This is a genomic window from Nocardia testacea NBRC 100365 (assembly GCF_000308775.1).
In the GTDB taxonomy this organism is placed as follows: Bacteria; Actinomycetota; Actinomycetes; order Mycobacteriales; family Mycobacteriaceae; genus Nocardia; species Nocardia testacea.
The window spans coordinates 1-115,343 of the sequence record NZ_BAGJ01000135.1; the positions used below are offsets into that span (position 1 = coordinate 1).

Annotated in this window: 80 protein-coding genes, 1 tRNA gene and 1 other RNA gene; 46 read left to right on the forward strand and 36 right to left on the reverse strand. The window is 67.8% G+C overall.

Translation table 11 applies throughout. From position 1 onward, the window contains the following. The 3 genes from ON38_RS18595 to ON38_RS18605 all read right to left on the reverse strand — a co-directional run. On the reverse strand, positions 1-27,462 hold a 27,462-nt coding region (locus ON38_RS18595; RefSeq protein WP_039826129.1), incomplete at its 3' end, for a LacI family DNA-binding transcriptional regulator. 9 nt (positions 27,463-27,471) lie between these two features. Continuing rightward, positions 27,472-29,139: a hypothetical protein gene (locus ON38_RS18600; protein WP_039826130.1), complete on the reverse strand. Its 1,668-nt coding sequence runs from the start codon at positions 29,137-29,139 to the stop codon at positions 27,472-27,474. Beyond that, positions 29,136-30,542 (reverse strand): hypothetical protein, encoded by a 1,407-nt coding sequence (locus ON38_RS18605; protein WP_039826131.1) that lies wholly within the window; start codon positions 30,540-30,542, stop codon positions 29,136-29,138. Before ON38_RS18605 ends, ON38_RS18600 begins: the two co-directional genes overlap by 4 nt. Positions 30,543-31,151: 609 nt before the next feature. Here ON38_RS18605 and ON38_RS36130 point away from each other — a divergent pair. Further along, the gene (locus tag ON38_RS36130) at positions 31,152-31,514 is read left to right on the forward strand and encodes a peptidase inhibitor family I36 protein (RefSeq protein WP_157181811.1); all 363 of its coding nucleotides are present in this window, start codon (positions 31,152-31,154) and stop codon (positions 31,512-31,514) included. A 291-nt stretch (positions 31,515-31,805) separates the two neighbouring features. Here ON38_RS36130 and ON38_RS18615 read toward each other — a convergent pair whose 3' ends face one another. The 5 genes from ON38_RS18615 to ON38_RS18635 all read right to left on the reverse strand — a co-directional run bounded on the left by ON38_RS18615 (position 31,806) and on the right by ON38_RS18635 (position 37,127). Beyond that, positions 31,806-32,366, reverse strand: a complete 561-nt coding sequence (locus tag ON38_RS18615; protein ID WP_051164950.1) for an RNA polymerase sigma factor — start codon at positions 32,364-32,366, stop codon at positions 31,806-31,808. Between the two features lie 101 nt (positions 32,367-32,467). Next, on the reverse strand, positions 32,468-32,971 hold the full coding sequence (locus tag ON38_RS18620; protein WP_039826133.1) for a DinB family protein: 504 nt from the start codon (positions 32,969-32,971) through the stop codon (positions 32,468-32,470). A gap of 327 nt (positions 32,972-33,298) precedes the next feature. After that, positions 33,299-34,603, reverse strand: a complete 1,305-nt coding sequence (locus tag ON38_RS18625; RefSeq protein ID WP_157181812.1) for a hypothetical protein — start codon at positions 34,601-34,603, stop codon at positions 33,299-33,301. Positions 34,604-35,314: 711 nt separating this feature from the next. Beyond that, positions 35,315-36,439 carry a sensor histidine kinase gene (locus ON38_RS18630; protein WP_039826135.1) on the reverse strand — a complete coding sequence of 375 codons (1,125 nt, stop codon included), beginning with the start codon at positions 36,437-36,439 and terminating at the stop codon, positions 35,315-35,317. Continuing rightward, positions 36,432-37,127 (reverse strand): response regulator transcription factor, encoded by a 696-nt coding sequence (locus tag ON38_RS18635; RefSeq protein ID WP_039826136.1) that lies wholly within the window; start codon positions 37,125-37,127, stop codon positions 36,432-36,434. The genes ON38_RS18630 and ON38_RS18635 overlap by 8 nt, the downstream gene beginning before the upstream one ends. 150 nt (positions 37,128-37,277) lie before the next feature. On the opposite strand from ON38_RS18635, the gene ON38_RS18640 reads away from it, so the two are divergent. Both ON38_RS18640 and ON38_RS18645 read left to right on the forward strand, forming a co-directional pair. After that, a complete protein-coding gene (locus ON38_RS18640) occupies positions 37,278-37,625 on the forward strand; it encodes an alpha/beta fold hydrolase (protein ID WP_083872794.1) in 348 nt (115 codons plus the stop codon). Beyond that, on the forward strand, positions 37,622-38,875 hold the full coding sequence (locus ON38_RS18645; RefSeq protein WP_051164951.1) for a multidrug effflux MFS transporter: 1,254 nt from the start codon (positions 37,622-37,624) through the stop codon (positions 38,873-38,875). The genes ON38_RS18640 and ON38_RS18645 overlap by 4 nt, the downstream gene beginning before the upstream one ends. 203 nt (positions 38,876-39,078) lie before the next feature. On the opposite strand, the gene ON38_RS18650 is transcribed toward ON38_RS18645, so the two are convergent. Genes ON38_RS18650 through ON38_RS18665 form a run of 4 tightly spaced genes read right to left on the reverse strand, consistent with a single transcriptional unit; the run spans position 39,079 to position 43,742 of the window. Next, complete coding sequence (locus ON38_RS18650; RefSeq protein ID WP_051164952.1) at positions 39,079-40,377, reverse strand: aspartate aminotransferase family protein; 1,299 nt, start codon at positions 40,375-40,377, stop codon at positions 39,079-39,081. A 55-nt stretch (positions 40,378-40,432) separates the two neighbouring features. Further along, entirely contained in the window at positions 40,433-41,140 is a 708-nt protein-coding gene (locus tag ON38_RS18655) for a hypothetical protein (RefSeq protein ID WP_039826138.1), read from the reverse strand. Then, positions 41,137-42,213 (reverse strand): alpha/beta hydrolase, encoded by a 1,077-nt coding sequence (locus ON38_RS18660; protein ID WP_039826139.1) that lies wholly within the window; start codon positions 42,211-42,213, stop codon positions 41,137-41,139. The genes ON38_RS18655 and ON38_RS18660 overlap by 4 nt, the downstream gene beginning before the upstream one ends. Next, complete coding sequence (locus ON38_RS18665) at positions 42,210-43,742, reverse strand: flavin-containing monooxygenase (protein WP_039826140.1); 1,533 nt, start codon at positions 43,740-43,742, stop codon at positions 42,210-42,212. The genes ON38_RS18660 and ON38_RS18665 overlap by 4 nt, the downstream gene beginning before the upstream one ends. A 332-nt stretch (positions 43,743-44,074) precedes the next feature. On the opposite strand from ON38_RS18665, the gene ON38_RS18670 reads away from it, so the two are divergent. The 6 genes from ON38_RS18670 to ON38_RS18695 all read left to right on the forward strand — a co-directional run bounded on the left by ON38_RS18670 (position 44,075) and on the right by ON38_RS18695 (position 51,642). Further along, positions 44,075-45,172, forward strand: a complete 1,098-nt coding sequence (locus ON38_RS18670) for an alcohol dehydrogenase catalytic domain-containing protein (RefSeq protein ID WP_039826141.1) — start codon at positions 44,075-44,077, stop codon at positions 45,170-45,172. A 182-nt stretch (positions 45,173-45,354) separates the two neighbouring features. After that, entirely contained in the window at positions 45,355-46,392 is a 1,038-nt protein-coding gene (locus ON38_RS18675; protein WP_083872796.1) for a dihydrodipicolinate reductase, read from the forward strand. Further along, positions 46,389-47,936: an AMP-binding protein gene (locus tag ON38_RS18680; RefSeq protein ID WP_039826143.1), complete on the forward strand. Its 1,548-nt coding sequence runs from the start codon at positions 46,389-46,391 to the stop codon at positions 47,934-47,936. Before ON38_RS18675 ends, ON38_RS18680 begins: the two co-directional genes overlap by 4 nt. A 49-nt stretch (positions 47,937-47,985) precedes the next feature. Further along, the gene (locus ON38_RS18685) at positions 47,986-49,422 is read left to right on the forward strand and encodes a gamma-aminobutyraldehyde dehydrogenase (protein WP_039826144.1); all 1,437 of its coding nucleotides are present in this window, start codon (positions 47,986-47,988) and stop codon (positions 49,420-49,422) included. 34 nt (positions 49,423-49,456) lie between these two features. After that, a complete protein-coding gene (locus tag ON38_RS18690; RefSeq protein WP_039826145.1) occupies positions 49,457-50,320 on the forward strand; it encodes a phytanoyl-CoA dioxygenase family protein in 864 nt (287 codons plus the stop codon). Between the two features lie 83 nt (positions 50,321-50,403). Continuing rightward, the gene (locus ON38_RS18695) at positions 50,404-51,642 is read left to right on the forward strand and encodes a PucR family transcriptional regulator (protein ID WP_373281233.1); all 1,239 of its coding nucleotides are present in this window, start codon (positions 50,404-50,406) and stop codon (positions 51,640-51,642) included. Positions 51,643-51,658: 16 nt separating this feature from the next. Here the strand turns inward: ON38_RS18695 and ON38_RS18700 are convergent, their stop codons facing one another. Beyond that, complete coding sequence (locus ON38_RS18700; RefSeq protein ID WP_039826147.1) at positions 51,659-53,023, reverse strand: NAD(P)/FAD-dependent oxidoreductase; 1,365 nt, start codon at positions 53,021-53,023, stop codon at positions 51,659-51,661. A 941-nt stretch (positions 53,024-53,964) separates the two neighbouring features. On the opposite strand from ON38_RS18700, the gene ON38_RS18705 reads away from it, so the two are divergent. Together ON38_RS18705 and ON38_RS18710 are read left to right on the forward strand one after the other, a co-directional pair. Then, positions 53,965-54,288 (forward strand): FitA-like ribbon-helix-helix domain-containing protein, encoded by a 324-nt coding sequence (locus ON38_RS18705; protein ID WP_039826148.1) that lies wholly within the window; start codon positions 53,965-53,967, stop codon positions 54,286-54,288. Then, a complete protein-coding gene (locus tag ON38_RS18710) occupies positions 54,289-54,711 on the forward strand; it encodes a PIN domain-containing protein (RefSeq protein ID WP_039826149.1) in 423 nt (140 codons plus the stop codon). Positions 54,712-55,681: 970 nt separating this feature from the next. Here the strand turns inward: ON38_RS18710 and ON38_RS37065 are convergent. Beyond that, positions 55,682-56,011 (reverse strand): Rossmann-fold NAD(P)-binding domain-containing protein, encoded by a 330-nt coding sequence (locus ON38_RS37065; protein WP_218000797.1) that lies wholly within the window; start codon positions 56,009-56,011, stop codon positions 55,682-55,684. A gap of 166 nt (positions 56,012-56,177) precedes the next feature. Between ON38_RS37065 and ON38_RS34240 the strand changes: the two genes are divergently transcribed. Further along, complete coding sequence (locus tag ON38_RS34240) at positions 56,178-56,738, forward strand: hypothetical protein (RefSeq protein WP_157181813.1); 561 nt, start codon at positions 56,178-56,180, stop codon at positions 56,736-56,738. Positions 56,739-57,455: 717 nt separating this feature from the next. Here ON38_RS34240 and ON38_RS38375 read toward each other — a convergent pair. The 3 genes from ON38_RS38375 to ON38_RS18730 form a co-directional block, all read right to left on the reverse strand. Next, on the reverse strand, positions 57,456-57,851 hold the full coding sequence (locus tag ON38_RS38375; RefSeq protein ID WP_444543710.1) for a hypothetical protein: 396 nt from the start codon (positions 57,849-57,851) through the stop codon (positions 57,456-57,458). Positions 57,852-57,913: 62 nt separating this feature from the next. Then, entirely contained in the window at positions 57,914-58,708 is a 795-nt protein-coding gene (locus ON38_RS18725; protein ID WP_039826150.1) for a DUF2705 family protein, read from the reverse strand. Then, positions 58,698-59,597, reverse strand: coding sequence for an ABC transporter ATP-binding protein (locus tag ON38_RS18730; protein ID WP_039826151.1), 900 nt, complete (start codon positions 59,595-59,597; stop codon positions 58,698-58,700). Before ON38_RS18730 ends, ON38_RS18725 begins: the two co-directional genes overlap by 11 nt. Before the next feature lie 91 nt (positions 59,598-59,688). On the opposite strand from ON38_RS18730, the gene ON38_RS18735 reads away from it, so the two are divergent. From ON38_RS18735 to ON38_RS18750, 4 genes are all read left to right on the forward strand, one after another. Then, positions 59,689-60,153 (forward strand): GbsR/MarR family transcriptional regulator, encoded by a 465-nt coding sequence (locus tag ON38_RS18735; RefSeq protein WP_174372435.1) that lies wholly within the window; start codon positions 59,689-59,691, stop codon positions 60,151-60,153. 196 nt (positions 60,154-60,349) lie between these two features. Then, a complete protein-coding gene (nhaA, locus tag ON38_RS18740; protein ID WP_039826223.1) occupies positions 60,350-61,660 on the forward strand; it encodes a Na+/H+ antiporter NhaA in 1,311 nt (436 codons plus the stop codon). 90 nt (positions 61,661-61,750) lie between these two features. Continuing rightward, positions 61,751-62,578, forward strand: a complete 828-nt coding sequence (locus tag ON38_RS18745) for an alpha/beta fold hydrolase (protein WP_051164954.1) — start codon at positions 61,751-61,753, stop codon at positions 62,576-62,578. A 281-nt stretch (positions 62,579-62,859) separates the two neighbouring features. Next, the gene (locus ON38_RS18750; RefSeq protein ID WP_039826155.1) at positions 62,860-63,207 is read left to right on the forward strand and encodes a hypothetical protein; all 348 of its coding nucleotides are present in this window, start codon (positions 62,860-62,862) and stop codon (positions 63,205-63,207) included. A gap of 391 nt (positions 63,208-63,598) precedes the next feature. Here ON38_RS18750 and ON38_RS18755 read toward each other — a convergent pair whose 3' ends face one another. Then, the gene (locus ON38_RS18755; protein ID WP_039826156.1) at positions 63,599-65,041 is read right to left on the reverse strand and encodes a sodium/glutamate symporter; all 1,443 of its coding nucleotides are present in this window, start codon (positions 65,039-65,041) and stop codon (positions 63,599-63,601) included. Positions 65,042-65,459: 418 nt separating this feature from the next. On the opposite strand from ON38_RS18755, the gene ON38_RS18760 reads away from it, so the two are divergent. Continuing rightward, positions 65,460-66,353, forward strand: a complete 894-nt coding sequence (locus tag ON38_RS18760) for a hypothetical protein (protein ID WP_039826157.1) — start codon at positions 65,460-65,462, stop codon at positions 66,351-66,353. 70 nt (positions 66,354-66,423) lie between these two features. Here ON38_RS18760 and ON38_RS18765 read toward each other — a convergent pair whose 3' ends face one another. From ON38_RS18765 to pgm, 6 genes are all read right to left on the reverse strand, one after another. Next, positions 66,424-66,930, reverse strand: a complete 507-nt coding sequence (locus tag ON38_RS18765; RefSeq protein WP_039826224.1) for a nitroreductase family deazaflavin-dependent oxidoreductase — start codon at positions 66,928-66,930, stop codon at positions 66,424-66,426. 41 nt (positions 66,931-66,971) lie between these two features. Continuing rightward, positions 66,972-67,517: a TetR family transcriptional regulator gene (locus ON38_RS18770; protein WP_444543711.1), complete on the reverse strand. Its 546-nt coding sequence runs from the start codon at positions 67,515-67,517 to the stop codon at positions 66,972-66,974. 800 nt (positions 67,518-68,317) lie between these two features. Continuing rightward, positions 68,318-68,390: transfer RNA gene (locus ON38_RS18775), tRNA-Ala, on the reverse strand. A 94-nt stretch (positions 68,391-68,484) separates the two neighbouring features. Then, entirely contained in the window at positions 68,485-69,222 is a 738-nt protein-coding gene (locus tag ON38_RS18780) for a DsbA family protein (RefSeq protein ID WP_039826159.1), read from the reverse strand. A gap of 42 nt (positions 69,223-69,264) precedes the next feature. Beyond that, entirely contained in the window at positions 69,265-70,527 is a 1,263-nt protein-coding gene (locus ON38_RS18785) for an MFS transporter (protein ID WP_085995449.1), read from the reverse strand. A gap of 254 nt (positions 70,528-70,781) precedes the next feature. Continuing rightward, on the reverse strand, positions 70,782-72,419 hold the full coding sequence (pgm, locus tag ON38_RS18790; RefSeq protein WP_039826226.1) for a phosphoglucomutase (alpha-D-glucose-1,6-bisphosphate-dependent): 1,638 nt from the start codon (positions 72,417-72,419) through the stop codon (positions 70,782-70,784). Positions 72,420-73,565: 1,146 nt separating this feature from the next. Between pgm and ON38_RS18800 the strand changes: the two genes are divergently transcribed. Together ON38_RS18800 and ON38_RS18805 are read left to right on the forward strand one after the other, a co-directional pair. Then, positions 73,566-74,249: a TetR/AcrR family transcriptional regulator gene (locus ON38_RS18800; RefSeq protein WP_039826161.1), complete on the forward strand. Its 684-nt coding sequence runs from the start codon at positions 73,566-73,568 to the stop codon at positions 74,247-74,249. 64 nt (positions 74,250-74,313) lie between these two features. After that, on the forward strand, positions 74,314-75,642 hold the full coding sequence (locus tag ON38_RS18805; RefSeq protein WP_039826162.1) for a D-arabinono-1,4-lactone oxidase: 1,329 nt from the start codon (positions 74,314-74,316) through the stop codon (positions 75,640-75,642). On the opposite strand, the gene ON38_RS18810 is transcribed toward ON38_RS18805, so the two are convergent. Further along, a complete protein-coding gene (locus ON38_RS18810) occupies positions 75,607-76,350 on the reverse strand; it encodes an SIR2 family NAD-dependent protein deacylase (protein ID WP_039826164.1) in 744 nt (247 codons plus the stop codon). The two genes, ON38_RS18805 and ON38_RS18810, sit on opposite strands and share 36 nt — an antisense overlap. 500 nt (positions 76,351-76,850) lie before the next feature. Between ON38_RS18810 and ON38_RS18815 the strand changes: the two genes are divergently transcribed. The 4 genes from ON38_RS18815 (at position 76,851) to ssrA (ending at position 78,315) form a co-directional block, all read left to right on the forward strand. After that, the gene (locus ON38_RS18815) at positions 76,851-77,039 is read left to right on the forward strand and encodes a hypothetical protein (protein ID WP_039826165.1); all 189 of its coding nucleotides are present in this window, start codon (positions 76,851-76,853) and stop codon (positions 77,037-77,039) included. Between the two features lie 64 nt (positions 77,040-77,103). After that, on the forward strand, positions 77,104-77,337 hold the full coding sequence (locus ON38_RS18820; protein WP_039826166.1) for a WLR motif membrane protein: 234 nt from the start codon (positions 77,104-77,106) through the stop codon (positions 77,335-77,337). Between the two features lie 49 nt (positions 77,338-77,386). Continuing rightward, a complete protein-coding gene (gene smpB / locus ON38_RS18825) occupies positions 77,387-77,860 on the forward strand; it encodes an SsrA-binding protein SmpB (protein WP_039826168.1) in 474 nt (157 codons plus the stop codon). Between the two features lie 86 nt (positions 77,861-77,946). Beyond that, positions 77,947-78,315, forward strand: a transfer-messenger RNA (tmRNA) gene (gene ssrA, locus ON38_RS35005). A gap of 149 nt (positions 78,316-78,464) precedes the next feature. On the opposite strand, the gene ON38_RS18830 is transcribed toward ssrA, so the two are convergent. Next, positions 78,465-79,682, reverse strand: a complete 1,218-nt coding sequence (locus ON38_RS18830) for an MFS transporter (protein WP_039826169.1) — start codon at positions 79,680-79,682, stop codon at positions 78,465-78,467. A gap of 108 nt (positions 79,683-79,790) precedes the next feature. Here ON38_RS18830 and ON38_RS18835 point away from each other — a divergent pair, with 108 nt between their 5' ends. The 4 genes from ON38_RS18835 to ON38_RS18850 all read left to right on the forward strand — a co-directional run bounded on the left by ON38_RS18835 (position 79,791) and on the right by ON38_RS18850 (position 83,315). Beyond that, the gene (locus ON38_RS18835; RefSeq protein ID WP_039826171.1) at positions 79,791-80,150 is read left to right on the forward strand and encodes an ArsR/SmtB family transcription factor; all 360 of its coding nucleotides are present in this window, start codon (positions 79,791-79,793) and stop codon (positions 80,148-80,150) included. A 134-nt stretch (positions 80,151-80,284) separates the two neighbouring features. Continuing rightward, complete coding sequence (locus tag ON38_RS18840; RefSeq protein WP_039826172.1) at positions 80,285-81,187, forward strand: metal-dependent hydrolase; 903 nt, start codon at positions 80,285-80,287, stop codon at positions 81,185-81,187. Then, entirely contained in the window at positions 81,184-82,296 is a 1,113-nt protein-coding gene (locus tag ON38_RS18845) for a PDR/VanB family oxidoreductase (protein WP_039826173.1), read from the forward strand. The genes ON38_RS18840 and ON38_RS18845 overlap by 4 nt, the downstream gene beginning before the upstream one ends. 26 nt (positions 82,297-82,322) lie before the next feature. Beyond that, positions 82,323-83,315 carry an alpha/beta fold hydrolase gene (locus ON38_RS18850; RefSeq protein ID WP_083872801.1) on the forward strand — a complete coding sequence of 331 codons (993 nt, stop codon included), beginning with the start codon at positions 82,323-82,325 and terminating at the stop codon, positions 83,313-83,315. A 14-nt stretch (positions 83,316-83,329) separates the two neighbouring features. Here ON38_RS18850 and ON38_RS18855 read toward each other — a convergent pair whose 3' ends face one another. From ON38_RS18855 to recQ, 3 genes are all read right to left on the reverse strand, one after another. Next, positions 83,330-84,319 (reverse strand): helix-turn-helix transcriptional regulator, encoded by a 990-nt coding sequence (locus tag ON38_RS18855; protein ID WP_039826174.1) that lies wholly within the window; start codon positions 84,317-84,319, stop codon positions 83,330-83,332. Between the two features lie 112 nt (positions 84,320-84,431). Beyond that, positions 84,432-85,427: a hypothetical protein gene (locus tag ON38_RS18860; RefSeq protein WP_039826175.1), complete on the reverse strand. Its 996-nt coding sequence runs from the start codon at positions 85,425-85,427 to the stop codon at positions 84,432-84,434. A 101-nt stretch (positions 85,428-85,528) separates the two neighbouring features. Beyond that, the gene (recQ, locus tag ON38_RS18865) at positions 85,529-87,397 is read right to left on the reverse strand and encodes a DNA helicase RecQ (protein ID WP_039826228.1); all 1,869 of its coding nucleotides are present in this window, start codon (positions 87,395-87,397) and stop codon (positions 85,529-85,531) included. A 176-nt stretch (positions 87,398-87,573) separates the two neighbouring features. Between recQ and ON38_RS18870 the strand changes: the two genes are divergently transcribed. Together ON38_RS18870 and ON38_RS18875 are read left to right on the forward strand one after the other, a co-directional pair. Then, complete coding sequence (locus tag ON38_RS18870) at positions 87,574-88,545, forward strand: SMP-30/gluconolactonase/LRE family protein (protein WP_039826176.1); 972 nt, start codon at positions 87,574-87,576, stop codon at positions 88,543-88,545. A 128-nt stretch (positions 88,546-88,673) separates the two neighbouring features. Then, positions 88,674-89,231 (forward strand): DinB family protein, encoded by a 558-nt coding sequence (locus ON38_RS18875; protein WP_039826177.1) that lies wholly within the window; start codon positions 88,674-88,676, stop codon positions 89,229-89,231. Between the two features lie 155 nt (positions 89,232-89,386). Here the strand turns inward: ON38_RS18875 and sigJ are convergent, their stop codons facing one another. The 3 genes from sigJ to ON38_RS18890 form a co-directional block, all read right to left on the reverse strand. Further along, a complete protein-coding gene (gene sigJ / locus ON38_RS18880; RefSeq protein ID WP_218000798.1) occupies positions 89,387-90,346 on the reverse strand; it encodes an RNA polymerase sigma factor SigJ in 960 nt (319 codons plus the stop codon). A 97-nt stretch (positions 90,347-90,443) separates the two neighbouring features. Beyond that, positions 90,444-91,229 carry a histidinol-phosphatase gene (gene hisN / locus ON38_RS18885; RefSeq protein WP_039826178.1) on the reverse strand — a complete coding sequence of 262 codons (786 nt, stop codon included), beginning with the start codon at positions 91,227-91,229 and terminating at the stop codon, positions 90,444-90,446. Between the two features lie 71 nt (positions 91,230-91,300). Then, the gene (locus ON38_RS18890) at positions 91,301-91,891 is read right to left on the reverse strand and encodes an NADPH-dependent FMN reductase (protein ID WP_039826179.1); all 591 of its coding nucleotides are present in this window, start codon (positions 91,889-91,891) and stop codon (positions 91,301-91,303) included. 140 nt (positions 91,892-92,031) lie between these two features. Between ON38_RS18890 and ON38_RS18895 the strand changes: the two genes are divergently transcribed. From ON38_RS18895 to ON38_RS18925, 8 genes are all read left to right on the forward strand, one after another. Further along, entirely contained in the window at positions 92,032-92,886 is an 855-nt protein-coding gene (locus ON38_RS18895) for a helix-turn-helix domain-containing protein (protein WP_039826180.1), read from the forward strand. 65 nt (positions 92,887-92,951) lie between these two features. Further along, the gene (gene prfB / locus ON38_RS18900; RefSeq protein WP_039826230.1) at positions 92,952-94,073 is read left to right on the forward strand and encodes a peptide chain release factor 2; all 1,122 of its coding nucleotides are present in this window, start codon (positions 92,952-92,954) and stop codon (positions 94,071-94,073) included. A 57-nt stretch (positions 94,074-94,130) separates the two neighbouring features. Then, positions 94,131-95,006 carry a mechanosensitive ion channel family protein gene (locus ON38_RS18905; RefSeq protein WP_051164956.1) on the forward strand — a complete coding sequence of 292 codons (876 nt, stop codon included), beginning with the start codon at positions 94,131-94,133 and terminating at the stop codon, positions 95,004-95,006. Beyond that, positions 94,993-95,148, forward strand: a complete 156-nt coding sequence (locus tag ON38_RS36135) for an Rv3103c transmembrane domain-containing protein (protein WP_157181814.1) — start codon at positions 94,993-94,995, stop codon at positions 95,146-95,148. The genes ON38_RS18905 and ON38_RS36135 overlap by 14 nt, the downstream gene beginning before the upstream one ends. Positions 95,149-95,204: 56 nt before the next feature. Next, positions 95,205-95,894, forward strand: a complete 690-nt coding sequence (ftsE, locus tag ON38_RS18910; RefSeq protein ID WP_039826181.1) for a cell division ATP-binding protein FtsE — start codon at positions 95,205-95,207, stop codon at positions 95,892-95,894. Next, the gene (gene ftsX / locus ON38_RS18915) at positions 95,894-96,799 is read left to right on the forward strand and encodes a permease-like cell division protein FtsX (protein WP_039826182.1); all 906 of its coding nucleotides are present in this window, start codon (positions 95,894-95,896) and stop codon (positions 96,797-96,799) included. Before ftsE ends, ftsX begins: the two co-directional genes overlap by 1 nt. A gap of 233 nt (positions 96,800-97,032) precedes the next feature. After that, complete coding sequence (locus ON38_RS18920; protein WP_039826183.1) at positions 97,033-98,442, forward strand: acyl-CoA dehydrogenase family protein; 1,410 nt, start codon at positions 97,033-97,035, stop codon at positions 98,440-98,442. A 40-nt stretch (positions 98,443-98,482) separates the two neighbouring features. Further along, positions 98,483-99,703 (forward strand): acyl-CoA dehydrogenase family protein, encoded by a 1,221-nt coding sequence (locus tag ON38_RS18925; protein ID WP_039826184.1) that lies wholly within the window; start codon positions 98,483-98,485, stop codon positions 99,701-99,703. Between the two features lie 84 nt (positions 99,704-99,787). On the opposite strand, the gene ON38_RS18930 is transcribed toward ON38_RS18925, so the two are convergent. Beyond that, positions 99,788-100,720 carry an MBL fold metallo-hydrolase gene (locus tag ON38_RS18930; RefSeq protein WP_245564102.1) on the reverse strand — a complete coding sequence of 311 codons (933 nt, stop codon included), beginning with the start codon at positions 100,718-100,720 and terminating at the stop codon, positions 99,788-99,790. Positions 100,721-100,836: 116 nt separating this feature from the next. Here ON38_RS18930 and ON38_RS18935 point away from each other — a divergent pair, with 116 nt between their 5' ends. The 6 genes from ON38_RS18935 (at position 100,837) to ON38_RS18965 (ending at position 108,107) form a co-directional block, all read left to right on the forward strand. Further along, a complete protein-coding gene (locus ON38_RS18935) occupies positions 100,837-101,277 on the forward strand; it encodes a MarR family winged helix-turn-helix transcriptional regulator (protein WP_039826185.1) in 441 nt (146 codons plus the stop codon). Between the two features lie 212 nt (positions 101,278-101,489). Next, positions 101,490-102,125 (forward strand): hypothetical protein, encoded by a 636-nt coding sequence (locus ON38_RS18945; RefSeq protein ID WP_039826187.1) that lies wholly within the window; start codon positions 101,490-101,492, stop codon positions 102,123-102,125. A 209-nt stretch (positions 102,126-102,334) separates the two neighbouring features. Further along, positions 102,335-103,954, forward strand: a complete 1,620-nt coding sequence (locus ON38_RS18950) for an acyl-CoA synthetase (RefSeq protein ID WP_039826188.1) — start codon at positions 102,335-102,337, stop codon at positions 103,952-103,954. A 169-nt stretch (positions 103,955-104,123) separates the two neighbouring features. Beyond that, positions 104,124-105,770: an acyl-CoA synthetase gene (locus tag ON38_RS18955; protein ID WP_039826189.1), complete on the forward strand. Its 1,647-nt coding sequence runs from the start codon at positions 104,124-104,126 to the stop codon at positions 105,768-105,770. Positions 105,771-105,921: 151 nt separating this feature from the next. Next, positions 105,922-106,485, forward strand: a complete 564-nt coding sequence (locus ON38_RS18960) for a hypothetical protein (protein ID WP_245564103.1) — start codon at positions 105,922-105,924, stop codon at positions 106,483-106,485. A 182-nt stretch (positions 106,486-106,667) separates the two neighbouring features. After that, entirely contained in the window at positions 106,668-108,107 is a 1,440-nt protein-coding gene (locus ON38_RS18965) for a PepSY-associated TM helix domain-containing protein (protein WP_039826190.1), read from the forward strand. A gap of 40 nt (positions 108,108-108,147) precedes the next feature. Here ON38_RS18965 and galK read toward each other — a convergent pair whose 3' ends face one another. Next, the gene (galK, locus tag ON38_RS18970; protein WP_245564104.1) at positions 108,148-109,296 is read right to left on the reverse strand and encodes a galactokinase; all 1,149 of its coding nucleotides are present in this window, start codon (positions 109,294-109,296) and stop codon (positions 108,148-108,150) included. Between the two features lie 379 nt (positions 109,297-109,675). Between galK and ON38_RS18975 the strand changes: the two genes are divergently transcribed. Then, a complete protein-coding gene (locus ON38_RS18975) occupies positions 109,676-111,121 on the forward strand; it encodes a GGDEF domain-containing protein (RefSeq protein WP_085995450.1) in 1,446 nt (481 codons plus the stop codon). Between the two features lie 146 nt (positions 111,122-111,267). On the opposite strand, the gene ON38_RS18980 is transcribed toward ON38_RS18975, so the two are convergent. Beyond that, positions 111,268-112,023: a DUF6319 family protein gene (locus ON38_RS18980; RefSeq protein WP_039826192.1), complete on the reverse strand. Its 756-nt coding sequence runs from the start codon at positions 112,021-112,023 to the stop codon at positions 111,268-111,270. A 161-nt stretch (positions 112,024-112,184) separates the two neighbouring features. On the opposite strand from ON38_RS18980, the gene ON38_RS18985 reads away from it, so the two are divergent. Both ON38_RS18985 and ON38_RS18990 read left to right on the forward strand, forming a co-directional pair. Continuing rightward, entirely contained in the window at positions 112,185-113,000 is an 816-nt protein-coding gene (locus tag ON38_RS18985; RefSeq protein WP_039826193.1) for a nuclear transport factor 2 family protein, read from the forward strand. A 199-nt stretch (positions 113,001-113,199) separates the two neighbouring features. Beyond that, positions 113,200-114,201 carry an AurF N-oxygenase family protein gene (locus ON38_RS18990; protein ID WP_039826194.1) on the forward strand — a complete coding sequence of 334 codons (1,002 nt, stop codon included), beginning with the start codon at positions 113,200-113,202 and terminating at the stop codon, positions 114,199-114,201. A 55-nt stretch (positions 114,202-114,256) separates the two neighbouring features. Here ON38_RS18990 and ON38_RS18995 read toward each other — a convergent pair whose 3' ends face one another. After that, positions 114,257-114,988: a TetR/AcrR family transcriptional regulator gene (locus ON38_RS18995; RefSeq protein WP_039826195.1), complete on the reverse strand. Its 732-nt coding sequence runs from the start codon at positions 114,986-114,988 to the stop codon at positions 114,257-114,259. Positions 114,989-115,343 lie beyond the last annotated feature (355 nt).

Genomic DNA, 115,343 nt, shown 5'->3' on the forward strand with positions numbered 1-115,343 from the left:
GACCGCGATCGGTGGCTGCCAGTCCGTCGGCCACTGATCTTCGCTCGCCACCGAAGTATGCTGGCTTCGCACCGAAACCAGATAGCCGGCCTCGGCCAACTGCTGATAAACCAAGCCAACGGTCTTTGTCGACACTCCGAAATATTCAGCGAGTTCCCGGCCGAACGGGAGCCGTTGCGCTTCTTCGAATGCGCCGGCGAGAAGCGCTCGGTGCAACGCGGTGAGCAGCGCACCACCGAACGACACGCGCCGGCCACCCGCCGTCGCCTGCTCCATCAAAGAATCCGGATCCGAGGACCCCGTGAGCTTGGTGACGAACTCCTCGACAGAAATCTTGACCGCGATCGGTGGCTGCCAATTCGTCGGCCACTGATCTTCGCTCGCCACCGAAGTATGCAGGCCTCGGCCTGATACCAGATAGCCGGCCTCGGCCAACTGCCGATAAACCAAGCCGACGGTCTTTGTCGATTCCCCGAAGTATTCAGCGAGTTCCTGGAGAAACGGGAGCCGTTGCGCTTCTCGGAATGCGCCGGCGAGAAGCGCTCGATGCAACGCGGTCAGCAGCGCACCACCGAACGACACGCGCCGGCCACCCGCCGTCGCCTGCTCCATCAAAGAATCCGGATCCGAGGACCCCGTGAGTTCGGTGACGAACTCCTCGACAGAAAGCTTGACCGCGATCGGTGGCTGCCAGTCCGCCGGCCACTGATCTTCGCTCGCCACAGCGGTACCCTTGACCTTGTCAGTGGCCAGAAAACCGACCTCGACCAGATTGCGATACGCCTGTGCGACGCGGTCTCTCGGCATATCGAGGTACCCGGCGACTTCCCGGGCCGACGGAAAGAGCTCCCCCTCCTCGAACTCACCGGATACGATCGCATCGACCAGCACACTGTGCCAATCGCTCTGGGACGCCTGGTGCGCACGGAACTCCGGGCCGGCGGACCTCGTGATTTTGCGGAGGAACTCTTCAGGAGAGAGACGGAAAACAACCGGTGGTCTTCGATCGTTCGGCCATTGTTCCTCGCTCGCAACAAATGTACCCAGCGGAACGCGTACGACCAGGTAACCGTCTTCGACCAATTTGCGATACGCGTGTGCGACCCGGTCCTTCGGCATATCGAGGTATCCGGCGAGTTCCCGGGACGGAGGGAGGCGACAACCTTCCTCGAATGCGCCATCGATCAGCGCGCGGTGCAACGTGGTGAGGAGAACGGTATGCCGTTCCCTTTCAGGCGCCTGGCGGAGGGCAGGATCCACCGCTGAAACCTTGTCGAGTCCGGCGACCAGCTCCTCCGGGGTCAACGGAGCTGTGGCATGGACGGAGGCACTCGGGATCGCGAGAAAGCGGGGCCGGTGCGGCCATTGGTCCTCGGGGGTCACAGTGGTGCCGCCGCCGCCGCGCGCCACCAGGTAGCCTTTTTCGGCCAGGTCCTGGTACGCCCGTGTGAGGCTACGTTCCGGTGCGTTCAAGTGTGCGGCGAGCTCCGCGGCCGAGGTGAGTTTCTCGCCCTCGTCGAATTTTCCGGCGTGCAGCGCTCTACGGAGGGCAGACGTCAATGCGGTCCGCCAGCCATGGCCGGCTGCAACGCTCTGGAGGTCGTCGGCGGACGAGCTTACCGCGAGCTTGGCGACGAACTCCTCTGGCGCCGGACCTCTTTTTCTGGCGCCTGTGGTGGCTTCGCCGATATGCCGTAGGGCGTTTTCCGATCGAGGAATCTGCGCGACAGTGAACGCGGCATAAGGCAGATGTAGATCCGACGCGGGGCCATCGGGGTCGAGAAGACTACGGTATTGAAGAGGATGTCGGGTGGCGAGGTCGCGGAGACGCTCCTGCAGTTCGTGTCGCGGAACCAATCGAAGTGCTTGCCCATATGACCCACTGCGCAAGCGTTCGGGGAGCGCGGCGAGGACACGCTGGCGGAGTTGCTCGGTCCGGACATGGCTCTGGATGGTCCGTGCGGTGATGTGGGCGAGCTGCTGGCCGATTCGAGTGGCCGTGGCGTCGGTCAACAATTGTGTGGCGATAGCGAATGTCTCGTCGGTGATGTCAAGTGCCATCTGTCGCTGTTGTGCTGCGTCGAGCTCGATGACACCTCGTTCGACCGATTTTGCGACAGCCTGTCGTGCCCGTTGTAGCACTTGCTCGGCGAACTGGTCACGTAACGGCTGTGGGCCGGAACTCCGAGGGCGCGCGCCTATGCGATCGCCGGTACCGGATTCCCGGCTGTCAACTCCTGTCAGGGTGCCGTCACCTTCCGGGCCGCCGGCCTTGTCGGCGCGCCCGCCGACGGGTTCATCGGTAGCGGAGTACCGGGAAGACAGTCGGCCGCCGGCGCCACGGTTGCGCACTCCGCTCGCCCCGGGTTCACCCGGCGTATCCACATACACCAAGCTCGGGTCGAGGCCGCCCGGCCGCCATCGCCCTGAGCGGTCCTTCGACCGTGCAGGGGCGCCGTCGAGGCCGTGGCCGCCAGGATCGTCGAAGGACAAGTGGTCCGGCGGCAGCCCCGCCGTCGCTCCACCACCCCGCGGTGGACGCGCCGCCGACCCACCCCGCGCCGGCGCAGAATCAGCGGGCGGCTGCCTCTCCCCGGCAACAGAAGCCGAGCCGAGAACCCGGTCGATCAAGCGAACAGCGGAAAAGGGCGCTTGCTCCGCCTCCGCGAACTCCGACGGTTGCAGCACCCCCGGATAGTCACGCGCCAACCGCCGCAACCGCACCACGGCCTCGAACCCGGCGAACCGCACCCCCGCAGCAGGAGCACCGAACTCACTGGCCACCGCGGGTTTCACCACCGCGGCCAACGCCTCGACCAGACCACGCACCGCGCTCCGCTCCAACTCCCGGACCATGGACTCCGCGATACCCGACCGCGCCGCCGTCTCGGCGACCGACCGCAACTCCTCGAACCGCGCCAGGATCACCCGCTGCGCGGTCTCATCCAGCCGGCCGATCGCATCATTCAGCTCGTCGTTCGTCGCTGCGGCCAGCACTCGGCCATCCAGTCCCCAGGAGGCCTGGCGGTCATGGAACATGAAGGCGCACAACAACTCGCGGCGCAATAGAACGAAATCGCTCCGCTGGTACCCGAGCCGATCAGCCGCCGCGAACACCTTCTGCCGCATCGCGGGACCCACACCGGGCGAACCGTTGAGCGCCCTGCTGACCCCGGCAGGACTTGTCTCGGCCGCCTCCGCCAGATCCGCGGTGGTGGATGGCCGGTGTGCACCGGCAGCCCAATGCCTCGCCACTGTCGCCAGGGGAAGCTTCGCGACAGACAACTGGGCAAAGTGCGCGAGCCGGTCGTGGACGGTTTTCTGGTCGACGCCTGTGCTTGTCGCTATCTTGCGGATGGGCCAGCCGTACCCGAAGTGCAGTCCCGCATACAGTGCCTCCGGCTCGGACAGATCCGGAAAATGCGGTATCGCAGGATCCGGGTCGCGAAGGGCGGCCCGCAGTAGCGCCAGGGCCCGCGACGCCGCACCGGCGGAGTCGTCCTCCTTCGGAACTATGCCGTGAACTCGGTTGATCAGGCGGACCGCCGAGAAGGGTGTTTGCTCCGCCGCCGCGAACTCCGACGGTTGCAGCGCCCCCGGGTAGTCGCGCGCCAACCGCCGCAACCGCACCACGGCCTCGAACCCGGCGAACCGCACCCCCGCAGCCGGAGCACCGGACTTCCCGACCACCGCCGGATCCACAACCGCGGCCAACGCCTCGACCAGACCACGCACCGCGCTCCGCTCCAGCATCCGGACCATGGACTCCGGCATACCCGACCGCGCCGCCGTCTCGGCGACCGACCGCAACTCCCCGAACCGCGATTCGATCACCTGCTGCTCGAGCAAACCCAGCCGACCGAACGCACCCTCCAGCTCCGACGTCGTCGCAGCGGTCAGCACTCGACCATCCAGTCCCCAGGACGCCTGACCGTCATGGAACATGAACGCACACAGCAACTCCCGGTGGTACCGGATCCGATCGGCCGCCGCGAGCACCTTCTGCCGAATCTCGGGGTCCACACCGGGAGAACCGTTGAGCGCATCGTCGGCCTCGGCGGGACTCGTCCCCGCCTCCCGCGCCAGATCCTCGATCGTAAAGGCGTGGTCCGGACGGGCATCCTGATAGCTCGCCACCATCTCCGAGGGAAGCTTGCCGACCGACAACTGGGCAATTCGCTCCAGCCCGTCGCGAACCGCGCTCTCGGTGTCGCCCGTGCTCGCCGCCACCTTGTCTATGGGCAAGTCGTACCCGAAATGCAATTCCGCATACCGTGACTCCGGCCCGGGCAGACTCACCAGATGCGGTATCACCAGATACGGGTCGCGGAGCAGGACCACCCGCAGCAAGGCCGGGGAGGGCGGCGCAGCATCCGAGTCGGAGCCGTCATGCGTTTGTTCCGATTTTTCCCCGAGCGCACCAGCCGGCTCCGTCAGCGGGGTATGAGTGGCATCGTCGAACTGGTCGAGTGCCGCGTCCGCCGGATACGAGTCGGGTTCTTCCGGTATCGCCGGAACGTCCTTGCCGACAGCCTTTGCCACAACGCGCAACAGCTGTGGAACGGCAGCGTGATCGAACTGCGGAAGATTCGCGCCGTCGGCCGGGCTGCCGCCCACCCAGAAATTCTGCCGCAACCACCGGTCATACCGCGTGCCGGCCAGCGCTGCCATTGCCTGGCGGGCGGCATCTGCCGGGATCGGTTCCATCAGCAGGCGGTATGCCGGGCTCGACTCCATCCCCTTGTGCTGCAGCACCGCGGCGACACCGGCGCACATATGGCGGAACACCATGCGGTCGACTACGTCCCGAGCTATCGCGCGCAGCCATTTCTCGACATCCCGCACCGGCGCGTCGGGCCCATTCGGATCGAAAGCGAGATCGAAGACCTCCCGCAAGATCTGCTCGACCAGCTGCCGCTGATCGCGTCGGCCGGCCATCGCCCCTGTGACCAGCACAGCGATACCGCGGTAGAACCGCCGCCACAGTTGTTCTCTTGCCGTCTCGTCGCCGGCCCGCGCAGCCGGCAACAGCGCCAGTGGTCCCGCGGCGGCCGCTCGCTCCGAGGGGCCTTGGCCGGGTCGAGATCCGATCGGGCTGTCGACCGGTCTGCCGCCCACGGGCCCGCGTGGCCGCGTCTGCGGTCCCTCACGGGTGAACGCCGGGTCGATCCGGCCGTTCCCGAGCGCCCGGGCGACCTTTTTGGCCAGCGCCTCCTTCGAGCGGGCCCGCAGACCTCCCGCGAACATCCATGCCACTGCCTGGTCCGTATCCGCGGCACGATGGGTATGAGCGAGTTCGAACCGGTTCAACCAGTTCGCCTCATGGTTCTCCCGCATCGGGACCTGGATCGCCACGCCGCCGACCACGATCTCGTGCGACGTGGTGGCGTGCGGGATATCCGCGGGTTTATCCCGCCAGCGTGCGCGTGGATGATGCTCCTCGGTGAGCATCCGGATCACGGCCGCACGCGCGCTGGTGTCGTCGACGTCCTCGGTGATGTCGATCCGCGCTTCCAGTTCCTCGAGGGTGGTCGAGGAACTGAACCCGCCGAGCGACTCCATCCAGGTGTCGAATCCGATCGGTCCCGCCGACCGGTCCGCGAGCAGGGCTTCGGCGTACGCCGTCATCAGCCGAGCGCCGATCTCGGCGTTGCTCGGGCGGTACTCCTTGCTCTGGATCTGGTAGTCGACTTCTCCGTCCGCACGCGGGCTGACCGTTATATAGGCGACGTTGTAGGGCGACGAGCGGGCCAACGCGCCGGCGAACTCCGCATGCTCGGCGACCAGCTCACGCCGGGCCCGCTCGTGCCGGCCCTGCGTGGCGACGATGAGCAGCGTGGGCTTCCTGCCGGGCTCGGCAGTCGGCACCAGCTTGGCATGGTCGGTGAGCCAGGTGCCCCCTTCATCCTTGCGATACCGATGCTCGTGGTGGCGGCGGGTTGCTTCGTCGTCGAGTACCCGCCGTGCGTCGTCGAGTTCGGCGACCACCGCATGGAGGCGGATGATCGCTTCGGCCCGCTTACGGACGGCCGCTGCGCGCTGTCGGTCCGCCGGTCCCAGCCGTTCGGCCAGTGGCCGTATGGGATCGTCGGCGGGGAGCCGGGCCGGGTCGTCGAGGATGGTCGCCGACAGGTCGGCCAACTGTGCCGGATCCGCTTCCCATGCCGCGGCCAAGGCACGCCACTCCTCGTCCACTGCCCGGCGCGCCTCCCGCAGCGTCGCCGAATCCGGCGGCACGCGAGCTTGGTCACTTGCTTCGCCCACCTGCACTCGCAGCAGCCGGATCCGGTCCTGTATCAACCCGAAGTCCGCGACGGCCGGGCCGTTGTCGCCCAGCGCCGGCCGCGGCGGCATCGGCATCGGCTCTTCCGGATCGGGCTCGTGTCCGAGCACCCGCAGTTGCCGCAGAATCTGCGCCAACCGCGCCAGCTCGGCCTGATGGCGCCGGAGCTCGAGCCGTTTCCGTTCCTCGCCCTCGGGCAACGTCACCTGGTCCAGGCGGGTCAAATCGGTCCCTGCTCGGACAGCCAGCCGGTCGAGTTGTCCGTCGATGAATTCCCGTCGACGCGTGAGCTGCTCGAGCACCTCTGGGGAGCCGGGTGCACTCCCCGGCTCGGTCCGCGCTCCCCTGGGCATCAGACCGTGTCGTTTCATCAGCTCATCGCGTTCACGCTCCAGCCTGCCGATCCGGTCGGTGATATCGGCCGCCGCGGCCTCCTCCTCGGCGGCGACCGGCCGCTCGGTGACTTCCACCCAGCCCTGGTCGGTCCACTGCACGCTCTGTCGTGCGATTTCGAGGTCGGCGCGTACCACCACTGCCCTGCCCGCGTCTCGATCGAGCTCGGTGAGTGCAGCCCGGCCCCAGTCGCTCCAGCCGGCACGAGCCAAGGCCGGACCGCATGCCCGCAGCTGTTCGCCCAGGTCGTCGATCTGCGACCAGGACAAACCGTCGATGTCGAAAGACATCTCACGGCGCCCGTCGGTCTCGACAGTGCGCAATTGCTCCCACAGCCGTCCCAGCGCCTCCGGCAGCACGGTGATGTCGAGATTCCCGAACGGCGATCGGTCGGTCCGGCGGTAGCCGGTGCCGTACTGCACGGGCTCACCCCGGCCGGGGCCGTAACACAACACGTCGGCCGTCCGACGGACCCGCTCCCCGGTCTCCGGGTCCCCCACTCTCGATGCCGAGGCGTACTGGGCGGCCAGCTCCGTCAGCTGCGCGCGGGTGTCCGCGGCCATCGTGTGTACGGCGGTTCCGGCCCCCGTGAAGACGAAACCCGCCACCTCCGAGAGATCCCCGGGTATGTCGGGCTGCATCTCCTTCAGCACAACGCCGTCGCGGTCGACGGCCACGATCCGACCGCGGATATTGGCCAGCGCGCCGATCTCAACGGCGGCACCGGACAGCGCGACGGCCGCGCCGTCACCCATCGCCCGCACCACCCGGCATATCTGCTCGATGCCGCCGGTGAAGGTGCGCGGTTCGGCACCGAGCGCGGCGGCGACCGCGAATTCCGGGGCGCCGTGGTCGCCGCTGTTCGCGCCGAGCGGACGGATATCCGGGTTGCGGGTCAGCGCCATGGCCAGCGCTACGACCGCCGGACCGTGGAACCGGGCTCGGTCGGCCGGGCCGGGCTCGGACCGCGGCCGTCCCGCGAGCCCGGCGGCGATCTGCTCGTCCAGCTCCCGCAGCTGCCCGGCCAGCCGGTCGAGTTCGGCGGCGATCCGGACCAACTCCGGCAACCGCTCGGCGAGAGGGGCCGGCGCCGGGAGGTAGAAGCTACTCGGCTGCTCCGCGGGCGGGGCCGGGGTCTGCGCCATCCGGTCCAGTTGCTGCCGGCTCAGCGTATCCGGGTCCATACCGAGCCTTCGCGCCCAACTTCGGTATTCGGCGGTGATGACGTACTGCATCAGCATCGCCGACGTCCGACGGGCGGCGAGCTCGGACAACCCGTACTGATGCTGCGCGGCGGTCGCGGTGTGCAGCCGAGCGACTTCCGCACCCCGCTGTCGCGCCGTGCCCGGGTCGAACAGGGGAATGCGGTCCCAGGACCCGCCGAGAGGGTGCACCGGTCGTTTGTCCGGCCCGAAGAAGACACCCTCCACCTTCGAACGGGAATCGTCCTCCGGAGCGAATTCCCGCAGCACTCCGGTGCTGCGTTCGATCTCCACGATCGTGCCATCGATATTCGACAGCACATAGTGCCCCGCGTCCCCGCGGGACGTATCCGACACCAGCGCGACCGCGCCAGGGCCCAGTCGAAGCAACTCCCAGACCAGATACGTCTGCCCCGGATACCGCAGAACCCGGGCGCGCACGCTGTCGGCCAGATCGTCGGGGGCAGCGCCGAAATCGGGGTGATCGGGGCGGCGAACCCAGTCCGCACCGACCAGGTCGGCGACCGTTTGCAACGCCCCGACCAGGCTCGCGTGCCGTCCGAGATCGGCCTGTCGCGGGTCGGTCCCCACTGCCTCCACCAGCCGCGTCAGATCGCGGTCCGCCTCGGCCAACCGATCGCGCGCTTCGCGGTACTGCCGGGCGTCTTCCCGCTGCCGCGCGCGTTCACCGGGGTCGGCCTGCCGGTAGGACAGCCAGGACAAATCGTTTTCCGCGATGTCGTGATCGCGCCATCCGCTCACATCCTTGGTCTGGGCGTCCCAGTACCCATACCGCAGCAGCGCCGCGGTGTGCTCACGGCGCGCATCGGCCAACCGCGCGTAGAGCTGGTCGGTCGCGTCGGGATCCCGCAACCTTTCGGGCGTGTCCGCCGCCTGCTCGGCGCGCTCTTCCCGCAACTGGCGCCGGGCGATATCGGCGGCGAACAGAGCACCGGCCAACGGCACCGTCCGTTCCGGCCGGTGTGGGAGACCGCCGTCGAATCCGAGCGCGGGAAGGATAGGGCCGATCCGGTCGAATGGTGACGCGGCAGCGGGGTTGCGACCCCATTGCGCTTCGCGATCGTCGAATCCAGAACCCGGTTCCTCGGACCGTGGCCTCGCACCGATGCTGTCGGAGCGCGGACGCCCTGTGGACTGGTCGGGGGGGTCGTCGGGGGACAACGATGGGAATGCCGTGGTGGCCTGGTTCGTGGGCGCAGCGAGGGAGCCGTCGGACAACTCTTCGACCAAGATCCGCCCGGACAGATCGATGTGCAACCGGCGCACCACGGCGCGGCCTCCCTGCCGACGGATATTCGCCGCCGCCTCGGTCGCCTCCCGGTAACCCTCCGCACGGGTGAAGAAAACGACGATATCGTCCCGGCCTTGCACGCCGTTCGACGACCGGGCGATCTCGGCGATCGCCAACTGTTCCGCCGAAGCCAGGGCCTGCCGCAGTTCTGTGGCTATCGACGCCTCTGCCTCGTCGATCCGCCGCATATCCACTGTGGCGCCCCCGGTGCCGGTATTCCTCGGCTCGCCGAGACCCAGCACAGCCGCGCCGCCCTCGGCGCTCAGCTCGTCGCGCACCGCCTGCAGCCGCCGCATGCGCTCGTGGGCCAAATCGCCCACGTTCTGAATCCGTCGTGCCAGTTCACCGGTCGGGACATGATCAAATTCGGTGAAAATCACCCCGGACGGAGTGCCGGCCGAGCCGGTGGAGTCGGGGTCGACACCGAAGGACAGGCCGCGCTGCCGATCGACCAGTTGCGCGAACTCGTCCATCGTAAAAGCCACACCGTCGGGGCCCGTGGATGATTCCGGCCGGGCGCGCGCCGCATGCTGGGCGGCGTCCGGCTGCAAACGCCAGGCTCGCGCGAGCTTTGCCGCCGGGCCGTCGGCGTGAATCGACGGACGCGGACGCGACGGTGCCGGAATCGGGCCGCGATCTGCGGCGCGCCGCAGCGCAACCTCGTTGCGGCGCTCGGCGTCGCGCCAGACTTCGACCGGTGAAAGCCCCCGCAGCAGCGCCTGCAGAGCATACGCGGGATGGGTGAAGTCCGCAGGTGCTGCGGCGCCGAAAGCGAGGCCGGCCTCGGCGATTGCTTCGGCCGGGTAAAGTACGTCGCGGTCACCCAGGCTCGGCATCGGCCAGCCGTCGGGCCCGAGTGCGGTTTGCCTGTAACGGGCCATATCGCGCAGGATTGCGGCCTGTCGCCTCGGGTCCTGGGTGATCTGTTCGGACCACGATGCGAACAGTGCCGACAACGGATACTTTCCATTCGGATACGCGAGCTCGAGCCCGGACAGGTCGATGTCGAATCCAGGCTTGTCCTTCGGCTGGCTCAGCCAGTGCTGGAACGCTTCGTAGATGTCATCGTCACGATTTCGCTTTTTCCTTGCTCTGGTGTAGCCGGGCAGTTGGTCCAGCCAGTCTTCGAAACTGGTCTCGGCGGATATTGCCGGGAAATCACCGAGGTTCGCCGAATCCTCATCGGTCCAGGTCCCGAACTCGGCGTTACGGCGGGCACGCTCGGAGTGCTTCAGGCCCTCGAAATATGTCTGCAGGAACCCGAATGCCCTGGCTCTGCGTGTCTTCAGCTCGTCGGACCGATCAGCACCCGATACCGTACCGTCTCGATGGTGGGCAATTTCATGCCGCACCATCGCGTAGGTTCGGTCGCCGATCGGATCGAGCAGGTAATTCTCCCGCTTCACCCCGGCGGGTGCCTGCTCGGCTGTCGTGTTGCCGGTGATACTCGCCTCGTTGACGAAGATCGCACGTACATCGGGAGCGAATGAATGCCGCAAGGCCCTGCCGTCGACGGCCAGTGGCACAATGGCGATCACATCGAAGCCGACGTCACGTCCGGGGGACAACGACGCCAACAATGCTTTTCGTTCGGCAAGCGACGAGTCCACGGTGATTCCGTGCTTGTACAGCTCGAGCATCTCGTCGTACTCGTCGATGATCGCGTTGCGGATCGACAGCGCGGAGGCAACCGGCACTTTTTCCAGGCCGACCACCTCGATGCCGTAGGTGTCGAAGATCTCGTGGGCAATGGCGCGGGTGATGCCACGTGCCGTCAGCGGGTCGTAGTCCGGCAACCGGGTCTCGTGCGCAGCGTCGGTCGCGTCGTTGCCGGGCGCACTGGTTGGGTCGGTGTTACCCGACCACGGCGTGCCGTCCGGACGATGGTGTTCGGCTTGCGCATCGTCGGGTGTTCCGCTGTGCATGGGTCTGGCGCCGATGTGCCGCGATTGGCTGGTCCCTGGCTGGGACCGGGTGGGAGATGGTGTGGCGGTGTTGTCGTCATCGCCGGTCGCGCGCGACGCGGTCGGCATTCCGGGCAGGATGCCGGTACGAATGGCGACCGCCACGCTCTCCTGCCGGTTACGCACGCCCAGCTTCTGCCGAATGCCGGCGAGAGCCACATTCACCCTGCCGTAGGTCGTGTCGAGGTCTTTCGCGATGTCGGTGTTCGTCTGGCCGTTCGCGACCCGGTCGAGCAGGTCGACCTCGGCGGCGGTGAGGTCGGCACTGTCCCGGCTCATCGGGTGGATATCGGGGAGCATGCCGTTGCGCAGCGCGACCGCCACCATCGCCGCCCGGTTGTGCACCCGCAACTTGTTGCCGATTCGCGTCAGATACTCGTCCACCACGGTGGGCGACGGTCCGAGCGCCCGCGCGATGTCCTTGGTGGTCTCACCGTTCGCGACTCGGGTGAGTAGATCGATTTCGCGGGGGCTCAGGTACGGGACGGCGCTACCCTCGGCGTTCGGAGGGGCGAGTTCGACGTGTCCGGCGCGCACGGCGGCCAGCACGATCGCGGGCCGGTTGGGTACATCGAACCGGCGGCGGAGATCGGTCACCTGATCGTCCACCGCCGACGAGGTGATGTCGAGGTCTTGCGCTATGTCGTGGCTGGTGTCGCCGTTCGCGATCCGGATCAGCAACTGGAGCTCCCGGCTGGACGGCTCGATCATCGCGGTGGCAGGCGATCGGTCGCCGACCGGGACGGTACTGGCGAGCACTCCGGCGCTGAGCGCGAGATACACCAGTTCCGCCCCGTTGCGCGCGCCGAACCTGCGGTGTAGCTCGGTGCGGTAAATCCCGACGGTACCCGGCGAAAGCCCTAGTTCCGTGCCGATTTGCTGGGACGTCATACCTGCGGCGATCAACTGGAGCACCATGAACTGGCGATTGGTCACCCCGCTGTCGGGAGGAGCGGTCGTGTCGATACCGCTGGGGTGTTTGTCCGCGGCCTCGAACTCGCGCCGGCCGGCCTGGAGTATCCGCTCGAGCGCACCGCGCTGCACCACCGTGAGATTGCCTCCGTGCTGCGCAGCGGCAAGGGCCTCGGCAGCGTGGCCACGTTGCGTAGCGTTCATCTCGAACCAGCCGGTCACCAGATTGCCGGCGATGCCGTGCAACCATTCGAGCGGGGCGGCATCCTGAACCCGCCAGCGGTACTGGTCGGCGATATCGAACGCCAAGCGGTTGAGTCCCTGCGCTACGCGCACCAATGGCCGTAGCGCGGGCGTGACGGCGGTCGCCGGAACGCCGAGATCGGCGAGCACCTTCGCGAATACGGCGCGTCCGTACTTCCCGCGCAGTTGCTCGAATGCGGCTTCATCGTTGCCCCGAGCGCGGTGTAAGAGGCTGTCGACCTCGGTGCGCGCGTCGTCGCCGAATGCGTCGTTCGTGGGCCGGGCGCCGATGCTGCGCGGCCGACCGGTCCGATGTGGCCACGGGGTGGCAGCCGGGGTCGCGTTGTTGTCGCGATCGCCGGGCGTCCGGTCCGGTCGCGCACCGATCGCGTCGGTGGGTCCCTCGATCAGGACGGCGGTGAGATTGTCGTTGGTCTGTTTCGCGGTGATCGCGCCCTGGATGTATGCCTGGGCGGCGCCGAGCAGCGTGCCGGACCGGGTGAAATCCGCGGCGACCTTTCCGCCGACCGATTCGGCGGTGCTGCGGGGATTCGACGGGCTGCCGGCGAGATGTTTGATCGGTCCGTCGGTGAACAGGCCCACGATTCCGGGACCGGTGGGTTCGAACACCTGCGGCTGCGGTGGTTGCCACTCCCGCTTCCAGCCCTTACCGAGACCGGTGAGTGGTTTGTCCGCTTCGGGCCGGCCCATGGCCTCGCGTTCGGTGATGCCGAACATCTCCATGTACTGCTGGACGTATGTGTCGGGTTCCGTGAGTTCCCGGGAAGCGCTGTCGTCCAGACTGATCCACATCACCCGGACGTCGCCACGCGAGTCGGTGATGACCTGGGTGGGGGTAACCAGCGTCACCCCGACCGCTGCTTTGGGGGAGTCCAGGTCGCTGGTCCCGGCGAATTCTTCGGTATTGATCAGATCCAGCACTGCCTGCTGGGCGGCCTCGAGGGCCTCGCTGACCACTGCGACCGGATCCCATCCGGCGCCGGCCTCGGCCGCCGCCGCTCGCCGCGCCAGTACCTCGGCCGCCGCCGCCGATCCCGCCTGTGCCGCGAGCTCGCCGCCCTTCGAATGGGAGACACCATCGGTCACGACCGCGAGCGTCATCCGTTCACCCGCGACGGTCGCGGTCGCGAGGGCGAAGGCATCCTGATTACGCCGGTGACGTTCGTGTTCCGATCGGCCTCCGATATCGGTGACACCGGCGGCATGCCCCAGATCCAGCTCTTGTCGAGCACGACCATCGGTGCTCTGGGCCGTCGCGGCCGGAACGGCGGTGGGCATTTCGTTCCCACGCACCGCGGCCAGAGCGAACTCGCTGAAACTTGTTCCGGCCTCGTCGAATTCGAACCAAGTCGTTGTCGTTCCGTCCGGCCGGCGATCGACGCCGAAACGGTGAGCCATGTAGCGGAGCCGTTCCGCGACAACGCTTTCGGAATATTCAGTAAAGCCGGTCGGCGTCACCGGGCCGACGTCGGATACCTCGAAGCGAAGTGTCCGAGCCCCGCTGGTTCCCGACTTCGTCGCCGAAGCCATCCCGCCACGCCGCGCATGTGTGTACATCGACACCAAGTTCGAACCGAGAGTTTCGATGGAACGCGTTTGGTCCGGGTTGGCCCAATCGGCAACGAACCGGCGGATATCCGCGTGAGCGGAGGCGACGGCGTGCTCCCTGCCGGTCGAGTCCTGATCAGCGGCCGTGGTCAGCTGTAGTTGGTTGGTGCCGACCGGAGCGGCGCGGTCGGTGGGCGAGTGCGGCGCGCCGGGTTCCCGGTATCCCAGTTTTGTGGGCGGAGCGGCGGGGCGAGGGTCTTTCTGCGCCGCGTAGGTTTCCGGCGAGCCGAGGTGAAGAAGCACATCGGATTCCCACGAGCCGAATCCTCGGTCCGCGTCATAGACCTCCGCCAGATCGGTGACGAAGGTTTCGTCCCCGAGGCCGAGGCGGCGTGCGACGTCGTCGACCACCTCCCGCACATCTGGCCGGCCACCCCACATCGCCACGGTTCTGGTGGCGAATCCGGCGTCGGTCAGTCGCTCCGCCAGTGAAATGCCATAGGCACCGGTGACTTGCGACCACATCCGCTGTTGCCTGGTGAGGTGATCCAGGCCGACCAGGATCGCCATCTTCGCGCCCGGTACCCGCATGGTATCGGTGATGACCTGCGCCATCAGCGATTCGCGTACGTCACGCAAGGGCGACCCCCTCCGTGAGGAGGGTCGTTCCACATCGAACGGAACGATGGTGATCCCGGCGGCGGCCATGGCCTTGACTGCGTCGGCCCACCTGCTGCCGAAGCCCGGACCGCATTGGATCCCGGTCAGGTCGACCTGCTCTCCCGCGTTCAGGGCGTCGAAGACCGGATTCGGAGGTGCTTCGATGCCGTAGTGGGTGACGCCTGCGGCCCGCAACGCGGCCGCCTGTTGCTCGAGGAATTCCGGTCCTGCCGGGTTGGTGTGGGTCTCGCCGAACAGCACGATCTGTGCGTCGGCGACCAATTGGGCCATATTCGCCGGCTGCCGGGCGAGCATGGTGTGTGCCAGCAGTTGGATATACGGAGGATCCTCGGCGAACTGGTCGGCGAGCATCGACTCTGCCGGGGCAGCGACGGACGACGTGTGCGTATCCGTCGCGGTGCCGAGTTGTTCCGAGTCGACCGGCCCGCGAGGATCGGTAGCGATCATGAGTCGGTCGAGCTCACCGACAGCGGCCAGGGCGGCTCGATGGCGTTGTTCGACGGCTGCGGCCCGCTGTTCCAGCTCGGTCGATCGGTCTGCGCTACCGGTCGCCTCCCGCATCAGCCAGGATTGCAGGGGTGACGGATCGGGGGCGCGTGGGTCCGGGTCGTGGGGGATGGTGTCGATCAGCGATCGGTATTGCCGGGAGCGGTCCTCCGGTGACGTGTGCTCCAGCACGGTGATCAGCGCATCGAGCCAATCGATCTGTTTCGCCAGCGATTCGTACTGCCGAGCCGATCGTGCGAGTTCGTGTTCGTCGCTGTCGTCGACCTCGTCCATATACTGGCCGGCGTCCCGCATGTGCTCGAACAATGCGGCGTACACCAGGTGCACCTGGTAGACGGCCGGCCCGCCGAGACCGTCAAGCATTCGGACGGCCTCGTCGTGGCGGGCGTTGCCTCGGGCCGCTGCCTCCACCGTGGCCGCGACCGAGCTGACGGTGGAAAGCGCGGATTGCCAGCGAGTTTCGTTCTCGGCGTCGGCGCGAGTGCGCGCCATCGCGGCGGCGGCGTCCGCCATTTCCTCGACCGCGTGCTCGAACTCTGCCAACTGCCGGGTCCGCTCGGTCGCCGGCGTATTCGCCTGCTCGGCCGCCCGCAGTTCCGCGAGTCGTGTTCGAATATTGGCGACCGGTATCGCGGCGGCCGGCGGATCGTTGTTCGGCGGCGGTCGACGTCCCGCGTCGTCCGACGGCCTGCTGCCGATGCGGTCGTCACTGCTCTCCGCCGGGTTCTCCCGTGCCCGGCTCGTTGCGCCAGGGTCCCGGTCGCTCGATCGTCCGCGGACCGGCGCATTCGTGCCGTCGAGTGCGGCACCGGGCTCGTGTTGAAGGGGAGCGAGAACGCCTGCGGCGCGTTCGAAGTGGGCGAAGAATGCGCGGTCCACCCGGGGAAACGACTCTCGGAAGAATTGCTGCCAGGTTTCGCGGTCGCGGATTCGGGCAATGGTTTTGCCGCCCAGGCCGGGGTCGGGTATGCGGGGGACATTGTTGTCGTGGACGAAGATGACGCCGTCGAGCTGGGTGACATAGAAGGCGTGGGCAATTCCGTCCCGTTCGACGACGAAGACCGCACTGTGCCGCGGATTGCCGGGATCGAGCAGGCTGTCGATTTCACGATCCAGGCGCTCGGCAAGCGCCTCATCGGCATCGACGATTTCGGCGAGACCGGTGGTGAGTCCGGTGACGAGGTCGTCCCAGCTCTCCGCGTCCTGATGTGGGATGAGCGCATCGTCGAGTCCATCGGCCCACGCGGCCCGGACGGTCGAGCCGGCGCATGCGACGACGTGATCGGGGACGGCAACGGCCGGCTCCTGCGTGGCGGGGCGCAGGAATCGGCCCGTAGTGGTGTAGCGGGTGGTTGCGAGCTTGCGCGTCGCGCTGCGGCTGTGTGTGACGGCGACCTCGCCGGCAGGAGGTGTCGCGTGGTATTCGACCGAATGCTCGATGGTGTTCTTGCCGTTGGCGAAGACGATGCGGCGGACCGCGACCGTGCTCTCGGCGATCACGAGCTGCGTGCCGCGGCCTCCTTCGCGATCCATGGCTTGTTCGTCGTCGGTCCATTTCGGCAGTTTCGCGGCGACGCCCGGGGCGATGTCATTGGTGACCGCGAGGTGCACCTGGTAGTCGTCTCCGGTACCCCGAAACGCCAGATCGAGGACTTCCTCCGGGGCCAGGCCCGCCGACGAGGCGTTGCTGTACAGGTGCTTCTTCGCGTTGGTGACCAGTTCGCTCACCGCTCGCATGATGCTGTCGACAATGCCGCCGGAGACGTCCGCCTCGTATTCCAGCATCCGTGCCTCGACGGCGTTGCGAATCCGGCGAACCTCCCGCTGGTACGGCGGTGGCTTTCCGGACTCGGAGTCGCCGAACATCTCCATCAAACGTTTGAGATCGTCTTCCTCCGAGGATCTTTCGACCGGTGGCTCGGCGGCCCGCTCCACTGGACCCGGCGTGCGCCCCAGCCGCCACTCGACCCGCACATAGCTGTGGTCCCCCGTGATGTCGACGAGATCCACGTGCACCGCGTCGGCATCGAACTCGGCCCGGAGAGATATCTGCCCTTGCCCCCACCGAATCGACGCACCGACAGCCGCGGCGATCTCCCGCACGTACGCCGGATCCGACCAACCCTCCAGCAACTCGACGATCTGTCGCTCCACCAGGTCGGCCTGTGCCTCGTTACCGGCGGTGAGGTCGTCGAACCGCAGACCCGAATCGTCGGTGTTCAACGCCTTCGCGCTGTCCGGCGACGACGGATCGGCCGAGGTCTCCGACGGTCGACTGCCGATGCTGTCCGGTGCGGATGGGCCTGCCCGGTTGGCCAATCGCTCCGATCGTTTCGGATGCCAGTAATAGCCGAGTTCCGCGGCCACCGCGAGAACTTCGCGCCCGCGCGCGGTATCCGCGCCGATCCGGCCGCGAAGTACGGCGCTGACCACCGGCTTGTGCAGGCCGGTACGTTCCGCGATGGCTGCTTGTGTCGGTTGCGCAGCAAACTGTCCGGGGACGAACCGATCGCCGACGAATCGACCGGGGGTGAACCTGGTCGCGATGAAATACGGGTCGATGGCCTGCTGCAGCGCTGGTGCGAGCGGTTCGCCGTGGGGCGTGTAGCCCAGCCATTGCGCCGCGGCGAGAACTCGTTGCTCCTCCTCCGAATATGTCGGCTCGGTACGGCTGAGGGTGACGTTGACCGTATCGCGGTGAACGCCTGCAATTTTCGCGACGTCGGCTTGAGTGGCCGGTTTGGCCAGATCTCGACTGGTGCACTCGAGGAATAGTTCCGCCGATCGTGCGATATGGCGGTGGGGTGGGTGGTTCGAGTCGGATCGGTCCAGGTAGGCGGTCACCTTCTCCCGCGTCAGGTCTCCTGGATGCACGTCCATTGCACTGGCCAGGGTGATGCGGAGCGCATGCACATACTCGACGTCGACCTCGCGGTCGATATGCCGCCAGTAGCCGATACGGTCGGCGGCTTCGTGGACCCGGAGCGCGACCTCCGAGTCTGCCCGGATCTCTCCCCGGAACACCTCGCTCACCGTCGAGGCCGCCACGTCCGCTGCCTCGGCCACCGCACGCTGGCTGGGTTGTGTCGCGAACTCCGACGGTGTGAATCGGCCCGCGGAGTAGTCGCCGGGGACGAATCTGCGAGCGACGAACATCGGGTCGACCGCGTCCAGCAGTGCGGTCGCGACCGGATAACCCAGCCACAGTGCTGCAGCCAGGAGACGTTGTTCTTCCTCCGTGTACGCAGGTTCGTCCTGGTCGAGGAGCATGGCTGTGCGCCGGTTCACTCCGGCCAGCCGGGCCACATCCGACCGCGACGGCGTCGCGGCTGCCTCCGACTCGTCGAGTTCGAGGAACAGTTCTGCCAGCTCCACGAATCGGACGATGTTCGTGTCCGCCGCCATTTCGCCGGCCAGTCGCAGTTCGGCCAGCGGATCTTCGGCGGACGGTATCGCGATCCGATCGTTATCCCCCAGCGCTAGCAGACTCTGTAGGCGAGCCATGACGGACTCGGTCGGGCCCTGCTCCACGCATCGGCCGAGCCATCGCATCAACGCTGTCGGATTCCCGTCGGCAAGAAGTCCCCGCCAGCCGCGCCCGTCGAGGAGTTCGAGTCCGGCCTGCGCCGTGCGGACCGCGGTACGCAGTGAGTCCTGTTGTACGGCAGCCGGGTCGATTGCCAGTATTTCGGAGAGTCGGGTACGCAGGATCTGCACCTGCAGCACACCGAGCGGCCGATCGGGACGGACTGGATCGGCGTTGTCGGTCACCGATTCGACCGGCGCAGCGGTGCCCGCCGGGGACTGTGATTCGAGTACCCGGGTGGCGTCCCACCACCAATAGCCGAGTTGGGCGGCGGCAGCGTGGACCTTGCGTCCCCGCTCGCTATCCGCCGAAATTTGTCCGTTGAGAACCCGGGTGACAGCCGCCCGGTCGACACCGGACAGCTCACTGATCTGTGCCTGCGTCGGCTGAGGCGCGAAACGTGCCGGAACAAAGTTCCCTGCCCGGTATGTCGGGGGCGTGAACCGCTGCGCGACGAACTCGGGGTCGACGGCATCCCGCAGCGCGGCCGGAAGCGGCTCGTCCAGCCACTGGGCGGCAACAAGGACTCGCTGTTCCTCTTCGGTGTGGGTAGGTTCGTCACGAGCCAGGACCTTGTTCACGGTCCGGCGGTTCACACCGGCGAGCCGTGCAATATCCCGGTGCGTCAACTGCTGATCCAGTTCCCACCCCGCGAGATCCAGAAACCGATCGGCGAGCTCGGTCAGGCGCACGGTGTCCGGTTCGGCTGCTGTCATCGCCCGTCTACGCAACCCCGCTCGTACCGTCGCACTGTCCACAGCGCTCGGCTCCAGACCGAGTATCCCGGCCAGTTCGACACGTAGAGTGTGAATCTGGACGAAGTCCGCCGCGTGGGCGCGTGCGTGCCAGAATCCGAGCCGGTCTGCCGCTTCGAGAACCCTTCGACCGCGATCGGAATCCGCATCGATCTCGCCCGCGAAAACTGCGCTGACCGTCTTGGTGTCGACCCCGGCCATACGAGCCACCCGCGCGGTGGAGGGCTGCAACGCGAAGTCTCCGGGGATGAACTCGCGACCGTCGAACCGTGGTGGTTTGCAACGCGTCTGGACGAAACCGGGGTCAATGGCTTTGCGGTAGTCCGCGGGTGTCGGGTATCCGAGCCACTGTGCCGCGATGAGCACACGTTGCTCTTCCTCGGTATGGGCCGGTTTGCCGCGGCGTGCATAGCTGCCGAACACATTCGAGACCGTGCCCTCGTCGACGCCGGCCAATCGCGCGACATCGGCAGCCCGTGCCTGCCGATGGGCCTGCGACGCGTCGAGGCCGAGGAACAGCTCCGTCAGCGACAGCAGGCCCCGGAGCGCCGTTTCGCCCGTGGCTTCCGCGATCACCCGCAGTACCGACAGCGGATCGCCGGACTCGAACGGTTGCGTCGCACCCCATCCGGCAGGTTCCAGCAGCTGAGTCAGCTCATGCTCCAGGGCATCGCTCGCAACGGCGGGGTCGAGCGCCATTCGGCGATGTATCCACGCCATGACATCGCCGAACTGCCCTGTTCCCGCGATTCGGCGCCAGCCCTCGCGGTCCAGAGCGCGCAAGCTTCGTTGCACGACCCCGAGGCGCTCACGCAGTGCGTTCTGTTCCATCGACCTCGGGTCGACGCCCCAGCCGTCGGACAGGGCGGCGCGCAGGGTGGCGATGCCTTCGATGCCGAGGTCGGCTCGGGAATCTGTGGCCGACGAAGCCGGATCGACGGATGGCGTCGCGAGCGGTTGGTGGTCGGTAGTTGTGACTGCAGCCGTGAGCCGGGACAGCATGAAGACGTGGTGTGCCGGGCGATTGTCCTCGTCCCAGAACTGGAGCAGTCGCTCGCCGTCAGTGGTATCGAAGAGCCGATCGAGCGCCTCGACCAGCTCGGACAAATGCGACACGGTGGACAATTCGGCCATTCGGCGGAGCTCGCTGGTTGAGTAGCCTGTTCCACTGTCTGTAACTGTGTGTAAATGCGAAACGCTCAATAGCTGTCGCAATTCCGCGTCCAGGCGTTCGCCCCTGCTGAAAAGCTGATCCCGGAGATCCGACGGCACCGATCCGTCGTTTATGGTTAGAGCTGTCGCGGCTTGAATATCGTTGTCCAGCTGGACGCGCTGCCCGATCCAGAGCCCGAGCCGGGAGGCGGCTCCCGCGCGAACAGCTGTAGCAAGCTCGTCCGAACTCATCGCCCGTAGCTGGGCCCGCACGATATCGAGCGCCTGACGCACTGATCCGATACGGATCACGCCGGGATCGATGGCAAGCAGTGTGGCGAGGTTCGCCCGGGCATCATCGTAGGTGCCTCGCAGCTGCTCCATAACCGCAGGAGTTTCCGAAACCCACCCTGCCGGGTTCGGACCGAGCCGCGCGACGATCGCATCGCGGGTATTCGCCGCCGGGCTGGCCACACGGTGGCGCGTGTCATCACGGCTCAGTTCGACCACCAGTCGCGATGTGGCTTCAATCAGTACCTGCGCTGTCTCCCGGTGGGAGCGCAGACCCAGAATCTGCGTCATCTCGGTCGGGCGGGCGCCTCCGAAGAACGCCTTTCCGCAGTAGATGCGCTCCTGGTGCGGAAGTACTGCGATTGCCCGGAGCAACGCCCCGAGGTCGCCGTTCATCGCAGCGGCCACTTGATCCGGCACTCGCCCGCGGACGGCCTCCAAAAGCTCTGTATACCGTAGTGAACCCGGAAGCGGAAGGTCGTGGCCGACGTCGAATATCGGGCCACGAGTGAGGTATTCGATCAACTGGCGCGGTACGTGCTGCCGCAGTACGCCACGGACATTCCCCATCGACTCCCAGACCTCAGGGAGTGCCAGACCCTTCAGATAGGCAAGTTCGGCGTACTGCCGGGAGGCCTCGGGCAGCCCAGTAATCGCCTCGAGTAGCGCAGTCAGATCGCCATCCGCGGCCGACCACACCTCGGCGGGAAGACGCCGCTGCGCCGCTCGGGACAACCGGGCGTACTCATCGGATCCGGCCGGCGGAAGCGTATCGGCATCGGGGTGTACCTCGATCGGATCCGCCATCCGGGTTACCAGCATCCGGGGAACGTCGCGGCGCAGCGCCCGAACGGCGACCCGGTCGACCTCTAGTTCGGTCGCAACCCGCCCGAAGGGGAGGTTGTTCAGGTAGAACAGCTGCGCGAAGTGTCGCTGCTGCTCGGTCGGGAGTTGAGCGATCGCGTAGAGCAGCGCCTCGAGATCGCCGGCCATCACCTCTCTCAGTTCCGGGGGCATCTGCTGCTGTACTGCTTCGCGCAATTGCGCGTACTGAGCCGAATCCGGTGGCGGCAGACCATCGAGCCCGAGCCATTCGTAGGTGATTCCGTCGACCAGGTCGGCGATGGCGAGGTCTTCGTCCTCCGCGAGGTCATTCGGGTCGTCGTCACGGTCGAACTCCGGACCGTCGTGGGGCCGACTGCCGACCGGCCTGAGTTCGTCACGGCGCGTTTCGTTCGATATATCCCCGGTGGCACCCGATATGACCGGTAGGGTCTCGCCCAGGCCCGGCAGCCCAGCGAACGCCGATTCGACATCGGCCACCATGTCGGCGGAGGCGACGGGTTGCTGGGATTGGGGCAGCCTCTCGGCCTCGGGGGCTTGCGTGCGCGACCCGGAGACGACGGGTTGCCGGGATTGGGGCAGCCTCTCGGCCTCGGGGGCTTCCGTGCGCGGTCCGTCGACGAGGTTGCCGTCCCGGTCGAACTCGATGGTCTCGAACAGCCTCTCGCCGGCGGGTATCCGGTTGATGAATACTTCCTGTTCGCGGCGCCAATCGTCGAATCCGACGGCCTTGTTCAGCAAGGTGCGGCGGTTGCGCAGATCGCGCGGACCGTAGTCGTTGTCGCTGTTGCCGTCGCGTGACGCGGCCAGGTCGACGACGACCAGGTTCGGTTCGTCGACCGAGGTGCTGTCGTTGACCAGCAGCACCATATGGTCGTCGGCCTCGGTGCTGGTGCCGCCGGCTCGGGTGTCTTTCCATTTGTAGACCAGGACGGTGATTCCGCCGGGTCGTGACTTCAGCGATTCGACCACCTGATCCAGCGATCCGGTCTCCTCGAGCCCGGCGCCGAATATCTCGCGCACCTTTTCGCGGCCGTATCCCGCGAGGTCGGTCGGCGGGACCTGGAAGCGGCCGGCATTGTCGGGGCACAGCACTCGCATTCCGGTCACGGCATTGTTGACGCAACTGTTGGGGCTGCGGCGATGGATCTGCATGACCGAATCGAGCAGCGCCGAAAGTGCCAAGTAGCGTGACGCGGCGGCAACTATGTCGTCGGCTGTCACCTCGTCGGCATCGCTGTTCTGCGTGTCGGACTGCTGAGCAGCGACATCCCGGGATGTTTCGGGCCGGATATCGTGGCCGACCGGCCCGGGATCCGCGGCAAGCGAGGCAGGATCGTCGCGTGCAGCGGATTCGGCGATGGTCGCGGCGGGCAGGCGGTCGCCGACCAATTCACCGAGGATGTCGCGGGCGATGCCGGGGTTGATGCTCGCGACGGGATAGCCCAGCGCTGCGGCGAGTGCGTCCCTCGCCTCGGTCAGCGCGGGATCGAGTGTGCGCATACCTTCGGCACCGTCGACCGCGGCGATCGGCAGACCGAGTTCGGCGGCGAGCCGATCCCGCAACGGCATCATATGGTCCAGCGCCTGCTCGTCGGTGAACAGCGCACGCTGCAATGTCGTCGCGGGGGCGGTGGCCTCGACATGTTGCCGTAGTGCCTCCGCCGCGGCGGGCGCGATACCGGTCCGCTGCAGCAGCTCGCGAATCGGGTCGAGGGAACCGCTGCGTTCGAGTGCGGCGATCTGGTCCGCGACTGCCGGGGCCGGGACTCCCAGCAACCCGGCCAGTCGTGCGGTTCGATCCGCCGACCCGTCCGGGCGGGTGAAGTCGACGTCGTTGCCGTACTGCCCGGTCTCGGCCTCGGCGAGGGTGAGGGCTGGCATGATGGTCGAGAAGGCGTGATGCCGGACGAAATCCGCGGTGGAGTGCCGCAGCGCCCGCTGCTGTAGTTCGGGCACCAGCTCACGGACGGATTGGCGTGCCTCGACCATCGCGTCGTGGGTCCGGGGCGTGGGATCGGCGGCGTGCGCGGCCACGGCCTGTTCGTAGTGGACCACCGTCTCACGTACACCGCGCAGGTGCATGGCGTTGCGGATCAGCGCGTCCTCGGGCGACATCACCACCTGCGCGCTGCCGAGCTGACCGTTACGTGCCGTGCGGTTCTTGGCCTGCTCGTGGATGTAGGACTGCTCCGGCGCCTCGGTCATCCAGACGTGCATACCGCCCATGGCCTTCACCGCATCCGATACCGAGATGTCGACGCCGCGCTGGCCCTGCCGGTTGATCACCAGGATCTTGCCCTGCTCACCGGCCTCGTCGAAAACTTTTTGCAACTGGGCTTCCCAGTCCGCACCCCAGCCGACGATCCGCTTGGCGTCGACCGCTTCGATCACATCGCGTGGCACCCCGGCGCTCACCAGCGCCTCCACCTGCCGGGCGACAAGATCGTTGCGGTGACACAGGATCTCCTGGAACCGTCCCGCACCCCCATCCCGTATCTCGTTCGCGTACTCGGCGATCGTGCGCAGCTTGGCATGGGTGCTTTCGGCCACATCGTGCTGGCCTTCCACCAGCCGATGCGTCTGTGACCGTCCGACCTCATGCGCCGGTTCCAGACCGTAGATCTTCTGCAGCACCGGGTTCAGGTCGGTGAGCGTGCCGGACGCACCGGTTACTTCATCGAAGAAGGATCCCTCTCCGACACGGTAGATTTCGACCGAATCGATGCGTTTGGCGGATTCCGCATCCGCGCGCACCACGATCTGATGGTCCTCGGCCTTCTCCCCTCGGGCCTCGGCCGCACGGAGCTCCTTCGCCTCGATGGCCTGCGCGAGGCTCGCCTTACCCGGCTCCGCGCTCCACCGGGATTCGCTCGAGGTCTTCGGGTTCCGTTGCAGCCCGTGCTCGGCCTGATCGATGATGACGATCTTGCCCGCGTCCATTTCGTAGTGGACGCCTACCCGGACGAGAAATTCGGCGTTGGCGGCGGTTTCCAGCCGGGAGGCGCCCATCCCCTCCAGCCAGTTCCGGCCGTCCGGCAGCGCCTCGACCTTTGCCCGCCCCCCGGCAGTGAGCTCGGGCTGACCGTCGTACCAGTACATGATCTCCGGTGTGCCGTCGGCCTGCACGCCGATTTCCTCGGCGATTCGCCGGAGGCCGAAATCTTCGTGCGACAGCGACCCGTCCGCCAGCGCCTCGGTGAGGAATTTGTGCGCACCGAACACCTGCCGGGCCGTTTCCTCTGGAGCCTTCTGCTCGGGACCTTCGGACCGCAGGAACTGCCGCTCGCCGCGGTCGATGATTCCGTCCATCTCGTCGATCAGCACATGCCGCGGTGGCTCGATGCCGGCATTGCACAAATGCCCGACGGTTTCGCCGGTCGCGACCACGATCGCCGGCCGGCCCTGCGTGATCGGCCCGAATCCGTTCTCCTGATCGGCGCGGAATACGTCGATCCCGAAATCGGTCATCAACTTCTGATTCGTGGAGTCGGTCAACAACTTCTCGTACGTGACGACTTCGCGATTGGCCAGCCCATCGGTCGTTGTCACGAGCAGAACCGAGCCATGGTGCACCGCACGTTGTATGGCGGTCGCCATGAATACCAGCGATTTGCCCTCGCCGGGTTTCATCTCCACCGGGCGCGATTTCATCGCGTAGACGGCTTCGGCCTGCTCGACCCGCAGCACCATGCCGCCCGGCACTGCATCACTGACCGTGCCGCGCCGGATGACCTCCACTGTCGCCAGCATCGACTGGTGCTCGTCGCCGCCGTGTAATCCGGCCTTCAGCACATCGTCGGGAAGGTTGGACAGACGCAGACCTTCCGGTACATGCTCGGCGGAGGCCTGGTGGAAGTCGATCAGCAGATCGACCGCCCGGTCGCGGTCACTGCGTGGCAGACCGGCGGCTTCGGCGAGACTGTCATGATCGGTGGCCGCAACATTCTGTTCGTCGTGCACGGATGCCGAACGGTCGCCCGCAGCGGGGGTGTCGGTGCCGTCCGTCTCGGTCCGGCCCGAGCTCTCAGGTCTTTCCTGGCCGGACTGCTCGGCGGTCGTATCCCGCTGCGCGGTCGCATGCTCGTCGCCAACGGGCGGCCCATGTTCGGCGCGGGCGTCCGGCGATCCCGCATCGCCCTCGGCGACCGGATGGGGCCGCGCCGATCTCTCGTTGACGGCACCGTCCGCGACCGCGGCGTGTGCTGCGGCCGGAGCACCGGCCCGTTCGGGAACCCCGCCGGCCGGATGCGCGTCCGTCGGGATCTTCGGCGGCGGCGAGGTTTCGCCTGCCGCCGCAACCGACCGCGGCGCGGGCGTCCGGCCGGCGTCGCCCTGCTTATCCGCCGGTGGCCGCTCGGCCGTTGTGGTCGCTTCCGAACGCGGCCGGGCCGCGGCGGCGTCGGACGAGGCAGCGGCCTGCGACCCCGACGCTCGACCGCCTGCCCCCTCCGGCGCTCTACCGGCGGCTCCCTCGGGCGCTCGACCACCGGTCGCGGTGGGTGTTCCACCACCCGCGCCGTCGGCCGAAGCCGATGCCTGTTGCCCACTCCGTGTTTGTGACTGCGCGGCTGCTGCCTTCCCCGCGACCTCGGCGGGAGGCCCGCCACGCTCACCCGTGGTATTCGCCTTCTCCGCAGCCGGTTTCCATGTCTGCCTTGCGGCCTCCCACGCCCGTTTCGATTCCGCCGATACCTCGATCGGTTGCCGAGACGCCGCGGTATTCGCGTCGTGCCCGGTCGAGATCGCGTCGGGCGGCGTGAATGGTGCGCCGCCGTCGATCGCCGGCGGACGGGCACTCTGGGCATATACGCCTCCGGCGAAAGCACCGTTGAGCAGTGGCCCCAGCACCTCCGTGTAATGCTGCGGCCAGCCGGCAACCATGGCCGCCGCACCCAGGCCCGAGATCGCCCCCGCCGTACCATGCACCAAGCCCATGGCCACACGACTGGTGGCGATCTGGGGGAAGACCATCGGAGCGAACCGGCCCGCGAGCATGCCGCCGATCGCTCCGCCCGCGCCGGACACGGCGGCCACCTCGATCGACTTCAGATCGATGCCCGTGGGGTTGGAACCATCCTCTCCGATGATCTCGAGCGCTCTGTCCCCGGTGGCGACCTGTAGCCCCTGCACAACCACTTCGACACCGACGGGCAGCGCGACCGCCGTGCCCATCCACTTGGCGAACTGCGCGGGCCCCATACCGCTCAGCTGGGCGGCCGCCTTGACTCCACCCGCCTGAATGGCCCGCTGTAGGTTCGCGCGCATCACGGCGACCTCGGCGCGCCCCTGGACCAGCGTGGATTCGACCGCCGGCGCGGCCGCGACCTGGCCGGCGGGCCCCGACGCCGCGGCGGCGGCCAGCAAACCGTAGATCTTCCACGCCAGGTGGATGCCGAACGTGAACATCACGCACAGCCATTTCTCCGCGTCGTTGGCCGCCGCCTGACCCTGATCGGCCAGGGCGTTCACATCCTTGCCGAGCTGAGCCGCGCCCTGTCGATAGGAACTCAACGCCTCACGCAACTGTTCGGCCGTCTCGCCTACCGAATCCTCCTGCGCCAAAAGGCTGTCGATCTCGGCTGAATGGCCCTCTAGTTCCAGGCTGCGGGCACGCAGCTCGGCCGCCATCCGGCGCATCCCGGAAATGTCGGCGCCGGGAAGCTCCCCGCCGAACACCACCATCTCGATCGGGGTACGCAGGAATCCGGGCAGATATTCGAAGGCGTTGCGTAGCTGCACGACCGGGCTGAACAGCGAACCGTCCATCGCCTCGACCTACCCCGATCGGATTGCCGCGGCGACCAGCACCGCATGCAGCAGTCGTGCCTGAATACCGGCCTTCTCGCCGTGCTGGACCACCTCGGCGAACGCGACGCCGAGCGCCTCGTCCACATCGAATCCGCCTCGTTCCGTGGCATTCCCGGACAACTCGGCACGCCACTCCCGGTAGCCGCGCACCATCTCGGACAGCGCAGGGCGCGGGCGCGGCTGGGTGTCCAGGTACTCCGAGATCAGGACGCGTTGTGCCCGCCGGTGTGCGACACCCCCACCGGCAGCGTCGAAAGCCCGGCCGAATGCCCGCAAGGTGGCCTTGTAGATATCCGGCTGTGTCGTCTCGTCCGTTTCCTCGGTATCGGCGGTGGGGTCCCGCGGGTGTGCGGGTGGCCGGGATGATCGGGCAGGTGGCTGCGGCTGTTGTGCGGCGCGCCGGTCGAGGGTTATCGACCGGGCACCGCCTTCGCTGTCCGTCGGCGCACCGGCCGCCCACCGCACCGTGCCGAGCTCGTCCTCGAGCTCGGCGACCGCCACGGTCTCCAGCACGATCATCGGGTAGTCGGTGAGGACCCGGTCCACCGCGGTCACGAAGTCCTGCACCGGCGCGAGCTGAAGATCGGGGGCATCGAAACCTGTCACCTCGACGCCGTGCCGCTCGGCCAATGCGCGTGCCAGCCGTTCGATTGCCGGATCGGCCGGCGACCGCTCGCGGCCGCCGCGCCGATCACGGTCGCGGCCATTGTCACCGGCCGGTGAGTTCGGTCGTGGTGGGGGACCTTGCTGCGGAGCCGACCCGGTGTTCGCCGGCCTTCCAGCGTTTCCAGGGGAACCCGGCATCCCGGGTTGGCCGGCCGTGCGGGGCGGTGTCTCGGTCCACGGGGCTCCGGCCCGTCCCGCGGGCCCTGCGACGGGGCTGCCGGACGGTCTTCCCGACGTCTGGGGCGTATTACGCGATGGGGCTGCTACCGGCGGGGGTGAGACCGCGGAGGACGGTGGCGCCACCCCCGGCCCGGACCGCCGGCCGGGGCCGGGGGCGCCGGTCGCCTCGTTGCTCACCGGACCGGATTCGGGCCGGGAACGACTCCACGGCGACTCGGACCGTGGTCCGGTGTCCGCAGCGGCACGCCCCGGGGATCCGTCCGGTGCCGGTGCGCTACCGGGCCGGTTGTGCCCACCGGCCGGGAATTGGTCGGTGCTCTTCGGCCCGCCGACGGGAGAGACCGGCGAATTCTGCTCCGGCGTCACCGCGGCCTGATCGGATGGGTTCGGCCGGGGACCCTCGACCAGCGATTGCGGGCCGACCGTACCCGCCAGGGGCGACTCGGCGAGACCGGCCGATCCCGAGCCCGGATCCTGGGCAGCCCCGGCCACGCGCGCGGCGCTGTCGATGTCCTGTGCACCGAAGTCGTTCGCGGCGCTGATGATTCCGGCCGCGTTACTGCGCATTCCTTCCGCCATGGCCTGCACGGTCGAAACCACTTGCTCGGCGCGCGGCGTGAACTGCTCGGCGAAAGTGCGCCCCATATAGTCGTCGCCGAAGCTGCCTTCCGCCTGCTGCAAGCAGTACCGCAGCCCGGCGTGTGTTTGCTGCACCCGATCGGCGATATCGGCCAGCCGCGCGCCACGCTCGCGCAGGCCATCCAAGTCCAGTCGCAGTTCGCCGCTCATCTCCTACCTCGGGCAGATGACATCGGTCCGCCGGTCCGCAGCCGGAACCGGTGCTCGAAATCGGTGATGAACGCCGACAGCGGTACCGACGAGCTCGACCGCTCCACGACACCATCGTCTGCGACATAGAACACCGCCCGGTCGAGCGCGATCTCCCCATCCGGCACCGGTGATCGCACCATCCAGCCCACGCTGATCCGCTCGGCCCGCAATGTCGAGAGCGGGAACCCGGTCGTATCGTGACCCCGGCTGCGGATGTAATCACGGACGAGGTTCAGTGCCTCCTCTTCCCGGATCCCCACGATGTCACCGGCGACCAGGTCGGCGAGCACGAACTGGAACAAGGCACCGTCGATATCGGCGTCGGCGTCCTCACCGACAACCTGCGCGATCGCCGCGCGGGTCACCGCCGCCGCCTGTGCAGCCGACACCAGCGCTTCAGCGGCATCCGGCGACGGGCCGTCCAGCACGCCCGCCACCACTTTCGCCACCGTATCGGCCGTCCACACGGCGGGCAACGCAGGTGCGCACTCCGCCATCGCAGCGGATTCGCCGCGGTACCACTGTCCCTGATCCCACCAGTAACAAAACGACAGCATGCCGGTCATCACGCGTGGGTTGAGTACCGGATCGGTCACCCACTCCGGCGCTCCGGCAAATAATTTCGGCATCGCGCCGTGTCCGTTGTAGGCGGCTTCCAAGACCGGCGCATCCCAGACCCCACCCGACAGCACCGCCCGGTCACCGGGCAGCAGCGTCAACGTCGAACCGCTGTGTCCCGAACTTTCGAAGATGCCGACAGACGGGCCGATCCGCGGTCCCCGCTCCGATCCGGCCGCCACGAAGGCCGCGGCCAGCACCGCCCACCGGGCCCACACCACCGCCAGATCCGGTAACTCGCCGATCACCGGTGTTGCCTGCACACCCGTACTCCGATCGGCGCGCACACCGTCCGCGGCCGCGCGCGGTGACCTCGACTGGGGTTCGCCGCGTCCGATATAGGCGGCCAGCCACACGGGCAGCCTGCTCCGCGGATACCGTTCCAGATCCGCGAGGTAGGCCTGCGGCGCGAACAATTGCTCACCGGGGAACGGCTCCGCGCCCCGATCGGTGACAATCTCGGCCCCCTGGGTATCGGCGTGCACCACCAGCCGCCACCACGGCCCGTCCTCGACGGCAGCAGACAGGGCTCGATGCCTGCGCACCAACTCCCACACCGCATCCGACACCTGACACCGGACCGGGTGGTCACCGTCCTCGGCGAGGAACAGCGCCGATTCGGCGACAACGGTCACGGCGAACGCGGCCTCGAACCGGCCTCGCCTGTCCGGCACGAGTTCACGCAGCTCAGCGACGACCTGATCGGCCAGCTCCGCGAGTTCCGCACTCCCGGAACCGATCACAGCACACTCCCACCTCAGCGGATCTTTGCCCTGCACGCCGGTCTGCGAACCTCGACCCGGAGAACGTCGTTCGGCCGTCAGGATCACACTCGGCCTATACCCTTTCGCAATCGGAGGACAGGCGCAAGCGACCTCTATTGCCAACCATGGCAAGGGTGCCGGCCGCGGGTCCTCATCGAACCGTTTACGCCCCATAAACGCAAGAGCGCCGCCGCGAACCCGAATACCCGTTCGGTATGGCTCGAGGTGGTCGATCAGGTTCCGCTGGACGATTCCGACATCGGCCTAGCCGCCGAGTCACCGGCTCGGTCCGACCGCCGACCGAGCGCGGCGAGTCCGCGACATCCTGTTTCGACACGCAACGGCAGGTGGTGTGCTTCGCACCAGTGGTCGGCTGCGTTCGAGGGGTCCCGTCCAGGTTCCGACCCCAACCTTTCGCAACCGGAGCGAGTCTGTAAGAGGGAGGCAACCGATACGCGGGGGCAGCTAGTCCGTCCGCACCACATTTCCACCGAATTCCTGGGGGCCGTTGCGCGCACGGCTGCCCCCAAGCCGCATCGGAGGCACTCGGAAGCCCTGGTTCAGGGAATGGAAGAAACAGGAGAAACAATGACATTGCGAAAAATCGCCGCGGCAGCGCTACTGGTGCTGGGTGCGACCGGGTTCGCGAGTACCGCCGCACCCGCCCAGGCGGCTGTCGGGTACGACCGATGCCCGAACGGGCACTTCTGCATCTTCAGTGCGTCCAACGGAGGTGGGCGGATCGCGTACTTCCAGCTCGGTTCCACCGATCTGCGCCTGCAGAATATCGATGGTCAAGCGTATTCGTTCTGGAACCGCACCGGCCGATACTGGGACGGTTTCACCGACTACAACTACCGGGGCAATGTCATCTTCCGATCCGGGCCCGGGCAACAGAGCAATGTCCCCGCCACGGTCGCCACCCAGGTGCATTCGGTGAAGGTGGTCTGATCGGCGCTGCTCCGATACCGGTAGTCGAACACGAACATCGGCGTACTGCGCCCGCACCGGCGTTCGACAGCGGGCCGGCCGATGCCGCCGCGCAAGGGTGAGCCTCGCCCGGAACCGCATCAGACCTCGGGCCGGAACGATCACGCCGTCGTCGCAACACCCGTTTCATGAGTGTTGCGACGACGGCGCGGCACCGGACAGCCGGTACCACCACCGAATGCCTGGTAAATCGCGATCTTTCGGAGTTACCCCGGACTGCCGTGACGATGCGAACGATATGCCCGCACCGGCCTATGCACGCAGATCCAACTCGTCGCGTACCCGCCGTAAGCCGTCGTGCACGTAGCTCTTGGCTGTCCCGGTCGACACTCCGATGATGCGGGCGGTCTCCGCATACGTATTGCCCGCGTATGCCCGGAGCACCACCGCTTCGCGCTCGCGCCGGGGCAGCGTGTCGAGCACCCGGGCCAGCGTGTGGCGCAATACGACAATATCCTCGAAGTGCAGGCCAGCGCGGTCGACGAGAAAGGCCAGGCGCTCCTCACCCCCGGTCTCGACCCGCTCCCGGTCGTAGGCCGCGCGCCGCCAAGCGTCCCGGACCAGATTCCTCGTGACCGTCCAGAGATATGCCCGCAGCTGCGCGACAGTGGTGACCTCGGGCTTCGCGGCATAGACCCGCATCAGCGCAGTCTGCACGATGTCCTCGGCGTCGAGCCGGTTGCCGAGCTGCCGGCCGACCCAACCGAGCAGCAGACCGCTGACCGAATCGAACGCTTCGAGAAACAACTCGTCGAACCGTTCGACAGCCTCATCGCCCGCCGTACCACCCGCGATGCGCTTCACAGCGTCCACTCACCGCTCCCGCGGGAATCGATCCCTGCCCTCGCAGGTTCGGCTCGTCCCACTCTCGGGCGCCCTCGCCGGACGGGCTCGTACACGCTGACATCGATGGTTCACGGATTCGACCGCCCGGATACGGGCTGTTCGATCTGTTCGCGAAGAATGTCGCCGTGACCTGCGTGCCTGGCGAATTCTTCGATCATGGCGAGCAGCGTCCATCGCATGCTCACCGTTCCTTCGAGGGGAATGTCCTTGGTCTCGTCGAGCCCGAAGCGAGCAGCGATCAGGCGTGATCGCCGGCTGGCGCGTTCGAACTCTGCGATCACCTCGTCCAAAGTCTCGTCGTCGGTGACGGCGAAGGTGCCCTCGTCACGGTTCGAGTAGCCGTCGCATTCGGCGGCGTCGAGCCCCGCCCAGAACCGTTGGAACCAGATCCGTTCCGCGGCGGCAGCATGCTTGATCAAAGAGATGGGCGTCGTCAACGACGCGACGAGCCGTCGACGGGCGTCGGCCTCGGACAAGCCGCGTACCGTTTCGATGAGCGCTTCGCGGTTTCGGTCGAGCATGTTCTCGATGAGCGTCCGTTCGGATCCGTCGGTAAATCGTTGTGTAGGCATGGTTTTCACTCCAAAGGTCGTTTGGGCGCAGGCATGACGCGGCCGCATCGGCCGGGGGTGGACGCAGGGTGTCGGTCCGGGGTCGATCTCGGAAAGCGGACGAAACGTCCGGAGACCCGGGAAAGTCCGGGAGCATCGGAGTGTGCGGAACGATTGCCGCAGATGGCATGTGGAGCGTGATGGGCCGGGTGTCGATTGCGCGACCCGGGCCGGTCAGGATTCGCTGCCGCCAGGCACCATCATGTCACGCAGGGTCGATCCCCGCAGCGTCTCGAACCCATGCGGTGATCACGATGAGTCCCGCTGCCCGGTGGCACGGCGTCCGATTCAGTCCATCTTGGCCACGAGGGTCCGCGCGACCTGCTGCATGACCTCGGTCGTCTTCTCCTGCCCGCCGCTGTATTCGGTGAACACTTTCACCCCGACCTCGAAGTGGAACCGGCCGTGGCGGCAAACCAGATTGTCATCGGCCGTCGTCTGCGCCGGGATGCGCCACGTGTAGCAGGCCTGAGGCCCCCAGCTGTCACCTACATCGGTAGCGGTTTCTCGTCTTTCCGCGGCGCCGGAGCGGTCGCCCTCGTATTCACGCGTGATCGCAACCGGGTCCGCGATGCCGACGATCGTCACGGTGATACCGGCCGAAATCGTCGGTAGTTCGAAGTACATGTCGCACCCGGCGGCCGGTACCCGATTATCGACTGGAACTCCGAGTCCGACGATGATCAGTTCTCTCGGGTAACGCCGGATCTCACCGGCCTCGGGCAGGATGGCCCGGAGCTCGCGGTCATCGATGAGCCGGCAACCGTCGGGCCACTGCTTTCCCGGAAGTATCGTCCCCGGTTCCGGATACGCGCCGAGTCCTTCCGGATTCGGCGCCGCCACCCCGACCACGACATCGGCCGAAGGACCGGATTCGGCCGTCACCGCAGGCGCGGGATCCGAAGAGCGCACGACCTCCGAAACCATGCCGTATCCGACCGCGCAGAACAGCACCAGCCCCACCGCGATCCAGAAATACTGCCGCCGCTTGTCCCGAAGTGATCCTCCGGCACCCGCAGCGTTGCGCACAGCTACCCACGGCCGTGGTGCCGTAGCCGGAGTCGAATTCTGCTGCGGCAATGCCGGTTTTCCGACCATCGCGCGCTGTGATCGGGCCACCAGCAGGGGTAACAGGGTGTCCAGGCCGTCGAGAGTGAGCCCGAGAACCTCCGACTGCAACAGATCCAGAATCTCGGCCCGAGCCGGACCCGCATTCAGCGCTCGCGCGGCCGCCGAAGACTCATCAGCGGCCAAGCCCAGCGCGACCACACCCACTGGTACCGGCATCAACCCGTAGCGCGCAGCGAGCCCATGGGCAACCTCCAACGCGATGGCGCACGAATCGTTCAGCGTCACCCGCTCCCAGACCGCAGAGCTGCCGAGTGCGGGGTCCGCAACCGGTTTTCGGGCGATCCGATCAGGACCGCCGGTCCGCAGCATGATCCGCGACCAGGCCCCGGTCGTATCGGTACGGATCAATTCCACCAGCAGGTCACGTGTGCTCACCGGACGGGGTGCGGCGCTGCGTCCGGCAGCGTGTAATGCTGTGACCACCGACGAAGACAATGGCACATTGCGCAGTACCGCGGTCATGGGTTACGGACCTCTTCTTGTACATCCCAGGGGAAGCGCGTCACGGACGAGCACACATCGGCCCGGGGTCGGCCGAATCGCCACATCGCGGGGCGATCGCCGCAGTACGGGTGGTCGCGAAGATCCACAGGCGACTCCGCACGCTTCCGCATCGCGACGTTCCCGAACGCCGCACCCAGCGGTCGGATCGGGGCTCTCCTCCCGCCGGGTGCGGCCCTGCTTCGATGATCGATACACACCTCGAGCACGCTACGGTGCGGCGGATATCGTCCGCGTATCGAAAAATCCATACGCCCCGGCAACCCTTCGCCGCGTTGGTTGTAGGTATGAATCCCGGCGAATCAGCGCAGAGAACGACCCGCCGTATCCGAACAGCTGTCCCCGCCGCCCTGGTGGCCGCCGGCGCGGGCGGCCCTGCCGGCCCCGGCCACACTGCTGGTGTCTTCGCGATGGTGCCTCAGTTTCCGGTGTTGTGGGGCACGGCCGGAGAGGAAGGCCGGGCCGGATCGCGACCGGTCCGGGACCGATGACGGATCCGGCGACGTCCCCGGATCTCGAGAACACGCGAGCGGCTGTCGCGCCGAGCGGGCCACCCGACCCGAATGCCGGGTCAGGTTGTCATCAAGAGCCCTTTCTGCTTCCCCGTGCCACGCCGGCATCACGGCGGGCCGATCCAGGCTGCCGGCATCCACCGGGTTCGACAGCTCGGTCTCAGGTGGACCGCTGATCACCGCGGGCACTCGAGCCCGCGTCCGCCGGTTGGGCGGGCAATTGCACGGTGACGCACAACCCACCGCCGGAGCGTGGGGCGAGGGTGAGGATTGCGGAATGTGCTCGGGTGATGCTGTCGACGATCGCCAGGCCGAGACCGACACCCGCGTGGTGGGCACGGATGCGTTCGGTCCCGCGCTGGAACGGCTCGACCAAGGTGGCAACCAGCTGCGGGGTGAGCTGATCGCCCGTGTTCTCGACCGTGAGGATCACTTTTCCCGGGATCGTCTCGGTCGCGACCCACACGGTCCCGTGGTCGGGGAGGTTGTGGACGATCGCGTTGTGGACGAGGTTCATCGTCATCTGGAGCAGGAGGGCGGGCGAGCCGGAGACCACGGCCACGTCGCCGGCGGTCTCGAGCCCGACACCGTGCTCTTCCGCGAGCGAGAGCAGGGTTTCGGTCGCTTCTTCCGCGATGAGCGACAGGTCGGCAGGTGCCCGAGTGAAGGCCCCTTGGTCGGCCCGGCTGAGTAGGAGCAGTGCTTCGGTGAGGTCGATCGCGCGGGTATTGACGGCATAGAGGCGGTCGACCAGTTCACCGGTGTCGCGGTGCTCGCCGTTGCGGGCCACCTCCAGCATGGTTTGCGTGATCGCCAGGGGTGTCCGCAGTTCGTGGGAGGCGTTGGCCGCGAATCGTTGCGCTTCGGTGACGTGCGCCTCGAGCCGGGTGAGCATGGTGTCGAACGCGTCGGCCAGTTCGCGGAACTCGTCGCTGCGGCCCGGTAACCGGATCCGATGGGCTAGTGATCCGTTCGCCGCCATCCGGGTGGCCGCTGTGATGCGGGTCAGCGGATCGAGCATCCGACCGGCGAGAAACCACCCGCCCAGCAGGCCCGATACCAGCAGGAAGACCAGCACGACCGCCATGAAAGGAGCGAAGGCAGCGAGTAGCAGGGAGCGGTCGATCCAGAGCTGACCGGTCGAGGTGTGGATCCAACCGTCGGGAAGGTAATACAGGTAGAAGACCAAGACGGCCCCGAGCAGCAGCACACCGACGACCATGATGAAGCCGGCGTAGCTGAGGGTGAGCTTGACTCGCACGCTCGGTCCGGGAGCTCTATCCATGCTTCGCTCCGTCGCGTCCGGAATCCGGTGCTGTACCGATGCGGTATCCGACGCCGGCAACGGTGCCGATGAGCCACGGTTCGCCGAGGCGTTTGCGCAGCGCCGAAACCGTGATGCGCACGGCATTGGTGAACGGGTCCGCGTTCTCGTCCCAGGCCCGTTCGAGCAGCTCTTCGGCACTGACGACACCGCCTTCCGCGGCGACGAGGACTTCCAGCACGGCGAACTGTTTCCGGGTCAGCGCGACATAGTGGCCGTCGCGGTGGACCTCACGGCGGAAGGGGTCCAGCCGCAGACCGGCGACCTCACGCACCGGTGGCCGGTTGTGCGCGCGCCGGCGGTCGAGTGCCCTGAGCCGCAGGACGAGTTCTCTGAGCTCGAAGGGTTTGGTGAGATAGTCGTCGGCCCCGAGTTCGAACCCGGAAGCCTTGTCGTCCAGGCGGTCGGCGGCGGTGAGCATGAGAATCGGCATACCGCAGCCCGACGCGATGATCCGTCCGGCGATCTCGTCACCGCAGGGGCCCGGGATATCCCGGTCGAGCACGACGATGTCGTAGGCGTTGACGCTCAGCAGTTCCAGAGCGGTCTCACCGTCCCCCGCGATATCCGCCGCGATCGCTTCCAGCCGTAAACCATCGCGAATGGCCTCGGCCGGATAAGGCTCGTCTTCGACGATCAACACACGCACACGCGCGATGCTAAGAGTCGGCGCATATCGCGGGCGTATCGAAATCCTCTCAGCTGTACGGAGACCTCGGCGATTCCGTAGTAGCCGGCCCGGACCGTCCAGCGGACCGCGAACCTATGGTCCGACGCCGGCATGCGGTCGGGTGTTCCCATGGCATCTCGACCGAACAGCTTGTACGCCACCGCGGCCGGTGTGGAATACCACTGTCACGACATGGGTGCCGGCTCACCCACACTCTTCCTGCACGGCGGCGGTCCCGGCTGCACCGCCTGGTCGGATTTCGGACCGGTCGCGGAACTGTTCGCCGGAGACCGCCGGGCGCTGCTCGTAGACCCGCTGCAGTACGGCAAATCGGATGAATCCACGATCACACGCGAGAAGATGGTGCCGCGCGGCCATCTCTACGTCATGGACCGGGCCTCGCACCACCTGCAGGAAGAACGCCCGTACGACTACTGCAGCGTGGTGACCGGTTTCCTGAATCAGCAACATCCGTGACAGCGGCCGAAATCAGCGCGCCGGCGCCTGCCCGTCACAATCGATTCCGGCTCGTCCTGACCCTCGGCGCCCTCACCGCACTGGGCCCGTTCACGGTCGATATGTATCTGCCCGCGCTGCCGGTGATCGCCGCCGATCTGGGTACCACCGACGCCACGATCCAGCTCACCCTCACCGCGACGCTGATCGGGCTCGCATCGGGCCAGCTCGTCATCGGACCGTTGTCGGATGTGTACGGGCGGCGGCGACCGTTGATCGCGGGATCGGCGATCCACGTCGCGGCCTCGGTGGCGTGTTACTTCGCGCCGTCGGTCGCGGTACTCGCCGGTCTCCGCTCCCTCCAGGGTAGCGGCGCCGCGGCCGCCGCGGTCATCGCCATGGCGGTGGTCCGCGACCTGTTCACCGGCCGGGTGGCGGCGGTCGTACTGTCGCGGCTGATGCTGGTCATGGGGGTCGCGCCGGTGCTGGCTCCCTCGATCGGCGGCCTGCTGATCTCCGTGACGTCCTGGCATGGCGTGTTTCTCGCCCTCGCCGGTCTCGGTGTGGTGATGGTCGCGCTCGGTTGCTGGGCCCTGCCGGAGACCCTGCCGCCGGCCGCGCGGGCCTGCCGCGGAACCGCTTCGGTGTTCCGGCGCTACGGCTTCCTCGCCCGAGACCGCGCATTCGTCCTGCTGGTTCTGGTCTGCGGGCTGGTCAGGGCGGTGCTGTGGGCTTATATCGCCGGGTCGGCATTCGTCCTCCAGCACCAGTTCGGGTTGAGCCCGCAACTCTACGGTTTCGCCTTCGCGGTCGGTGCCGTGGCATTGATCGGCGCATCGCAGCTGAATGTGCTGTTGCTCGGCCGCTGGACTCCTGATCGCATCTGCCTGGTATCGCTGGCGATGAGCGTGGTGACCGGCGTCGGGTTCGTCATTGTGTCCGCGACGGAAACCGGGGGCCTGGTGGGTTTCGCCGTCCCGCTGATGGTGTTGCTGGGTGCCACTGGACTCACCATGCCGAACTCGGTGACCTCGGCGATGTCCCGGCACGGCGCGACGGCCGGGTCCGCTGCCGCGGTAATCGGCTTCACTCAGTTCGGCGCTGCCGCGATCGCCCCGCCCGCGGTCGGCCTACTGGGAAACTCGGCTCGTGGGATCGCGATCGTCATGACCACCGCCGCGGCCCTGGCCCTTGCCGGATTCCTCGCTGCGCGTGGGGGTGCAACCCGGCACAGCCGCCGAAGCGTCGAATCGGAAACCCACCCACGATGACCGCGCGTTTTCCGGTTACCCATGGTTTGTGTCTCCTGCCGAGTGATCGAACCTGCGACAGCACCTCTGGCGGCAATTTCGCACAGCAACGCATACACCGGAGGAATCTTGCGGACCCTGGGCCGACGGGCGGTGTCTTGTCGCTCTTCAGTCACCGAGCCGTCTGCCGAGCGTGCGGACAGAGCCTTTGCCGGGCCGTGCCGTCAGGATGTTCCGAATAGGACCGGGGCATTGCCGAATGTGCCGGCCTGACGCTTCAAGACGTGTCGGAGTGCCGCGGCCGTCGCCTCGATGTCGGCGGTGGTGTGCGATGTGCTGAGGAAGATTTTGCCGGAGGGCATGAACAGGAAACCCTGCCGCAGCATCCCTTCCATGATCGTTGTCCAGAGCCCGCCGGTGCCGTGGAGGCCGGTGGTCCCGCCCGCGGGGACGTATTGGAGGAGCGAGCCGACGCGGTTGAAGCCACCGCTGCCGGGAACCGAACCGAGAACAGCGCCGAGGATGGAGTCGAACTCGGCGGAGATCGTCTCGAGTACCTCGTAGACATCGGAGTCGGCCAGTACCCGCATCGTCGCCTCGACGGCGGCGAGCGCGATGGGGTTGGCGTTGAAGGTTCCGGCGTGGGTGACGCCGTTGGTCACCTGGTCGACCAGTTCCGCTCGGCCGACGACGGCGCTCTGGGTGAATCCTCCGGCCATCGCCTTTCCGTAGACGGACAGGTCGGGGAGCACACCGTATTTCTCGGCGGCGCCGCCACGTGCGATCCGGAACCCGGCGATCACCTCGTCGAAAACGAGGACGACGCCGTGGCGGTCACACAGATTTCGCAATGTGGACAGGAACTCCGGCGCGGGCGCCTCGACACCGGCGTTGCTCATCACCGGGTCGACGAGCACCGCCGCGATGTCACGTTCGCCGGCCTCGCTCAGGAGACGCTCGGCCAGAGGTACGTCGTTGAAGCGCGCCACGACCAGATCGTCCAAAACACTGGGCGACTGCCCTTTGCTGCCCGGGCGCGCGGGTCGGTCGCTGTCGTCCTCGGACATCCCGGCGTACACGGTGTCGTGCCAGCCGTGATAGCTCTTGGCGAACTTGAGGACGCGGCGCCGCCCGGTCGCGGCTCGGGCGAGCCGCAGCGCGACCTGCACCGCTTCGGTACCGGTGTTACTCCACAGCAGCCGCTCGCCGTGCGGCACGGCGTCGAGAACCGCTTCCGCGGCGAGGTATTCGAGGGCGTGGCCCGTGCCGACGACCTGCATCTTCGTCGCGGACTCGGATACAGCGGACAGAATGCGCGGGTCGCTGTGTCCGAGCACGAGCGGGCCCCAGGCCATCACGTAGTCGACGTAGCGGTCGCCGTCCAGGTCCCAGAGGTGCGCGCCCCGCGCTTCTCGCACGAAGAGCGGATGGGGACGCATCGCGGCGCGCAGGCCGGACCCCACCCCGCCGCCGACGCTGCGGCGGGCTCGTTCGAATGCGGTCCGTGACGATTCCAGGGCCATGGACGACCAGCGCCTTTCTTCAGAAGCCCGGCAGGCTTGGGGATTTCGTACTCGATCACCGAGCGGAGGGCGATGCCGCTTCCGGAGCCGACGTGCGCGCGTCCGCCTGCGCGTTGAGCCGTTCGAGGGCGAGGTAGCCGCGCGAGAAGGTCACGATCATCAGTGCCCAGATCGTGAGCGAGATGATGTAGAACAGCGTGTGATCCGCGTCGTCACCGGGGATCGGGAAGTAGTCGTAGACGACGGCCACGTAGGCGCCGAGCGCGGCGCCCAGCGCCACCCACGTCGCGTTGCCGCGGTCGCCCGCGCGCCACAGCTTCGGCACCAGGTAGACGAACATGAACAGTGCGGCGGCGAGGTTCATCACGAGGTAGAAGATGGCCCAGTTCGGTTCCACCGGCCGGGGTTCGAGGGCACGGTTGAGGCCCACCGCGATACCGGCCGAGATGGCGAGGGCCTCCACCACCCAGGTCGGGCGGTATCGGTGGGTCACCGCCATCATGCCGAGGACGAGGATCACCGTCATACCGAACGACCGGGAGAAGGCGTCGAAGAAGACCATGACGTGGTAACTGAGGCTCTCGTGGTCCACGTTGATCGCGGCGAGGTACAGCACGTTCACGCCGGACACCGCCATCACGACCCATTCGAGACCGAGGAGGAAGTTACGGTAGCCGCGGAGCAACTTGATGCCGTAGTAGAAGCCGGCCCCGACCATCGCGAGGTCGGCGAGCAGGACGAGGATCATACGGATGGTGCTCATCGGGACTCCTCGAGTGCGGTGCGGATGACGCCGGTGACCCGATCGAGCGCGGCGCGGGCCGTGGGGCTGATGCGCGTCATCGAGATATAGCCGTGCACGAGGCCGCTCTCACGGAAGACGCGCACCGGGACGCCGGCCTCCTCGATTCGCGCGGCGTACGCGAGCGCCTCGTCCCGGAGAGGATCGAAACCGGCCACGGTGATCAGCGTCGGAGGCGCGCCCGACAGGTCCTCGGCGAGCATCGGCGAGACCCGCGGGTCGAGTGCGTCCATCCGGTCCGGCAGGTACCTGTCCGTCATCCAGTCGATCTGCTTGGCCGACAGTGCGGTGCTTCCGGCGAACTCCGTCCTCGAGGCGTATTTCCCCACCGCGTCCACGACCGGGTACATGAGCACCTGCAGGAAGGGCCGGATCTCCTCGCCCGCCACAATATTGGCCAGCACGGCGCAGAGGTTGCCGCCGGCGCTGTCGCCGAACAGCACGATCCGCGCGGGGTCGATCCCCCACTGGGCGCAGTGCTCGACGGCGAACCGCCAGGCGGTGACCGCGTCGTCGACGGGCCCGGGGAACGGGGATTCCGGCGCCAGGCCGTACTCGACCGAGAGCACGTTGACACCCGCGCCGTCCGCGATCAGGCGAACGGGCACGTCGTAGTCCTGCCGGCTGCTCAGGACGAAACCTCCGCCGTGCAGGAACAGGACCAGGGCATTCGAGGACACCGTCGGCCGGTACAGGGTCGCACGCAGGCCGGACGGCATCACGATCTCCGGCTCGACACGCACGCCCGCGGGCGCCTTGTCGGCGAACACCCGCGAGTCGTTCGCGACGATCGCGCGCGCCTCCTCCGGAGTGCCGTCGCTGAAGTCCGGGGCGCCTTCGGAGGCCGCGAGCAGCAGCGCGATCTCGGGCGCCATCACGTCACCGTCGGCGTTGACCACCCGCGGCGCGAAACGCCGGAGCAGACCGCCGGGGATGCTGCCGAGGGCGGTGAACGCGGCGCGTTGGAGCCGCTCGGCAACGCTGCGCGCGGCGGGCGCCTGGGTGGGTGCGGGAGCCTGGGCGATCACGGTCATGAGAGTGCCGCTTCCGCGACGGTGCGGCCGCAGAGCTCGCGCCCGAGGCGCGAGCTGAACCGGAGGTTCTGATCGATCACGGAGCCGCGGTACATCTTGCGGTCGTCGAGAAAGACGTTCTCCATCTTCCAGGGCATGGCATCGCCCTGGCGCGGCAGATCGTTCTTGGCGCGCTGCATGTAGCCCGACTCGAGGTCGAGCATGGAGCGGGTGCCGACGCCGGCGGGTGCGTGCGCGACGACGGTGTCGTAGCCGTGGGTGTCCATGTGGCGCAGCAGCTCGATGATGCTCTTGCCGAGCAGTCCGATCTTGAGTGTCCAGGACGACTTGGTGTAGCCGATCGCGTTCATCCAGTTCGGCACGCCGGAGAGCATCATGCCGCGATACACCACGGAGTTGGGCAGGTCGACGGGGCGCCCGTCCACCGTCAGGTCGATACCGCCGAAGAGGCGCAGGTTCAGCCCGGTCGCGGTGACGATGACATCGGCGTCCAGGTGCTCGCCGGACGCGAGTTCGATCCCGGTGGCGGTGAACCGGCGAATGCGGTCGGTCACGACCGAGGCGCCGCCGTCGCGGATGGACTGGAAGAAGTCGCCGTCGGGTGCGAGGCAGAGGCGCTGTTCCCACGGGTTGTACGGCGGATTGAAATGCTTGTCGACGTCGAAGCCGGCGGGCAGTTCCTTGACGTTGACGCTGCGGATGAAGCGGCGGGAAGCGTTGGGGAACCGGGTAAGCAGTTCGACAATGGTCCAGTCGGTGAGGATGTTCTTCCACCGCGTGGCCAGGTAGCCGCCGCGCTCGCCCAGCAGGCGGGTGAGCTTGAGGCCGAGGGCGTCCACTCGCGGCAGGGTCAGGATGTAGGTGGGTGTGCGCTGCAGCATCGTGACATGCGCGGCCGCGCCGTCACCCTTCAGCATCGACGGGATCAGCGTGATCGCGGTGGCGCCGCTGCCGATCACGACGACCTTTTTCCCTGAATAGTCGTAGCCTTCGGGCCAGTGCTGGGGGTGGATGATGTCGCCGGTGAAGTCCTCGCGGCCCGGGAACTCCGGGGTGAAGCCCTTCTCGTAGTCGTAGTAGCCGGTGGCGCCGAACACCCAGCCTGCCTTGACGACCTCGCGGCGCACGGTGCCGTCGGCCTCCGTCACGTCGACGTTGAGCAGCCACTGGGCGTCATCGCTGGACCATGCGGCCGAGACCACCTTGTGCCGGTAACGCATGCGATCGGCGAGGCCGTACTCCTCGACGGTCTCTTCGAGGTAGTCGAGGATCAGCGGTGCGTCGGCGATCGCGTTGTCGTTTTTCCAGCTCTTGAACTCGTACGCGAAGGTGTGCAGGTCGGAGTCGGAGCGAATGCCGGGATACTTGAACAGGTCCCATGTGCCTCCGATGGAATCGCGACCTTCGAGGAGAGCCACCTTCTTGTTGGGGAACGCCTGGGTGATGTACGTCGCGGCGCCGATACCCGAGATCCCACCGCCGATGATGACGACGTCGAAGTACTCCGGGCCGGGTGCTGTGTTGCTCATCCTTCGCTTCCTTCCTGCGCCGAGCGCGTCCTGATGTATTCAGGCTGCCGGTCCGGATGTGGCGCACACCACAGCGAATCTCAGCGTCTTGTGCGGGGCGGTGGTGGAAATCTCACCCCTCCCGGCTCGCACCGCGCAGCGACGTGTGCGCGGAGTGCAATCTGCACCGCTTCTCCGGGCAAATGGTTGGAACATGCTGTGGCCGATGCGCCCACCGAACCGTCACAGTGAGATCCACGCCACATCGTTTCAGCAGTCGAGCCGCCGACCGCCCTACGGAACGCTTTGTGTGCGGTTCCGCCGATCACATTGCCCAGCAAGGGAGTCGAGTCATGCGCGCCGCATTGTTCACCCACCAGGACGCGTCCGTCGAGATCGCGGACATCGAACTCGCAGCGCCCCGGCGCAACGAGGTCCGCGTCGAGATCGCGGCGGCGGGGGTGTGTCACTCGGAACTGCACCTCGTCCGAGGTGAGTGGGAGGTCCCCGCGCCCCTGGTGCCGGGTCACGAGGGCTCGGGTGTGATCACCGAAGTCGGTCCGGGTGTCACGCACCTCGCAGTGGGCGACCACGTCGTGCTGTCGTGGAACCCCTACTGCGGGGAGTGCCGCGCATGCCTCGCCGGACGGGAGACCCGCTGCCATCAGGTTGCGACGGTCATCAACGCGACCGGCAGCCTGCTCGACGGAACCAGCCGGCTCAGCCGTGGTGGGCAGCGCGTCAACCACTACCTCGGAGTGTCCTCATGGGCCGAGGAGGTCGTCGTCCCCGCGACCGGCGCGATCAAGGTCCGCGACGACGCGCCACTCGACGCCATCGCGCTGGTGGGGTGCGCCGCCGCCACCGGCGTCGGTGCTGTCGTCAACACGGCCGAGGTGACGGCCGGATCCACCGTCGCGGTGATCGGCTGCGGCGGAGTCGGACTCAACATCGTCGAGGGCGCCCGCCTGCAGGGTGCGGAGCGGATCGTCGCCGTCGATCTCTCCCCCGAACGAGCCGCGCTCGCGAAGACCTTCGGCGCCACTGACGCGATCGGTCTCGACGGTGCGGACGCGGTCGACGCGTTGCGCGACCTGATGCCCGACGGGGTGGACTTCGCCTTCGACGCGATCGGGCACGTGACCACCACCGAGGCCGCGATCCGCGCGCTCGGCCTGGGCGGTGCGGCGGTGGTCGTCGGACTCCCGGCCGCGGGCGCCACGGCCTCCTTCGAGCCGCTCGCGCTCGCCGAGATGGACGCGCGGATCCTCGGTTCCAACTACGGCAGCATCCGGCCGCAGTTCGACATCCCGAAGCTCGTCGACCTGTACATGACCGGTGAACTCCTCCTCGACGAGCTGATCACCGCCCGCAGGCCGCTCGACGAGGCGGCGCAGGCCCTGTCCGATCTCGCCGGCGGTGCCCAGCTGCGCCAGCTGCTGATCCCCTGACCGCGGCAGCGCGGCGGGCCATCCCATGAAGGACGACATGACCATCAGGACCGACGAATCATCGTCCTGCTCGTCGGCTCCCTCGCCCTCGGACCCGTGATGAGACGACTCCGACCGACGGCGGGAACGCAGGAGTAGCCGCCGTCGACCCCGGCAACCATTCTCACTGAAGGACAAAGCCTTTGACTCACACGATCGTCATGGTCGGCCTCGGCGCCACCGGGCTCGCCATGGCCGCATCCCTGCTGCGGCGCACCGACGTGCAGATCGTCGGCGCGGCCGACCGGAACCCCGCCGTCGTCGGCGCCGACCTCGGTACCCTCGCCGGCCTCGGCGCGAGCGGGGTCACCGTCATCGACGAACCCTCCCGTCTTCCCGCGGCCGACCTGGCCATCGTGGCCACGACCTCGGACCTGGGCGTGGTCGTGGACACCCTCGTGCCGTTGCTCGAACGGTCGTACAACGTGATGAGCATCTGTGAAGAATTGTCCTACCCGTGGTCCAGCCACCCGGATATCGCGCGCCGCCTGGACGAGACGGCGAAGGCCAACGACGTCACCGTCCTCGGTACGGGCGCCAACCCCGGCGTCCTGATGGACACACTCCCGCTCCTGCTGACGACACTGACCCAGCGCGTCGAGCGGATCGTCATCCGCCGCCGAACGAATATGTCGCGCTACGGCGCGATCCTGTCCAAGTTCGGCCTCGGGCTCACGCCGGCGCGGTTCGACGGTGCGCAGGCGTCCGGAGCGGTCGTCGGCCATTACGGCTTCGAGCAGGCCATCAGCGCGCTCGCCACCGGTCTCGGGTGGTCGCTCGACGCGATCGTCGTCGAACGGGTCTCCCCCAGCAGAGTCAGCGACACCGTCCGGACCGGAGACCACGTCGTCATTCAGCCGGGTGAGATCGCCGCCGTCACCCACGCCGCGCGCGGCACGGTGGGCGGTCGAACGGTGATCGACCTCGAGATCATGTTCGGCTTCTTCGACGGCAGCGACCCGGTGAGCGCGGGCGACGACTACCGCATCGAGGGGGCGGACCAGGTGATCGAGCTGTCCTCACCCGTCGGGTTCGAGTCGTTCGTGAGCACGATCGCGGCAGCGGTGAACGTCGCGACCGCGGTCGTCCACGCTCCCCGCGGATTCCTCTCCATGGGCGATCTCCCGGTCGCGCGGATCGCGTCGAAGGGCACCCACCTGGCCGAGGCGGGGCCGCTGTGACACACGCGTTCTCCGCGCTGACTCCGGTGCGATTCCTCGACCGCGCAGCCTCCGTCCACGGCGAGCGGACCGCTGTCGTCGACGGCCCGCGCACGCTCACCTACCGCGGGCTGCACGACCGCTGTCGCAGCCTCGCCGGCGCTCTCGTCGACCGCGGCGTCCAGCCGGGTGATCGGGTCGCGGTGCTCTCGCACAACACCCTCGAAATGCTCGAAGCCCACTACGGGGTCCCCTATGCCGCAGGCGTCCTGGTGCCGCTCAACGCCCGGCTCAGCGCGACGGAGATCGCCTACATCCTCGAGCACAGTGGGGCGCGGGTACTGATCGCGACCGACCCGTTGACCTCCCTCGCGCTCGAGGCTGTCGCGCTGGCCGGGAGTCCGATGACGGTGGTCGCCGGCGGTGAGGAGTACGAGGCGATCGTGTCCTCCGGTACGCCGGTGGACGTCTCCTCGCACGACGAGCTCGCACCGATCGCCATCAACTACACCTCCGGGACCACCGGGAAGCCCAAGGGCGTGGTGTACACCCACCGCGGCGCCTACCTGCAGTCCGTGGCGATGGCCTTCCACTCGGGCATGGACCTCAACTCGGTCTACCTGTGGACTCTGCCCATGTTCCACTGCAACGGATGGTGCTTCACGTGGGCGGTGACCGCGGCGGGAGCGACCCACGTCTGCCTGCCCAGGGTCGAGGCGGACGCGATCTGGGAGGTGATCGACGATGCCGGGGTCACGCACATGTGTGCTGCCCCGACCGTCATCTCGACCATCACCTCAGCTCCTTCGGCGACGATCTCGCCCCGGAAGGTCTGGGTCGCCACCGGCGGCGCCCCACCGGCACCCGCACTCCTGGCGCGGGCCCGCACCCGCGGCCTGGACGTCACCCACCTGTACGGCATGACCGAGACCTACGGGCCCGCGGTGATCAACGAGTGGGACCGCGGGTGGGACGCGGCGCCGGAGGCCGAGCGCGATCGGCTCAACGCGCGCCAGGGCGTCGGCAACATCATCACCGGCGGTGTCCGCGTGGTGGACGAGGCCGGCGGTGACGTGCCCGCCGACGCGACGACGATCGGCGAGATCGTGCTGCGGGGGAACAACGTCACCGCCGAGTACTACCGCGACCCCGCGGCCACCGCGGCGGCGGTGCCCGACGGATGGTTCCGGAGCGGGGATCTCGCCGTTCGACATTCCGACGGGTACATCGAGATCCGCGATCGCGCGAAGGACCTCATCATCTCCGGCGGGGAGAACATCAGCTCCATCGAGATCGAGCGCGCGATCCTCGAGCACCCCGCGGTCCTCGAGGCCGCGGTGGTCGGTGTTCCCCACGAGCACTGGGGCGAGCGCCCCGCGGCGTTCGTCTCCCTCCGCCCGGGCGCGGAGCTCAGCAGCGGCGACCTGCGCGCCCACCTGCTCGATCGCCTCGCGAAGTTCAAGGTACCCGACCGGATCGAGTTCGCGACGCTCCCCAAGACCGCCACGGGAAAGATCCAGAAGTTCCAGCTCGGGCAACAGCTGATCGCTCACCCGCCGGGCTGAGTTCCGCCGGCCACCTCACCCCACCGCATCCCGACAACAGGAGATCACCATGCTCGCCCCCAGCGCCTACAGCGCGAAGAACCTCATCAACGGCGAACTCGTCGCCGCCGAATCCGGACGGCTGCTCGATGTCCTGGAACCCGCGACCGGTGAGGTCCTGGCCCGGGTTCCCGCCAGCGGCAAGGAGGATGTCGACGCGGCCGTGACCGCAGCCGCCCAGGCGTTCCGCTCGTTCCGGCGCACCACCCCGGGCGAGCGTGCGGAGATGCTCCTGACCCTGGCGTCCAAGATCGAGGAACACGCCGAGCACATCGCGTTGCTGGAGTCCCGCAACGTCGGCAAACCCCTCCCGGTCGCCCGCGACGAGGTGCCCTTCGCGGTGGACAACCTGCGATTCTTCGCGGGTGCGGCGCGGACGATGGAGGGACGCGCAGGCGGCGAGTACCTGCGCGGCTACGAGTCCTATGTGCGGCGCGAGCCGATCGGCGTCGTCGCCGGCATCGCACCGTGGAACTACCCGCTGCTCATGGCGACCTGGAAGTTCGGTCCGGCCCTCGCGGCCGGGAACTGCAGCATCCTCAAGCCCTCCCGCCAGACCCCACTGACCGCCCTCTACATCGCCGCGCTCGCGCAGGACGTCTTCCCGGCCGGTGTGTTCAACGTGTTGTCAGGGTCGGCGTCGGACATCGGCGACCACTTGGTCGCGGATCCCCGTATCGGCCTGGTCTCACTGACCGGCGACACCAGCACCGGACGGCACATCGCCGAGGTGGCCGCGTCCCACGTCGCGCAGACGCATCTCGAGCTGGGTGGCAAAGCGCCGGTCATCGTCCTCGACGATGCCGATCTCGACGCGGTCGTCGCGGGCATCGCCACCGCCGGGTTCGCCAACAGCGGCCAGGACTGCACCGCGGCGTGCCGAGTGATCGCCACCCCAGGGATCTACGATCGGCTGCTCGAGGCGCTGGTCCCCGCGGTTCAGGCGATCCGAGTCGGCGATCCCGATGCCGGCGGCGACATCGACATGGGTCCACTCATCTCGGCCGCACACCGACAGTCCATCCTCGACGTCCTCGCCGAGACCGACGGCACCATCGTGACCGGCGGCAAGGCCGTGCCCGGCGACGGCTTCTTCCTCGAGCCCACGGTGGTGGCGAACCCGAGTCAGGCGGACGTGCTCGTGCAGGCGGAGCAGTTCGGCCCCGTCGTCACTGTGCAGCGCGCGGCCGATATCGACCAGGCCTTCGAGTGGGCGAACGACGTGAAGTTCGGCCTGGCGTCGTCGATCTGGACGCAGAACCTCCATCACTCGGCACGCGCGGCACGCGACCTCGACTTCGGCTGCGTCTGGGTGAACGACCACATGCCCGTCCTCTCGGAGATGCCCCACGGCGGATTCAAGCAGTCCGGATACGGCAAGGACATGTCGATCTACGCGCTCGAGGAATACACCCGCATCAAGCACGTGATGACCAAGACGAACTGACCACCTCAGATCCTCACCTGGAAGGAAACACACCATGACATCGGTCGATGCGACTCTCCAGCGAGTCGGCAACACCACCGACATCGCCGAGATCCGAGAGATAGTCGATCGCGACGGCGGCGTCATCATCGAGGGCCTGCTCACCGCCGACCAGGTCGCGCGGTTCAACGCCCAGATCGAGGGACCCCTGGGCGCGCTCGCCCCCGGCGGGAAGCACGAGCTGGAGATCGTCAACGAGTTCCACGGCGCCAACACCAAGCGCCTGACCAACCTCGTCACGCACAGCCAGGTGTTCCGGGACGAGGTGATCGACAACGACCTGGTGCACGCGTTGTGCGAGGCGATCTTCCTCGAGGAGTCCGGTACGTTCTGGATGACCACCGCCCAGGTCATCGAGATCGGCCCCGGCAACCGCGCCCAGATGCTCCACCGCGACCTGGAGAACTGGTTCCCGTTCGTCGGGATGGGTCCCGCCGGCCCGGAGGTGACCCTCAACTTCCTCATCGCGCTGACCGACTTCACCGAGGACAACGGCGCCACCCGCGTCATCCCCGGCAGCAATCACTGGCCGGACTTCCAGGATCGCGGCACCCCGGATCAGACGGTCCCGGCCACGATGAAGGCCGGTGACGCGCTGTTCTTCAGCGGCAAGACCGCCCACGGCGGTGGTGCCAATGTCACGACGGACCAGTACCGCCGCGGGCTCGCATTCGCCTTCAACCCGGGCTACCTGGTCGGCGAGGAGGCGTATCCCTTCCTCGTGGACCGCGAAGTCGTGAAGACCCTGCCCGAGCGCGTGCAGCGCATCCTCGGCTTCCGGTCCCAGTACCCACTGGGGTCGCCCGGCCTCTGGCAGGTCGACTACCGCGAGCTCGGCGAGTACCTGGGTCTCGACTGACTCGTGCGGCCTGCGCGCCGACCCGATCGGTCGGGGCGGGCGGCGCATACTCGTTGTCACGGCGAGCGATGGAGGTTCGTGGAATGACGGTGGCATCCGACGAGCTGTGGCCCGTGCCCTCCGACCGGGTGCGCGAGCTCTTCCGCGACGTCGCCGAGACCATGCTCGCCAGGCACACCGAGATTCTGGCCGATATGGAGGAGGCGACGCTCCGGGACCCCCGTTACCTGGCGATCTCACAGGACCCCGTGCTGGCCGAGTCCAGCGACCGCGTCGGCGTCCTCGCCCTCAAGAAGTGGCTGACGTCGAACATCGCCGCACCCGGCGTGCGGGTCCCGCCACCGGACAGTGAGGAGACGCGTACCTACGCGCGCAATGTCGTTCTCCGCGGCCTCACCACCGACGAGGTCACCTCGTGGCGGGCCGGACAGTACGTCGTGTGGCGGTGGTGGCTCGCCGAATGCTTCAGGGTGGCCGGTGATCTCGACGAGCTCGAGTCGCTCGTGGCGGTCTCGGCCTGTTCACTGACCACCGCCGTCGACGACGCCATCGCGGCACTCGCACAACAGGTCGACGAGGTCCGCGAGGAGTTCGCGGGCGGCGCGCAACTTCAGCGCTACGCCACCGTCGAATTGCTGCTGCAGGGTGCCGACATCGCGCCGGCGAGGGCCGAGGCCCAGTTGGGATACGCGCTGACCGGCTCGCACATCGGCGCAGTCGTGTGGACGGATTCGGAGCGCGACGCGCACGCACTCGACGCCGCGAGCGAGCAGTTGATGCGGGCCTGCGGCGCGGGAGGTCGACTCACCGTTGTGGCGGGGACTTCTGCGCAGTGGCTGTGGATTCCGGCGAAGACCGTACCGCCCGCGGCGGAGCTCGAGGAGTTGTTCAGTCGGCACCCCCGCGCTCGTGTGGCGCTCGGCCGCGCGGCGCCGGGTACCAACGGATTCAGGCGAACGCACCTGGATGCCGCGGCAGCGCAACGCCTTCTGTCGCGGCTCCGTTCGAACCTCACCGTGATCCGTTACGAGGACGTGCAGATGATCGACCTGATGTCGGCCGATGTCGGCCAGCTCGATCAGTTCGTCACCGATGTCCTCGGCGACTTCGAGGCCGCGAGTCCGGTCCTGCATCAGACGGTGCTCACCTACGTCGAGGAAGGCCTCAACCGGTCGAGTACCGCGGAGCGGCTGTTCACCCACCGCAACACGATCGACCGGCGTCTCGCCCGCGTCGACGAACTCCTACCCCGCCCCTTCGCCGACCGGCCGACCGAAGTCGCGACGGCGTTGACAGTCCTCCGGATCCGCGGCACGGCCTGACCCCCACGCCGCCTACTCAGCGCTTCGCGCGCCCTCGGCGACGCAGCTTCCGCCGCGCCAGCGTCCTGCTGCCGCTGAAGAAGTCGTTGATCCGGTCCACGCACCAGGTGAGCCGGATCATGAACGGGCTCAAGAGCCGTGCCATCGATGCCGGGTACTCCGGAACATCCGACCAGATGCCTGCGAGGTCCTCCGGCATCTCGTCGTCGACGATGTAGTCAGCGATCATCTTGCCCACGTACGGCACCTGACAGAGGCCGTGGCCGTTGCAGGCCATCGAGTAGTAGACGTTGTCGCCTACCTGCCCGGCGACAGACAGCCAGTCGGCGCTGATGCCGATCCAACCGCCCCAGGCCCGCGCGATGGACACGTCGGACAGCGTCGGGAATCGGTCGGACAGGTCGGCCGCCATGTCCTTGACGAGGCCGGGGGACGGAACCCGATCCGGGAGCGGGTAACTCAGACCGCGCTCCGCCCGGCGGACCCCGCAGACGATGGTGTTGCGCTCGGTGAGCCGGTAGTGGGTCATGAGCTGGTGCTGGGTGATGATGCCCGACCGGCTGGTCCAGTCCAGCTCGGCGATCCGCTCGGGCGCGATGGGTTCGGTCTCGACCTCGATGACGTACAGCGGCACCGAGAGGTTCTTGGGCGTGATGTCCCATTCGCCGGAATAGGCGTTGGTCGCGAGCACCACCTTGTCAGCCCGCACCGTGCCCTTCGGTGTCGTGAGCTCGACGATGCCCCCTGCCCTCCGCACGTCGCTCACCGGCGACTCCTCGAAGAGCTCGACCGACGAGTCGAGAACTGCGCGCCGCACACCGCGAGCGAGCTTGCCCGGGTTCAGCATTCCGCCGATGGACTCTCGCATGCCGCCGACGAAACCGGCCGGAAGGCCGAGCTGCTCACTGGTGCCGACGATCCCCTGCCCACCGGCGGCGCGCAGGATCGCCGCCTGCGTGCGGACCCTGAGCATCATGATGGGAGAGACCGCACCCCACACCAGACCGTTCGCCACGTAGTCGCAGTCGATGTCATGAGTCTTCATGAGGTCTTCCACATAGTGGCCCGCGTGTTCCGCCAGCTTGGCCATGACCGGCAGCTTGCTGCCGGAGAACAGCCCGAGCATTCTCAGGTCCCCACCCGGCGCCCCGGCGATCTGACCGCCGTTGCGCGAGGCCGCGCCATAGCCGCAGAACTCGGACTCCAGCAGGACCACGTCCTGGCCGCGCTCGGCGAGGCGCAGCGCGGTCGCCATTCCACCCATGCCGCCGCCGACGACGGCGATGTCGCAGGTGAGGTCGCCGTCCAAGGCGGGCCGTATATCGTCCGGTCGATCGATCCAGCCGGTGAAATTGCTGTACCTGGTGGTGTCGGTTCTCATGCTGTCCTGATCTCCCTCGAATAGTGGGTATGACGGTGCGGTGGAAGCCTCGCTGAGATCACGTAACCGGGTCCGTTGTCGGTGCACGAACTCTTCCTCCACTATCGCCATCCCTTCATAGGGTCACCATGGTGAGTCGTGGCGTATTGGCGAGGATCGCGGTGCGAATTGCACACGTAACCCGCTCGCTACTCCCCGAGGGGCACAACCACAGCGAGCCCCGACACCGCGCCGCACACACCACCGATCCGGGTGGTTGCGCGCGGCCTACACGGCCCAGCTCGGCCTTGCCGTGGTGACGCGTGCTACCGACCAGGCGCGGCTGCCCCCGCCGGCTCTGACAGGTACCGAATACACACGGCAACCGGAACAACCGCGTTCTGTGGGTGTGCGCTGAATGCCATCGTCGCCCCGATCCGGTCACGCTACGCCAGCAGTCCTGAGCGGTGCTGCCGGTCACCGGACTGCAACCGCCGGAGGACGCGTCCACCAGGCAAATCGAGAACCAAAGCGGGGGAAACGGGGGCGGGTCGAACCACCCCGAAGCTACCGCCACAACGAACACTCGACCCTCGATGACCGGACGTCAGAACGTCAAGTCGACCGGTAGACCACGCAAACTGCTGGCTGGCTACGCTCGAGACGACGCACGACACACCAGCAGACGGCTGACCAGGGAAAAAGCTACACGACCGACAATGCGCCTCCAGCTCCGCGAGCATTTCTCTCCCCTGGTGGGCACCCGGCGCCGACGCCACATCGACGACGAAGGCGCGGGTAACCGCGGGGCTTGCTCGAGCCTGCGCCCACGTGGCGATACGTGACACACAGTCGGCCGCCGGAGTTCCGGTTTCGGCGACGGGCGCGCGGTAGTCCTGCGCAGAATGTGCACCCAACATTGCGTGAGTGCATTATGAGTGCGCTTTGATAGCATTGACATCATGACGACGAAAGCCGCCAAAACCAAAGCTCGCAGGCCTGCCGGCAAGAAGGTCGCGGCCGCCGTATCGAACCTGAACGTCCGCAACCTCGACCCCGCGGTCAAGGCCACCATCCAGCGGCGCGCCACCCTCCACGGACGTTCGATGGAAGCCGAGGTTCGTGACATCCTGACCCGTGCCGCGAACGAAGACGATGCCCCCGGCGCGCCGAACCCACTGTCCGGGGCAGCCTTGCTGGCACGTCTGGCCGTCCTGCGCGAAGCCCTCGACGGTGAGACCCCGGAGTTCGATACGTCATTTCTCGAAGCGTCCGAGGGTCACTGAATGCTGGTCCTGGATACCAACGTGATCTCCGCCGCGATGGCCCCGGAGAAGCACCCCATCGTCGCCGGCTGGCTCGCCGCCCAAACCGGCTACTACACAACATCTATCACTGTGTTGGAAGTAGCGAACGGCCTTGCCCGGCTGGCCGAGGGCCGTAAGCGGTCGATCCTCGAGGCTGCCGCCCTGACGGTGTTCGAACCGCTCGAAGCAGCAGGGCGTGTCCTGCCGTTCGAACAGGCTGCCGGATACCTGTATGCCGGGTTGATGGTGAAACGGCCGAAACCGACCGCCGGGGAGATCTTCGACGCCCAGATCTTGGCTATCGCGTTGACCCATGACGCCACGGTGGTCACCCAGAACGTGAAGGACTTCGCCGGCCGCGGAGCAGCGATATTCAACCCCGCCACGGGAACCGATCATTGAAACGCTGAACTGTCCATCCAGCGCCCAGGGTACGCGTCTCCATCGCCGATAGTATGGCCACAACCCCGGCATGACGCCGTCGGGGCATCCCTGAACCACCCAGTCCCGAACATTCAGCCGAGTCGGATCGTCTGCGCTCCGCACGCCCATTCACTGCTTGCATCCGCCTCTCCGGTCTCGGTGGACACAGCTGCACACCCGACCGCGTCGGTTTCGGCGAACAGGATCCAGGACCACGGGGGTAGACGCGGGGCCAGACACAAAACAACAGGTCAGGCCCGGTCTTGAACCGGACCTGACCTGTTCTGCTCTTTCTGTGGAGCTAAGGGGACTCGAACCCCTGACCCCCACGAAGAGGTTCATGAGACTGATCGGTCCGGCGAGATATCGACGTTCGGGACACACCAACGATCACCCCCAGTGACGGCGACGAAAATAGCTGCATCGGTCCAATGCCAAGACGGCGGATTATCTTTATCTGCAACGGAATACAACGTACATCGAGAAACGTCCATCAGGACTGAACTGCACGGCCTCTCCGGCCGGACTTCCCCGGACACACTCCACAACGACGACTCAGCCCGTTATTGCCTGGTCGTCAGGACGTCAAGTCAACCGGCGGCAACGCGGCATCCCGGCCCACTGCGCCCGAGACATTCCGTTACGCCCGCGCAGACGACTCAGCAGGGAGAATCCCATTCGACCGGCGACGCCCCTTCGGCTTCATGAGCAGTGCCGCCCCGTACCACTCGACGCCGACGTCGTATCGACGATGAAAGCGGGGGGTAATCGGGGGCCGACTCGGTCGGCACCGTGTAGCCGATCTTGCGGCCGATGACCTCGCCGACGATCTCGATGAGCTGGGCGTAGGACTGCCGGTTCGGGTCGACCGGTAGGTGCCACGTTCGACCTTAGGCATCCGGGGTGTTGCCGAGCAGCGCCAGCGCCCAGCTCGCGTCGAGGGTCCAGATCAGGGAGCGCTCGGTGTGGGCATCGATCGCGACGAACGGCCGCTTGCCGCCCTGATCCGGTCGAACACCAACGAATTGGTGTAGCTCTTGGTCGAGCCGGGCCCATAGAACTCGGGGGCGCGGCCGACGAGGCCCTGAACCTGGCCGGCCCGCATGGCCTCTAGCAGCATGGTGGCGAGCTCGCCACGGACACGTCCCTTGCGACCGCCCGGTGCTGCGCATGCTGTCGACTCGGTCTGGGCTCCCGACGTTCCGGGATACATGTAGGTGTTGTCGAAGAAGACCAGCTTCGTCCCGTGTTCGGCGCAGGCGTCGATGACATTGCCCATGATGACGGGAAACTGACGCTCCCACAGCCCCGAACACCGGCAGCGATTGCGCTCCGCCGGGGCGGCCCGGCGGAGCTGACCGGCGCAGGATCCGAACTCCCTCGGACGCGAAAGATTGCGCCAGGACGCTCATCTGCGGTTTGTAACCCGTCAAGGGGTAGAGGCGATGGACTATCCGGAATACGGGAGCCGTATTCCGGATAGGAGATCGATCATGTCGACTACCATTGCGGCGCGCCGTGGATTGCGCTACATCTCGCTTCGGATCGCGCTGCTCGGCGCGCTGTTCGCTGCCCCCGCCCTGGCAGTGGCACCGGCATCGGCGGAACCAGGGATCGGTCCCATCACGACACACCTCGCCCCCGTCTCCGATGACTATGACTCCTCCGGCTACGACCGGTGGGGGTATGACCGCCACGGCTACGACCGGTGGGGTTATGACCGCGAAGGCTATGACCGATTCGGTCGCGATAACCGCGGTTACGACAAGGAAGGTTTCGACCGGTGGGGTTATGACCGCGAGGGCTATGACCGCGCCGGCTTCGACACGTGGGGTTACGACGAGGACGGTTACGACGAGGACGGTTACGACCGGTGGGACTACACGCGCGACGGATGCCGTATCGACGGAAACGATCAGAAGTGGGCAATCCGCCGGATCTGCGATGCCTGGCGGGCACGCGTGGCGGCCGCCGGCCCCGGCGCCGACCGAACCGGCCTCCTGTAGTAGCCGCACCTGGAAGGCGAAAGCCCGCCGCCCGGCTTACCGGCCGGGACGGGTGCTGCCCCGGGGAGGATCCCCGAACTCACCGAACGCGTAGGTACATCACGGATTCGGCCGACGGGAAACTGAAGGGTCCGGCGAGGTATCCGCTATCGGAGTCGTCTGTGTGACAGTCGGTTCCGCTCCGCTTCGGGGTGTAGACGGCCGACCCTCGACTGGTTGGACCTGCTGCTTGTATAGGAAACCCGCAGAGCGGCGATAGTCCCGTCGAAGCGTGGAAGTGCGCTCGGATTGAAGGCCCGATGATGTCGACAGCCGCTACGAGTGGCAGGGGCAGGCACCGTACCGGGATCAGGGCGCCGCTGGTGAGTGCCGTGCTGGTCCCCATAATTCTGGCCCCCTGCCTATGTGGAGCCGGATGCCGCAGGGCTGCCGACACCGACACAGAACACGGCGACCCCGCCGGTGCTTCCCGTTGCTACGCCGGAACCGCCGCCGACTACGACGCCCGAGCCGCCGCGGCTACCCGCCGATTGTCCGGACGGTATACCTGCGCATGCCCCGCACTGTGTCGTACCCGGTCCACCCCATCTCTTCGGTGCCGACGGCCACGACAGGTCGACGCGAAGGTGCGCGTGGTGAGGTCGTCGACGGCTCGACCGGTAACAGTGCATCGTCGCACTGGATGATGATCAGGGCCGGTCGGTTACTCCGAATGCGCTATGCGAGGGCAAGCCGTACGACCTTCTCACGAACCTCGCGAGGGTAGCGGTTCGACATGATGGGACCATCTTCCTCCAGGAAGAAGCGGTCACCAACCCGTGACGGTTCAGAGGAGACATCCGGGTTTGCGCGGGTATCGACGTCGACAAGGGCTTCAGTGCGCCACCCACCACACAAGCGACAGTAGCGCGCAGCAGTTGCGCGGGCGGTGTCGGCCGAAGGCTTACGGCCAGTGGCCTGCGGCAGCATTTCGATACCACCGTGGTCGCGATCGAACACCGTGGCGGTGAATTCACCTACGCCCCCGATACCGTGGTTGCCGCCGGTGATGTGCTCATCGTGTCCGGCCGCATCGAAGAAGTCGAATGCTTCGCCGACCGCACCTGAGATCACCACGGCACATGAGCGAGCTCTGCGGTCGCCGGATGGTGCCGCAAAGCTCGTGGGGATCGGCTTCAGGAGCGCAGGTCGCGCTGGTTGAACCGGAGGAATCCGAGGGCGACCAGGGCGACACTTACCGCGAGCAGGATTGCCGCGTCGGCCCATTGCATTCCATTGCGCAGGGGTTCGCCACCGATGTAGTAGTGGAACGGTGAGAGGTATTTCAGCCAGTCTGCGCCGATCACCCCGGCGAGGTTGCCTGCGATGTAGGTGACTACCCCGATTCCCACGGAGATGCCCAGTACGGTGCCGCGTTTGCCGATTGCGGCGCCCAATCCGATGGCCAGCGCGCCGAAGGTGATGCCGAGCAGCGCCAACTGGACGCATTGGGCGGCGAACGCGGCAATCCCGATGGATTCGAGCTCGGCGCCGGATCGGCTCGCCAGCATGCCCGCGAATACGAGAACCGCGATAGCGACGGAGCCGGTGATCAGCCCGGCGAACCGCTCGACCGCGAGCCGGGTCCGGCCGACCGGGTGAGCCAGCAGCAGGTCCAGGTAGCCGGTTTCCTCGTCCCCGGCCACGGCGCGGGCACCGAAGGTGATCCCGAAGGCCATCACCAGCAGTGGCAGCAGCAGTCCGAACACCGTCGAGCCCAGGTAGCCGGCGGCCGAGCCGATATCTTGCATTCGCAGTGCTTCGCGCATGGCTTCGGGGTAATTCTGGACGGTTTCGGCCATCCCGCCGCTGCCGCCGACCTGCGGATAGAACGCGGCATACATCAAACCGACTACCGCGGTGCCGATCACCCAGGCCGCCAGCGCACGGCGGTTGTCGGCGAGAGTTTGCGTGTAGATATCAGGCAGCATCGGCTTCTCCGGTGTAGTAGCTGTGGAACAGGTCTTCGAGGGCGGGTTCGGTGACCAGCAGGCCCGCGACGTGATGACCGGCGAGGGCGCGCAGCAGGGCATCGGGGCTTCCGGTCACCTGGCAGCGCAGGGTCGGCCCCTCGATCCGCACATCGGCGACCCCGGCCAGACCGGTGAATGCGGCGGAGTCGACGGGCCCGGTGAAGGTGACTTCGACATCGCGGACGGCGTCGGCACGCAAGCCGGCGACGGTGTCGAGGGCGACCAGGCGGCCCTCACGGATGATGGCCACGCGGTCGGCGACCGCTTCGACCTCGCTCATGATGTGACTGGACATGAACACCGTCTGCCCGTTCGCGGAGGCCTCGGCGACCATGTCGAGGAAGATCTGCTGTGCCAGGGGATCCAGGCCCGAGGTGGGTTCGTCGAGGATGAGCAGTTCGGGTTCGTGCATGAATGCCTGCACCAGTCCGACCTTCTGCCGGTTGCCCTTCGACAGCGCCGAGATCTGCTTGCTCTGATCCAGTTCCAGCCGCTCACACAGGACGTCGATACGGTCGGCACCCGCTCCCCCACGCAAGGAGGCGAGGAAACGCAACGCTGCCCCCACTTTCTGCCGCCCGGGTGCGACGAAATCCCCGGCCAGATAGCCGATCCGTTCGTGCAAGGCGACTGCGTCGGCGCGGGGGTCCAGGCCGAGGACGCGGGCGGTGCCTGACGTGGGGCGGATGAGGTCCAGCAGCAGGCGGATGGTCGTGGATTTTCCGGCGCCGTTGGGGCCCAGGTAGCCGAAGACCTCGCCGTGTTCGACCGACAGGGACAGTTCGACCAGACCCCGGGACGAGCCGTAGGTCTTCGTGAGCCCATTCAGCTCGATTGCCTTCATCATGAGACAGAACGTATCGAGCTTTCAGAGATTTGTAAATACTCAGAATATTCGCAGCTCTGATACCGTCGTGGGTATGGGAACAAACGAGCGCCTGCGCGAAGCCGCCGAGAAACTGGCCCTGACACTCTCGGCCGGTGGTGGGATGCAGCGGTCGACCGCGCGGGTGCTGACCGCCCTGCTCTACACCGAGCAGGACACGATGACCGCCGCCGACCTGTGCGCCGAGCTGTCGATCAGCTCCGGCGCGGTATCGACGGCGATCAAGCATCTGATGCCGGTCGGGTTGATCGAGCGGGTTCCCGCGCCGGGCAGCCGCCGTGACCACTACCGTTTCCGCACCGGCGCCTGGGCGGCGTTGATGTCGCAGCAGAACACGATGCTGGCCACCATGCGCGATTCGGCGCAGGAAGGTATCGACGCCACCGGACCGGATACGGTGACCGCGCGGCGCCTGCACGAGATGCAGGATTTCTACACCTTCATGCTCAACGAACTCGTGCCCCTGATCGAGCGGTGGCGCGAGCAGTACAGCGCCGATCACCCCTCGCCGACCTGAGGCCGCAACCACCTGCGCGAGAACTCGGCGGGCATCAACCGGCCGACCATGCACAAACACGTCCGGTAGCGGGATCGCGGTTTGCGTTCACCATGGTCTATACGGCATCTTTACAGCAGGAGAGCCGGGAAGCCTGGTCGGCGTACCCGGTCCACGTGTGGGCCGGGGTAGATGCCGACGAAAGATGACCCGCCTGATGAGCTCACCTCCACCCCGTCTCTCGCTATTTGCCAGGGGTTCCTGGCCGGAGACCCGGCGGATCACCGCCGTTCTGCGCACCGAGACCGCCGGGGGCGCGCTACTGATCATCGCCGCGGGGATCGGGCTGATCTGGGCCAACACCCCCTGGTCGAGTGCCTACGAGGCGCTGCGCGATTTCCAGCTGGGCCCGACCGACCTGCATCTGAACCTGTCGCTCGAGACATGGGCAGCCGATGGACTGCTGGCCGTGTTCTTCTTCGTCGTCGGCCTCGAACTCAAACGCGAATTCGTCGCCGGGGACCTGCGCGACCCACGCCGCGCGGCACTACCGGTGGTTGCGGCGGTCGGTGGGATGGTCGGCCCGGCGTTGATATTCCTCGCGTTCAACCTCGGCAACGGCGACGCCGTCAAGGGCTGGGCTATCCCGACCGCCACCGATATCGCCTTCGCGCTGGCCGTCCTCGCGGTCGTCAGTTCTCATCTGCCCACCGCGTTGCGCACCTTCTTGCTCACCCTCGCAGTGGTCGACGATCTACTCGCGGTGACGGTGATCGCGATCTTCTACACCGACGAACTGCATCTGCCCTACCTGGGACTGGCGGTGCTTCCCCTCGCCGCATTCGCCCTGGCAGTTCAGCGCCGGGTTCGCTCGCCGTGGGTGCTGGTCCCGCTGGCGTCGGCGACCTGGTGGCTGGTGCACGAATCCGGGGTCCACGCCACCGTCGCCGGGGTCCTGCTCGGCTTCACCGTGCCCGTCCTCACCACCCGACCCGGGGCCGGTGACCCGTCGACGCAGGACCCCGGGTTGGCCGAGTGGTTCGAACACCGGATCCGCCCCTTCACCGCCGGCTTCGCGGTACCTGTGTTCGCGTTCTTCGCTGCCGGGGTGACCATCGGCGGACTCGACGGGATGGTCGATTCGCTCACCGACCGAGTCACACTCGGCATCATTGTCGGTTTGGTGGCGGGTAAGGCTTTCGGGATCCTGCTCACGACCTTCCTCACCTCGAAACTCACACGCGCCGAGCTGGATTCCGACCTGAGCTGGATCGACGTCACCGGAGTGGCATTGCTCGGCGGGATCGGGTTCACGGTCTCCTTGCTGATCGGGGAACTGGCCTTCGCCGAGCAACCCCGCTGGGAAGACCATGTCCGCATCGGAGTCCTCGTCGGCACCTTGACCGCCGCCCTACTGGCCACCGTCGTGCTCCGCATACGTAACCGCGCCTACCGCCGCATCTCAGAAGAAGAGACCCGCGACGACGACCACGACGGCATACCCGACATCTACCAGCAAGGGGCTTGACCATGCCGTCAGCCTTCGACGACCGCCACACGCCAGAAAAGGGAGGCCGGCGGATGAAATCCGGCATACATCAACACCCCCAGCGGTGAAGTGATCGGCCGGTGGTGCACCGAGCAACTACGGGAATGGGACACCGCCCACCAGCGGCGGACCATCACGACATCGGCCGGACCCACCCACATCGTGACTCTCGGCCCCACGCACGAGTCGGCACCCACCGTTGTGGTGATCCCGGGAACGAACATGAACACCGCGGCCTTGCTCCCATTTCTGGCCGAGCTGGCAACTCGGTACCGGGTCATCGCCTTGGATACACCGGGTCAGCCCGGACTCAGCGCGCCCCAGCGACCCCGCAAACACCGGCTCCCCTGGTACGGACGGTGGCTCGACGAAGCACTGGAACAGACCGTGCCCGACACGGCCGTACTGCTCGGACATTCACTCGGCGGAGCGATCGCCCTGGCCTGCCCCTCCGAGCGGATCGCCGGACGCGTGCTCGTAGCCCCGGCCGGACCCGTTCGCCTGAAGGTGACCCCACGCCTGCTCACGGCAACCATGGCCTGGCTCGCCGCCCCCTCACCCGACCACACACATCGGCTCCTACACCTGATGACGGGCCCGGAACAGTCTGCAACACCGCATCTGGTGGAGTGGATGACTCTGGTCGCCCGCTACTGCCGAACCACCCTGGCACCGTCGCCGCTGCCTCCCGGTCTACTCGACAGCTGCCGGTCGGTGCCCTGTGTGGTGGCCACGGGCTCGCACGACATCTTTTTGCCGCCCGCCCGTCTCGAACCCGCTGTTCGCTACCTGCTCGGCACCGAACTACGCGTCCTGCCGAACTGCGGGCACCTGGCCCTCGACGACGACCCGGCCGGGGTGGTCGAACTGGTCGACCAGCTCACCGGACACCCGTGACGCCGACCGGGCCCGCCAGAAGACGACAGGACCAGCCAGGACGACAGCTGTCACGAACACATCCTTCGTGGTTCGCGCGACTTCCACACCCGCGACCGTCAGGGCGATGCAGCACTGGCTGTGCTCGGCGCGGCAGTGGTCCGCCAGTTCCGGGATCGGCTGTCGCCAGGCTCCCGCGGGAACCGAACGCGCCCCTTCGTTCGGAGGTCGAACTGGCCTGCCTCCGAACGAAGCGGCGATCGGCCGACAGCAATCGGTTGAGGGAGAACCCTGGGAGACCCATGAAAGCTTTCATCGTGAGCCTGGTTTTCGGTGCCGGCGCTCTCTTCTGCACCTACCTGGCGTCTTTGGGATTCCGCGGCCTGGCGACGAGTACGACCAAAGGGTACGGCGAGGACATCCCCGACCACATCCGCACCGACCCTGTACGCCGAAGAAAAGTTAACCAACTCGTGGCCTGGTGCGAAACCACTGCGGCGATCCTGTATGTGCCGCCCAGCGCCTACGCACTGTGGGTCGCCTTCGACCCCGAGGGGCAGATCCCGCTTCCGGTGCTCATCGGCCTCGCCGTCTACGGCCTGGCTGTCAGCACGCTCGCGGGCTATCCCGTAGAGAAGATCAAACAATAACGCTCGGGCAGTATCACCCGGTCCAGCGGCTGATCGAGCACCTCTGGGCAATCCGGCAACACCTGACGCGACGCGGGCACCTGGATTCGACATCGGAGGACCCCCGGTCCGCCCGCCGCCGAGCCGCAACCGCCGGACCTACCGGTCCGATCGTCGGCGACAGCGGTTCGGCAGGTTCACGGCAGACTGCTCGGGGATGCTGCGCGGGGAGGTGATCGACGATGATCCTATTGTCGGCCACCGAACAAATCGGCATGACATCCGAGTACGCGTGCACAACGATCGGCATCACGAACTTCGATCGAACCCACGTCCGGCTTTTGGTACAGCCCAGCAGCGAGTTCACCCCCGGCGCGGGTGCCGCACCAGGGGTGAACTCGCTCCCCGCTCGTCACGATGCGGCTGGTGCCGGTTGCTCCGCAGCAGCGGCGACGGGACGCCGGCCGAAGTACAACAGCCCGGCGGCAAGCGCGCCGACGAACAGTGCGAGCATGCCCGCGAGCAACCAGCCGACACCGAAGTTGGCGATGATCGGAATCGCCCCGGCGGTGACGAGACCACCACCGAAGAACGGTTCCATGATCAACTGCTTGTACCCGAACGCCTGATACGCCGGGGTTTTCAGATCCGGGTCAACCACCCGCAGCAGAATCAAACCGGTCGAGGTCACACCCATGGCCTGACCGACATCGGCGATACCGCGCTCGAACCAGAAATCCGGCAGCATTCGGCGCGCCAGGAAAATGAACGCACCGGCCGTCCAGACCAGACCGGTGATCGACAGCAGGATGAACGGACCCATATTGGCCGCGATCGCTGTCAACGACAAGGTACCCAGGGCGGCGATAACCAGCACATCGAGGCTGAATCCCTGCAAACGTTCGATCATCTGCACATCGACGATCTCCTCACGATCGAACGCTTGGATCAGCCCCTGCACGATGATCCCGCCGATCATGGCAATCGGGAACAGCGGCACATGCGCGAACAATTCGAAGCTGTCGGCCCAGAGCTTGGACTCCACCCACTGGATCCCTTCCAGCAGCAGCCACCCGATCAGCACCGCCACCGCCAGCAGCCCGAAGTGCAGCGTCAGCGGTTCGATCGAGGACGGATTCACTGTCAAGGTGCCCGCGGAACGACGCCGCTCCTTCTCCACCAGGCCTGCGCGCTCGGCCACCGAAGGCTGGGCATCCGAACGCAGTTCGATGGTCTTACCGGTGCGCACACCCCAGTTGATCAGCGCGATCCCGCAGATGATGCCGGACAGCACACCCACCGTGGCCAGCCCCAGTGCCAGGTCCTGGCCTTCGGGGAATCCGAATTCCTCGAACGTGCCCGCCATGCCCGCGGCGGTGCCGTGCCCGCCCTCGAAACCGATCTCGATCAGCGTGCCCGCCATCGCCGGCAGACCGAACACCGGACCGAGCACCAGGATCGCCAGCAGCAGACCGAACACATACTGACCACTGGCCACCGTCATACCGAAGGTGATCTGCGGACCGGCCACCCGGAACGCCTGCCGCGGCGAGGGTAGCTTGTGCCCCATCAACAGGCCCGCGAACACCAGGGAGATCAACAGTCCCGGAAGGGTTTTCCATACTTCGATGATCTCCGGTGTCAGCAGACCGGAGTCGGTGAAACTGTCGTTGCCGAACAGGGATGCGATGCGCCCGAACACATCCGGCCCGATCAACAGCGCGAGCGCACCGCCGATGATCGAACTGGGTATGAACAGTTTCTGCGCAAGCTTCCACTTCACTCGAATGATCTTCGCGATCAACATCAGCACGCCCAGCATCAGCAAGGCGAAACCGATTACCTCTGGTGACATACTCACCTACTCCCGTCGTAGCGGTACCGCAGACACCCGGCGACAGCCGGTAGCGAATGCGACAAACACCCCAAAAATATGCCGTTGGATGACGGTACGATAGATGACGGTCCATCAGTTCGTAAATTGTTCTCCCTCACGGGAATAGGCGAACGGTTCCGCAGCAACAGGATTTTCGACGGGTAGCCGGAGTTGCGGTAGGGCGCGTTTTCCGGCATCTTTACCGAAGGTGCGCCGGGAAGTCTGGTCGGCAGCCCGGCCCGAAGCGGGGTCGGGTCCATTCGACCATGGGAGCACTCTTGCAGGGTGGCAATACCTTTCAAAACTCGGTTCCACCCGGGGCGAAACGACACCACCTCGGCCGTTCGCGCTTCGAAGAGCCCGTCGGCGAACCGGCCCCGAAAAGGACTTCGGCCCGATGGCCGATGAATTCGCATCCGGCGGTTACGACCTCGGCAGAGATCCGTACATGACCTGCGCGATCGTGATGACGACTGTCGGCGTGGGCACAGCGGCGACCGGCGGTATCGCTGCACTCGTCATCGCCATCGACGATTCCACACCCAGCGACCGCAGAGTCGCCATGACAGTGTGGGTCATGGTCACCGCAATCGCAGTGGCGACCCTCTTGGGCATCATGACCGGGCTACTCGGCTCGGCGACCATCGATCGACTACCGATCGGCGTCCTGCTCGCCTACGGCGCCGCGGGGGCCGGCGTTTGCGGCGGACTGATATTCGTCGCCCGCGCTGTCGTCGACACCCGCCGCCCCTCGCCGCTACTGCCGTCGACCACACTCCTGGCCGAGGGCATTCGCCCCGAGGCGCACAGCATCGACGCGCCCGACCCTCCGCGCCCAGCGCCCGGCTGGTCGGCGTTGTCATTGCACCTGCGTTACGAGCTGGAAGCCCACACACCCGAGGCGTCGAACCCGACGACGGGCCGACCGAAACGTCCATCGAATCCGACGAGCCGGTGGCGAGCGAACAGCACCGGCGAGGTCGAAATACCGGGTGAGCCGGTATGGGTACCCGCTCCCGGTGTGGCCATTGACGGTATCGCCGTCCGGGCGAGCTGGAATCGAATGTGGATTCAACTCCTCCCCGGTATCCACCGGATCTATGCAGCCGTGGGCCCGCCCCGGACCGAGATCGGAGATTCGACGCGAGCCGACCCGACCGCCGCCTCTCGCCGAGACACCGTGATCCTCCGCGAGGGCGAAACCCACCAGCTCGAGTATGTAGCGCACATTCGGGCGGTAGCCGGGCCGGAGGGCCGAGAATGGCCCTCCTACCGTGTGGAATTCGGGTAACCGGGGTACCTACGTACCCGAGAAAGCTTCGATACCGCGCCGCCCGTGGAGTTCCGAGTCCGGATAGGACCTACTCCCGTGTGAGGCGGAGCCGGACCATCGGCAGGCCGGTGCCGCGTTCGTCGATCGGTGCACCGAGCGTGTTCTCTATGGCCGGTTTCAGGGCTGCCCACGCACGGGGGTGCCCGGCCGCGTAGGCATGTAACGAGGAAGCGACCTCGTCCGGGCCGAGCACGCTCGCGCGCGCCTCGGCGGGCCCGCGACCGCCGAGCCAGACCCGGACCCGCGGATCGGCTCGCACATTACGGAACCACTGAGCCCGGGTACCGAAACCCGAGACCACCACATACGAATCCGCATCGGGACGATCGACGACCTCCAAGACCACATAGCGGCGAGCACCGGTCTTTCGCCCGACGTGTTCGAGCATCAGCGTTCGCGTCCCGAACAGGAACCCCAGCCGTGTCCGATACAACCACACAGGCGCTCGCATCAAGCGGCGGGAGCGTAGCGCCCGAGACGCGATGCCGACGAGAGCGCCGGCGGCCGGAGCGGGAAGAGCGGAAGAATCATTCATGAGCACCTCGATCGTGAATAGCTGCGTTTGCCTGGGGCCGGTCACTGGTCTCGTTCGATGACGCCTCCTTTCAATCCTGAGCGGTAGATAGACAACACTTCGGCACCCCACCGCCGCATACCGTCTTCGGACCCGAGATCGATCCCGAGAACGGCGCCGAGGTGAGGACGCAAGGTCAAAACCGCGAGGTCGTTCACGAGCAGAAACGCGGCACGGATATCCGGATCGGTACCGGCATCGGCGAGGCCTCGCTCGACCATCCCGGCCAGCACTTCTCGACCGACCGCGTACAAACGCCGGAACAGAGCAGACCCGGCAGGCTCCCCGGCCAGCAGCATGCGCCCGAGATATGCAGGAACCGGCGAGTCGGCGGGCAGCTGCGCGATCACCTGCGCCGCCAGGCCCGAATCCGCGCCGGGCGCCCACGGATCGGACGCGTCGGCCAACACCGTCTGCTGTAGCAACGATTCGAAAACCGCGGCGACATACTCGTCCACCGCCTCGCGCAGCCCGGCCTTCGCACCGTAATGCCGCATCACCAGCGCCGGGGAAACCCCCGCAGCCGCCGCCACGGCGCGAACCGTCACAGCGTCGGGTCCACGCTCGGCGAACAGCCGCAAAGCCTCGTCTCTGATCCTGGCCCTCGCTGTACGATCATGCAGATGTGAACGCATGTTCACTATAGTAAACATATGTTCACATCAGGTCCAGCGCGAGGCCTACCGCACTGCCGGACACAGAGGGTGCACGAGGCAGCGACCCGGCCTTGCCGACAATGGCCCCATGTTCGATGTGGCGGCCGGGGCGGAACATCCGGGACGTCCGGGCATCGATGACCCGCAATCAGCGCGCCGACATCCGCTGCAGGAGGGGTGAACATCCTCGATGCGTCAGCCCACCTCTTGGACGAGCGACTCACGGAAGCGTCGGTCCCATCGCCCCGCTGCGGGCGACACCCGCCGGGTGGTGTGGGCCGACTTCCCCTGGTCGGCCCCTCGGCCGTGCCGCTCTGCGAGAAAGTCGGCTCGGCCGGCGGTATCGGCGCCCCGGACCGTGCCGCACGCCGGCACCTCTTCAGCCGACGCAGGCGCCCATAGAACCGAATCGCGATACGGCACAGGACGCGATCAACCGCGGCACGACCACCGTCTCTCGACGACGGCGGCAGCTCCATCTCAGCCATCTCAGCCATGCTGCAACCGGGGCAGTCGGTCGAGACAGTTGCTTAAAGAATCCGCCGGTTCGGTCCCGGAGGACACCATGCACACGCAACCGCATCGATTTTGGCAAACAGGATTCAGGACCAAAGCGGGGGGTAAACGCGGGGTTGGTCCAAATGAAACAGGTCAGGCCCGGCACTTGACCGGGCCTGACTTGGGGTTTTAGGTGGAGCTAAGGGGACTCGAACCCCTGACCCCCACACTGCCAGTGTGGTGCGCTACCAGCTGCGCCATAGCCCCGGATGTCTGCCGCCGGTTCCCCGGCTGCCTGAACGAAGTTACACCACGGGGACGCCGGGCACCAAATCGCCTGGATTCCGGATGAACGCCGAGGTCACGACGCCAGTTGCTGGACCCATTCCGGCTCGTTGACATCGATCTTGGTGGTGCCGTCGAACACACTCGGGGTGGCGGCGGCGCCGTCGAGAGCCGCGGACAGGGCGTCGAGGGTGGCGGCGGCCTGGTCGGTCACCTGGCCGCGGCGGGCGCCGCCGGTGATGCAGTCGCGAGCGGGCTGGGTGGCGCCGGATTCGGTCGCGATGGCGAGCAGTTCGTCGTCGGTGAGTTCGGAGCCCTCGTCCGGCTGGCGGGTGGTGAACAGGGTGTCGTGGAATTTGGAGTAGGTGACACCGGAACCGGTGTCGGCGACGCACTGGAGGGCGGCGATGGCACGGGTGGAGTAGTCGCCGCTGGACGATTTCGGGTCGAGGAAGTTGACGAAGCGATAGCGGACGGCGAATGCGCCCTCGTCCAGCTTCTGCGCGATCTCCTGGCCGTAGAGGGTTTCCAGGGTGCCGCAGGACGGGCACATGGGATCTTCGTAGACCTCGATCGTCTTGGGGGCCTCGGGGCGGCCGAGCCGGACGCCGCCGTCGCCCTGCAGGGCGGCGGTGACCGCCTCGTTGCGCACCGTGCCGTACCCGTCGTTGCGCACCTCGGCCTGCTGGTCGCCGCCCCAGCGGTAGGCGAATACGACAATCAGCGCGATGAGGACCAGGGCCAGCGCGCCCAGGGTGTAGGTGGTCCGGTTGGACATCGGCCGGGGGGTGTAGTCGGACGGCGAGTTGCTCACCCGACCACTCTGCCGTATCCGGGCGAACCGGTCACGCACGAATCACTCACGCCGGGGTCGGGGATGGTTCTCCGGGCTGCTCATCGCGGTCGCGGAGCCGGCCGGGCCCGCGGTGGTGTGGTGGCCGGCCGAGGACTTCGACACGGAGATGTCCGAGGGCGCGGAGTCACTGCCGGGTTCCGGTGCGGCGGGCGCGCGATCCATCGGTTCGGGCACGATCAGCCAGACCAGGGCGGCCACGGCGAGCAGTGACCCGGTGACGGCCAGGCCGGCGCCGTAGGACAGCCGCTGCGCGATGGCGCCGACCACGATCGGGCCCAGGACGGTCCCGAGGTCCTGGGACATCTGGAAACCGGCGAGCATGGTGCCGCCGCGGGCCCGGTTGCCGATGATATCGCCGACGGCGGCCTGCTGGGCAGGGGTGAGCAGGCCGGACCCGATCCCGGCGACGAACGAAGTGACCAGTAGCCAGGTGAGGTCCGGGGCCAGGCCCAAGCCGGTGGTGCCGACCGCGCACACCAGCGCGCCGGAGATCAGCAGCGGGCGGCGGCCGTAGCGGTCGGACAGTCGTCCGGAGAAGAACAGCACGGTCGCGTTACCGGCCGCGAACACGGTGAGCGCGACACCGGCCATCCCGGGCGTCTGGCCGAGGACCTCGACCACGAGCAGCGGGACGAGCGCCATCCGGACACCGAACACCGCGGCACCGCTGGCGAAGTTGGAGAACAGGGCCGCCCGGTACTCGGGGCGTGCGAGCCCCTGCCGGAAACTGACGGTGGCCACCTCGCGGCCGGTGCCGGATTCGGCGAGGTGGGAATCGCGCAGATTGAAGTAGACGACCGCGACGGCGAGCAGCAGCGCCACGGCGTAGATGAGGAACGGGGCGCGCAGACCGAAGCCGGCGAGCGCACCGCCGATCAGCGGCCCGGAGAGGCCACCGATGAGGAAACAGGTGGACCACAGCCCGGTGACCCGTCCCCGTTCGGTGGGCGGGGAGAGCCGGATCACCAACGCCATCGACGAGACGGTGAACATGGTCGAGCCGACCCCGCCCAGCGAGCGCAGGACCATCAGCTGCCAGTAGGTCTGGGCGAAGGCGCTCGCACCGGTGGAGAGCGCCACGATGAGCAGGCCGACCAGGTAGATCCGCCGCTCCCCCAGCAGTTGCACGAGCCGGCCGCTGACCGGCGCGAACAGCAGCCGCATGGCGGCGAAGGCGCTGACGATGGCGGAGGCGGCCGCGACCCCCACACCGAAGCTGAGCGCGAACTGCGGCAGCACCGGCGATACCAGGCCGAACCCCATCGCGATACAGAAGGCGGCGCCGATCAGGACCCATATCTCGCTGGGTAGCGGCGGTTTGCCCGAGGTGTTCGCGCGGCGGCGGGCCGGGAGCAGACGCCGGAGTCGCGCGGTTCGCACCGTGGCCCGTCCACCCGTTCCGTACGCGTTCCCGGAGCCGGGTCGATCATCTGCCAGGGCCTCACCACTCACCCCGGCAGTCAACACCGGCACGGACGCGACAATTCCCTCGCGCCGGAGCGGGGATGAGGGGTCCGCTACCCGTCGGCCAGGACTCGCCCGACCATCTCCCGGGCCGCTTCCTGGACCCGCGCGAGGTGTTCGGGGCCGTGGAAGGACTCCGCGTAGATCTTGTACTTGTTCTCGGTGCCCGACGGCCGGGCGGCGAACCAGGCGTTCTCGGTGCTCACCTTGAGTCCGCCCAGCGCGGCGCCGTTGCCCCGGGCCCGGGTGGCGACCTCGGTGACGGGTTCACCCGCGATCTCGTCGCCGGTCACCTGCTCGGGGCTGAGACCGGCGAGCAGTTTCTTCTGCGCGGGGTCGGCGGGGGCGTCGATCCGGGCATAGGCGGGACTGCCGTAGCGGCGTTCCAGTTCGTGGTAGCGGGTCGAGGGGCTCTGCCCGGTGACCGCGGCGATCTCGGCGGCCAGGAGGGCGAGCAGGATCCCGTCCTTCTCGGTGGTCCACACGGTGCCGTCCATCCGGAGGAACGACGCGCCCGCGCTCTCCTCACCCCCGAACGCGAGGCTTCCGCTGAACAGCCCCGGAACGAACCATTTGAAGCCGACCGGCACCTCGTACACATCGCGGCCCAGCACGCTCACCACCCGGTCGATCATCGAGGAGGTGACCGCGGTTTTACCGATCTTGGTGAGGGCGTCCCAGCCCCGCCGGTTTGCCACCAGGTATTCGATGGCCACCGCGAGGAAATGGTTGGGGTTCATCAGGCCGCCGTCGGGGGTGACGATGCCGTGCCGGTCGGCGTCGGCGTCGTTGCCGGTGGAGATGTCGTAGTCGTCCCGGATCGCCACCAGCGAGGCCATGGCGTGCGGGGACGAGGGGTCCATCCGGATCTGACCGTCGCTGTCGAGGGTCATGAAGCGCCAAGTGGGGTCCACGCTCGGGTTCACCACCTCGAGGTCGAGGTCGTAACGCTGACCGATCTCCTCCCAGTAGTCGACACTGGCACCGCCCATGGGATCGGCGCCGAGCCGGATCCCCGCGCCCCGGACGGCGTCGAGGTTCAGTACCGCGGGGAGATCGGCGATGTAGTGATCGAGGTAGTCGTAGCGCTGCACCGAATCCATCGCCCGGGTGAGCGGGGCGCGCTTCACCTCGGACAGGCCGCCGCGCAGCAGTTCGTTGGCGCGTTCGGCGATGCTGTCGGTGGCGCCGGTATCGGCCGGGCCGCCGTGCGGGGGGTTGTATTTGATCCCGCCGTCGCGCGGCGGGTTGTGGGACGGGGTCACCACGATGCCATCGGCCTGGCCCCGGGCGCCGTCGCGGTTGTGGCGCACCACCGCATGGCTCAGCGCGGGCGTCGGAGTATAGCGGCCGCGGGAATCGACCACGGCACCGATATCGTTGCCGGCCAGTACTTCCAGAACCGTGGTCCACGCGGGTTCGGACAGCGCGTGGGTGTCGCGGGCGAGATAGACGGGTCCGGTGATGCCCCGGGTCGCCCGATATTCGACCACGGCCTGGGTGATGGCCAGGATATGCGCCTCGTTGAAAGTGCCGTCCAGACTCGAACCACGGTGCCCGGAGGTCCCGAAGATCACCCGCTGGGTGGGTTCGGCCGGGTCGGGCACCCGGCTGAAGTACGCGGTCACCAGCCCCGGAACATCCACCAGATCGCCTGGGCGGGCGGGCCGTCCGGCTCGATTGTGGGCCATGCTCGGGTCTCCCTTCGTGGTCGGCCGCACGCGGCTGGTCATCGTGATCACCGGAACGGCCCCGCGGTCGCGGCGGCCGGAGACACCGCGACGAAACCGATCCCGCCGGCGCGCGCGGTGTTACCCAGGCCGTGCGTGCGGGCGCAGCCGGTGGCGAACTCGATCCTCTCGTGGACCGGGCGGCCCGAAGCGGCGGGCGCACCACGGGATCCGAGATCCGCACCTGCCGGTGCCGTCCGCATCACGTCCGCCTCGTCCCGGGCGCCCGGTACCGCCGAGCACACAATGTTAACCGTCGATGACCCCTGCGGCAGAGGAGAATCGATCCCCGCGCTACCGGTGCGGGCCGGTGCGAATCGCACCGGAGTGCGGGATATCCCCCCGGCGACCGACGACCCCCCGGTCATCGCGCGCATCCCGGGCGCGCCACCCCCGGCCGATGATCCCGGCCTTCCCGACACCCTCATGACCCGACCCCTCTCGCTCGTACCGTACTGCGTTCCGCTCGTGCCGTACTGCGTTGCCACGTCGTGCCTTCCGGCCGCCGCACGGGCGGCCGTACCGGGCCGCGACGACAACAGGACGGGCACACCACCACTCGCCCGGACCCCACACCGGCGGCTCCCGGTCCGAGCAGTGTACGAACCCGGCCGGGGTGACCGGAAAGGGTGGTGAATCCTGCCGCTCGCGCGGCTCCGCAGGCCGTGCGGCTGGGCCGCGGTGGATCTCGATACCGGTGACCAGCGCCTACCGTCCTATAGGGAGGAAGGGTCCGGTCGCGGAGAAACGACCGAATAGACGGGCCCGCAACCGGTCCCGCGCCCTGCTTTCGGACTTGTTGGCCCGGCTTCCGGGAAGGCCGGTCGGGCGGAGGGCCGGCGCGGGCCGCACCGCGCGCGTTGGTGTGGCCGCACCGCGGTCCGGAAGTCCGGCCGGAACCGGCGTTCTCGTGGATGTGCCGAGCATGATGCCGTGGCGCACCGAGCGTCGGTGGTCGCCCCGGACCGGGGGCGGTGGCGTCGCATTCGGCCGGTGTCCAGGTGGCGGGGCCCCTCCCGTTGCCGCCGTGCCCGCGGAATATGCCGGATCGATGCGCCCGGAACGAAACCGATTCCGGTTAATTCGTAACTTGCTACCATTCCGGATGTGAATCTCGCCACCTCTGCGCCCCGGACGCGCCGGCTCCGGGTCGATGCGGCGCGAAACCAGCAGCGGATCGTCGAGGCCGCACACGAGTTGTTCGCCGATCGCGGACTGGATATCACGCTCGACGATGTGGCCGAACGCGCCGGCGTCGGGGTGGGGACGGTCTACCGCAGATTCGCCAACAAGCGGGAACTGGTGGCCGAGGTCTTCGCCGGGCATATCCGCGAGTTCGCCGAGGCCACCGCGGAGGCGCTCGCCGCACGGGACCCCTGGGAGGGGCTGGTGCGGTTGTTCGAATACGCCTGCCGGCGGATGGCGACCAATCGCGGTCTCAGTGAGGTCGTACTCGATTCGGTCGACGGGCCGGCCCGTTTCGGCTGCACCGGCAAGGACCTGGGCCCGGCGGTCGCGGCGGTGATGGAACGCGCCCGGGAGGCCGGGGTGGTGCAGCCGGGTATCGAGGCCACCGATCTCTTCGCGCTCATCTACATGGTCGATTCGCTCGCCGAATTCGCCCGGCCCATCGATTCCGATATCTGGCGGCGCTATATGGCGATCGCCCTGAACGGTATCCGGGCCGAGAGTTCGCCGCTGCAGCCGCTGACCGTGAACGCGCTCAGCCTGGCCGAGGTCGAGCAGGCCAAGGCCGCCAAACCGGGGCCGCTGCCGATCCGCCGCCGCTGAACCCGCGTTTCCGTTTCTCCGCACTTCTTCCCCACGGCCCGGCTCTTGGCCTAGTGTTGGACGGGTGACCAAGTTATGGGTGAACTGGGCCGGTGATCAGCGGTGCGCACCGGCTCGCCTGTGCGCGCCGCGCGATCACGCGGAACTGTCCGCCGAACTCGCCCGCGCGGCCGAGGCCGGACACCGGGTCCGCGTCGCGGGCTCGGGTCACTCGTTCACCGACGCCTGCCTCACCGACGGCGTCCTGCTCGACCTGTCCCGGATGAACCGCGTCCTCGACGTGGACTCGGTGACCGGCCTGGCCCGCGTGCAGGCGGGCACCACGCTGGCGGCACTCAACGCCCGGTTCGACGAGTACGGCCTCGCATTTCCCAATCTGGGCGATATCGATGTCCAGACCATCGCGGGTGCCACGGCCACCGGAACCCACGGCACCGGCGGCCGGCTGCCCAATATCTCCGCCGCCCTGCACGCGGTGGAACTCATGACGGCCGACGGCCGCGTCGTCGAACTCACCGAGGAGGCCGGCCCGCAGGCCTGGCGCGCCGCCCGGGTCGGCCTTGGTGCCCTCGGCGTGGTCACCGCGGTGACGCTGCGCCTCGTCCCCGCGTTCGTCCTCGAAGGCGTCGAACGCCCGGTTCCGGTCGAGGAAGTACTGGCCGACCTGGACTCCTATATCGACGACAACGATCACTTCGAGTTCTACATGTTCGCACACAGCCCTATCGCCATGACCAAGCGCAACAACCGGGTCGATCTCCCCGCCGCGCCGCGCCCCGAAGTCGTGGACTGGTTCGCCGATATCCTGTTGTCCAATTACGCCTTCGACACGCTGTGCCGGCTCGCCCGCCGCCGGCCCGGGCTCATTCCGTGGATCCAGCGTGGCGCCGCCTACGCGGGCAGCTACCGCCGCCAGGTCGATCGGTCCTACCGAGTGTTCACCAGCCCCCGGCTGTTCCGCTTCACCGAAATGGAATACGCGATCCCCCGCGAGCATTCGGTGGCGGCGGTCCGGGAGATCAAAGAGACCGCGCGGCGTTTCGACAGCCCGATGCCGATCGAGGTGCGCTGGGTAGCCGGTGACGACGCCTTCCTCTCGCCCGCGGGCGGGCGCGCCACCTGCTATATCGCGGTCCACCAGTACCAGGGCATGGACCACGAGCCGTTCTTCCGCGCCTGCGAGGCGGTCTTCGACCGCTACGACGGCCGCCCGCACTGGGGCAAACGCCACTATCAGACAGCGGAGACATTGCGCGAGCGCTATCCCGACTGGGAGCGGTTCGCCGCGGTGCGCCGCCGCTACGACCCCGAGGGCCGGTTCGCCAACGGCTATCTGGACCGAGTACTCGGCCCGGTGTCAGCGGCCGAGGATACGGTCGACCAGCTCGGGTAGCGCGGTGCCGATCGGTTCGCGCACCACCTCGGTCGCGAGCGAATCGTAGGGCGTGGGTTCGGCGTTGACGATGACGAGATCGGCACCGGCCGATGCCGCCCGCCCGCACAGCGAGGCCGCCGGCTCCACCTGCAACGAGGTACCGACCGCCAGGAAGATCTCGGCCGTCTCGGCGGCCAGCGTCGCCTTGATCAGCGTACGGTGGTCGAGCGCCTGGCCGAACATGATGACAGCGGCCTTGAGGATGCCCCCGCATTCCGGACAGGGCGGATCCGCCTCACCGGCGGCCACTCGTTCCAGCGTGGCGGCCATGGTCGCGGTGAAGTCGCACTGCACACAGACCACATCGAACATATTGCCGTGGATCTCCACCACCCGCTGCGGGGCGGAACCGGCACGCTGATGCAGCCGGTCGATGTTCTGGGTGACGATGGTGAGCGCCCGGCCCGCTCGTTCGAGATCGACCAGCGCGCGGTGGGCGCCGTTCGGTTCGGCCGCCCACGCCGGATTGTCCCGGCGGGCGAGCCAGGACTTCTCGCGCAGCGCCGGATCGGCCAGATAGTGGTCGTAGGTCGACAGCAGTTCGGCGATGGGGTCTTCGATCCAGACCCCGCGGGGCCCGCGGAAATCGGGGATGCCGCTGTCGGTGGAGATCCCGGCACCGGTCAATACCGCGATCCGGCCGGTGCGCGCGTACCAGTCGCTCACCGTCGCGCCTCCGGTCCGCCGCGCACTGCGCGGGACAGCGCCACCCGAGGGGTTGGTTTGCACATGCCACGAGCTTAAGCAGCAGCCACCGCCCCCGGCACGCTCCGGTCACTCGACCCGCACCGGCTAATCGTTAGCAAACAGTTTGCTGTATTCCGATTCGGCTTCCAGACCCCACCGAACCCTCCGGTTTCCGCAACGGGCCGGAAACCGACCCCAGGTCTTTTATCAGGGTCTTTTACCGAAAGATCACGAGCTCATCGCACGTTCGAGCGCTTACACCGGCCGCGCTGTGATAGCCGTCTCTGGATTTGCTGAGTGGTATCCAGCAGGAGATTTCTCCGTTACTGTTAACCCATCCACACCGCCACCGAAACGGAGGTTCTGCTATGGCTCGCCACCGCATTCCCCGTCCGGCAGACCCGCGGGTCGGATACCATATGCCGAGCAATTACGGCAGTCACGGTTTGGTAACCCACGGCGCCGGGTATTCGGAAGAAATGACAGCACTGCGTAACCGACCCACCCGGATCGCCGGCATGGAATGGGGCACCGCACTGCTGGCCCTCGCCACGTGCCTCATCTTCAGCACCAGCATCGCCGCCATCACCCAATCCCTACCCACCGCACTGATCGCCACCGCCAGCATTCTCCTCGGCCTCGGCATCACGCTGCGCATCCTGAGATAAGCTCGCCGGGTCGAAATCTCGTGCCCCGCCCGCGAATATCTGCCCGCACGGCTAGTCTGCGAGCATGGTATCCGGGGACGGGTCCGACGACACCATCGGCGGAGACGGAGGCGGTTCCCCCGGGGAAGCCGCCGACGGACCACCGCGGAGCCGGAACGCGGACCCGGTGGTCGAAAGCGGCTGGCTCGATCGCCGGACTCGGCCGCACCCCACCGGCAGGCCGCGGCTCTCGACGGCTCTGCTGGTCATCGCCTTCGTCGCCGTACTCGTGCTGTACCTGTTCCTGAAACCCGGCTGACCAGCGGCCGGGAATAATCCTGTTGCCGCGGCCGCTTAAGGTTGTCGTTATGAAGGAGAAGGGGCGCAAGGTCATCGCGACCAACCGCCGGGCACGGCACAACTACACGATCCTGGACACCTACGAGGCCGGGATCGCGCTGGTCGGTACCGAGGTCAAGAGTCTGCGTGAGGGCAAGGCCTCACTGGTGGACGCCTTCGCGACCGTGGACAACGGCGAAGTATGGCTGCGGGGCCTGCACATCCCCGAGTTCAGCCACGGTACCTGGACCAACCACGCACCGCGCCGGGTCCGGAAACTGCTGCTGCACAAACGGGAGATCGAACGCCTGGTCGGCAAATCGCGCGAGGGCAATCAAACCCTCGTCCCGCTGTCGATGTACTTCTCCGACGGCAAGGTGAAGGTGGAACTCGCCCTCGCCAAGGGTAAGCAGGACTACGACAAACGCCAGGACCTGGCCCGCCGGACCGCCGAACGCGAGGTCACCCGGGAGATCGGCCGCCGCGTCAAGGGCATGCGCTGAGCAGCCCGGGCCGGCCCGGAAAACGGGAATGAACCATGGTGGGTCAGGTGTTAACATGACTAGCCCGGCAAGGTGCCGGGACGTACGGGGCTGAACGGTTTCGACTGCGTACGTAGATTCAGGGGAAGCGTGTCGGTGCAGGCAAGAGACCACCGTAAGCGTCGTTGCAACCAATTAAGCGCCGATTCCAATCAGCGCGAGTACGCTCTCGCTGCCTAAGCGATAGCGTCTCTGTCGGCCCGAGGTTCGCCCTCGGCTTCGGTGCCGGCATCAGCTAGAGGGCTCACCGCGCGACTCGGTCGCGGAGTAGTGCGGGACATCCAACAGCGACTGGGATCGTCATCCCGGCTTGTTCGCGAGACCGGGAGATCCGAGTAGAGGCATAGCGAACTGCACACGGAGAAGCCTTGATGAAGCGGCGGAGGACCCGGGTTCGATTCCCGGCAGCTCCACGGAAGGCCCGCAGGTCATAGACCTGCGGGCCTTTTCTCTTCGGTGGGTCGCGGTACCGGCCTACCCAAGGAGCTCTGTCGCGTATCGGCGGTGTTGCCGGCGGGCCGCCCGCCACCGCGCGGAAGCCCGGGTGGCGGGCGGTATCCAGCAGCTACTCGGCCCCGGTGCGCAGCCCGGCCACCACCAGCGACCCACCGGCCAGCGCGACGGTCGCGGCGACCAGCGCGAAAAGGGTGACACCCGCGGCGAAACCGAGGCGGTCGCTGAGGAAGCCCAGGGCCAGGATCAGCAGACCGGCGAAGGCGTAGGCGCCGATATTGAGTGCCGCGTTGGCCTCGGCCAGCCGCCCGGCCGGGATATCGGCGTTGAGCAGGGCCAGTCCGCCCAGCATTCCCGGGCCGTAGGCGGCCCCGGCCAGGATCGCGGCGACGGTCAGCCCGGCCACCGAGGAAGTGTCGACCGCGACGACCAGCGCGGCCACGCAGACGATCGTGCCGGCCACCGAGACCAGCAGCAGCCGGCGCACCGGCAGGCCGCGCAGCGCGAACTGACTGCCGGTGGCGACGGCGAAGGTCAGGCAGGCCAGTACCCCGGCGACGATCCGGTTGGTCGTGCCGAGCAGTTCCGACAGCAGCGACGGTGCCAGCGAGAGCATGAACGCTGTCGTGGTCAGCGCGGCGCCCGCCACGGTGACGGCGACGAGCAGCTGCCGCCGGTTCGCACGCGGTACCCGGGGCAGCCGGACCCACGCCGCACCTTTCCCGGCGCCGGCGCGGGGAATCGGCACAAGGGCGACGATGGCCAGTGCTGCCAGCAGGAAGAGGGTTTCGAGCAGGAAGACGGTGACGGTGGGGCCGGGCACGGTTTCGGAAAGGATCCCGCCCAGCAGCGGGCCCAGCCCGGTACCGACCGCGATGCCGACGGCGCCGGCCAGCGCCGCGGAACGGGTGCCGGCCGGGCCCGCGATATCGGCCACCGCGGCCACGCCGGCGGAAACCATGGCGCCGCTGGCGATACCGGTCAGCGTGCGTGCCACGAACAGGGCCAGGACGCTCGGTGCGGCGGCGAAGATCAACCCGGCGGCGATCGCCAGTACGAGGGCGGGCACCAGCACCGCCTTGCGGCCGAGCCGGTCCGAGGCGACTCCCGCCACCAGGAGGGCGACGGCCATCCCGGCCATGTAGCAGCAGAACACCGCGGTGAGAGTGCTCTTTCCGAAACCGAATTCGTCCTGCCAGAGCACATACAGCGGGGTGGCCGCATTGGCGAGGACGAAGACCGCGGCGATCGGCCAGGCGGCCGACCAGGTACGCAGACGCGCGCGGCGCTCCTCCGGCGCGCGGGCATCGAGGACGGCGGTGACGGCCATGGTGCGCTCCTGACTCAAGTACGAGTTTTCTCGAACAAGTACGAACAGAGTCGAACTGTAGCATCAAGTACGATAATTGTCGTACTGGTCGACGAACCGAGGAGTGCCGTGCCGGACACCACCACCCCACCGGGCCGCACCGACGCACCCGGGGAGTTGCTTCCCGAACCCACGCGCGCGGAACTACGCCTGGAAACCGTGCTGGCCGCACTGAGCGATCCCCTGCGGCTCAGCATTGTGCGCGCGTACTACCTCGACTCGGGCGGCGTACCGCAGGCCTGCGGGTGGTTCGAGATCGATCGGCCGAAATCGACGCGCACCCACCACTGGCGGGTACTGCGCGAGGCGGGGCTCATCCGGCAGTGGCAGCACGGTCTGGAACGTCGCAATGTGGTGCGCGTCGAGGATCTCGAGGCGAGGTTCCCGGGCCTGCTGAACCTGGTCGCGGACTGGCAGCCGGCGCACTGACCCCCAGCGGTCGAAGTATTCCTGTTACCGATCTTTTCTGTTACTCATCGTCGCACTAATGTGTATCATCTCAGGTGCCGGTGAACCCGCCGCGACGCGTCGCCGCTGGTACCGGTGACGATCGAGGAGGATCGATGAGGTTGTTCGGTAACGACGCCCCCACCCGGGCGACCGATCCGGGAGACGTCGCATTGCACGCGCGCGATGTGCGCTTCGACTGGACCGAGATCCCACTGCACTGGATGGCCGCCGAACCCATCGCCTCCCATGTGATGAACTCGCTCAACCTCCTGCTGCCCGAAGGCGAACGCAGCTTCCTGACCACATTCGGCGAAGCCCTGCCGTTCGTGCGCGACGAGAAACTGCGCGAGGACATGCTCGGTTTCATCGGCCAGGAGTCGATGCACGCCGAAACCCACGCGGGCTCCCACGACATGCTGCTCACCGCCAACGGTATCGATCCGCGCCCGTTCCTGTGTCAGGCCGAGTACCTCTTCCGCAAGACCATCGGACCCCGGCAGAGCACCGGGACGCGGGCCGGGCGCCAGCAACTGGTCGACCGGCTCGGGGTCATCGCGTCGCTCGAGCACTTCTTCGCGTTCCTCGGTGACTGGGTGCTCAACAGCGACCTGGAACGGTTCGACGCCGACCCGCGCATGCTCGATCTGTACCGCTGGCACGGCGCCGAAGAGGTGGAACACCGCAATGTGGCCCACGACGTCGCCGAATACTTCGGCGTGGGCTATTTCCGGCGCGGCGCGCTGATGCTGCTGGTCTTCCCGTCGTTCCTGGTACTGCTGGTGCGCGGCACCAAATACCTGGTGCACCGCGACCCTTCCCTGCCGGACCTCGGCTATCCGCGGGTGCTGCTGCGCATCTTCGGCGCGATGCGGCGCGGTGCGCTGCCCGGGATCCCCGCGCTGCTGATCAGCGCGCTGTCGACGTTCCGGCCGGGATACAGCCCGGAATCGGTCGGCTCCACCGCGCAGGCGATCGCCTACCTGGCGCAGTCCCCGGCCGCCCGGGCGGCCTCATGACCCTCGCCGACCGGCCGGCGCCGCTTCCGCTGCCGGCCGACCTGTACGGCAGACCGCGTCGCGACCGGACCATGCGCCTGCTCGACGCCGTCGTGGACGCCCGTATGCGCTGGACCGCCCTCACCAACCGGCGCGAGCTGACGCCCCGCGCGGACGACGGCCGGATCGGAGTCCGCGTCGTCGAACGGCAGCTCCGCGCACACGACAACGATGTGGTGAGTCTGCGGCTGGCCGCGGCCGACGGCCGGGAGCTGCCCCGGTGGCGGCCGGGCGCACATCTGGACGTGGAACTGCCCTCCGGCCGCCTGCGCCAGTACTCGCTGTGCGGGGACCCGGCCGATACCCGGACCTATCGAATCGCGGTCCGGCGCATCCCCGGCGGCGGTGGAGGCTCCGAGGAGGTGCACCGGTCGATAACGGTGGGGTCCGCGCTGGTGGTGCGGGGCCCGCGTAACGCGTTCCCGTTCGCGGTACCCGGTCACGGATCCCCGGCCATCCGGCTGCGTTTCGTGGCCGGAGGTATCGGTATCACCCCGATCCTGCCGATGATGCGGCTGGCGGATTCCCTGGGCATCGACTGGACCATGCTGTACACCGGGCGCGCCCGCGACACCCTGCCCTTCCTCGACGAGGTCGAACGCTTCGGCAGCCGGGTCACCGTGCGCACCGACGACCGGTCCGGGCTGCCCACGGGCGCCGAACTGGTGGCCGGGGTGCGCCGGGGCACCGCGGTGTACTGCTGCGGTCCGGCACCGATGGTCGGCGCCGTCGCCGCCGCCCTGCGCGGGATCTCCGGTGTGGAACTGCATTCCGAACGGTTCTCGGCACCGCCGATCGTGAACGGTGTGGCGTTCGAGATCGAATTGGCCCGCAGCGGTGAGGTGCTCGCTGTCCCGGCCGACCGCTCCACCCTGGATGTACTGCTGGCGCACCGTCCCGATCAGCCGTACTCGTGCCGCCAGGGCTTCTGCCGCACCTGCAGGGTACGGGTCCTGTCCGGTGCACCCGACCACCGCGATTCCGTCCTGTCCCCCGCCGAGCGGGCCGCCGGTGACCTGCTGGCGTGCGTATCGCGCTGTGCGGGCGGCCGGCTGGTACTCGACCTCTGACAGTCCCCGACAACCGAGGAGCAAGCGTGACCGAATCCGGCAACCAACCCGTCGCGACCCGGCGCACGGTGCGCAGCGGCGCCTTCGATCTCGCGGTCTATGAATACGGCGACCCCGCCGCCGAGACCGTGGTGCTGGTACACGGCTGGCCCGATACGAGTCACCTGTGGCACGAAGTGATCCCGCTGCTGGCCGGGCGATTCCATGTGGTGGCCTACGACACCCGCGGTCACGGGGCCTCGACCCGCACCGGACGGGTCGCCGATTTCCGGCTCGCGGAACTGGCCGCGGACTTCTTCGCGGTCGCCGACGCGGTCAGCCCCGAGCGGCCGGTCCACGTTCTCGCGCACGACTGGGGTTCGGTCCAGGTCTGGGAGGCGGTCTGCGAGCCGCACGCGGCCGGGCGCATCGCCTCGTTCACCTCGGTCTCCGGACCCAACCTCGATCACCTGGGCAAATGGGTACGCGACCGGCTCGGCCGGCCCAGCCCGCGCAATATCTGGCAGCCGTTCACCCAATTGCTGTCCTCGGCCTACACCGGGTTCTTCATGACACCCGGCCTGCCGCGGCTGGCGTTCGGCCTGCTCGCCACCGAGCAACGCTGGCGCCGGGTCATCCAGCTCATGAACGACACCGGCCCCTCGACAATCTTCTTCGCCCCGACACTGAAGCGGGATATGGTCGACGGTCTGCTCATCTATCGTGCGAATATCCTTCCGCACCTGCTGAACCCGCGCGAACGGACCACCGAAGTGCCGGTCCAGCTCATCGTCGCCGGTCGCGATATCGCGGTGCGGCCCGCCGGTTACGACGATACGAGCCGGTGGGTATCGCGATTGTGGCGCCGCGACGTGCCCGCCGGGCACTGGATGCCCTTCTCCCACCCCGGGCTACTGGCCACCGCCACCACGGAATTCGTGGACGCGCTGCGCGACGGCGAGGTCGCCGCGGGGGTCACCGGACCCGTGAGGCAGCCGCCCCGTCGATTGCGCGCGGTCGAGCCCACCGGCACGGACTGAGTCCGCCGGACCGCTCACGACGCGGCCGGCGGTGCAGCGGGGCTCAGGGTGGCACGCCGGAAGCGCTCACCCCAGACCCGGATGTGCTCGATCAGTTCCGGGGGCTCGAGAACCTGGAACTCGGCGTCGAGCGATCCCAGCGCCAGGGTCGGCCAGTCCAGCGAGTCGGTGGTCATCGTGACCCGGCAGCGGCCCGCGTCGATCTCCTCGACGCTGCCCCAGCGCCCGAGACGCTGCCGGACCGATTCCGCCGGCGCTTCGACCAGCGCCTCGATCCGCTGCAGATGCGGCATATTGTCCACGCCGGAGCGGACGAACTCCGCGGCGTCGGCGGTGGGCAGTTCCCGTGAGCGGAAACGTGATCCGTCACCCGCGGGTTCGGTGAGCCGGTCGACCCGGAAGCTGCGCCAATCGTGGCGGGTCAGGTCGAACGCCACCAGATACCAGCGTCGCCCCAGGGCGACCAGGCGGTGCGGTTCGACATGCCGGGCACTGCGGCGTCCGTCGGCGGCGGTATAGGTGAAACGCAACCGCTCACTGTCGCGGCAGGCCAGGGCAACCGCGGCGAGCGCCGCCGGATCGGGCGCGGCAGCCGTGCGGCCGCCGCCCCAGTCCGCGGGCACGGTCATGGCCCGGATCGCCTCCACCCGCTTGCGCAGCCGCGGCGGCATCACCTGCACCACTTTCGCCAGGGCGCGTACCGAGGACTCCGCGACGTCCTCCACCATGCCCTGCATCGCGAATTGGAGTCCGACCACCAGCGCCACGGCCTCGTCGTCGTCGACCATCAGCGGCGGCAGCGCCGCCCCGGCGGCGAGCTGGTAGCCACCGTCGACACCGCGTTGCGCTTCCACCGGGTAGCCCAGGCCGCGTAACCGGTCGATATCGCGCCGCAGCGTCCGCGGCGAGACTTCCAGCCGGTGCGCCAGCTCGGTCCCGGGCCAGTATTTGTGGGTCTGCAGTAGGGACAGCAGGCGCAGCGTCCGCGTGCTCGTATCGGCCATACCATCGATTGTTCTCGAATTGCGGTCGATAAGTGGCCGCTGGTCCCGTATTTTCCGGGGACACCGGCCGGAGGGCACGGGTTCACTGCGGTTCGGGCTGCCCGCACGCCGGCTAGTGAGTTCCCAGTGCCCGCAGTGAAACGCCGGTGATGGTGTCGGCGAAGATCGAGCCGTCGGCGTGCTTGCGGCCGTAGACAATGATCGGGGCGCCTTGGGCGATCGCCTCGATGGTGGTGGCGATCAGCACGTAGATCTTGGTGTGGTCGTCGGTGTGCACCACGACCTCGGCATGGTTGATCTCGCTCTTCACAGTGAGAGTGATGCCGTCGTTGGTCAGCACCTTCCCCCATACGAAACCGACGCCTATATCGGGGGATTCCGCGGCCGGCGGCTCGGTCTCGCGGGGGGCCATTGTCGAGGCGGCGATGGCCGCGGTCGGCGTGGCGGCCGGGTCGGAATCCGTCACGCGGCCGGTGTAGAAGAACCCCACCGCGAGCAGCACAGCCAGCCCGAGACACAGGCCGAGCAGCGCGTGACCGCCGATGGGAAGATATTCGAGCGCTTCGGTCTCCGGCACGGTCCACGCCGGATTCGCGGGCTCGGGAGGCGGCACGGCGGGCGCGGCCCCCTGGGAACTCGCCACCGGAGTGACCGGGGTGCGTGCCGGGCGCACCACCGGCGGATCGGGCACAACCCACTGCCGCCCGCCGTCGTCGACAGCGGGTTCCGCGGGCCGATATGCCTGCGGCGCGGGCCCGGCGGGAAGATCTGTGAACTCATACCCTTCCGGCTCGGGTTCCGGTCGCGCGAGTACCGCGGGTGATCCGCTCGGCACGGGAACATGCACACGGCCGGGTGACCTTTCGGATAGATCGTCCTCGCCGTTGGACGCGCTGTCCTCGGACCACATATCGGCCCCGAGGCCCGAGTCGTACGCGGCGGTTCCGAGTAGCCGAACCGATTCGAGGGACCCCGCTACCTCCGGGCGATCCCGGGGCCGGTGATCGGTTGCGGCCCGGATGATCCTCGGGTCCACGCCGCCGAACTGTTCGGCGGACAAGCCCGCGCGGTGGCGTGACCGCGACCACGGAGTGCGCTTGTTGGACATACTGCCAGGTTAGGTCCTCTGTTCAGACCCCTATCGTCACTGGCGGGAGGAATCATCGGATGAAAGCGGTTCCGGCACAGCGGCTTACGCCCGTCCACGGCTCATCCGGCCGCCAGCACCTGCAGAACCTGCTCTCCGTAACGTGCCAGCTTGCTCTCCCCGACACCGTTCACCGTGCCCAGTTCCCGCAGATCGGCAGGCTTGCGGGCGGCGATATCGCGGAGGGTGGCGTCGTGGAACACCACGTACGCGGGGACACCCTGTTCCTTGGCGGTATCGGCCCGCCACTGCCGGAGCTTCTCGAAGAGCGCGGTGTCGGCGGTATCGAGGTCGGTGGGGGCGGCGCGGCCGGATTTCGCGCTGCGCGCGGCCCGCGCGGGAGTGGGTCGTTCCGGTTCCCGGCGCAGCGCGACGGTGCGGCCGTCGAAGAGAACCGCTTCGCTGGCCTCGGTGAGGGTGAGCACCCCGTAATCGCCGTGGACCGCGAGCAGCCCCTGGGCCAGCAGCTGCCGGACCACCCCGCGCCACTGGGTATCCCGCAGATCGGTCCCCACCCCGAACACGCTGAGTTCGTGGTGGTCGTACTGCTGCACTTTCTGGTTCTTCTTGCCGAGCAGGATATCGATGAGATGACCCGCGCCGAAGCTCTGCCCGCGCTCCCGTTTCAGGCGCAGCACCGCCGACAGCAGTTTCTGCGCGGCGACGGTGCCGTCCCACGATTCGGGCGGGTTCAGGCAGGTGTCGCAGTTCCCGCACGGCTGCGGCGGCTGGCCGAAATAGGCCAGCAACTGGGCCCGGCGGCAGTCGACCGTCTCGCACAGGGCGAGCATCGCGTCCAGGTGCAGTTGTAGCTGCCGGCGATGCGCGGCGTCGCCTTCGGAGGTGTCGATGAGTTTGCGCTGTTGCACCACGTCCTGCAGGCCGTAGACCATCCACGCCGTGGACGGCAACCCGTCCCGCCCGGCCCGCCCGGTCTCCTGGTAGTAGCCCTCGACGGATTTGGGCAGGTCGAGGTGGGCGACGAAACGCACATCGGGTTTGTCGATACCCATCCCGAAGGCGATGGTCGCGACGACCACCAGACCCTCCTCCCGCAGGAAGCGCGCCTGGTTCTCGGCTCGGGTGCGATTGTCCAAGCCCGCGTGGTACGGGACCGCCCGGATACCGTTCTCGGTGAGGAACGCGGCGGTCTTCTCGACGGAGTTGCGGGACAGGCAGTAGACGATGCCGGCGTCGCCGGGATGCTCCGCGCGCAGGAACTCGAGCAGCTGCCGATCGGGCCGGTTCTTCGGTTCGATGCGGTACTGGATATTGGGCCGATCGAAACTGGCCACGAAGCGCCGGGCCCCGCCCAGGTCGAGCCGGGTGATGATCTCGTCGCGGGTCTTCTCGGTGGCGGTCGCGGTGAGTGCGATCCGGGGTACGTCGGGCCAGCGTTCGTGCAGCATCGACAGGGCCAGATAGTCGGGCCGGAAGTCGTGACCCCACTGCGAGACGCAGTGCGCCTCGTCGATCGCGAACAGCGCGACCCGGCCCCGGTCGAGTAGCTGGGCGGTGGATTCCATCCGCAGCCGCTCCGGCGCGAGGTACAGCAGATCGAGTTCGCCGGCCACGAACTGGGCTTCCACGGTACGGCGCTCATCCGGGAACTGGGTGGAGTTCAGGAAGCCGGCCCGCACGCCGAGCGCGCTGAGCGCGTCCACCTGGTCCTGCATGAGTGCGATGAGCGGGGAGATCACCACCCCCACACCCTCGCGGACCAGCGCGGGAATCTGGTAGCAGAGCGATTTGCCGCCGCCGGTGGGCATGAGTACCAGCGCGTCGCCTCCGCCGATCACCTGGTCGACGATCGCGCGCTGCTCACCCCGGAAACTGTCGTAACCGAAGACCCGGTTCAGAATCCGCTGTGCCGCATCGGATTCGGCACCGGACTCGACAGCGGGCACGGTCGGGGCTTCGGGGGCTTCCACGCGGCCCATCCTACGAGCACCGGCGGACAGCCCGGGCGGTGTCCGGCGCGGGCGCCGACGCCCCGCCTCGTCTTGCGCACATGTGGATGAGCCGGCATCCGGGACGGCCGCCGACACCGTTCCCGCGGGCCGCGCGCATCCCGCGCTACCGCCGTGGATCGCTTAGGTTGTCCGCTATGGCATCCAGGACACGATCGCGGGCGCGATGGGCGATGTTCACCGCCGCTACGGCGGCGGTGGTGAGTGTGAGCGCGGCGCCCGCGCAGGCACAGACCTTCCCGGCCATGTGCGCCGACGGCTGGCAGGCGACCACGATCGTCGAAGGGGTCGGCAATCTGGAGAACCTGGATTCCGACGGCGCGGGGGGTTTCTACGTCACCGGCATCGTCGACGGCTACCTCGCCCACGTATCGGCCGACGGAACCTTCGAGAAGCTGGTCACCGGTCTGGAGCATCCGGCCGGCGTGCGGGTGGCCGGTCGCTCGGTGTACTTCCTGACCGGCGACGGTGTCACCGACCCGCCGGGTACGCTGCGGCGCTACGACCTCGACACCGGCGCGGTGACCGTGCTCCGCACCGGACTGAACGGACCGAACGGTCTGCTGCTGCTCCCCGACGGGGACTTGCTGATCAGCACGATCGGGGTTACCCGGGCGACGACCGGAATCGCCCGGTACCGGCCCTCGACCGGCGAGTTCATCGAATCGTGGTCACCGCTTCCGCTGACCAACGGCCTGGCCCTGGCCCCCGACGGCGAGTCGATCTACACGGGCAACCTGACCATGCGGATCTTCCGTATTCCGCTGCGGGCGCCCGCCGATGCCCAGGTGGTCGCGGGTCCACCGAATCTGCTGACCGTTCCCGACGATATGGAGGCCACCCGCACCGGCGACCTGTACGTCGCCGATCATGGAGTCGGCGCGATCTACCGGGTGGATCCGGCCACGGGGTCCGGATGCGCGATCATCACGGGCCTGATCAGACGGCCCGACCCGGTCCGGACCGTGCCCGACGGCACCACCTCGGTGCGGATCGCCCGTGACGGCGAGTCGTGGGCCCTGTTCGTGACCGGGATGGACGGGGCGCTGCGGCGGTTGCGCCCGCCGCCGGGTATCGATCTCACACCGGCCGACGCGACCCGACGCTGAGACATAACGGCTGGTCGAGGGATTGTTCCGGAAATTTCCGAGCTCCGGTCAATTGAGGCCGGAAAGTGGCCGCTAGGGGTCATACGGTGCTTCTGAACACGGAATCCACCGCACCTCGACGGAAGGCGATGACCTTGAGCGACAACTCCACCCTCCCCCGGACCGCCACCGGCGCGGCTCTCTCCGGCGAACGGGCCGACCTGCTGGCCGAACTGCGCGCAGCGCGGTTCTTCCTGCGTTTCACCACCCGCGAACTGACCGAAGAACAGGCGGCGGCGCGCCCGACACCCAGCGAGCTGTGCCTGGGCGGCCTGATCAAACATGTGACCGGCGTCGAGCGCGGCTGGGTGGATTTCATCGTCGACGGAACCTCGACCTCGAAGGATTTCGACGAGCTGACCGCCGAGGACTTCGCCGCCCGGCAGAACGAGTTCCGGATGCTGCCCGGCGAGACGCTGGCCGGGGTGCTCGCGGCCTATGACGAGGTGGCACGGCGTACCGACGAGATGGTCGTGTCGCTGCCCGACCTGGATGCGAAGTGGCCGTTGCCGAAGGCGCCCTGGTTCCAGGAGAGCCACTGGTCCACGCGCCGGGTCCTGCTGCACATCATTGCCGAGACCACGCAGCACGCCGGTCACGCGGACATCATCCGCGAAGCGATCGACGGCGCCAAGACCATGGGCTGACAGCCCGGACTCCGGTGCCCGTCCCCGGCTCGGGGCGGGCACCGGTTTCGGTGCGATACCGGCACACCATGTCCGGACCCGTGCGCGGATCATTCGCCGCTGCGCCGAAGGTGCGCACGCGTTCCATCCCTGACAGATCGCGAATGTGGTGTGTGTCACCACTGAGCGTCGAGCGGGCGATGCGGGCCGGTCGCCGTCCACTCGCGGGTGAGATGAGCCAGTTTGTCGGGCGCGACCTGCACGCGCAGTGCCGCGATACCGGCGGGAGCCAGCTCGAGGCAGAGCACGCCGTAGACCTGTCCGCCGACCTCGATCACTACCGCGGGATCGCCGTTCAGCACGGCCGCGTAGAAGGTGAGGTCGGCGTTGACGAAGGCACGTTTGGCGGCCGTCGGCCGGAACAGGTTGCGCAGGTAGCGGGCCACGGCATGCGCCCCGACGACCGGCGCCCGGCGGGCCGGGACCACGCCGCCGCCGTCGGCCACGCTGACCACGTCGCCGGTGAGCAGCCGGACCAGCGGATCGGTCTCGCCGCTGAGAGCAGCGGCGATGAACTCTTCGGCGATCCGGCGCGCGGCCGCCGCGTCGACCTCGATCCGGGACCGGCCGCCGAGATGCTGTGCGGCCCGGCGGTAGATCTGCTGGCAGTTCGATTCGGTGAGCTCGAGGATCTCCGCGATCTCCCGATGCGAATATCCGAACGCCTCACGCAGCACATACACCGCGCGCTCATTGGGCGTGAGCCGCTCCATCACGGTGAGCATCGCGAGCGAGACCGACTCGCGCTGTTCGGCGGTCTCGGCGGGACCGAGCATCGGGTCGCCGGCGAGGACCGGTTCCGGAAGCCACTGCCCGACATAGGTCTCCCGCCGGGCCCGCGCCGAGGTGAGCTGGTTGAGGCACAGGTTGGTGAGCACCTTCGTCAACCATGCCTCGGGCGTCTCGATCTGCTCTCGGTCCACCGCGTGCCATCGCAGGAAGGTCTCCTGTACCGCGTCCTCGGCGTCACCGGCCGACCCCAGCAGCCGGTAGGCGATCGCCTGCAGGCGGCCGCGGGCGCCTTCGAAGAGATCTGCCTCGTGCGTGCTGAGCGTCATCATCACATCGTCGGTCATCCGCGCAGGATGCGTCCACCGGCACCGGCCGCAGCGGGGAAGGCGGTGACCGCCGTGACCGCGCCGCCGCCCGGCCTTCGACGACGCGACCCCCGGGTCAGCCGCGGAGACGGAGCAGGACCTGTTGATGCAGCCGCCCGTTGGAGGCGACCGCGTCTCCGCCGTGCGGGCCGTCGCGGCCGTCGAGGGAGGTGAAGGTGCCGCCGGCCTCCCGGATCAGGATGTCCAGCGCGGCCAGATCCCACAGCGAGACCTCGGGTTCGGCCGCGATATCCACCGCCCCCTCGGCGACCAGGCAGTAGCTGAAGAAGTCGCCGTAACCGCGGACCCGCCACACTTCGTCGGTGAGGTCGATGAACTGCTCACGCAGGCCCCGGTCGCGCCAGCCGGACAGACTGGAGAACGCGAGGCTGGCCGAATCGAGGTCGGCGACGGCGCTGACCGTGATCGGCTGTGGCGCGCCGGGATGGAAACTCGACCACGCACCCTGCCCCACCGCGGCCCACCAGCGGCGGGCCAGCGCGGGTGCACTCACCACACCGACCACCGGCACACCGTCCTCCAGCAAGGCGATGAGAGTGGCCCACACGGGGACACCGCGCACGAAATTCTTGGTGCCGTCGATCGGGTCGATCACCCATTGCCGGCCGGTGAACTCGGCCGTGCCGCCGAACTCCTCGCCGAGGACGGCATCCTCGGGGCGGCCGTGCCGCAGCATCCGGCGGATCGCCTCCTCCACGGCCAGATCTGCATCCGACACCGGAGTGAGGTCCGGTTTGGCATCGACCTTCAGATCCAGGGCGCGGAACCGTTCCCGGGTGATCGCGTCCGCTTCGTCGGCCAGCCGCAATGCGAGTTCGAGGTCAGAGGAGTGAGCAGCCACACCCGAACACTATCGAGTCGGTCCGGGTGCGGCCGCGCGCCGTGCCGTCGCGCTCGCCGTGCGCACCCGGGTCAGGCCGCCACCGCGCGGGCCGCCGTCAGCGCCTCGGCCCACCACCGCAACCGGCCCAGCATCGCCTGCGCCTGCGCTTCGGGCTCCTCGGGCGCGTGCAGTTGTCCGTCCTCCCCGAACAGCAGGTAATAGCGAGGGAACGATACGTACTCGCGCACCGTGTGGGCGTCGAGTTCGTTGAATACCTGACGCAACTGTTCGATGGCCAGCAGGCCGCCGCTGGCGCCGCTGTAGCCGACGAAAGCGATGGCCTTGCCCTGCCACTGGGTGAAATGCCAGTCGATGGCGGCCTTCAGCGAGGCCGGGAAGCTGCGGTTGTAGTCGGGGGTCACGATGATGAACGCGTCGGCGGCGCCGAGCCGCTCGGAGAGGTCCCGCATACCGGCGGGGCGCGGCGGATTCGGTTCCATCGCCGGCGGGACGGCCGGCAGCGCCAGCGGGATCTCGGCCTCGGCCAGATCGATCACGTCGATCTCGAACCCGGCGTCACGGGCTGCCTGGGCGGCGATCCACGAGGCGACGACCGGTCCGAAGCGGCCCTCCCGGACGCTGCCGACGATCACCGCGAGACGCAGCGGCGTTGTGGTCATGGTGTGCTCCGTTCTTCTCCGGCGGCCCGGTGGCCGCCCGGGATCGAATCTGCCGCGCCGGGCGCCGCAGTGGGAGACCGCGCCGAGAGTGGTACTGCCACGGCCACCCTGAGCGGCCCGCCCGCCGCTACCGTGGGACCGTGAGCGAGAACGAGATGGGCCTGTTCCTGCGCAGCAGGCGCGACGCGGTGACACCGGCCCAGGTGGGGCTGCCCACCGGGGCACGCCGCCGGGCGCCCGGACTGCGCCGGGCGGAACTGGCCACGCTGGCGGGGGTCAGCGTCGAATACATCACCCGTCTCGAGCAGGGGCGGGACCGTAATCCCTCGCCCCAGGTCCTCGCCGCGCTGGCCGACGCGCTGGGGCTCACCTCCGCCGAGCGTGTCCACCTGTACCGGCTGACCAAGGCCGATACCGGTTTCAACTGCATGGGCCGGGCCCGGCCGGGTCGCGAGATCCGGCCGACGATCCGGGCGCTGCTCGATCAGCTCGAACCCGCGGCGGCGGTCGTGGTCAACCGGCTCACCGAGGTGCTGGCCTGCACCGAGGGCTACCGCAGGTTGATGGAGCCGACCGGCGCGCTGGACGGCGAGCACTGGTCCAATCTCGCTCAGTTCGCCTTCACCGATCCGCGGGCCCGCGAGGTCTACCCGGATTGGGGTCATCTGGCCGACCACCTGGTCGCCACCCTCAAACAGGGCCCCTTCCGCGCCGACCCGGAGATCGCGGCGCTGGCCGACCAGCTCACCATCACCGCGGGCGCGGCGTTCACCGACCGGGTCGCCACGGTGCCGAATCTGCCCGCCGCCACCGGCGTGACCCGGATGGCGCACCCCACCGCCGGGACGCTGCGGCTGGCCTTCGAAACCCTGGACCTTTTCGCCGACGACGATCAGCAGTTGATCGTCCACCTGCCCGCCGACCCGGCGACGGCCGCCGCCCTGGACCGCCTCGCCGGCCACCGCCCCGGCAACCTGCGGGCCGTCCCGAGCTGACCGGCGGCGGTCTCCGCGGGCCGCGCGGTACACCGCGACGGACGCTCCTAGTAGCCTTGAACACCGTGCATCCAGACGTGACCGCCGACCTCGCCGAACTCGACGCGACCCTCAAGACCGTCGAATCGGTCCTCGATATCGAGGAGCTGCGCCGCCGTATAGACGAGCTGGAGCACCAGGCCGCCGATCCCGAGCTCTGGAACGACCAGGATCACGCGCAGCGGGTCACCAGCGAGCTCTCGCACGCCCAGGGTGAACTGCGCCGGGTCGAGGAGTTACGGCAGCGGCTCGAGGATCTCCCGGTGCTCTACGAGCTGGCCGAGGAGGAAGAGGGCGAGGCGAAGACCAGCGCGCTGGCCGATGCCGATGCCGAGCGGGCCGCGCTGCACAGCGATGTGGAGGCGCTCGAGGTCCGCACGCTGCTCTCGGGCGAGTACGACAAACGAGACGCGCTGGTCAACATCCGCTCCGGCGCCGGTGGCGTGGACGCCGCCGACTGGGCCGAGATGCTCATGCGCATGTACATCCGCTGGGCCGACCGGCACAAGTACTCGGTCGAGGTCTACGACACCTCCTACGCCGAAGAAGCCGGTATCAAGAGTGCCACCTTCGCGGTGAAGACGCCCTACGCCTACGGCACCCTCTCGGTGGAGATGGGCACGCATCGGCTGGTCCGGATCAGCCCGTTCGACAACCAGGGCCGCCGCCAGACCTCCTTCGCCGAGGTCGAGGTGCTGCCGGTGGTGGAGACCACCGACCATATCGAGGTCCCGGAAACCGATATCCGCGTCGATGTCTACCGGTCGTCGGGTCCCGGCGGCCAGAGCGTCAACACCACCGACTCGGCCGTGCGGATCACCCATATCCCCACCGGGATCGTGGTGACCTGCCAGAACGAGAAATCGCAGCTGCAGAACAAGGTGTCGGCCATGCGGGTGCTGCAGGCCAAACTGCTGGAACGCAAACGGCAGGAGGAGCGCGCCCAGATGGATGCGCTCAAGACCAACGAGGGCGCGTCCTGGGGCAACCAGATGCGGTCCTATGTGCTGCACCCGTACCAGATGGTCAAGGATCTGCGCACCAACTACGAGGTCAACAATCCCTCGGCGGTACTCGACGGCGATATCGACGGATTCATCGAATCGGGGATCCGCTGGCGGATGAGTACAGTGCTCCAGGAGAGCTAGCGGTCCCGGGATCCGGGGCTCCGCAGGCTGTTCGGTGGTGCGAGAGCAGGTGGTCTGATGTATTCGGACGGGTCCGAGGCCCTGGCGCTGTCGCTGGCGGCGTCTTCGGAGGTCACATCGTGGCTGCGGTCGTCCGGCCTGGAGATCGTGCTGCTGATCCTCGGGGCGATGCTGTTCGCCCGCTTCGCCACCTACGTTCGCGACCGGGTCACCCAGAAGATCGATTCCGGATTCCGCGGCGGTGACGCGCTGGTCCGCTCCGAGGAGGCCAAGCACCGGCACGCGCTGGCCCAGGTGCTCACCTGGGTGGTGCTCACCGTGGCCTACGTGCTCGTCGCCATGGAGGTCCTGGGACGCATCGGATTCTCGATGTCGGGCCTGGTCGCGCCCGCGGCGGTCCTGGGTGCCGCGCTCGGTTTCGGCGCGCAGCGCATCGTGCAGGACATCCTGGCGGGGTTCTTCCTCATCACCGAACGGCAGTACGGGTTCGGCGATGTGGTGCGGATCGCGGTGACCGGTATCCAGGATCCGGCCGAGGGCACGGTCGAGGATGTGACACTGCGGGTCACCAAACTGCGTAATCCGGATGGTGAGGTGATCACCGTCCCGAACGGCCAGATCGTGAAAGTCACCAATCTGTCGAAGGATTGGGCCCGCGCGGCGATCGATGTCCCGGTCTCGGCCAGTGCCGATATCATCCGGATCAACGAAGTGCTGCACGAGGTGGGCGGCCAGGCCTACCAGGACCCCCGCCTCGAACCACTGCTGCTCGACGAGCCGACGGTGATGGGTGTGGAGGACCTGACCGTGGACCAGATGAATATCCGGATGGTCGCCCGGACGCTGCCGGGTAAACAGTTCGAGGTGAGTCGCGAGTTACGGGTACGCGTGGCCGCGGCCATGCGCCGGGAGGGCTTGAATGCGCGCCCGTAGATCGACCCTGATCCTGGCGGGCGGCTGGGTGGCGACGTTCGTGCTGTACCTGTTCGTCAAACCGGATCAGATCGCACCCGCGAAACCGGCGCCGGCCCCCGCCGTCCATCAGGTCCCTGTCCAGGTGATTCCCGTCCGATAGCGGGGACGACACGGCCCGCGGGCCGCTTCGTTATCGAATGGTTACACTGTCTCCTCGTGATCACCCTGCGCAACGTCAGCAAGTCGTATCCGACCGCTACGCGACCAGCGCTGGAAAACATCACCGTCCATATCGACAAGGGTGAGTTCGTCTTCCTCATCGGTCCGTCGGGTTCGGGTAAATCGACCTTCATGCGGTTGCTGCTCAAAGAGGAGACACCGACCGCGGGTGAGATCTCGGTCGCGGATTTCCGGGTCGACCGGCTGCCGGGGCGGAGGGTGCCGCGACTGCGGCAGCGAATCGGGTGTGTTTTCCAGGATTTCCGGCTGCTGCAGCAGCGCACCGTCGCCCAGAATGTGGCGTTCGCGCTGGAGGTGATCGGCAAGCGACGCCAGTTCATCGACCGGACCGTGCCCGAAGTGCTGGAACTGGTCGGGCTGGGCAGTAAAGCCGATCGGCTGCCCACCGAGCTGTCCGGCGGTGAACAGCAGCGGGTCGCGATCGCGCGGGCCTTCGTCAACCGGCCGCTGGTGCTGCTGGCCGATGAACCCACCGGCAACCTCGACCCCGAGACGAGTTACGAGATCATGCTGCTGCTCGAGCACATCAACCGGATGGGCACCACCGTGCTCATGGCCACCCACGATCCACTGATCGTGGACGGTATGCGCCGGCGCGTGGTGGAACTCTACGAGGGTCATCTGGTCCGCGATCAGGCCGACGGCGGTTACGAGGTGCGCCGGTAATGCGCGCGGGATTCCTGTTCGGCGAGGTCTCCGAGGGGCTGCGCCGCAATGTCACCATGACCATCGCGATGATCCTGACCACCGCGGTCTCGCTGACCATGCTGGGCGGCGGTCTGCTGGCGGTGCGGATCGCCGACAAGACCGAGCAGTACTTCCTGGACCGGCTCGAGGTGCGGCTGTACCTTACCGAGGACGTGTCCGCGACCGATCCGGATTGTGTGAACGATCCGTGCCGGACGCTCATGGCCGATCTCGAGGCCGTCGACGGCGTGGAGAACGTGCAGTACCTCAATCGGGACGCGGCGATCCGGGAGGCGAAGGAGAAAACCTTCAAGGACCAGCCGGAACTCGCCGAATACGTGAGCGAGACCCCGCTGCCGGCCTCGCTGCGGGTCAAGATGACCGACGCGTCGCTGTACCCGACGATCTACGAGCAGTTCTACGAGCGGCCCGGCGTCGGCATGGTCCGTAACGACAAGGACATCGTGGACCGGCTGGTCAGCCTGTTCGACGGCCTGCGCAACGCGGCCTTCGGTATGGCGCTGCTGCAGGCGGTGGCGGCCCTGCTGCTGATCGCGAACATGGTGCAGATCGCGGCCTTCACCCGGCGTACGGAGGTGAGCATCATGCGCCTGGTGGGCGCCACCCGCTGGTACACCCAGCTGCCGTTCCTGCTGGAGGCGGTGGCCGCCGCACTGGCCGGCGGATTGCTGGCCACGGCCGGCCTGTTCGTGGCCCGGCCGCTGGTGATCGACCGGGCGCTCGGTGACCTGTTCGCCAGCAATGTGTTCCCCCAGATCACCTTCGACGACATATTCACCACCGCGCTCATGGTGATGCCGGTCGGCGTGCTGTTCGCCGGTCTCACCGCCTACGCGACCCTGCGCTGGTACGTGCGGGAATAGCCGGCCGGAGGCCGCGGCCCGGGTGACGACATCTCCCACCCGCGGCGACTCCGGCGACCGAGAACGCCCGCCCCGGGTCCCGGGGCGGGCGTTCTGGGCTTCATCGGCCGCGATTCCGCGTCCGCTCACCAGGACGTAGAGACCACTCGACGCCTTTCTTACTCCGCAGTAAGATAGCCTTACTCCGCAGTAAGATACCCGGGGTCCGACCCTCACCCCCGCGCGAGAAACAGGTGATGATGAGTATTCGAGACAGCGCTACCGAGCGGCGGCCGCACCACGGCGACCGCCAGGAGAACGGGGTGGGCCTGCACCAACCCAAACGGGACTGGATGGGCGCCGCCATGCGGGTCATGTCGACCATCACCGGTTCGGAGCTGGCCGAGAAGTACAACCTGCGCAAGCCGATCGACCGGGTCACCTACCAGAGCACCAAAACCGGATTCCGCACCCTCGGCGCCGCCACCCGCGCCTTCAACAAGGTCGCCGGCGGCGGGGCGCCCAAGCGACTTCCGGACAACGAGTCGAAGACCAAGGACTACTTCGACCTCACCCCGACCGACGAACAGCAGATGATCGCCGAGACCGTGCGCGAGTTCGCGGCCGAGATCCTGCGCCCGGCCGCGCACGACGCCGACGAGGCGGCCGCGGCGCCGGCCGATCTGCTCGGCCGGGCCGCGGAACTGGGTATCACCCTCATCAATGTGCCCGAGGAACTCGAGGGCGCGGCCACCGAACGCGGCGCGGTCACCAACACGATGGTCGCGGAGGCCCTCGCGCACGGCGATATGGGTCTCGCGCTGCCACTGCTCGCGCCGAGCGGTGTCGCGGTCGCACTGTCCCAGTGGGGTACCGACGCCCAGCAGCAGACCTACCTGCCGGCGTTCACCGGGGAGAACGTGCCACAGGCCTCGGTGGTCATCAGCGAGCCGCGTGCCCTGTTCGATCCCTTCAGCCTGCAGACCAAGGCGGTGCGCTCCCCCAGCGGATATCGGCTGACCGGGGTGAAGAGCCTGGTGCCCGCGGCCGCCGCCGCGGAGATCTTCGTGGTGGGCGCCGAACTCGACGGACGTCCCGCCCTGTTCGTGGTGGAATCCGACGCCAAGGGCCTGTCGGTGGAAGCCGATCCCAGCATGGGGCTGCGCGCGGCCGGGCTGGGCCGGCTGGTCCTGGACAATGTGGCAATCGCCGCCGACGCGATCCTCGGTGAGGGCGACGCCACCCGGCACGCCGCCGACTACCGCGACGCCGTCCAGCTCGCCCGCCTCGGCTGGGCCGCGCTGGCCACCGGCACCGGGCAGGCCGTACTCGACTACGTGATCCCCTACGTCAACGAGCGGGAAGCCTTCGGCGAACCGATCAGCCACCGGCAGGCGGTCGCGTTCATGGTCGCCGATATCGCCATCGAACTCGACGGTCTGCGGCTGGTCACGCTACGCGGCGCCGCCCGCGCCGAACAGGGCCTCACCTTCGCCCGCGAAGCGGCGCTGGCCAAGAAACTGGCGGCGGACAAGGGGATGCGCTTCGGGCTGGACGGTGTCCAATTGCTCGGCGGCCACGGCTTCACCAAGGAGCACCCGGTCGAACGCTGGTACCGCGATCTGAGGGGTATCGCGGTTGCCGAGGGCGTGGTGTTGGTCTGAGTTCCCGGCGTCGTCACAGCTTTTTTCCCAGGAGACTTCCATGATCAATCTCGAACTTCCCAAGAAACTGCGGGCCAGCGCCAACCAGGCCCATCAGGTGGCCGCACAGATCTTCCGGCCCATCTCGCGCAAATACGATCTCGGCGAGCACGAATACCCGGTGGAGCTCGACACCATGGCCGCCATGGTCGACGGACTCAGCGATTCGGGCACCCAGAAGATCAGCGGGGCCAGCGGCGGCCGCGCCGATGACGAGGCGCCCTCCACCGATGTGCTCGTCAATGCCAACGGCGGCAATATGTCGGCGCTGCTCAACGCCCTGGAGACCTCCTGGGGCGATGTCGGGCTCATGCTCTCCATCCCCTACCAGGGGCTGGGCAATGCCGCGATCGCCGCGGTGGCCACCGACGAACAGCTCGAACGGTTCGGCAAGGTGTGGGCGTCCATGGCGATCACCGAACCGAGCTTCGGATCCGATTCGGCCGCGGTCACCACCACCGCAGTGCTCGACGGCGACGAATGGGTGCTCAACGGCGAGAAGATCTTCGTCACCGCGGGGCAGCGTTCCACTCATATCGTGGTGTGGGCGTCGGTGGACCGCAGCCTGGGCCGCGCCGCCATCAAATCGTTCGTGGTCCCGCGGGACGCTCCCGGCCTGTCGGTGGCCCGGCTCGAACACAAGCTCGGTATCAAGGCCTCCGATACCGCGGTGCTGCTGCTGCAGGACTGCCGGATTCCGAAGGACAACATCCTCGGCAGCCCGGAGGTACACGCGGAGAAGGGCTTCGCGGGGGTCATGCAGACCTTCGACAACACCCGCCCCCTGGTCGCGGCCATGGCCATCGGCGTCACCCGCGCCGCGCTGGAGGAACTGCGCACCATCCTCACCGACGCGGGTATCGAGATCTCCTACGACACCCCGCCCAACAATCAGCACGCGGCGGCGGCCGAATTCCTGCGAATGGAAGCCGACTACGAATCCGCCTACCTGCTGGCCCTGCGGGCGGCCTGGATGGCCGACAACAAGAAGCCCAATTCGCTCGAGGCGTCGATGTCCAAGGCGAAGGCTGGCCGAACCGGCACCGATGTGACGCTGAAGTCGGTCGAACTGGCCGGCGCGCTCGGATACTCGCAGCGGCTGCTGCTGGAGAAGTGGGGCCGGGACTCGAAGATCCTCGACATCTTCGAGGGCACCCAGCAGATCCAGCAGCTCATTGTCGCCCGACGGGTCCTGGGGAAGACCAGCGCCGAACTGAAGTAGACATCGGATGGACCGGTGTGGGCTCCTCCGGCGAGCCCACACCGGTCCGAATTTCCTCCGGGCGACGCCGGGGGTGTCCGGAAATCAGGGCAGCGGCACCCAGGAGGTACGTCCGGCGCCGTCGCGGGCGACCGTACCGAATACGACGTCGGCGAAATGATTGCCGAAGGCCAGGTCACCGGTCGCGGCGAGTTCGTCGACCAGCCGGTTTCTCGCCTGTGCCGAGGCGACCCGATCGTGGTCCACACCAGAGGACCAGTGCGGATACCGGACCTGTAGCGGCGTGTGCAGCGCATCACCGAAGGCGAGCAGACGCCGACCGCCGGAAGTTATCGAATAGCTCGTATGCCCGGCGGTATGACCCGCCGCCACCATCGCCCGGACGCCGGGGAAGATCTCCTCGCCGTCGGCGATCGTGCGGACCCTGGGGCTCATCACCTCGAGCATGCCCGGGGTCACCGCGTGTTCGGGCGACGGGTGCCGGTGCGCCCATTCCATTTCGGCGACCAGGTAATCGGCGGCGGTGAACACCGGGTCGCCGGCAACGGCCGGATGGCCCGCCCAGCCGATGTGGTCGCCGTGCAGATGTGTGAATGCCACCGCCTCGATGGTGTGCGGCGCCCGGCCGGCCCGCGCCAGATTCTCCAGTAGCGCGCCGCCGCCGAGAGCGCCGATCAGCACGTTGCCCGGGTCGTCGGGCACCGTAACCGGTCCGACGCCGGTATCGATCAGCAGTGCGCGGTCCCCGAGTTCGACGAGCAGCCCGCCGATACCGGCTACCAGATACCCCTTCTCGTCGAGGTGATCGGCGTGCGCCACCCAGTCCTCGGCGGTGGTGTCGGGCAGCCAGCCGCGCGGCGCCAGGCCCACCGCCCCGTCGGGAACGTAGGTGACGATCAGCTCACCCAGTCGGATCGACCGGAGGCGTCCCGGGCGGCGCAGGCGTTGCCCGGCATCGGGTCCGGTGGTTACGGCGATCGGATCGAGGGTCTCGGCGGTCGGATGGACTGCGGTCACGGTGGGACTCCTGGCTCGGATGGTGCGTGGCGGTCGGCCACTCGCCATAAGCTTAAAGTTGCAACTATTAGAGTTGCAACTATTTAAGTTGGATGAATTTCGCTAGGATCGTGACCATGAGCGATTCACCCGTGACGCACGCCGAAAGCCTCGCTGCCGCGGAGCGTGAACTGTGCGGGCTGGTCAACGCGCTCAACCACCGCATCGAGAACCATGTACGCCTGCGAGCCACCCCGCTGGGCCTCAGCGCGCCGCAGGCGGTCGCCCTCCGCGAGCTGACCGGCCCGATGACCATGCGCGAACTGGCCGAGCGAATGAGCTGTGAGCCGTCGAACGCGACATTCATCGTCGACCGGCTCGAGGCGAACGGCCACGTCGAACGCCGCGCCCACCCCACGGATCGGCGCGCCAAACAACTCGTCCTCACCCCGGCGGGCAGCGAACTGCGCGCGCGACTGCTCGACCTGCTCGCGGCCGATTCGCCGTTACAGCCCCTCACCCGGCAGGAACAGCAAACTCTGCAGCAGTTGCTCCAGCGCGCGGTCACCGCCGGCTGATCCGGCGCCGATATCGGATACGAAACCGGGACCGACCGGCCGCGCGGCGGTCCTGGACACCACCGGGACCGAGTGACAGGGTGTGTTCGATCGGACGGCCGGTACGCCGGATTCGCTTTCCGCTCTCCCGCCGCACCGGCACGAGTTCCACCACGCAGCACCACACCGAGTCACTGAGCAGTACCCCGGACACCCCTGCAAGGAGACTGGTTATGCGTATATCGGCCTTTACCCGTCGGCTCCTCACGTCTGCCGTGGGTACCGCCGCAGCTACTGTTCTGTTCACCGGGCACGCGACCGCCGAGCCCGCCCAGGTCGAGTGGACTTCGGCAACCCAGGCCCTGCACACCGCCGCGGCGGGAGATCCGGCTGCCGAGCAGGCAGTCTCCCGGCTACTCGGCGACGCGCGAGTCGCCACGGCCACCCGTGATGCCGCCCTGCCCGCGCAGCCGTTCCAGATTCCGGCCGAATCCACCGTGGGCCGCGGCGGCGGTCCGGGCATGTACGGCTCGGGCCTGTCGCTGAACCTCGACGGCTTCCGGTTCGCGTTCTTCGGCGGGCCGGGCACGATCGCCCCGGATCAGACGGGCGCGCGGCTGGATGTCGTATGGCTCAACCTCAACAACGGCCGCAGCGGGATCGAGCAGTTCACCGAGCATCGGGACATCATCGCCGACACCACCATCCGCACCCGGCCGATCGATCCCGGCCCGGGCATGATCGTCGCCGCGGTGTACGGCAGTCTCTGGCACCGCTGGCCGGTGCCGGTGAGCCCGGAGCATCCGGACGGGTTCCAGTACGTGCGCGGCGATATCACTTTCCCGTCGATGGGCTCGATCTACAACTGACCGGGCGAGCCGGGGACCGGTGCGCGCGAGCGCGTCGAATATCCGACGCGCGCCCGCACCGGCCACCTCGGCGGCCGCTCGGGAATGTCTTTTTTGTCCGGAGCGTACGTTGTGAGTGAATACACTTTCACTGCTACGGTGGCCACCGATATGCCGTTCGGAATCGCTAGGTCGAGTGCCGACGCGAGGATCTGTGGAGGTGTTCGAAGATGAACCTGGCGCACACGCTGGAAGTCGTCAAGGCATACGGGCTGCTGCAGTCCAGCGGATTCATCGATCTGAAGAATCCGGGGGAAACGCTGCGGACGCTGAAGGATTCCAAGACCTACATCCCGCAGGCCACCCTGATCATGCACTCCGCGCGCATCGCGCCGGACGCGCCCGGCCTGGCCGACGAACGCGGTGAGCTGACCTACCGGGAACTGGACGAGCAATCCACCAAGATCGCCCACGGCCTGCGCGACGCAGGGATCACCGAGGGCACCGTGATCGGCATCCTCGCCCGCGACCATCGCGGACTGATCCTGTCCATGGCCGCCGCGGGCAAGCTCGGCGTGAAGATCGCGCTGATGAACACCGGGTTCGCCAAACCGCAGTTCGCCGAGGTGTGCGAACGGGAGAAGGTCAAGGCGGTCCTGCACGACAGCGAATTCCTCGGCCTGCTCGACGCCCTGCCCGCGGATATGCCGCGCTTCCTCACCTGGGTGGACGAGGGCACCGAGATCCCCGCGGGCGCCCGCACGCTGGACGACCTGATCGCCGAGAACGGCACCGGGGCATTGCCCGTCCCGGCCAAGCCCGGTGGTTTCATCATCCTCACCAGCGGTACCACCGGCCTGCCGAAGGGCGCGCCGCGGGAGAAGGCCAGCCCGGTGGCGACCGCCCAGTTCCTGGACCGGATGCCCTTCCCCAAGCGCGGCACCGTCGTCATCGTCTCGCCGATCTTCCACAGCACCGGTCTGGGTACGTACCTGGTGAGCATCGGGCTCACCAACAAGATCGTCATGCGGCGCCGCTTCGATGCCGAGGCCACCCTGAAGATGATCTCCGACCACAAGGCCGAACTGCTGGTGGCGGTGCCGACCATGCTGCACCGGATGGTGGAATTGCCCGCCGAGGTCCGGGCGAAGTACGACACGTCCTCGCTGAAGGGGATCATCCTCGCGGGTTCGGCGCTGTCCCCGGAGTTGTGCGTCAAGGCGACCGAGACGTTCGGTCACGTGCTGTACAACCTCTACGGCTCCACCGAGGTCGCCATCGCCACCGTGGCCCAGCCCGCCGATCTGGCCAAGGCGCCCGGTACGGTCGGCCGCCCGCCGCTCACCTGCGATGTCCGTCTCTACGACGACAACGACAAGGCCGTCACCGCCAAGAACGTCACCGCCCGGATCTTCGTCCGCAGCGGCGCCCCCTTCGAGGGTTACACCGACGGCCGGCACAAGCAGATCATCGACGGTTACATGTCCAGCGGCGACGTCGGCCACTTCACCGAGGACGGCCTGCTGATGGTGGACGGCCGCGACGACGACATGATCGTCTCCGGCGGCGAGAACGTCTTCCCCCAGGAGGTCGAGAATTTGCTGCTCGAGCGCGACGACATCTTCGACGCCGCGGTGGTCGGCGTGGACGATGTGGAGTTCGGGAAGCGGCTGCGCGCCTTCGTCGTCCCCGAACCCGGGCACACCCCGGACGAGGCCGAGATCAAGACCTACGTCAAGGAGAACCTGGCCCGGTACAAGGTGCCGCGCGAGGTCGTCTTCCTCGACGATCTGCCCCGCAACCCCACCGGCAAACTGCTGCGCCGGGTGCTGGTGGAATACGAGGTCTGACAACATTTCTCGTCGGGAAACCGGGAATTCTCACAGAAGTGTCCCGGTTTCCCTACTGTCCGAGACAATCGGCCGGAAGTCCCCGCGGCGGTTGCTAGGGTTGGCGGTGCACAGGAGCTCGAGGAGGTAGCCGCCGGTCCCGGCGGTACGCCGCGGAAGGTTGTCACCGATGACATTGTCGCTGCCCGGCCCCGTTCGCAGAGTCGGCGATATCGCCTCGGCCGTGAACGTGATGCGCAAACGCGGCCTTTTCGATCCGCTACGGCTCGACCACGCCCTCCGGTCGATGAGCAACGCGACCAAGTACGGCCCGTTCGCCGGTGTGGTCATGCACGCCGTGCAGACCCGTCCCGACTCCCCGGCCATCGTCGACGAGCAGGGCGAACTCACCTTCCGCGAACTCGACGATCGCTCGAATGCCTTCGCCCGCGGCCTCACCGAACGCGGCCTGCGCCCCGGTGACGTGGTCGCGGTCCTGGCCCGCGACCATCGCGGCATGGTGCTGAGCATGCTGACCGCGGGCAAACTCGGCCTGCGCGCGGTTCTGATGAACACCGGCTTCGCCAAGCCGCAGTTCGCGGATGTGGCCGAACGCGAGCGGATCAAAGCGGTACTGCACGACAGCGAGTTCTTCGACCTGATGAGCGCCATCCCCGCCGAGATCCCGCGCATCCTCACCTGGGTCGACGAATCCGACGGCGCCGACCCCGCGATCCCGACGGTCGAATCGGTCTCGGCGAGGCAGTCCACCGCACCACTGGCGGCCCCCGCCAAGCCGGGTGGGATGGTCATCCTCACCAGCGGCACCACCGGCACACCCAAGGGCGCCCCGCGCGACAAGGTCAGCCCGTTCATCACCGCCCAGTTCATCGACCGGGTGCCGCTGCCGACCGACGGCACCATGGTGATGGCCGCGCCGATCTTCCACGGCACCGGACTGTCCCAGTTCTCCCTCGGCCTGGCACTGGGCAACCGGGTGGTGTTCCAGCAGCGCCGGTTCGACCCCGAACTCACCCTGGCCAATATCGCCCGCTACCGCGCGGATTCGCTGGTCGTGGTGCCCACCATGCTGCAACGCATCCTGGACCAGCCGAAAGAGGTACTCGACCGCTACGACGTCTCCTCGATCCGTGTGATCTTCGCGGCGGGCTCGGCCATCCAGCCCGATGTGGTGGTGCGCACCGGCGAACACTTCGGCGATGTGCTGTACAACCTGTACGGCTCGACCGAATGCGCGGTGATCACCGTGGCGACGCCGCAGGAGCTGAAGAAGTCGCCGACGACCGCGGGCCGGGCGCCGGTCGGGGTGCGGATCGCCCTCTACGACGAGAACCGCAAGCGGATCACCGCGCCGGATGTCACCGGCACGATCTTCATCGACAACCCGCACGCCTTCAAGGCCTACACCGACGGGCGCACCAAGGAGACCGTCGACGGCATGATGTCCAGCGGCGATGTCGGGCATCTCGATGCCGACGGTCTGCTGTTCATCGACGGCCGCGACGACGACATGATCGTCTCCGGCGGCGAGAACGTGTTCCCGCAGGAGGTCGAGCACCTCATCGCCGAACGGCCCGATGTGCTCGAGGCCGCGGTGGTGGGCGTGGACGACCGGGAGTTCGGCAAACGGCTGCGCGCAGTGGTGGTCCCGGGGCCGGATTCGGCCCGCGACGCCCAGGAGATCAAGGACTACGTCAAGGCGAATCTGGCCCGCTACAAAGTCCCGCGCGAAGTGGTGTTCCTCGACGAACTGCCGCGCAACGCCACGGGGAAGCTGCTGCGGAAACCGCTGACCGAGCTGGAACCCGAGAGCTGAGCTCCGTCATGCGCCGGGTCACGCCCGGCCGATACCGGATCTCCTCCGGGCGCTCGGCCGACAACGCCCGGTGCGGCGGGCCCGGGGTGCCCGGGCCCGTCGTGCTCCGGCTTCGCCGCAGGCAGGCCGGGCCGTCGGATATCATCCCTTGGTGCGTATCAGGTTCGGTTCCACCCATCCGGTGGACCATCGCGGCGCCGCGCGCGTCCGCGGTGCGGCGGCCGGCCTGATCTCGGGGGCCGTCTCGGTGGCCGCGCACGGGTGGGCGGCCGAGACGAGCCCGCCCGACGGGACGGCGATCGTACTGCTGATTTCGGCGTCGGCTGCGGTCGGCGCCCTGGTCACCGGCTTGCGCCCGCTGCGCACCGGAACCACCGGACTCGCCACGGCCCTGCTGGCCGGGCAGTTGCTCGGCCACCTGAGCCTCGGTTGGGGTTCGGGGCATGCGCACCACGGTGATCTTCGGCCGACCCCTACTATGCTCGCGGCGCATCTCGTCGTCGCCTGCGCCGCGGCGGTGGTCGTGCGGGGCGCCGAATTCGCCTACCGTGTCGTCGCGACGGCACTGGCGCGACTGGTCCCGGTCGCGCCCCGGCCCCCGGTCCTGCCGGACCCGCCTCCGCTGCGCCTCCTGCACCGCGACCGGGTCGTCGCATGGATCCTCGCGGCCGATGCCGGCCGCACCCGGGCACCGCCCCTCGCCGTACCGATCTGATCTTCCACCCGGCTGTCACGGCCGGGCGCCGGCCGTTGCCGCGGTGACCTCCGCACGCGCCCGCGCCCGTGGCCCCGCCGGTTTCCTCAGCGCGGCGACCCGAGCACTCGGTGGCGCCGCGTCCCCGCGCACCCTGCCGCCTCCGGCCGGATGCCGGGCCAGCACAGGACGCAGGTAAACCCATGAGTACCACCGAGGTCCCCGCGGCGCCCGAGGGCGCTACCCCGGCGACCAGTTCACCCCGGCCGGGCGGGGGCGCGTTCCGCGCGCTCGCGCTGCGGCTCCATTTCTACGCCGGCCTCTTCGTGGGGCCGTTTCTGCTGATCGCGGCGATCACCGGCGGTCTCTACGCCGTCGCGCCCGGTATCGAATCCTTCGTGAACCGGGATCTGCTGTCCGTGGATTCCCGTGGACCCGAGCGGCCACTGGCCGACCAGGTGACCGCGGGGATCGCGGTCCGGCCGGACCTCACCGTGGTGGCGGTCGCGCCCGCGCCCGCACCGGGTGAGACCACCCGGGTGTTGTTCAGCGATCCCACCCTCGGCGAATCCGAGCGGCGCGCTGTCTTCGTCGATCCGGTGACCGCCCGTCCGGTGGGCGAATCGGTGGTGTACGGCAGTTCCGGCGCCCTGCCGTTCCGGACGTGGGTGTCCCAGGTGCACCGCCACCTGCACCTCGGCGAACCCGGCCGGCTGTACTCCGAACTGGCGGCCTCCTGGCTGTGGCTGATCGCTCTCGCCGGGCTCGCCCTGTGGATCCGCCGGGTACGCAGCCGACGGCAGCGCGCCACGGCGCGGTGGCTGTTCGTCCCGAATCTCGCGAATGCGCGGGACCGCCGGCTGAATTGGCATGCGGTGGTCGGGGTGTGGATTCTCCCGGTGGCGCTGCTGCTCTCGGCCACCGGCCTGACCTGGTCGACCTACGCGGGCGCCGATATCGAGACCCTCCGGGAGAATCTCGGCTGGACCACCCCCGCCGTCGCGACCGCGCTCCCCGGGAACGCGGCACCGGCAGAAACCGCGCACGGCGACCATCACAGCGGTCATCCGGCCGGCCACTCGGTGCCGGTGGACCGGATCCGGCAACTGGACGGCGTCCTCGCCGCGGCCCGCGAGGCCGGAGTCACCCGCCCGGCGGAGATCACGATCCCGGCGACCGACGGGACCGCGTTCGCGGTGAAGGAACGGCGGCTGCCGGGCACCTTGACCGTCAACGCCGCGGCCGTCGACGGGTCCACCGGTACCGTCACCGATCGGGTCCCCTACTCCGAATGGCCGTTCATGGCGAAGATGGCCAACTGGGGCATCCAACTCCATATGGGCCTGATGTTCGGCCCGCTCAACCAGTTGCTGCTGCTTGCGGCGGCGATCGGTCTGGTCACGGTGATCGTGCGCGGATACCTCATGTGGTGGCGGCGGCGACCGACGGGAACAGCCCGCCGCTTCCCGGTGGGCAGACCGCCGCGGCGCGGCGCACTGCGCCGGTCGGCGGTTCTGGCGGTGCCGGTGTCGGTCGCGGCCGCGCTGATCGGCTGGTTCGCTCCGGTATTCGGCCTGAGTCTGCTGGTCTTCCTCGTGGTCGATGTCCTCGTCGGTGCGCTGCGCCGCGTGCGCCCGGCCTGAGCGATGAGGTCCGGTGCCGCGGTGGCCGCGGTACCGGACCTCATCGATCGACCGGCCCGGCTCCCGGGCCGGCCACGGCCTCGATGGTCCGCGCGTCGGGAAAGCCCTTGCGCGCCAGGCGGTCCCGGACCGCCTCCTCGACCCGCCCGGCGGCGGCTGTATCGACCAGGGCGATGATGCTGCCGCCGAAACCACCACCGACCATCCGGGAACCGTGGGCCCCGGCCGCGCGAGCCGCGTCCACCGCCGCATCCAGCACTTCGGTGGATACTTCGAAATCGTCACGCAACGAATCGTGTCCCGCGTCGAGCAGGGGACCGATCTCGCGCGGGTCGGCACCCGAGCGCAACAGTTCCGCCACCGTGCGCACCCGGTCGTTCTCGCCGAGTACGTGTCGTGCCCGCCGGTACAGCACCGGATCGGTGAGTCCGCCCAGTTGCCCGGCGTCCTCGATATCGCGCAGCGAAGCGACCCCGAGAGCCGCGGCGGCGGCGGCGCATTCGGCGCGGCGGGCGCCGTACCCGCCCGCCGCGTGCTCGTGGGTCTGTCCGGTATCGATGACCAGCAGCCGTAGGCCGGTGGCCGCGAGATCGAACGGAATCTGCTCGAAACCTCCCGTTCCGGACGCACTGAAGGCACGGACATCCAAGTACAGGGCGTGTCCCGCGGTGCAGAGGATGGACGCCGCCTGGTCCAGGATCCCGGTGGGCGCCCCCACATAGTCGTTTTCGGCGGCCCGGGCGATATCGATCAGTTCCCGGTCGCCGACCTCGGGCGCGCACAGATCGCGGACCGCCACCGCGGCAGCGCAGCACAGCGCCGCCGACGAGGACAGTCCGGCCCCGGCCGGCACCGCGCCGTCGAAATCCAGCTCCAACCCCTCGATCCCGTGCCCCCGGCGCCCGAACTCCGCGACCACGCCCAGCGGGTACCGCGCCCAGCCCGGTAGCAGGTCCCGCTCGGTGGCCAGCGCGGCGGCCGGAAGCCGCACCGGTTCACCCGGCCGCTGACGCGAGCCCACCCGGACCAGATCGTCACCGTGCCGGACACCTTCGCAGGTGACCACCAGGGGTATCGCTATCGGCAGCACCAACCCGTCGTTGTAGTCGGTGTGCTCACCGATCAGGTTGACCCGGCCCGGCGCCGACCATCGACGGCGCCCGCCGGTGCTCTCCTCACGTTGTGTCACCGGACCACCGTACGAGTCGCCCGGCGGTGGCCGGATCCGCCGCGCCGCCACCATCGCGCCACCTGTTACGACGTTGTTGCGTCAAGAGAGCGACAAATTCGACACTGCGTGTCATCATCGGATCCATAGTCCAGGTTTGGTGGGCCGGACGCACCGCGGACGGCTCGGACATCCCCTCGTACAGGAACACTCGGTTTACGTCAGCCGCCGCTCGATGGACAGGTAGCGCACGACAGACAGATAAGGACCCAGGCCTGCGACGCGGCTCGATTTCACCGGGATCGGAGCGATCAAAGGGGGGCTGATGATCATCAGCGAACCGCAGGGAGCAGGCCGGCACGGTATCCATCGGATGCGTTATGGCGCAGCGTTTTCCGTGATGGTTGGCGCGCCGCTCGTGGTGCATCTGATACTCGGGTCCCGTCCGCTGGCGGTGGCGGTCACCTTGTTCGCGGCCGTCGGCACCGTTGTCATGATCGGCTTCGGCCTGCGCCGGCACCGTCCGTCACATCCACTGCCGTGGTATCTGCTGGCCGCCTCGGCCCTCCCCTTCGCGACCGGAACCGTGCTGCGGGAACTGACCGGCTACGCGTCCACCCCTCTCGACGAGATCTGCGCGCTCGCCGGTTATACCGGTTCCGGTCTGGCCGCCCTGATGTGGCTGCGGCCGCGCCAGGCCCGGGCGCACCCCGATATCGTCCTGGACTCCGGCCTGATCGGACTGGGCGCGCTGCTGGCGTCCTGGATCTTCCTCGTCGCTCCCGTCCTGCATTCCGAGGCCCCGGGCGTGAACACGGTCACGGCGGTGGCCCTGCCGGTCTGCGATGCGCTGCTGCTCACCTTGCTGGCACATTCGCTGGCTACCTCGATCCGCTCGGAAACCTCGCTGCGCCTGCTGCACACCGCGCTGGCGGGAGTGCTGGCAACCGATCTCGGGTTCCGCCTGGTCGCGGCCGGCACTCTGGACACCGCGCCGGAAGTGCTGATCCTTCCGCTGATCGGCGCGTACCTGGCGGCCGGGGCGGCGGCCCTGCACCCGACCATGGTGACACTGGGTGCGCCGCGGGCGATCCGGATCCACCATTCCCGCCAGCGGGCGAGCGTCATCGCCGTCGCCCTGGTGCTCTCTTCGCTGGTGCCGGTGGCGCGCGCCCCGCTGAGCCCGCTCGACCAGGTCATCGTGTCCTCGGTGCTCGCCCTGCTGCTCATCGGATTGCTGATCCGCAGCGAACGCGCGATCGGCCACAGCGCCCGCAGCGAACGGCGCGCCCAGTATCAGGCCGACCACGATCCGCTCACCGGGTTGCTCAACCGTTCCGCACTACTGCGGGTACTGCATCGGGAACACCGGGATTGGGCCGAACGCCCCCTCTGTCTGCTGTTCATCGATCTCGACGAGTTCAAGGCGATCAACGACAGCTACGGGCACACCGTCGGCGACGAGTTGATCGCCGAAGCCGCCACCCGCATCCGCTCCACCGTGCGCCGCGACGATGTAGTGGCCCGCTACGGCGGGGACGAATTCGTCGTCCTGGCTCCGCTGGAGCGAATGGAAGCGACCAAAATGGCCGAACGCCTACTCGGTGTGTTCATGAAGCCGTTCCAGCTCAGCACCGGCGAAGTCCCACTGACCGCCAGTATCGGGCTGGCCTGCGGTGGCCCCCGCGATATCGACGCCAGCATCTACGACCTCATCCGCGATGCGGACGCGGCCATGTACCAGGCGAAACGGCGCGGCTTCGGCTACATGTTCCACGACACGATCCGCTACACCCCGGCCGAGCCGAACCGCCACGGCTGGCGACCGCGGGAAACAGCTGTCTGACACCGCCCGGAGACCACCCGGACGCGCACGTCGATCGGCCCCGGGCGGTCGGCAACACCCTGACACGCAACGAATGCCGTGCTCCGGGCCGCCGAGCGCGCCCCCGAGCAGCGGCAGCTCGGGGGACGCGCATTCGCGGACTCGTCTCAGTCCGTGAGCTCTTCGAGAAGTTTGCGCGCCTGCTCGAGTTCGGCCTGCAACTGCTGGACCTTGGCCTCCTGGGCGCCCCGCACCGATTCGAGCAGGCCGTCCACCACCTCGGACACCTCCGGCGGCAACAGTTTCGCCGCCTGGGCCACGGCGGTACCGGTGACCGGGACCGCCCGCGCGGTCCGCTTCTTGCCCGCGGTGACATCGACGGTCCACTCACCGTCGGCGGTGCCGTTGATGGTGACGGTGACCTCCGGCGTCTTGGTCTTGCGGGCGGCCGGTGCCTTGGCCGCCTTGGCAGCGGACGGGGTCCGCGGCGCCGCGGCCGACTTCGGCTCGGCGGCAGCGCTCTTCGCGGGGGCGGGCGCCGGTTTCCGGTCCGCGGCCGAGGGGGCGGAGGTGGTCGGGGACGCGGCGGAAGTCACGGGCGGTTCCTTCTTCTCGGGGGCGGGTTGCGGTGTGGGCGGCGGCGCGGTGGCCGGCTTGTCACGCTGGGGTTTTACCAGCGTGACCTCGGTGGGTCCGAATGACAGCACATCCTTGGACCCGGTAGGCCGGATCTGCAGGAAGTCGCCGTCGGCGGGATCGCCGAGCGAGACCACCTTGCCCGACCGTCCCTCGGTGACCCCCACCGCCGCGGCGGTGAACCAGACCATCGGCGGGCGCCCCGCGTCGATCTCCGCGGCGATCTGCTCGAGGTCGTTGTCGGACAGAGGTTTCGGCTTCGCGCTCGATGGTGTTCGCGACGGCATGGGCACTCCGGGCAATCTCACTGGTTCGTCGAATAGCTGCGTGCACAGATGATGCCGCACCGCACCGACATTTTCACAAGCAGGGACGGCTACGTCGCTCGGCCACCCGTAGAACGTGTTCTATTGTGGGAGCGAATTCCGGCCATCCGAAGGGAGTCACCGTGTCGCTGGACCCGACCGCCGCGGATCTGCGCGAGGCCGTGCTCGCATCCCCTCGCGCCGTCGCGGCCCACGACCGGGCTGCCTGGGTGGGCCTGTTCGCGACCGGTGCGGTGGTCAATGATCCGGTCGGCTCGCAACCGCACACCGGATACGACGCGATCGGCCGGTTCTACGACACCTTCATCGCCCCCAACGACATCGTGTTCGATGTGGCCCACGATTTCGCCGGTCCGGCGACGGTGTTGCGCGATCTCACCATCACCATCACGATGTCGACCGGCGCCCGGGTCCGGGTGCCGATGCATCTGCGCTACGAAGTGGTCGAGCAGGACGGCGCACTGCGGATCGGATACCTGGCCGCGTACTGGGAACTCGTGCCCATGGTCGGGCAGCTCATGGGCACCGGACCGAAGGGATGGCGGGCGGGCACCCGGCTCGGCGGCCTGCTGCTGCGCAATCAGGGCGTTCACGGTCTGATCGGTATGGCCCGGGCGTGCACCGGTATCGGTTCCGCCGGAAAACGGATTGCGCAACGGCTGTGCGCGGCGGCGGCCGCCGGCGATACCGCGGCCGTCACGGCACTGACCGGCGACCGCGACACCGTGCGGTTGTGGTCGGGCGAGTCGATCAGCAGCGCGGAGCTGGCCGTGCGAGCGCGTGGCCTGCGGCAGGGCAAAACGCTGGCGGCGGGTCGTTCGGTGACGATCAGTGCCGATCTGCCGTCGGGCCCGGCGCTGCTGATCCTGGACTTCCACCCCACCCGGGACCGGATCGAGACGCTCCGGGTGCACACGCACACCGTCACCGCTCGCTAGCCGGCGGCCGGGCCGCGGACCGGCGCACCGCCGAGGACCCGGCAGGCGGCTCTCGGTCTCGCGGCCGGGACCTCAGATCCGCGCCACGCTCAACAGGGCACGATTGCGCACCGGCTCCGGGCGCTCTATTTACTGAGACGCAGAGTCCCGGTAAATTCGTCCGCAGAGAGATGTACGCCATACGCACGAGGAGGCACCGATGACGCCGTCGACTCTGCCGCGGGCTCCCAGGCTGGACGCCCGGTATCGCGAGACGCTGGAAACACTGTCGGAGGGCTCGGTGCACCGCCGGTTCGACCCGTACCTGGATATCGAGTGGGATTCGCCCGAACTCGCCCTCGATCGAGACGACCCCCGCTGGGTCCTCTCCCCCGACTACGATCCGCTCGGCGCCACCCGCTGGTATCGGGAACTGCCGCAGGCGAGGCAGATCGAGATCGGCCGCTGGCGGATCGCCAACGCCATCAAGGTCGGGGCGGCCTTCGAAACCGTCCTCATCCGGGGGATGATGCAGTACATCGCAAAACTGCCCAACGGGTCGCCGGAGTTCCGCTACTGCCTGCACGAGATGACCGAAGAGTGCAACCACATCCAGATGTTCCAGGAGCTGGTGAACCGGATCGGCGACGATGTCCCCGGGATGCGCCCGATCTTCCGGGCGCTCTCACCGTTCATCGGCGTGGCCGGGGGCTACGCGCATGTGGTGCTGTTCCTGGGCATCCTCGGCGGCGAGGAACCGATCGACCACTACCAGAAGGCGATGATCCGCAACGGCGCGAACCTGCCGCCGCTGGTGGTGCGGACGATGGAAATCCATATCGCCGAGGAGGCGCGTCACATCTCCTTCGCGGGAGAGTTCCTGCGCGCGCATATCGCGAAACTCGGCCCGGTCTCCACCGCGCTGTGCGGGCTCTCCTTCCCGCTGGCGCTGCGCTGGCTGGCCGGGGAGATCATGGCGCCGCCGCCGGAGTTCGCCCGCCGCTTCGACGTGCCGCGCGAGGTCATCGAGGAAGCGTTCTGGCGGAGCCCGCACTCGCGGCGGATCCTGTCCGGCTACTTCGGCGATATGCGCGCCCTCGCCGACGAACTCGGTCTGATGAACCCGGTCACCTCGCGGCTGTGGCGGGCACTGGGCATCGACGGCGACCGCTCGCGCTACCGCAGCGAACCGGAGCGCCGGGTTCGGACCTCGGTGGCCTGACCCGGGACGGCCGGGCCGGCCGACGACGTTCGGCCCGGTCGACGACCCCGCACCCTCACGGGGCCGAACCACGCAGTCCGGCCACCACCTGTGCCAATTCCCGGTCCGGGTCCACCGTCACACCGACCGTCCGGGCCGCGCCGTCGAGGATGTACCAGGCGTAGCCGGAGAGGTCCGCGACCATTTCCGCCCGCGTCCGGCTCGGCTCCGGATCGGCGACCCACGCGGCCAGCACCCCTTCGACCATGGTCACCACGGCGAACGGCACCGGCTCCAGCGCGGCCGACTCCACCTCCACAATGCGGGCGATCGCCTCGATCAGCTCACGGGACCGCTCGGTGATCCGGATCTTCAGGCTGGAGATCGCGTCCACACTGTCGGGTCCGCCGACGGGCGGGCCGGTCCGCGCGAACGCCGCGAGGTTGGGGTGGTCGCCCATCCAGTCGGCGACCGCGCGGACCGTCCGGGTGATGATCTCGCGCACCGAGCCGGACGAGACGTCCAGCTGCGCGTCCAGTACGGCCCCCAGCTCGTCGATCAGGTACGACCGGATGCGCCGGTCCAGATCCTCGCGACCGCTGAACTGCCGATACACGACGGATTTGGCCACCCCCGCCCGCTCGGCGATCTGACGCACCGGCACGTCGGCGCCCAGCGGCTTCTCCTCCAGCAGCTCGACCGCGGCCCGCAGGATGCGTAACTGACGCTCGGTATTGTGCTGCTCCCAGCGCGCCTCGTATCCGTTGACCTCCCCCGGAATCCGCGATCGCGACGACGCCACCGACATGCCTGGCAGTGTACTCAGCACCGCCGCCGGCAGCGGCCGGTCCCGCCTCGTTCCGCCCCGCCGGCCGCTCGACCGGGGATTTCTTCACCGAGATTTCATATGCCCGCTCGTTCTGCACGATCAAATGAAAGTACATTTACACCGGCATTAATTCGGGATCGCGCGCGTACATTGCGCAATACATTCGCCATATATTACAAACCGGTCGTTTTGTCGACTCCGGCTGCGCCGGCGGGTCGCGTAGCATCGGAAGATGTTCTCGCACAGACACATCCAGAATACCGTGCGAACAGTGGGTTCCACCCCGGAAAAGTCGCCGGCTGCCCCCGGATTCCAATCCGTGGGCAGTCGGAAC

Excerpts from the sequence above, each read along its gene's own strand:
- sigJ (WP_218000798.1), bottom strand. The coding sequence starts at position 90,346 with ATGACCGACGATGTGATGATGACGCTCAGCACGCACGAGGCAGATCTC.
- ON38_RS18600 (WP_039826130.1), bottom strand. The coding sequence starts at position 29,139 with ATGAGCGGCGAACTGCGACTGGACTTGGATGGCCTGCGCGAGCGTGGC.
- ftsX (WP_039826182.1), top strand. The coding sequence starts at position 95,894 with ATGCGCGCGGGATTCCTGTTCGGCGAGGTCTCCGAGGGGCTGCGCCGC.
- ON38_RS18870 (WP_039826176.1), top strand. The coding sequence starts at position 87,574 with ATGGCATCCAGGACACGATCGCGGGCGCGATGGGCGATGTTCACCGCC.
- ON38_RS18765 (WP_039826224.1), bottom strand. The coding sequence starts at position 66,930 with ATGAATGATTCTTCCGCTCTTCCCGCTCCGGCCGCCGGCGCTCTCGTC.
- ON38_RS18965 (WP_039826190.1), top strand. The coding sequence starts at position 106,668 with ATGAGTACCACCGAGGTCCCCGCGGCGCCCGAGGGCGCTACCCCGGCG.
- ON38_RS36135 (WP_157181814.1), top strand. The coding sequence starts at position 94,993 with ATGCGCGCCCGTAGATCGACCCTGATCCTGGCGGGCGGCTGGGTGGCG.
- smpB (WP_039826168.1), top strand. The coding sequence starts at position 77,387 with ATGAAGGAGAAGGGGCGCAAGGTCATCGCGACCAACCGCCGGGCACGG.
- ON38_RS18905 (WP_051164956.1), top strand. The coding sequence starts at position 94,131 with ATGTATTCGGACGGGTCCGAGGCCCTGGCGCTGTCGCTGGCGGCGTCT.
- ON38_RS18975 (WP_085995450.1), top strand. The coding sequence starts at position 109,676 with ATGGTTGGCGCGCCGCTCGTGGTGCATCTGATACTCGGGTCCCGTCCG.
- ON38_RS18820 (WP_039826166.1), top strand. The coding sequence starts at position 77,104 with ATGGTATCCGGGGACGGGTCCGACGACACCATCGGCGGAGACGGAGGC.
- ON38_RS18955 (WP_039826189.1), top strand. The coding sequence starts at position 104,124 with ATGACATTGTCGCTGCCCGGCCCCGTTCGCAGAGTCGGCGATATCGCC.
- ON38_RS18750 (WP_039826155.1), top strand. The coding sequence starts at position 62,860 with ATGAAAGCTTTCATCGTGAGCCTGGTTTTCGGTGCCGGCGCTCTCTTC.
- ON38_RS18990 (WP_039826194.1), top strand. The coding sequence starts at position 113,200 with ATGACGCCGTCGACTCTGCCGCGGGCTCCCAGGCTGGACGCCCGGTAT.
- ON38_RS18945 (WP_039826187.1), top strand. The coding sequence starts at position 101,490 with ATGCGTATATCGGCCTTTACCCGTCGGCTCCTCACGTCTGCCGTGGGT.
- ON38_RS18665 (WP_039826140.1), bottom strand. The coding sequence starts at position 43,742 with ATGAGCAACACAGCACCCGGCCCGGAGTACTTCGACGTCGTCATCATC.
- ON38_RS18855 (WP_039826174.1), bottom strand. The coding sequence starts at position 84,319 with ATGGCCGATACGAGCACGCGGACGCTGCGCCTGCTGTCCCTACTGCAG.
- ON38_RS18785 (WP_085995449.1), bottom strand. The coding sequence starts at position 70,527 with ATGGGGTTCGGCCTGGTATCGCCGGTGCTGCCGCAGTTCGCGCTCAGC.
- nhaA (WP_039826223.1), top strand. The coding sequence starts at position 60,350 with ATGAGCTCACCTCCACCCCGTCTCTCGCTATTTGCCAGGGGTTCCTGG.
- ON38_RS18925 (WP_039826184.1), top strand. The coding sequence starts at position 98,483 with ATGATCAATCTCGAACTTCCCAAGAAACTGCGGGCCAGCGCCAACCAG.
- ON38_RS18620 (WP_039826133.1), bottom strand. The coding sequence starts at position 32,971 with ATGCCTACACAACGATTTACCGACGGATCCGAACGGACGCTCATCGAG.
- ON38_RS18670 (WP_039826141.1), top strand. The coding sequence starts at position 44,075 with ATGCGCGCCGCATTGTTCACCCACCAGGACGCGTCCGTCGAGATCGCG.
- ON38_RS34240 (WP_157181813.1), top strand. The coding sequence starts at position 56,178 with ATGGACTATCCGGAATACGGGAGCCGTATTCCGGATAGGAGATCGATC.
- ON38_RS18730 (WP_039826151.1), bottom strand. The coding sequence starts at position 59,597 with ATGATGAAGGCAATCGAGCTGAATGGGCTCACGAAGACCTACGGCTCG.
- ON38_RS18760 (WP_039826157.1), top strand. The coding sequence starts at position 65,460 with ATGGCCGATGAATTCGCATCCGGCGGTTACGACCTCGGCAGAGATCCG.
- ON38_RS18700 (WP_039826147.1), bottom strand. The coding sequence starts at position 53,023 with ATGAGAACCGACACCACCAGGTACAGCAATTTCACCGGCTGGATCGAT.
- ON38_RS36130 (WP_157181811.1), top strand. The coding sequence starts at position 31,152 with ATGACATTGCGAAAAATCGCCGCGGCAGCGCTACTGGTGCTGGGTGCG.
- ON38_RS18695 (WP_373281233.1), top strand. The coding sequence starts at position 50,404 with ATGACGGTGGCATCCGACGAGCTGTGGCCCGTGCCCTCCGACCGGGTG.
- ON38_RS18640 (WP_083872794.1), top strand. The coding sequence starts at position 37,278 with ATGGCATCTCGACCGAACAGCTTGTACGCCACCGCGGCCGGTGTGGAA.
- ON38_RS18655 (WP_039826138.1), bottom strand. The coding sequence starts at position 41,140 with ATGAGCACCATCCGTATGATCCTCGTCCTGCTCGCCGACCTCGCGATG.
- ON38_RS18815 (WP_039826165.1), top strand. The coding sequence starts at position 76,851 with ATGACAGCACTGCGTAACCGACCCACCCGGATCGCCGGCATGGAATGG.
- ON38_RS18705 (WP_039826148.1), top strand. The coding sequence starts at position 53,965 with ATGACGACGAAAGCCGCCAAAACCAAAGCTCGCAGGCCTGCCGGCAAG.
- ON38_RS18935 (WP_039826185.1), top strand. The coding sequence starts at position 100,837 with ATGAGCGATTCACCCGTGACGCACGCCGAAAGCCTCGCTGCCGCGGAG.
- ON38_RS18995 (WP_039826195.1), bottom strand. The coding sequence starts at position 114,988 with ATGTCGGTGGCGTCGTCGCGATCGCGGATTCCGGGGGAGGTCAACGGA.
- ON38_RS18630 (WP_039826135.1), bottom strand. The coding sequence starts at position 36,439 with ATGGATAGAGCTCCCGGACCGAGCGTGCGAGTCAAGCTCACCCTCAGC.
- ON38_RS18690 (WP_039826145.1), top strand. The coding sequence starts at position 49,457 with ATGACATCGGTCGATGCGACTCTCCAGCGAGTCGGCAACACCACCGAC.
- ON38_RS18950 (WP_039826188.1), top strand. The coding sequence starts at position 102,335 with ATGAACCTGGCGCACACGCTGGAAGTCGTCAAGGCATACGGGCTGCTG.
- ON38_RS18890 (WP_039826179.1), bottom strand. The coding sequence starts at position 91,891 with ATGACCACAACGCCGCTGCGTCTCGCGGTGATCGTCGGCAGCGTCCGG.
- ON38_RS18830 (WP_039826169.1), bottom strand. The coding sequence starts at position 79,682 with ATGGCCGTCACCGCCGTCCTCGATGCCCGCGCGCCGGAGGAGCGCCGC.
- ON38_RS18980 (WP_039826192.1), bottom strand. The coding sequence starts at position 112,023 with ATGCCGTCGCGAACACCATCGAGCGCGAAGCCGAAACCTCTGTCCGAC.
- ON38_RS18840 (WP_039826172.1), top strand. The coding sequence starts at position 80,285 with ATGAGGTTGTTCGGTAACGACGCCCCCACCCGGGCGACCGATCCGGGA.
- ON38_RS18845 (WP_039826173.1), top strand. The coding sequence starts at position 81,184 with ATGACCCTCGCCGACCGGCCGGCGCCGCTTCCGCTGCCGGCCGACCTG.
- ON38_RS18875 (WP_039826177.1), top strand. The coding sequence starts at position 88,674 with ATGACCTTGAGCGACAACTCCACCCTCCCCCGGACCGCCACCGGCGCG.
- ON38_RS18710 (WP_039826149.1), top strand. The coding sequence starts at position 54,289 with ATGCTGGTCCTGGATACCAACGTGATCTCCGCCGCGATGGCCCCGGAG.
- ON38_RS18650 (WP_051164952.1), bottom strand. The coding sequence starts at position 40,377 with ATGGCCCTGGAATCGTCACGGACCGCATTCGAACGAGCCCGCCGCAGC.
- ON38_RS18725 (WP_039826150.1), bottom strand. The coding sequence starts at position 58,708 with ATGCTGCCTGATATCTACACGCAAACTCTCGCCGACAACCGCCGTGCG.
- pgm (WP_039826226.1), bottom strand. The coding sequence starts at position 72,419 with ATGGCCCACAATCGAGCCGGACGGCCCGCCCGCCCAGGCGATCTGGTG.
- ON38_RS18660 (WP_039826139.1), bottom strand. The coding sequence starts at position 42,213 with ATGACCGTGATCGCCCAGGCTCCCGCACCCACCCAGGCGCCCGCCGCG.
- ON38_RS18755 (WP_039826156.1), bottom strand. The coding sequence starts at position 65,041 with ATGTCACCAGAGGTAATCGGTTTCGCCTTGCTGATGCTGGGCGTGCTG.
- ON38_RS18625 (WP_157181812.1), bottom strand. The coding sequence starts at position 34,603 with ATGACCGCGGTACTGCGCAATGTGCCATTGTCTTCGTCGGTGGTCACA.
- ON38_RS18860 (WP_039826175.1), bottom strand. The coding sequence starts at position 85,427 with ATGTCCAACAAGCGCACTCCGTGGTCGCGGTCACGCCACCGCGCGGGC.
- ON38_RS37065 (WP_218000797.1), bottom strand. The coding sequence starts at position 56,011 with ATGGGCAATGTCATCGACGCCTGCGCCGAACACGGGACGAAGCTGGTC.
- ON38_RS18685 (WP_039826144.1), top strand. The coding sequence starts at position 47,986 with ATGCTCGCCCCCAGCGCCTACAGCGCGAAGAACCTCATCAACGGCGAA.